Origin of the sequence: Plantibacter sp. VKM Ac-2876, from assembly GCF_015350715.1 — a bacterium.
Lineage (GTDB): Bacteria > Actinomycetota > Actinomycetes > Actinomycetales > Microbacteriaceae > Plantibacter > Plantibacter auratus.
Map to the genome: position 1 here is coordinate 398,958 of NZ_JADKSI010000004.1, position 81,347 is coordinate 480,304.

The following is an 81,347-nucleotide window of genomic DNA, read 5'->3' on the forward strand; positions in this document are numbered from 1 at the left end:
TGGTCGACGTTCAGCCGCTGCTCGACCGCGAGGGCAAGCGGGAAGATGAGCTCGCTGGCCTTCGGGGCGACGATGACGCCGCCGATGACCGTCCCGCTGCCGGTCCGCGCGAACAGCTTGACGAAGCCGTCCTTGATGCCCATCATCTTCGCGCGCGGGTTCTGGGCGAGGGGCAGCTTGTAGATCTCACCCTGGGCGATGCCGTCCTCGATCTGCTTCTGGGTCCAGCCGACGGTCGCGATCTCGGGCTGCGTGAAGATGTTCGCGGCGACGTTGCGGATCTCGGTCGGGTTCACCGCGTCGCCCATCGCGTGCAGCATCGAGGTGCGACCCTGCATCGACGCGACGGACGCGAGCGGCAGGAAGGTCGTGCAGTCACCGGCGGCGTAGATGTTGGGGACGCTCGTGCGCGCCACCCGGTTCACGCGGATGTGGCCGGAATCGGTCAGCTGCACGCCGGCCTCCTCGAGACCGATCCCGGCGGTGTTCGGTACCGAACCGACCGCCATGAGGCAGTGTGAACCCTCGACCGTGCGACCGTCGGAGAGCGTGGCGACGACGCCGGTCTCGGTCCGGGTGACGGAGTCGGCCCGCGACTTCGACAGGACCGTCATGCCGTTGCGCTTGAAGACGTTCTCGATGACCGCCGCCGCATCGGCGTCCTCACCGGGCAGCACCTGGTCGCGGCTCGAGATGAGCGTGACCTTGGAGCCGAGCGCCGTGTAGGCGGAGGCGAACTCGGCGCCGGTGACGCCCGAACCGACGACGATGAGGTGCTCGGGGACGGAGGTGAGGTTGTAGAGCTGCGTCCAGGTGAGGATGCGCTCACCGTCCGGCAGCGCGGAAGGCAACTGGCGCGGGCTCGCGCCGACGGAGACGACGACGGTGTCGGCCTCGATGCGGTCGAAGTCGGTGCCGGCCGACAGATCGGTCGAGACGATGACCTCGTTCGGTCCGTCGAGCCGCCCCTGACCGTTGACGATGCGGACCCCGGCACGGATGAGACTCGCGCGCATGTCCTCGGACTGCTGGCGGGCCAGCCCGAGCAGTCGCTTGTTGACGGCGGCGAGGTTCACGGCGACCTCGGGACGACTGGGCTTCCCGGTGGTCTCCGAGCGGACGAAGAACTGCACACCGAGGTCGGCAGCCTCGCCGATGGCCCCGACCGCGTCGGCCGTGGCGATGAGGCTCTTGGACGGGACGACGTCGGTGATGACGGCCGCTCCGCCGACGCCCGAACGCTCCACGAGCGTGACGTCGGCCCCGAGCTGCGCCCCGGCGAGGGCAGCCTCGTACCCGCCGGGTCCGCCTCCGATGATCGCCACTCGCTGCTTGCGTTCGAACTCGTAGGCCATGCCTCCATTCTCGCGCGCCACCAGGGGCGGGACCAAACCCGTTCGGGCCTGCGGCGGCCGGGATCGTGCGCGGATGAGCGGAGTCGGCACGGTTGGGCGGCGGCCCCGCCCCTGTCTAGAGTGAGAGGATGTCCGAAACCTCTGCGAACCCACTCGATCTGTCCGATGTCGATCCCTTCGAGATCGCCCGCGAAGCCGCCGGCCAGATCGCCGAGAAGACCGGCGTCGAACGCCACGACATCGCGCTCACCCTCGGCAGCGGCTGGGGCAAGGCGGCCGACCTGATCGGCGAGACGACGGCGACGATCCCGGCCTCGGAGATCGTCGGCTTCTCGAAGCCGGCGCTCGAGGGCCACGTGGGCACCCTGCGCTCGATCCTGCTCCCGAGCGGCAAGCGTGCGCTCGTCATCGGCGCCCGGACGCACTACTACGAGAACCACGGTGTCCGCCGCGTCGTGCACAGCGTCCGGACGGCTGCGGCTGCCGGTGCGCGCATCATGGTGCTGACGAACGGCGCCGGCGGCATCAAGGACCACTGGACGCCGGGGACGCCCGTGCTGATCAGCGACCACATCAACCTCACGGCCGACTCGCCGCTCGAAGGTGCGACCTTCATCGACCTCACCGACCTCTACGCCAAGCGGCTGCGGGACATCGCGCACAGCGTCGCTCCGGAGCTCGACGAAGGCGTCTACACGCAGTTCCGCGGACCGCACTACGAGACCCCGGCCGAGGTCCAGATGGCGAAGGCGATCGGTGGTCACATCGTCGGCATGTCGACCGCGCTCGAGGCGATCGCCGCACGTCAGGCCGGCATGGAGGTCCTCGGGATGTCGCTCATCACGAACCTCGCCGCCGGCATCCAGCAGACGCCGCTCAGCCATGCCGAGGTCATCGAGGCCGGCCAGGCGGCCGAACCGGTGATCAGCAAGCTCCTCGCGCAGATCGTCGCGGCCCTGTGAGCGAGGCGACGAGCCTGCTCGCGACCGCCGAGGCCTGGCTCGCCCAGGATCCCGACGACGAGACCCGGGCCGAACTGGCAGGCCTCGTCGAACGTGCCCGCGTGTCCGACGACGTGGCCGTCGCAGAACTGCACGACCGCTTCGACACCCGTCTGCAGTTCGGCACAGCCGGGCTCCGCGGACGCATCGAGGCCGGTTCCAACCGGATGAACCGGGTCCTCGTGTCGCAGGCCGCGGCCGGACTCGCCGTCTACCTGCTCGAGCAGGCACCGGAAGGCGTGACGCCGAGCGTCGTCATCGGCTACGACGGCCGGAAGAACTCCGCCGTGTTCGCCAGCGACACCGCCGAACTGATGGCCGGGGCCGGCGTCCGCGCCATCCTGCTGCCACGGCTCCTGCCGACGCCCGTCCTCGCGTTCGCCGTGCGGTTCTTCGACGCCTCGGCCGGCGTCATGGTGACCGCGAGTCACAATCCGCCCGCCGACAACGGCTACAAGGTGTACCTGGGCGGTGAGCACCACGGGTCCCAGATCGTCTCCCCCGCCGACGCGGCCATCGCCGCCCACATCGGGCGCATCGCCGAAACGGCGCTCGTCCAGGACCTCCCGCGCAGCGACGGGTTCGAGATCGCGGGCGAGGACGTCGTCGACGCCTATGTCGCGGCGACCGCAGCCGTCGCTCCCGCCCCGGCGGGCAGTCAGCTGCGCGTGGTCTACACGGCCATGCACGGCGTGGGTTGGGAGACCACCCGACGCGTCCTCGAGACCGCCGGGTACCCGGCACCGGAACTCGTCACCGAGCAGATCGATCCCGATCCCACCTTCCGGACCGTCAGCTTCCCGAACCCGGAGGAGCCGGGCGCACTCGACCTGTCCTTCGCGACGGCGCGAGCAGTCGGCGCCGACCTCATCATCGCCAACGACCCCGATGCCGACCGCCTGGCGATCGCGATCCCCGACGACGCGGCACCGTCGGGGTTCCGTCGACTCACCGGCAACGAGGTCGGTCTCCTCCTCGGCTGGCGGGCCGCCCAGGCCGCCAGTGCCGCACTCGACGGCGATGCGGCTCCCGAGGGCACGCTCGCGTGCTCGATCGTCTCCTCCCCCGCCCTGCGCATCGTCGCCGAGGCGCACGGCCTCGAGTTCCGCGAGACGCTCACCGGGTTCAAGTGGATCTCCCGGACGCCGGGCATGCTCTTCGGCTTCGAGGAGGCCCTCGGCTATCTCGTGAACCCCGGGACCGTGCGCGACAAGGACGGTATCTCGGCCGCCGTCGCGTTCCTCGGTCTCGCGACGGCGTCGGCGCAGGCGGGCGAGAGCGTCGCGGGGCTCCTCGACCGGTTCGCGGACACCTTCGGTTCCTTCGGCAGCGACCAGATCTCCATCCGCTACACCGAGCTCAGCCGCATCGGCGAGGTCATGGCCGGGCTGCGAGCGCTCCCGCCGACGGAGTTCGCGGGAGCTCGGGTGACCCGGATCGACGACCTCGCCGACGGGTTCGAGGCGCTCCCGCCGAGCGACGTCCTGCGCGTCTGGCTCGACGACGGCACCAGGGTCATGATCCGGCCGAGCGGCACGGAACCGAAACTCAAGGTGTACGTCGACGTCCAGTCCGCCGACGGCGACGCCGCCGAGCGGGCGGCCACGGTCTCCGCGCGGCTCGCCGCTCTGCGGACGGACCTGACGGCGCTCGTCTCCTAGCAGCTCGACGGGCTGAGCGGCCTGGCGGTGTGCGGCCCGGAGACGCGGGGCCGCACCGCTCAGCCGATGGCGCGTTCGAGCTTCTCGGTGAGTTCGGCGAGGTCGAAGTAGTTGTCGATGACGACGATGTCGGCGAAGGTCTTGCCGATGCGGTCGACGAGCTCCGGCGAGGTCAGGATCACCTGGGCGTCGGCCGCGGTCGTGCCGAGGCTCTCGATGTCACCCGCGACGACGTCGGCCTCGAGGTCGAGCCGTTCGAGCGCGCGTTCGGCGTTGAGCTTGAGGATCGCGGAGGAGCCGACCCCCGAACCGCAGACGGCGACGATCTTCATGCCTGGTCTCCGATGCTCAGGGGGGACGCACCGAACACGGCCCGCACCTCGTCGAGCGTCGTGGCCGCTGCGAGCCGCGGGATGGCGGTCTCGTCGTTGAAGACGTTGGCGATCTCCGCCACCCAGCCCACGTGCGACTCGGCGGTGGTGACCGCGAGGCCGAGGACCACTGACACGGGGTCGTTGTGGGGGTGTCCGAACCGGACCGGAGCAGCGAGGGTCGCGACGACGAGGGCGTCCTCGTGGACGTCGGCACCCGGTCGGGCGTGCGCGAGCGCCAGGCCCGGCGCGATCACGACGTACGCCCCGAACTCCTCGACGACGTCGATCATCCGCTGAGTGTATGCGGCGTCGGTCGCGCGGGTGTCGGACAGCAGCGCTCCGGCTACGCGGATCGCCTCGCGCCAGTCGTCTGCATCGACGTGGAGCGCGACGCTGGCTTCGGACAGTTCTGGGAGTGGCATCGCTTCAATCAGAGGATCGGTCGACCCGAATGGATCGGAACCATCGTAACGCTCCGAGGCTGGAAGCCTGCCGCGCAGGTGCCGCCCAGGCGGTCGCCGGAGCAGCACCTGCCGGCATCGTCAGTCCTCGTCGTCGTCGTCGAGGAACTCGTCGAACGCCTCCGAGATGCGGTCGGCCAGGGCCTCGCGGATCTCCAGCGGCTGGAACGTCGCGGCGGCGGCGTTCAGCTGGAAGGTCTCCAGGTCGGTGAGGTCGTAGTCGAACGCCTCGGAGAGGAGCGCGAGCTCCTTCGTCAGGCTCGTGTCGCTCATGGTGCGGTTGTCGACGTTCACCGTGACGGCGAAGTCGAGCTGGTAGAGCAGGTCGAACGGGTGGTCCTCGAGTTCCTCGCCCCAGGCAGCGATGGCTCCGGTCTGCAGGTTCGACTGCGGGCTGAGCTCCAACGGGATCTTGCGGTCGCGGACCCACTCCGCGACGGGACCGAGTGTGGCGTAGAGGGACTCGGCGTCGTCGCGCTCGATGAAGATGTCCTCGGCGATGCGGACACCGTGGCCGAGTCGCAACGCACGGCCGTCGAGCATGGCGCTCCGGATCGACTCGATGCCGTCGGCCTCCCCCGCGTGGACGGTGACCGGGAACAGCTCGGCCGCGAGGTAGTCGAACGCCAGCCGGTGCTTGCTGGCGGGGAAGCCCGCCTCGGCGCCGGCGATGTCGAACCCGACCACGCCGCGCTCGCGATGGCGCACGGCGAGCTCAGCGATCTCGAGCGCGCGGTCGGCATGCCGCATGGCCGTGATGAGCTGGCCGATCTGGATGTCGGAGCCGGAGTGGGCCGCGTCCTTGATGCCGAGCTCGATGCCCTCCTGGACGGCCTCGACGACCGCGTCGAGGCTGAGGCCGCGGGTGAGGTGCTGCTCGGGAGCCCAGCGCACCTCGCCGTAGATGACGCCGTCCGCAGCGAGGTCCTGGACGAACTCGCGCGCGATGCGGACGAGCCCCTCCTCGGTCTGCATGACCGCGGTGCTGAGGTCGAAGGTCTTCAGGTACTCGACGAGCGAGCCGGCGTTGCACTGCGTGTAGAACCAGTCGGCCAGGCCGTCAGGGTCCGACACGGGGACGTCGACACCGTTCGCTTCGCCCAGCTCGATGATCGTGGCGGGCCGCACACCACCGTCGAGGTGGTCGTGGAGCGAGATCTTCGGGAGCGCGCGGAGGTCGACGCCGGAGAGGGGGGATTCGTCTGCAGAGGTCACGGGGTTCACTGTACCGCTCACGCGCATCCTGCGACATGGCTCAGTCCGTCGCCTCGAGGACCGGGCGACGGACTGAGCGTCTGCGGACTCAGGCCTCGATGCGGGCCCGGACGATGGGGCCGCGCGGCGGCGACGTGTCCTCGATCGTGTAGGCACCCTGGAGTGCCTCGAGCGCCCGCGGGAAGCGGGCCGCATCGTCGGCGCTCAGCGTGAAGAGGGGCTGTCCGGCCCGGACCTCGTCGCCCGGCTTCGCGTGCAGGTCGATGCCTGCCGCGTGGACGACCGGGTCCTGCTGCCTGGCCCGACCGGCACCGAGGCGCCAGGCCGCGATGCCGAACGGCAGTGCCTCCTGCGTCGCCAGCACCCCGTCGCGCGATGCCGTGACGACGTGGGTCTCCTTGGCGACCGGCAGCGGTGCGTCCGGGTCACCGTCCTGTGCGCGGATCATGCGCTTCCAGACGTCCATGGCCCGACCGTCCGCGAGGGCGCCCTCGACGTCCGCGTCCGGCTGCCCGGCGAGGGTCAGCATCTCCCGCGCGAGGGCGAGGGTCAACTCGACGACGTCCGCCGGACCACCACCCGCCAGGACCTCGACGGACTCGCGGACCTCGTTCGCGTTGCCGATCGCGAGGCCGAGCGGGACGTTCATATCCGTCAACAGTGCGGTCGTCGCCACACCGGCGTCCGTCCCGAGCGCGACCATCGTGCGCGCCAGTTCCTCGGCGCGCTCGTAGTCCTGCATGAAGGCGCCGGAGCCGAACTTGACGTCGAGGACGAGCGCCCCGGTGCCTTCGGCGATCTTCTTCGACATGATGCTCGACGCGATGAGCGGGATCGCCTCGACCGTGCCCGTCGTGTCGCGCAGGGCGTACAGACGCTTGTCGGCCGGGGCGAGACCCGAGCCGGCGGCACAGATGACCGCGCCGACGTCCGCCAGTTGCGCCATCATCTCGTCGTTCGTCAGCGCCGCACGCCATCCCGGGATGCTCTCGAGCTTGTCGAGCGTCCCACCCGTGTGCCCGAGCCCGCGGCCCGACAACTGTGGCACTGCGACGCCGAAGACAGCGACGAGCGGGGCGAGCGGCAGGGTGATCTTGTCGCCCACGCCGCCCGTCGAGTGCTTGTCCGAGGTCGGCTTGTCGAGCGACGCGAAACTCATCCGCTCACCGCTCGCGATCATCGCCATCGTGAGGTCGCGGATTTCGCGCCGCTCCATGCCGTTCAGCAGGATCGCCATCGCCAGCGCCGACATCTGCTCGTCGGCGACGTAGCCACGGGTGAAGGCGTCGATCAGCCAGTCGATCTGCGGCGTCGACAGCTCTCCGCGGTCGCGCTTCGTGCGGATGAGGTCGACGACGTCGAATGCTTCTACGGAACTCATGCGTGGTACTCCTCGAGTTGACGTGGTCCGAAGGCGTCCGGCAGGACCTCGTCGATGGTGCGGATGCCGGAGACGGTGTCGAGCAGCATGCCCGCCGTCGAGTGTTCGTACAGCAGCTGTCGGCACCGGCCGCACGGCATGAGGCGTTCGCCCTTGCCGTCGACGCAGGCGAACGCCACGAGGCGTCCTCCGCCAGACATGTGGAGGGCGGAGACGAGCGCGCACTCCGCGCACAGCGTCAGGCCGTAGCTGGCGTTCTCGACGTTGCAGCCGGAGATGATCCGGCCGTCGTCGACGAGAGCGGCCGCGCCGACCGGGAAGCGGCTGTAGGGCACGTAGGCGTGACCCATCGCCTCCCGGGCCGCGGTGTGCAGCGCCTCCCAGTCGACGGGTGGCGTGGTCGTCGTGTCGCTCACGGTCAGCCCTTCACGTAGGGCTTGCCGGCGGCTGCCGGTCCGCGGGAGATGCCGACGAGTCCGGCGACCGCGAAGATCGTCACCACGTACGGCAGCATGAGCATGAACGCACTCGGCACCGGGGAGCCGATGGCACTCAACGCGAACTGCAGGTTCTGCGTGAAGCCGAACAGCAGCGCGGCGAGCGTCGCCTTGAGCGGGTCCCAGCGTCCGAAGATGACCGCCGCGAGCGCGATGTAGCCGGCACCCGCCGTCATCTCCTTGTTGAACGCGCCGACCGAGCCCAGGGTGAAGTACGCCCCACCGAGGCCGACGATCGCCCCGGCGAGCGCAACGTTCCAGAAGCGCGTCCGGTTCACGTTGATGCCCACGGTGTCGGCCGCCTGCGGGTGCTCACCCACGGCGCGGAGGCGGAGGCCCCAGCGCGTGTAGAACAGGCAGAAGAACACCACGGCCACGGCGATGTACATCAGGTAGATGATGATCGTCTGGCGGAACAGCACGGGTCCGATGAGCGGGATCTCGCTGAGGATCGGGATGTTGATCCGCGGGAACTTCGGCGGGCTGTTGAAGAGCGCCTCGTTCTTCGTGAGCACCTGCGAGTACAGGAAGCTCGTGAGTCCGACGACGAGGACGTTGAGCACGACACCGACGATGACCTGGTCGACGAGGTACTTGATGGAGAACGCCGCGAGCAGGAAGCTCACGAGCGTCCCGGCGATCATCGCCGCGACGAGCCCGAGGAAGGCGTTCCCCGTCACCGAGGCGACGAAGGCGGACGAGAACGCACCGGCGAGCAGCTGGCCCTCGATCGCGATGTTCACGACGCCGACCCGCTCGGAGATGACGCCGCCGAGCGCACCGAAGATGAGCGGGACGCTCAGGGCGACGGTGCCGAGCAGGAGCCCGGTGATCGGGATCGCCTTGCCCGCGGCGGCCCACGACAGGAACCCGACCATGAACAGCACACCGAACACGGTGATGAGCCAGAGCGGGACCTTCTTGCCCGTCGTGACCAGGTACGCGCTCAGCGCCGTGATGGCGGCCAGGAGGATCGTGACGACGATGCCGGTGACCGTGGACGGGAGCACGACCGTCGGCAGTTGGATGACGTCGCCGTCGCTGGAGAGCCGGAACGTGCTGTTGCCGTCGCGGTGCCAGATGACGAACAACAGGAACGCGATGACGGTGAAGATCCCGAACGCGATCGGGGCCTTCCAGCTCCGGACGACGACCGTCTCGAGGACGATCGGGGCGTCGGGAGCCGGCTGCGGCGTCTGCTTGTCGAGCGTGAATCCACTCATGCGGACACCTCCTTCTTGGCGGAGCGACGCGTTCGGCGCGTCGAGCCGTCGGGCTTCGGCAGGAAGAAGATCGCCCGCACGAGCGGCGGAGCCGCGATGAACAGCACGATGAGTGCCTGGAGGACGAGCACGATGTCGATTGGCACGTTGACGCCCTGGGTGGCCTGCATGGAGTACCCACCCGCCTTGAGTGCACCGAACAGGATGCCGGCGATGAGGATGCCGCCCGGCCGACTGCGTCCGAGGAGCGCGACGGTGATGGCGTCGAAGCCGATGCCGGCGTCGATGCCGTTGTCGAACCCGGAGGTCACCGTTCCGAGCACCTGCGAGACGCCGGCGAGACCGATCAGTCCGCCGGAGAGCAGCATGGCGTACACGTAGGTGTTCTTCACGTCGATACCCGCGACGCGCGCTGCGTTCGGGTTCTCACCGACCGCCCGGAAGCGGAACCCGATCGAGGACCGGCTGAACAACCACCACACGAACACGACCGCGAGGATCGCGATCAAGAAGCCGGCGTGCAGGTTGTAGCGGTCACCGAGGAGCTTGGGCAAGACGGCGTTCTCCGCCATCGCCGCGCTCTTCGGCACGTTCGACCCGGGAGCCTGCAGCAGCCCCTGCGTGGACAGCATGAAGGTGATGAGGTAGAACGCGACGTAGTTGAGCATGATCGTGATGATCACCTCGTGCGCGCCGGTGCGGGCCTTGAGGACACCGACGATGCCGCCCCAGAAGGCGCCACCGATGATGCCGGCGGCGATCGCGACGAGCAGGTGCACCACGGGCGGGAGGTCGAGCGTGAAGCCGACCCATCCGGCGCAGGCGGCGGCGATGAGCATCTGACCGCGTCCACCGATGTTGAACATCCCGACCCGGAACGCCAGGCCGACACCGAGTCCGGCGAGGATCAGGGGGGTCGCGAAGGTCAGCGTCTCCGTCAGCGGGCGGATGCCGTTCAGGAAGTCGGGGCGCTTGAAGTTGTAGATCGAGCCCTGGAAGAGCGCGCCGTACGCGCCTGTCGCCGACTGCCAGACCGCCGCGATGGTGTCGCCCGGGCGGGCGAAGAAGTACCCGGCTGCGGTGTGGACCTTCGGGTCGGTCAGCGCGATGAGGATCGCACCGACGACCATCGCTAGGACGACGGCGAGGATCGAGATGACGATGCTCGAGTTGAGGATCTCGGCGAGCACCTTGTTCGAGCGCGGCTGGGTCGTGTCGGGCTTCGCCTCGCCCGGTGCCACCGGCTGGACCGTTCCGGGCGGGGTGTGGGACGTCTCGCTCATGCTGCTGCTCCTGCCGGGAGTTCGCCGGCCATCATGAGGCCGAGGACCTCTCTGGGGGTCGATGCCGGGACGATCCCGACGATGCCGCCGCGGTACATGACGGCGATGCGGTCGGCGAGCGCGACGACCTCGTCGAGCTCGGTCGACACGACGATGACGGGGATGCCGGCGTCGCGCGTGGCGACGATGCGCTTGTGCACGAACTCGATCGAGCCGACGTCGATGCCGCGGGTCGGCTGTGCGGCGACGAACAGTCGCAGCTCGCGGCTGAGTTCTCGGGCGAGGACGACCTTCTGCTGGTTGCCGCCCGAGAGGGAGCCGGCCGGCGATTCGATGCCCTGTGACCGGACGTCGAACTCCTGCGACTTCTCGCGCGCGAACTCGTCGCGGAACCCGCGCTGGACGTTGCCGCCCTTCACGAAGGGTGCACCCGTCGATCGGTCCAGCATGAGGTTCTCGGCGATGGTGAACTGTTTGACGAGCCCGTCCTCGGAGCGGTCCTCCGGCACGAACCCGACGCCGGCGTCGAGCACCTTGCGCGGGGTGGATCCGACGAGTTCGACGCCGTCGAGCTTGATGCTGCCCTTGGTGTGCGGCTGCAGGCCGAGGATCGCCTCGGTGAGCTCGGTCTGTCCGTTGCCCTGGACACCGGCGATGGCGAGCACCTCGCCCTCGCGGACCTCGAAGCTGACGCCGTTGACGACGAGCTGGCCGAGGTGGTCGACGACGGACAGGTCCTGCACGGTGAAGGTGGTGTCGCCGAGGTTCGGCGCCTCCTTGTGGACCGTGAGTTCGACGGGACGCCCGACCATGAGGGACGCCAGCTCGGCGTTCGTCGCGGTGGGCGAGGCCTCACCGACGACCTTGCCGAGCCGGATGACGGTGATGCGGTCGGCGACTTCGCGGACCTCGCGCAGCTTGTGGGTGATGAAGACGATGGACGTGCCCTCGTCCTTCAGCTGCTTCATGATCGCCATGAGCTCGTCCGTCTCCTGCGGGGTGAGCACGGCGGTGGGCTCGTCGAAGACGAGGACGTTGGCGTTGCGGGAGAGCGCCTTGACGATCTCGACGCGCTGCTGCACCCCGACCGGGAGGTCGCCGACGATGGCGTCCGGGTCGAGGCTGAAGCCGAACCGCTCGGAGATGTCGATGACGAGCTTGCGGGCCGCTGCGACGTCGAGGCGGCCACCGCCCTTGGTCTGCTCGTGGCCGAGCATGACGTTCTCGGCGACGGTGAAGACGGGGATGAGCATGAAGTGCTGGTGCACCATGCCGATGCCGGCGCCCATGGCGTCGCCAGGGCCCTGGAAGTGTTGGACGACGTCGTCCAGGAGGATCTCGCCCTCGTCGGCCTGATACAGGCCGTACAGGACGTTCATGAGGGTGGACTTGCCGGCACCGTTCTCGCCGAGGAGACAGTGGATCTCCCCCGGTTCGACGGTGAGGTCGATGTGGTCGTTGGCGGTGAGTGCGCCGAACCGTTTGGTGATGCCGCGGAGCTCGAGCTTCATGGGTCCCAATCTAGTCACGTGACGGAGGTCGGCACAGGCGGTCGGGATCGCCGTCCGACCGTGCCGCGAACAAAGCGGGGGGAGGCCGCGGATCGCGACCTCCCCCCGGAGTCCCGGGCGAGGGCCCGGGTGAAGAGGGACTACTTGACGGGCGAGGAGACCGAGGTCGCCTTGATGGAACCGTCGATGATGCCCTTCTTGATCGTCTCGAGCTCGTCGGACAGGGTCGGGGAGACCTTGGACTCGAAGTCGTGGAACGGCGCGAGGCCGACGCCCTCGTTCTCGAGGGTGCCGATGTACGCGGCGGCGTCGAACTTGCCGCCGCCGGCCTCGGTCACGGTGTCGGCGACGCCGGCCTTCATGCCCTTGAGGATGGAGGTGAGGAACAGGCCCTTGTTCTCGGCGTTCGTCTCGTACAGGTCGGCGTCGACACCGATCATGGCGATGTCCTTACCGGTCTCCTGGATCTCGGCGATCGCGCTCAGGAAGATCGGGCCACCGACCGGAAGGAGCACGTCGGCGTTCTGGTCGATGAGCGTGCGGGCGAGCTGCTTGGCGGTGTCGTTCGCCTCGAAGCCACCGGTGAAGGAACCGGTCTGAGCGGCGACGTCCCAACCGACGACCTGGACGCTCTTGCCCTTCTGCTCGTTGTAGTACGCGACGCCCTCGGCGAAGCCGTCCATGAAGATCTGGACGGACGGGAAGGGCTGGCCACCGAAGGTGCCGACGACGCCGGTCTTCGAGTAGTCGGCCGCCGCGTAGCCCGCGAGGAACGCGGCCTGGACGGTGTCGAACAGGATCGGCTTGATGTTCGGGGCGTCGACCTTGCCGTCGAAGTCGTTGTCGGCCGCGTCGTCGATGATCGCGTAGTCGACGTCCGGGTTCGCGAGTGCCGCGTCGACCGTGTCGGCGGAGAGGGCGAAGCCGACGCTGACGATGAGCGAGCAGCCCTGGTCCGCCAGGCTCTGCAGGTTCGGCTTGTAGTCGTCGGCCTTGTCGGACTGGACGGTGATGGGCTCGACGCCGAGCTCCTTCGCCGCCTCGGTCAGACCCTCGTAGCCGAGCTGGTTGAACGACTTGTCGGTGAAGCCACCGGCGTCGGAGACCATGCACGGGAGGAAGTCGGATGCGGCACCGGTCGAGCCGCCGTCGCCGGTGCTGGGAGCCGATGCGCAGCCGGCGAGCAGTGCCATGAGACCGACGCCGGCGATTGCGCCCGCAGCGGCCTTCCGAGTTGAGATTGCCAAGGTAGCCTCCAAGATGCAGCCCCGCGGGTCACGGGGCGTATGGGGTTACGTTACCCAATGCGACGACTGCCGAACGGACGATCCCGGCTTCGCGACCGAAGCGTTACAGAACGGTGGCACCGGCGTCATGCGCCGGAAACACGGCGATGCGCAGACGCGCATCGCCGGGTCGTGCTGCTGCGCACGTGAGCAGGACGGACCCACTCGCCGGATGCGCTTTGCGCACCGGGTGTTCGCGTGCCGCGACCAGATCAGCGCTGCACGACGCAGAACAGGTTGCCGTCGGGATCCGAGAGGACAACGTAGTCGGCGTCCTCCTCGTACTCCCACTCCACGGAGCCTGCACCCAAGCCGAGCAGCCGCACGACCTCGGCTTCTCGGTCGTCGGTGAAGAGGTCGAGGTGGTGCCGCCGACGGTCCTCCGCGCGCGAGGAGACGAGCATGAGGGACAGCTGCACGCCGTCGCCGTCGCGTGGGACGAGCGATGCCCAGTCGGACTGGGGCTCGCCACGGAGGACGTAATCGAGCGCCCGGGTCCAGAAAGTGACACTGCGGTCGATGTCCTGCACGCCCCAGACCGGGGCTCCGATGGAAAGGCTCATGCCCGTATCCTCCCGGCGTCGGGGCGTGCGCGCACGGGCTTGACGGTGACGGGCGGAGGAGTCGTGGACGTCCCCCACCCGTCACCGTGAGCGTCACCCGAGTGTCATGGCCTCGTCACTCCACCGACGCCTGAGCCACCGGTCTTGGGTTGCGTGGCAGCACCATGATGCATGTCACCCTTCTGCCGTCGAGGTCGCATCACATAGGTGATCTGAGCGATCACCGCGAGCATGACGAGGATCGTGACGAGAGGAAGCCCCGGCGAGTTCAAGCCCGCCGCCGCCGCGTAGATGGCGATGACGATTGCGTCTGCGACCACCATGAAGCGAAGTTGATGCTCGAACGTCGACGTCTTCATGCTCGATTCCTCCCCCTCTGTCGCGGTTGCGGTCGCATGCTTGGAATGTGGAATCTCACATGCAGCAAGCTAGCAGATCGACTCGTTCTTGTAGAGCGTGTCAGGCAGGTACTCCCCGTCCGACGTCGTCACCCGAGTCGAAGCCGATCGCCGGTCCAGCGCCGACGGAGCCATCGGTCGTGGCTCGCGATGACGACCGCCCCCGGGTAATCGCCGAGGGCGTCCTCGAGCTCCGTCGCAAGCGCGAGCGACAGGTGGTTCGTCGGCTCGTCCAGGAGGAACAGGTGCGGAGGCCTCGCGATGATCAGCGCCAGGGCCAGACGGCGCTGCTGCCCGACGGAGAGCTGGCCGATCGGACGGTCGAGATCGCGAAGTGCCAGGAGCCCGAGACCCGCGAGCGGGGTGCGCGCTGCACGCGCCTCGCCGAGCGTCCGGTCGTAGACCTCCCGAGGTGATCGCTCCGCATCCGGGAACGCGACGTCCTGCTCGAGGAGCCCCACGCGGAGCCCCTTCCGCCGGAGGAGGGTCCCAGCATCGAGGCGCAGCGAACCGGCGAGCACCGCCAGGAGCGTCGACTTCCCCGAACCGTTCGCCCCGGTGACCAGCACCCGCGACCGGGGCGCCAGCTGCAGGCGTTCGAGGTGCAGCCGGCCGTCGACGCGGGCGTCGGCGAGGTCGAGCAGCTGCTCCCCCTCGTCGAGGACCGTCGAGCCGCTCGGGATCCCGGCGAACGAGAGTTGGCGAGGCGGGCGCCGCACCTGCTCGCGCTCGAGGACCTCGAGTCGGAGCTGCGCGTTCCGCACCCGCCGACTGATCTGCTGCTCGACGCGGTCGCCTCGCATGCCGAACGCCATCCGGTTGTTGTCGCGGATGCCCCGATCGTGGTTGATCCGCGGGGCCACGTCGTGCACCGCGGACGCGAGCCGTCGCAGCTCGGCCTGCTCCTCCTCGTAACGCGTCGACCACCGGTCGAGTTCTGCTGCCTTCCAGCCGAGGTACTCACTGAACGGCCCGCCGAACTCCACGACGGGTGACGCCTCGCCGACGGGGACCGGGCGGGACGGATCGATGTCGACGAGCCCCGTCGCCACCTCGTCGAGGAAGGCGCGGTCGTGGCTCGCGAAGAGCACCGGACCCGGCCACTCCGACAGGTGGCCGCGGAGGAAGGCGACCGCCTCGTCGTCCAGATGGTTGGTCGGCTCGTCGAGCAGCAGTGCGGTCGGTCTGGCGACGAGGAGCGCGGCGAGGGCGAAGCGGGATCGCTGTCCCCCGCTCACCTCACCGAGTCGTCGCGACCGTTCGATCGCGGCGATGCCGAGGCCGTCGACGACCGCGTCCAACCGGGCGTCCGCCGTCCAGACGTCGGCGCGTTCCGCCGCGTCGAGCGCGGCGGCGTACCGCTGTTCAGCGGAACCGTCGCCGGGGGAACCCGTGTCACCGAGTGCCGCCGCCGACGTCTCGAGCTCCTGCTCGACGGCCCGGACCTCGCCGAGCGCCTGCTCCAGCAGCTCGCCGACCGTCGTGTCGTCCGGAAGTTCGAGTTCCTGCATGAGGATGCCGGTGCGAACCGGGCGGACGGCCTCGCCGTCTTCCGGCTCGTCGATCCCGGCGAGGATGCGCAGCAGCGTGGACTTCCCCGCGCCGTTCTCACCGATCAGGCCGAGACGATCCCCGGCCGACACGACGAGGTCGACGTCGCGCAACACGACGCGGTCGCCGTAGGAGCGGGTGACGCCGTCGGCGCGGAGCTGTTGGATGTCGATGGATCGCCCGAACCTCGAAGCGGTGCGGCGGTGGACTGGTGTTGCGTGGGTCATGGGTGCTCGCATGGAGGCCCCTTTCGAGATGGGGCACGCCGCGTACGGCCGTTGTCCGACACGTCAGGGCTGAGCGCTGGGCTCGAACCCCTGGGCGGACCTGGAAGCGTCTGGCGTACCTCGATGGATTCCCGCCGGGCGCATCACGTTCGTGATGGTCTGCCGCAGGCGCGGGACGTCGATTCGCTCAGTTCTTCACAGTGATCTCAGGCTATCCGTCGGTTGTCGACCGCCGCAAGCCCTTCGCGTCACCGGTCCCGATTAGGCTGGTCGTCATGCGTGCTCCGTCGGTCCCCTCGCCCGCGCGGCGTCGCCGTGCGCATCGATCGACCGCGGCCTCGCTGCTCGCTGCGCTCGGTATCGGTGCGCTCGTCGCACTCGGCGCACTGCCGACCACGCCGGCGACCGCGGCCGCTGCGAGCTCGCAGCTGAGTCGGACGCAGACGACGCCGACGCCCACCCCGAGTCCCTCGCCGACCTCGCCCTCGACGGCGACCCCGAAGCCGAGGAAGCCTGCGACGCCGGCTCCCAGCAAGCCTGCCCAACCCGCACCGCCCACGGTCCGCGGTACGGACTTCGACCCGGGCGAGATCATCAGCGACGCGAACTTCTACGACGCGAACGCCATGAGCGAGGCTGACGTCCAGGCGTTCTTCGCCTCCCAGCCCTGTACCCCGAAGGACGGCGTGCCGTGCCTGGCGGACTTCCGTGCCAGCACCGAGTCCGTCCCGGCGGCCGAGCCCGGACACTGCGAGGCCTACCGCGGCGCCGTGAACGAGTCGGCGGCGAGGATCGTCGCGAAGGTCGCGCACGCGTGCGGGATCAACCCCAAGGTGCTGCTCGTCCTCATGCAGAAGGAGCAGTCGCTCATCACCGGGCCGAGCGAGTACGGCTACGCGCGCGCCATGGGCTGGGGCTGCCCCGACACCGGCCCGAACTTCAGCGCGAGCTGCGACGCGGACTACTTCGGATTCCAGAACCAGGTCTACCGTTCCGCATGGCAGTTCCGGCAGTACACGCTGTACCCGCTCAACGTGCCGGGTGAGTCCTACCAGCGGGCGTACCACCTGGGATCGGTCTACATCCAGTACAGCCCCGATGCGGCCTGCGGCGGCACCCAGGTCGACATCCGCAACCAGGCGACGGCCAACCTCTACCTCTACACGCCGTACCAACCGAACGCCGCGGCCCTCGCGAACGTCTCGGGCACGGGCGACGCCTGCAGCGCCTACGGCAACCGCAACTTCTGGCGGCTCTACACGGAGTGGTTCGGCCCCGCGGTCTGATCGCCCGGTTCGTTCGCCCATTCCCGGGCGAATCAGGACCCGTTCGCCCGAAGACGGGCGAACGGGCGGGTCACTCGCCGATGAGGAGCGAGACCCGGTCGTCGAGGTAGGCGTCGAGCGGAGTGAGCCCGAGGTCGTGCCCGGCCCAGCGGAGCATGACCGTGTCGTCTACGAGCCGCAACGGACCCGAACCCTCCCGGAGTGACGCCTCGTCCAGCGCGAGCTCGACGACCTCGAAATTGACGACGTCGCCCTCGGCGAACGGGCCGCGGTGGGCCGCCTGCTGCGCGATCCGACGGTGTTCGACCTCCGAGGAGCGGTGGTTGAACCACTTCGGCTCCACGGCCCGAGTGGACTCGGCGGCGGTGAAGAGGCGACCGTCGGCCGAGAGCAGGACGACCCCAAGGCGCCACGCCCGGCCGATCGGCCGTAGCGCGGGTGCCCGCTTCACGAGCGGGAGTCCGCGGGGTGTGTAGACCTCCGCCAAGGCCTCGTCACGCACGCCTGCGGCTTGGAGACGCGCGCCCGCCTGCAGGAGCAGCTCGCGCAGCGCGGTCACCGTCGATCGCCGATCAGAGGACGTCGTCGCGACCGGACAGCTTGAGGGCGTCCACGACGCTCTTCACCCGCTGCGCGTTGGCGCTCGTGGTGACGAGCAGGGCGTCCGGGGTGTCGACGACGACGATGTCCTGCACGCCGATGAGGCTGATGACCCGACCGGTCTGGCTGACGACGATGCCGCTGGAGGCGTCCGACAGCACCCGCGCGTTCTCGCCGAGGATGGCGAGGTCGGACTTGCGCCCACCGGAGTTGAGCTTGGCGAGCGAGGCGAAGTCCCCCACGTCGTCCCAGTCGAAGTGCGCCGGCACGACAGCCATGCGACCGGCGGCTGCGGCGGGCTCCGCCACGGAGTAGTCGATCGCGATCTTCTCGAGCGCCGGCCAGACGCGGTCGACGACCGGTCCGCGGGCCGCCGCGTCGTCCCAGACCTCGGCGAGTTCGAGGAGGCCCGCCAGGAGTTCGGGCTTCTGCCGACCGATCTCCTCGAGGAGGACGTCGGCCCGCGAGATGAACATCCCCGCGTTCCAGAGGTGCTCGCCGCTCGAGACGTACCGTTTCGCCGTGGCGAGGTCGGGCTTCTCGACGAAGGAGTCGACCAGCATGACCCCTTCGGCCCCGCGGATGCCGAGGTCGCGAGCGCTCTTGATGTAGCCGAAGCCGATGGCGGGCTCCGTGGGCTGGATGCCGATCGTGACGATGTAGCGCTCCTCGGCGGCCGTGACGGCCTGGGCGACCGCGGCGCGGAACAGGCGGTCGCCGCGGATCACGTGGTCGGCGGCGAACGAGCCGACGATGACGTCGGGCTCGCGACGGACGAGGATCGCTGCGGCGAGCCCGATCGCGGCGGTCGAGTCGCGCGGTTCGCTCTCGAGGACGACGTTGGCGTCGGCGAGGTCGGGCAGCTGCTGTTCGACGGCCGCGCGGTGCGCACGCCCGGTGACGACCATGATGCGCTGGTCGCCGGCGATCGGAGCGAGGCGGTCCCAGGTGGCGCGCAACAGCGTGCTGCCTGAGCCGGTGAGGTCGTGCAGGAACTTGGGTGCGTCGGCTCGCGAGAGCGGCCAGAGACGACTGCCGATGCCGCCGGCCGGGATCACCGCGTAGAAGCGTTCGAGGGGCGTGGTCATCCCCCGAGCGTACCGCCAGGCTCCAGCCTGACGACGACGGCACGGAACCGTCATGTGACGGGATTACGATGAGCGCCAGATCGAGCATGAGAAAGAACGGTACGAGCATGGCTGGACGCAACGTCCTCGGGATCCCGATCCCGTCCTTCGGCAGCAAGCAGGCTCCGCCGGCCCCCGTCGGCCCGCCTGACGCCGCGGACCTCGACGGGCGCAACAGCATCGTCAACGCCTGCATCTACCGCCACGGTTCCCGTAGCTCGACGCTCACCTCGCTCGAGGACACCTTCCGCGCGCTCCACGAGACCCCGGACGGCGTCGCGTGGATCGGGCTCTACCGGCCCGACGCCGGCGAGCTCGGCGTCCTGGCGGCGGAGTTCGGCCTCCACCCGCTCGCCGTCGAGGACGCCATCACCGCACACCAGCGGCCGAAGATCGAGCGGTACGACGAGGTCCTGTTCGTCGTCCTCCGGGCCGCCAACTACGTCGACGAGACCGAGACCGTCGAGTTCGGCGAGCTGCACGTCTTCGTCGGCCCGAACTTCGTCATCACCCTCCGGCACGCCGAGTCCCCCGACCTGTCGCACGTGCGGGCGCGGATGGAGCAGGAGCACGAACTCCTCGCCTATGGTCCGCAGGCGATCCTGTACGCCATCATCGACGCCGTCGTCGACGGCTACGGTCCGGTGGTCGCCGGGCTCTCGAACGACATCGACGAGATCGAGGAGCAGGTCTTCGTCGGCGAGTCCCAGGTGTCCCGCCGTATCTACCAACTCTCCCGCGAGGTCATCGCCTTCGAACGGGCGACGCACCCGCTCAGCGACGTGATGCTGTCGCTCGAGCAGGGCAGCGCGAAGTACGGGGTCGCCGACGAACTGCAACGCGGCCTCCGCGACGTCGCCGACCACCTCACGAGCGTCAACCAGCGGATCGACGCCTACCGGGAGCTGTTGCGCGACATCCTGACCGTGAACAGCACCCTCGTCGGGCAACGCCAGAACGAGGAGATGGCGAAGATGACCGAGGCGAGCCTCAAGCAGGGCGACGAGGTGAAGAAGATCTCCTCCTGGGCCGCCATCCTGTTCGGCCCGAGTCTCATCGCGGGGATCTACGGAATGAACTTCACCCACATGCCGGAGTTGTCGTGGTGGTTCGGCTACCCGATGGCGCTCGCGCTCATGGCCACCACGAGCGTCATCCTCTACAAGGTGTTCAAACGACGGAACTGGTTGTGAACACCCGGTGTCGCCCGGTCGTCGCGCAGGTGTCCGGCCTCTCTCGACGTCGAGACAGTTAGGCCAGCCTTAGCGGCGGGACGGCGCATCCCACGCCTACACTTGGTCCAGCGCGCCGATTCGACGCACGGCAGGCAACAACCCCCGCACGGCAGAACGATCTGCCGCAGATAGCGACTATCAGGGAGGACCTCGTGACCGCGAGTCTCACGCGAACGTCACCGTTGGAATCCACGACATCCAAACGCCCGGCCGGCACCCTGTACCGGGGCCGTGAGGGCATGTGGTCGTGGGTGCTCCACCGGATCACCGGCGTCGCCATCTTCTTCTTCCTCCTCGTGCACGTCCTCGACACCGCGCTGGTGCGGGTCTCCCCCGAGGCTTACAACGCGGTCATCGGCACGTACAAGAACCCCATCATGGGGCTCGGCGAGGTCGCGCTCGTCGCCGCCATCGCCTACCACGCGTACAACGGCATCCGCATCATCCTCATCGACTTCTGGTCGAAGGGCACCAAGTACCAGCGGCCCATGTTCTGGATCGTCATCGGACTCTGGGTCGTGACGATGCTGGGCTTCACGCCGCGCCACCTGATCAACGTGTTCAGCGAGATGGGCCACTGATGACGACGATCGCCGCTCCCCGCACCCCCGCTCGTCCCGCGCGCCGCAAGGGCGTCAACTGGGAGAAGTGGGGCTGGATCTACATGCGCGTCTCCGGCGTGATCCTGCTGGTCCTCATCTTCGGCCACCTGTTCGTCAACCTCATGGTCGGCGACGGCATCAAGGCCATCGACTTCGCCTTCGTCGGAGGCAAGCTGTCGAACCCCTTCTGGCAGTGGTGGGACGTCGCCATGCTGTGGCTCGCGCTGATCCACGGCGGAAACGGCATGCGCACCATCGTCAACGACTACGCCACGGGTCGCACGATCCGCGGTGTCCTCAAGGTCGCGATCCTCGCCGCCGTCACCATCCTCATCATCCTCGGGACCCTGGTCGTCTTCACCTTCGACCCGTGCCCCGCCGGCGCACCTGCAGACCTGCTCGCGTCGTTCTGCCCCGCCAACTGAGCAACCGAGACCGAGCAACGGAAACCGTGACTACAGAAACCACCGAGTCCACCGTCATCGACGGCATCCACTACCACCAGTTCGACATCGTGATCGTCGGTGCCGGCGGTGCCGGCATGCGCGCCGCGATCGAGGCCGGCCCCGGAGCGAAGACGGCCGTCATCTCCAAGCTCTACCCGACGCGGTCCCACACGGGAGCGGCGCAGGGCGGCATGGCCGCTGCGCTCGCGAACGTCGAGGAGGACAGCTGGGAGTGGCACACCTTCGACACCATCAAGGGCGGCGACTACCTCGTCGACCAGGATGCTGCGGAGATCCTCGCGAAGGAGGCCATCGACGCGGTCATCGACCTCGAGAACATGGGTCTGCCGTTCAACCGCACCCCCGAGGGCAAGATCGACCAGCGTCGCTTCGGCGGCCACACCCGCGACCACGGCAAGGCGCCGGTCCGCCGCGCCTGCTACGCGGCCGACCGCACTGGCCACATGATCCTGCAGACGCTGTTCCAGAACTGCGTCCGCCTCGGCATCAACTTCTTCAACGAGTACTACGCACTCGACCTGATCATGACGAACGTCGACGGCGTCGACAAGCCGTCCGGTGTGGTCGCGTACGAGCTCTCCACCGGCGAGATCCACGTCTTCCAGGCGAAGGCGGTCATCTTCGCCACCGGTGGCTTCGGCAAGATCTACAAGACGACCTCGAACGCGCACACCCTCACGGGCGACGGCGTCGGGATCATCTGGCGCAAGGGTCTCCCGCTCGAGGACATGGAGTTCTTCCAGTTCCACCCCACCGGCCTCGCCGGTCTCGGCATCCTCCTCACCGAGGGAGCCCGAGGCGAGGGTGCGATCCTCCGGAACGCGAGCGGTGAACGCTTCATGGAGCGGTACGCCCCAACCATCAAGGACCTCGCCCCGCGAGACATCGTCGCGCGCTGCATGGTCCAGGAGGTCGCGGAAGGCCGCGGTGCCGGGCCGAACAAGGACTACGTCTACCTCGACTGCACCCACCTCGGTGCCGAGGTCCTCGAGACCAAGCTGCCCGACATCACCGAGTTCGCGCGCACCTACCTCGGCGTCGACCCGGTGACGGAGCCCGTCCCGGTCATGCCGACGGCGCACTACGCCATGGGCGGCATCCCGACGAACGTCAAGGCCGAGGTCCTGAGCGACAACAACACCGTCGTCCCCGGCCTGTACGCGGCCGGCGAGTGCGCGTGCGTGTCCGTCCACGGCTCGAACCGACTCGGCACGAACTCGCTCCTCGACATCAACGTGTTCGGCAAGCGCGCCGGCAACAACGCCGTCGAGTACGTCCAGGGCGTCGACTTCACGCCGCTGCCCGAGAACCCCGCCGGCTTCGTCTCCGGCCTCATCGAGCAGATGCGGAACTCCAACGGCACCGAGCGGATCTCCACGATCCGCAAGGAGCTCCAGGAGGAGATGGACCGCAACGCCCAGGTGTTCCGGACCGACGAGTCCCTCGCGGGCGTCACCGCCACCATCCACAACCTGCGCGAGCGGTACCAGAACATCGCCGTCCAGGACAAGGGCAAGCGCTTCAACACCGACCTCCTCGAGGCGATCGAGCTGGGCTTCCTGCTCGACCTCGCCGAGGTCGTCGTCTACTCCGCGCGCAACCGTCAGGAGAGCCGTGGCGGTCACATGCGCGACGACTACCCGAAGCGCGACGACGAGAACTACATGAAGCACACGATGGCGTACCTGTCCGGCGACCCGCACTCGTCCGACGCGGCCGACCACATCCGGCTCGACTGGAAGCCCGTGGTCATCACGCGGTACCAGCCGATGGAGAGGAAGTACTAGCGATGAGCACTGCAACGCTCGAGAACCCGCCGGCCGCAGCACCGGAGGAGATCCAGTCCTTCACGGTCACCCTGATCATCCGTCGGTTCGACCCGGACGTGGACGCCGAGCCGCGCTGGGAGGACTTCGACGTCGAGATGTTCCCGACGGACCGCATCCTGGACGCGCTCCACAAGATCAAGTGGGAACAGGACGGGACCCTCACGTTCCGTCGTTCCTGCGCGCACGGCATCTGCGGCTCAGACGCGATGCGGATCAACGGCCGGAACCGGCTCGCCTGCAAGACGCTGATCAAGGACCTCGACATCTCGAAGCCCATCTACGTCGAGGCGATCAAGGGTCTGCCGCTCGAGAAGGACCTCGTCGTCGACATGGACCCCTTCTTCGCGTCGTTCCGTGAGGTGCAGCCGTTCCTCATGCCCGGCAAGCCCGCCGAGAAGAACAAGGAGCGCGTGCAGTCGGTCGCCGAGCGCGCCCGCTTCGACGACACCACGAAGTGCATCCTGTGCGCCGCGTGCACCTCGTCGTGCCCCGTCTTCTGGACCGACGGCCAGTACTTCGGCCCGGCGGCGATCGTGAACGCGCACCGCTTCATCTTCGACTCCCGCGACGACGCGTCGCAGGTCCGCCTGGACATCCTCAACGACCAGGAGGGCGTGTGGCGCTGCCGCACCACCTTCAACTGCACCGAGGCGTGCCCCCGCGGCATCCAGGTCACGCAGGCGATCGCCGAGGTCAAGCAGGCCATGATCTCCGGCAAGGTCTCCTAGCCCACACCCGGTTCGTCCGTCCGGCCCAGCGCACTGCGCTGGGCCGGACGTGTTCGTGTAGGGCGACCCGTGTGTCGAGCGACGTCAGGCCAGCGCAGCAGCTCTGGCTTCAGCCGGTGACGCGGCGCTCAGGGCGTCCATGGCCATGGCACGAGCCGCCTCGAGCGTGTAGCGGCGCAGCTCGCTCCGGACGTCGCCGAGCGCGGCCGGGGTGACCGAGAGACTCGTCGCCCCGAGACCGACGAGCACGACCGCGAGGGCCGGGTCCGCTGCCGCCTCCCCGCAGACGCCGATCGAGCGCCCGGAGGCGAGACCGGCGTCGCCGACGAGCTTGACGAGCCGCAGCACGGCCGGGTGCCACGGGTCCTGATACGAGCCGAGCGGCCCGAGCAGACGGTCCGCCGCGAGCGTGTACTGCGTCAGGTCGTTGGTCCCGATGCTCACGAAGTCCGCGACGCCGAGGATCTGCGCGGCGAGCAGTGCGCTCGACGGCACCTCGATCATCGTCCCGACCGTGCGGAGCCCGAGCCGCTTGGCGAGGGTCACGAACGCCGCGGCCTCGGGGAGGTCGGCGATCATCGGGGCCATCACCCAGAGGTCCGCCTCGTGGGCGTCCTGTGCGAGCGCGAGAGCCGTGAGCTGGTCTCGGAGCACCTCGTCACGAGCGCGGAGCGCCCGGATGCCCCGCACCCCGAGCGCCGGGTTGGGCTCGGCCTCGTCCGGTCGGAGGAAGGCGAGCGGCTTGTCGGCTCCGGCGTCGAACACCCGGACGACGACCCGCTTGCCCGGGAACGCCGCGAGCAACTCGCCGTAACGGTCAGCCTGTTCGGCGACGCCCGGTGCTTCCGCGCGGTCGAGGAAGAGCAGCTCGGTGCGGAACAGCCCGACCCCCTCGGCGCCGAGGGCGAGGGCACCGGCCGCGCCGGCGACGGACCCGAGGTTCGCGAGCAGGGCCACCGGGGTGCCGTCGGCGAGTTCACCCGGTGATCGCGGTGAGACCCGCACACGCTCGGCCGCGGTGGACCTGGCCGACCGCACCTCGCGCTTCGTCGGCGACCCGGTGACGACCCCGGCTCCGGCGTCGACGAGGACGATCTCACCGTCCTCGAACTGCTCGGCTCCGGCGACGCCCACGACGGCGATGAGTGACTGCTCGCGCGCGAGGATGGCCGTGTGCGAGGTCGCCGAGCCGCCACTCGTCACGAGTGCCAGCACCCGCTCGAGATCGAGGAGCGCTGCGTCTGCCGGAGCGAGGTCCGCGGCGACGAGGACGAACGGCTCGTCCGACTCGGGTGGACCGGGGACAGGTCGACCGAGCAACCGCGCGATGACCCGTTGCGAGACGTCACCGACGTCGGTCGCACGCGCCGCCATCGGCTCCCCCAGGTTGAAGAGGACCTGCTGGACCGTCGCCAGGGCCTCGAACACGGCGCGCTCCGCGGAACGCCCCGCTGCGATGCGCGTCGCGACGTCCTCCGCGAGCGCCGGATCGTCGGCCATGACCGCCTGCGCTTCGAGCACGTCCTGCGCATGTCCGCCGGCTCGTCGAGCCCGCTCCTCGAGATCGGCCCGCGTCGCGCTGAGCGCCGCGACGGCCCTGGCCTGTTCGAGCGTGACGTCCCCGCCGAACGGGTCGGCACTCGGTTCGGGCAGCGGCTCCGGCATGCGGAGCACGGGACCGGCGACGACGCCGCGTCCGACGCCGGTGCCGGTGAACGTGCGTTGCCCCTCCGCCTCGCGCATGGTTCGACCCTAGTGCACCGCCTCTCCCCCGGTCCGGCCCGCTTGTAGGCTGGTCCGGTGACCAATCCGCGTGCGCCGAGGAAGGACTCCGCCGACGCGCCGGACGTCAGTACCACCCCCAAGGTGCGGCTCCAGCAGACGCCACCTCCACTGGTGTTCCAATGGATCCAGAACAGCGAGAACCCGTTCATCCGGCGACTCGCGCCCCGCGCGGCGAGAGCCGAGCGCGCCACGACGTGGGTCATGCGGCTGAAGCCCTATCGCGTCATCCATCGGTATCTCGCCATGGACGGCAACCTCCTGGCCGCCGGGATCAGCTTCCAGGCCGTCTTCGCCGTGTTCGCCGCGGTCTACGTCGGATTCGCCATCACCGGCATCTGGCTCGGCAACAACGCCGAGGTCTTCCAAGCGCTGGTGGAGATCATCAACCGCGCCGTCCCCGGCCTCATCGGCACCGACGGCGAAGGCATCATCGCCGAGGAGCAGTTGTCGAGCGCCTCCCTGCTCGGGTGGACCGGGGTCATCGCCGCCGTCGGTCTCATCTGGACGGCGATCGGTTGGTTGTACTACACCCGGCAGGCGGTCAGGTCGATCTTCGCGCTCCCGAAGGTCGCCGCGAGCTTCTTCCTGCTGAAGGTCGTCGACCTCGTGCTGGCACTCGCCTTCGGCGTCCTCCTCCTCGTCTCCGCGACGCTGTCGGTCGCCAGCACTCAGGCGCTCAGCTGGCTGCTGTCGCTGGTCGGCTTGGAGGGCACCTTCTGGGTGACCGTCGGCAGCCGGGTCGTCGGTCTGGTCGTCGCGGTCGTCGTGAACCTCGTCACCCTCGGCGCCATGTACCGCGTGCTCAGCCGGATCCGGATCCCGTGGCGCAACCTCTTCGGCGGCGCGCTCCTCGGCAGCCTGGTGCTCTCGCTCCTGAGCGTCGCCAGCAGTGCCGTGATCGCCGGGGCCTCCCGCAACCCGTTGCTCGCGACCTTCGCCGTGTTCATCGGCCTCATGCTGTGGTTCAACCTCGTGAGCCGCGTCATCCTCGCCTCCGCTGCGTGGATCGCCGTGGGGCTCGACGACCAGGGCATCAGTGTGCGCACGACGACGCCGGAGGAGCAGGCGGCCGAAGAGCTGGCGGCCAGGAGACTGATCGCCGAGGCGGAACTGCGGGAGGCTCGCGAATCCCTCCGGCGCGCCAAGGGCCCGGCGGTCTGGTTCGCCCGCCGGCGCGTCCGGCACGCCGAGGAGGCCTCGGCCGAGCTCATCCGAGAGCACGGCGAAGCCCCCGAGTCGCCACCGGCGGACGCGTCGGACCCACCCCATCGCCGACGCCCGGGCGGACGCCGGGGCCAGGGCGTTGTCGGCCCCCGCGACTAAGCTGGAGGCATGTCTGCACCCCTCCGCATCGCCAGTGTCAACGTCAACGGAGTCCGCGCGGCCTTCCGCAAGGGGATGGGCGACTGGCTCGAAGACCGCGGGGTCGACATCCTCGCCCTGCAGGAGGTCCGCGCCGCGACGAGCGACCTCGAGACGCTCTTCGGACCGGAGTGGAACATCCTGCACGATGCCGCGACCGCCAAGGGGCGCGCCGGCGTCGCGATCGTCAGCCGTCGCTCGGCGGGCATCCACCGCGTCGCCCTCGGAGCCGACGACTTCGACAGCGCGGGTCGGTGGATCGAGGCCGACTTCGACGTCGACGGCACCCGCGTCACGGTCGTGAGCACCTACGTGCACTCCGGCGAGGTCGACACCCCCAAGCAGGTCGAGAAGTTCCGCTTCCTCGAGGCGATGCTCGAGCGGCTGCCCGCACTGCGCGAGCACAACCCGCTGTCCCTCGTCGTCGGCGACCTCAACGTCGGCCACACCGAGCTCGACATCAAGAACTGGAAGGGCAACGTCAAGCGTGCCGGCTTCCTGCCCGCCGAACGGTCCTACTTCGACCGCTACCTCGGCCCGGCGGGCGAGACCGTGACGGGCGTCGACGGCGTGACCGGCACCGGCCTCGGCTGGGTCGACATCGGGCGCCAGTCCGCCGGCCAGGTCCCCGGTCCCTACACCTGGTGGTCCCAGCGCGGCCAGGCCTTCGACACCGACACCGGCTGGCGCATCGACTACCAGCTCGCCACCCCCGAGCTCGCAGCACTCGCGTCCGGTTACACGATTGACCGCGCCGCGGCATACGACCAGCGATGGTCCGATCACGCCCCCGTCGTCGTCGACTACGCCGTCTGACCCTTCGGCATCACGCCACCCCACCACTCCGTGCCCCGGCTCCGGCCGCTCATCCCTCTGCGAGAACCCATATGACCAAGCCACGCCTGTACTCCGGCATGCAGCCCTCCGCCGACTCGCTCCACCTCGGCAACTACATCGGCGCCCTCCTGCAGTGGAAGCAGATGCAGCAGGAGCACGACGCCTTCTTCAGCATCGTCGACCTGCACGCGATCACGGTGCCGCAGGACCCCGCCGAGCTCCGCGAGAAGACCCGCCGCACGGCCGCCCAGTACATCGCCGCAGGCATCGACCCATCGGCGTCGACCCTGTACGTCCAGTCGCACGTCCCGGCGCACGCACAGCTCGCCTGGGTGCTCAACACGATCACCGGCATGGGCGAAGCAGCGCGCATGACGCAGTTCAAGGACAAGTCGGCCAAGCATGGGCGCGACGCCTCGTCGGTCGGTCTCTTCGCCTACCCGATCCTCATGGCTGCCGACATCCTGCTCTACCAGACCGACATCGTGCCGGTCGGCGACGACCAGCGACAGCACATCGAGCTCACGCGCGACCTCGCCGAGCGGTTCAACGCCCGCTTCGGCGACACCTTCGTCGTCCCGAAGGCGCAGATCCAGAAGGACTCCGCACGCATCTACGACCTCCAGAACCCGACGTCGAAGATGTCGAAGTCCGCCGAGACCCCGGCGGGGATCATCTGGTTGCTCGACGAGCCGAAGGTCACGCAGAAGAAGATCATGCGTGCCGTGACCGACAACGACGGCGTCATCGCCTTCGACGCGCAGGAGAAGCCCGGTGTCTCGAACCTGCTGAGCATCTACTCCGCGATCACCGGCTCCCCCATCGAGGCAGTCGTCGGCGAGTTCGAAGGTCGTGGCTACGGCGACCTCAAGAAGGGCCTCGCCGAGGTCGTCGTGGGCGAACTCGAGCCGGTCCGTGCCCGCGCGCTCGAGCTCCTCGACGACCCCGCCGAGCTCGACCGCCTGCTCGCGGTCAACGCCGCGCGCGCGACCGAGGTCGCCGAGCAGACCCTCGCCGAGGTCTACGACCGCGTCGGACTCCTCCGCCCCGCCTGATCCCGCCGTCCGTTCGCAACTCCTGCTCGTCACTGTCCGCAGGACCACACTCACCGCACTCACCGCGCGGCCGCGTAGTACCCACGCGGTGAGCAGGAGTTGTGCGCACGTCCCCGATCAGACCGGTGATCGCTGCCGCGACGAGCCCGGGCTCATGCACCACATGCTGGTAGAGCGGTCGCAACGTCATCAGCCCGCGCGAGGCGGCTCTGAGGTCGCGGGTGCGGTCTGCGACGGCGTGCGACCACCCCTCATGATGGGCTCGACTGTCGACCTCGATCAACAACGACTCAGCCACCAGGAGATCACCGCGTCCACCCTCCGCCAGGCGGGGCTGCACTTCGTACGACAGACCGAGGCTGCGGACGATCAAGCGCAGGAGTGTCTCCGGACCTGACTCGGCGCGTCCATCGATCAACGCCATGAGCGCATGAAAGCGTTCGGGGACCAGGGCGAAGACTCGTCGGAGGTCGGGCTCATCCACCAACCCGAGATGGACCGCGCTGTCGAGCGTCGCGAGTGCCATGCGCGGCGACTGGCACCGGATGGACTGGGCCAGTGCGTCGATGATCGACACGTCGCAGTCGAACGTGCCGCACGGCTGATCAAGCGGTCGCCAGTGGAGAGTGAACGCCCGTCGATCGCTGGTAGCCAGCCGTCGGTCCTCCGCCCGCGGTCCGCGAAGTCGTGAGGCGCTGCGGTCCACATGCACATGGACCCGGGTGGCGTCGAACACGAACACACCACGGGCGGCCAGGGTGGACAGGCATGCTCGCCTCCCCCCGATGCGCACTGCGGCACGGAGGTCATCGTGTACTCCGGGGAGCGCGTATCGATCGCGCCGCACGCGAACGATCGTTCCGTCACGCACCGCCTGGGTGATCTCAGGCGGTCGCATACCTTCCTCGAGAAGCGTCGAGCGGGTGAGGATCGTGTGACCAGAAGCTGCACTGTCCATCCATCGAGGTTCGGGGCACCGATCGAGCGGTCGGTCTCACGCGGCTGCTTCGTCGTCGGTCGGGGAATACGGGAGCACTGTGGAGGAGGGTCACGGTCGGGGCGTGACCGTCGCGCGCGGTTCACAACTCCTGCTGGCCACTGGCCAACGCTCAGGATTGACCCCCCGGGAGGCACCACAGCAGCGACGAGCAGGAGTTATGCGCCTGTGGGACACCCATCTCGACAAGATGGGGGTCGGAGCGAGTCTCGCGGGAGGCAGCGAGTTCGCGTAGAACTCCTGCGCCTGACCGGCCCGGTCGGCGCGGGCAGGCGGAATGGCGCGGTTGCTCCCGAGTCGGTCCTCAAGCTGCAGGAGTTGTGCGCAGGTGCACCCTTCTGGGAGCGGCACGAGGACGGACGACAGAACGGCCCGCCCTCCGCGAGGAGGACGGGCCGTTCCGATCGGTCGGGACTACTGCACGTCGTCGTCGACCCAGTCGAAGGTCTTCGTGACGGCCTTCTTCCAGTTGCGGTAGAGGCGGTCGCGCTCCGCGGAGTCCATGTTGGGCTCCCAGCGCTTGTCCTCCTGCCAGTTCTTCGCGAGGTCGTCGAGGTCGGACCAGAAGCCGACGGCGAGACCGGCCGCGTAGGCCGCGCCGAGCGCCGTGGTCTCCGCGACGACCGGTCGGATGACCGGGACGCCGAGGATGTCGGCCTGGAACTGCATGAGCGTGTCGTTGGCGGTCATGCCGCCGTCGACCTTGAGCTCCGTCAGCGGGACACCCGAGTCGGCGTTGACGGCGTCGATGACCTCGGCCGTCTGGAACGCGGTCGACTCGAGGGCCGCCCGGGCGATGTGGCCCTTGTTGACGTACCGGGTGAGCCCGACGAGCGCACCGCGGGCGTCCGGACGCCAGTACGGCGCGAACAGCCCGGAGAACGCCGGCACGAAGTACGCGCCACCGTTGTCCTCGACGGTCTTGGCGAGCGCCTCGACCTCGGGAGCGGAGGAGAACATGCCGAGGTTGTCGCGCAGCCACTGGACGAGCGAACCGGTCACGGCGATCGAACCCTCGAGCGCGTAGTGCGGCTTCGCGTCGCCGAGCTTGTAGCCGAGCGTCGTCAGCAGACCGTTCTCGGAGTGGACGATCTCCTCACCGGTGTTGAAGATGATGAAGTTACCGGTGCCGTAGGTGTTCTTGGCCTCGCCCTGCTGGAAGGCGGCCTGACCGAAGGTCGCCGCCTGCTGGTCGCCGAGGATGCCGGCGATCGGCGTCTCGCGGAGCAGGCTGTCGTCGGACGCGTGGCCGTAGATCTCGGAGGAGCTCTTGATCTCCGGGAGCATCGACTTCGGGACGCCGAACGCCTTGAGGATCTCGTCGTCCCACTGCAGGGTCTCGAGGTCCATGAAGAGCGTGCGCGAGGCGTTGGTGACGTCGGTGACGTGCACGCCGCCGTTGACACCACCGGTGAGGTTCCAGATGACCCAGCTGTCGGTCGTGCCGAAGAGAAGGTCGCCCGCCTCGGCCTTCTCGCGAGCACCCTCGACGTTCTCGAGGATCCAGACGATCTTCGTACCGGAGAAGTAGGTCGCCAGCGGCAGGCCGACGGTCTTCTTGAAGCGCTCGACGCCACCGTCCGCAGCGAGGCGGTTCACGATGTCCTGCGTGCGCGTGTCCTGCCAGACGATCGCGTTGTAGACGGGCTGACCGGTGGTCTTGTCCCAGACGACGGCGGTCTCGCGCTGGTTCGTGATGCCGATGGCAGCGATGGCGTGCCGGGTGATGTTGGCCTTGCTGAGTGCCTGGCCGATGACCTCGCGGGTGTTGTTCCAGATCTGGTTCGGGTTGTGCTCGACCCAGCCGGCCTTCGGGAAGATCTGCTCGTGCTCGAGCTGGCCCGTCGAGACGATCGATCCGCTCTTGTCGAAGACGATGGCCCGGGAACTCGTCGTCCCCTGGTCGATTGCGATGACGTAGTCCGCCATTGGATACTCCTTCGTTGCGTGCGTTGCGAGGTGAGGCACCGGAACCGGTACCCCGGGGTGCCGCGGCGGTGATCGTGTCCGGTCACCGCCGCAGCGTCAGGTCAGACGGCCGGGAGCAGCACCATCGAGGCGAGGGCCGCGAGGACACCACCGAGCAGGGGGCCGACGACCGGCACCCAGGCGTAGGACCAGTCGCTCTTGCCCTTGCCCTTGATGGGGAGGAGGGCGTGGGCGATGCGCGGACCGAGGTCACGTGCCGGGTTGATCGCGTAGCCGGTCGGGCCACCGAGGGAGGCGCCGATACCGACGACGAGCAGGGCGACGGGCAGGGCGCCGAGGGCTGCGAGTCCCCCGGGGACGCCCTCGATGACCACGGCGTCGGGGCCGGTCTTGCCGAAGGACATCACGACGAAGACGAGGACGAAGGTCGCGATGACCTCGGTCACGAGGTTCCAGCCGTAGCTGCGGATCTCCGGACCGGTCGAGAAGACGCCGAGCTTCTTGCCCGGGTCCTCCTCCTGGTCGAAGTGCTGCTTGAAGGCGAAGTACGTCAGTACGGCACCGATGAAGGCACCGACCATCTGCGCCGCCCAGTAGACGAGCGCCGTACCGAAGTCGATCGACCCCGTGGTGAGGAAGCCGATGGTGACGGCGGGGTTCAGGTGTCCGCCGGAGGCGTAGGACACCGTGACACCGGCGAACACCGCGAGGCCCCAACCGAAGTTGATGAGCAGCCAGCCGCCACCGAGGCCCTTGGATTTCGTGAGGATCGCCGTGGCGACCACACCGGTACCGAGGAGGACGAGCATCGCCGTCCCTACGGTCTCGGAGAGGAAGATGGTTCCGAGGTTCATGTCTTCATTGACCTTTCATAGGTGTGGCCGCGTGGGGGCCGACGCCGCGGCGCGAGCCCCCCTGGGCGAGGTTGCACTGACCAGTTGCTTGTAAGGTAGCCAGCTCCTGTTGCACAGGACAAGGGCCTTGCCTGCACATTCGTGCATTATGAGAACGCCGGGGCCTCCTTGGCGGCGTCGACCCGGAGGTCGACCTGGTGGGCGTCGCGCAGGCGGTCGAGCGCTGCGGTGATCTGCGCGGTCCGCTCGGCGTCGTCCCACCCGAGGACACCGCCGACGACGCGGGCGATCTCGTCGACGAGGCCGGCGGTCAGCGATCCGGTGAAGGCGAGGCTCGTGCGGCGGTGCAGCACGTCGGAGAGGTGCACGACCTGCTCCTGCTCGACGAGGAACTCCAGCTCCTGCACGCTGTAGTCGGCAGCGCCCTGCAAGCGGTCGTCGCCGTGCTCGGACAGGTGCTCGAGGAGTGCGGCGGCCTTCGTGCCGTACCGGCCCAGCAGCTGCTCGGCACGCTTGGCACCGGTGCCGTCCTCGTGGGCGGCGACCCAGGTGCGCGTCGCCGAGTCGGTGCGCGGGAAGCCGGCGCCGCCGCCGATCGCGAGTCCGAGGGTCTCCACGGGGCGCGGGGCGCCGATGGTGTTGAGCACGTCCGTGCTGAGGTGCTCGGCGAGGGCCCGGAAGGTGGTCCACTTGCCACCCACGAGGCTGAACACGGTGGTGGACGGACGTGCAGCGGCGGCCCGGCGCTCGATCCGGTAGTCGCGAGACACGAAGCCGGGGGCCTCGTCGTCGTGCTTCGGAAGCGGGCGGATGCCGGAGAACCGGTAGACGATCTGCTCGCGCGAGGTCGCGATGGTCGGGAAGACATGCTTCACGAGGTCGAAGAAGTAGTCGACCTCCTCCTCGGTGCAGACGCTCGGGGTGCTCGGGTCGGCGTCGATGTCGGTCGTGCCGACCATGACCTTGCCCTTGAGCGGGTAGATGAGGACGATGCGGCCGTCCTCGTGCTCGAAGAAGATCTCGCGCCCCTTGGTGGCCGCGTAGAGCTCCGGGTTGTCGAGGACGATGTGCGAGCCCTTCGTGCCACCCATGTAGGTCGTCGGCTCGCCAAGGCCGGCGTTCGTGAGGTCGGTCCAGGGGCCGGAGGTGTTGACCACGACGTCGCTCGTCACGGTGAAGGTCTGGCCGGTGACGGTGTCGCGGAGCTCGACGCCGTCGGCTCCCATACCGACCGCCTCGACGTAGTTGACGGCGCGGGCGTGCGGGCCGGCGGCGAGGCCGTCCATGAGGACGTCGAGTGCGAGACGCTCCGGGTCGTGCATGGAGGCGTCGTAGTAGGTCGCCGTGTACTTGAGGCCCGGGTTCATCTTCGGCAGGTCGGCGAGGGACTTCTTGCGGCCGTGGAAGCGGTGACGCGGCACGCTGCCACCGTCGCGGGAGAAGGAGTCGTACGCGGTGAGGCCGACCTTGATGAGCAGCGCACCACGCTCCTGCGGCTTGCCCTGCTTGTGGGTGAGGAAGCGCAGCGGTGCGGAGAGGATGCCCGAGAAGGTCGAGAAGATCGGGACCGTGGTCTCGAGCGGCTTCACGTAGTGCGGGGCGATCTTGATGAGCCCGTTCCGCTCCTGCACCGACTCCTGGACGAGTCGGAACTCGCCGTTCTCGAGGTAGCGGATGCCGCCGTGGATCATGTGGCTCGACGCGGCGGAGGCACCGGATGCCCAGTCGTTGCGTTCCACGAGCGTGACGTCGACGCCCTGGAGCGCGAGGTCGCGGAAGGTCGCGATGCCGTTGATGCCGCCGCCGATGATGAGCACCGACGCCTGCGGGCGGTCGATGACGGACTGGACGGTGGAACGGGGAGCTGACGACTTGAGGGACATGAGATGCCTCGCTTCTTCGCGGTTGGTACGCGACGCTGCCGGGATTGCGCGCCGCTGAATGATGTGACTGAATACATCGTGACACCCGCTGCAACTCTGAACAGCCCTAGTGAACAAACGTGCAAGGAGACCCGATGTCGCTCGCAGACGCGCTCAGCCAGCCGGACCGGACGGCCGAGGCGCTCCGCGCCGCGCAGCTGTATTACGTGCAGGACCTCACCATGGAGGCCATCGCCCAGGAGCTCCACACCTCCCGGTCGTCGGTCTCACGCCTGCTCGGATATGCGCGGGAAAGCGGGCTCGTCGACATCCAGGTGCGCTCCCCGCACGACATGCCGTCGCGGCTCGAGGCGGAGTTCCGTGACCGCTTCGGCGTGACCGCCCACATCGTCCCGGTCCCCGACCACACGAGCGACATCGACCGACTGGAGCGGGTCGCCCTCTCGGCTGCACGTTTTCTCGGCTCGGTGTTCGACTCGAACATGACGCTCGGTCTGGCATGGGGCTCGACCGTGAGTGCGGTGGCGAGGCACCTCACCCCCAAGCGGACCCACAACTCGCAGATCGTCCAGCTGAACGGCGCGGCCAACACGCGCACCTCGGGCATCCTCTACGCGAGTGAGATCCTGCATCGGTACGCGGACGCCTACGGGGCCTACGCGCAGCAGTTCGCGGTGCCGGCCTTCTTCGACGACCCGTCGACCAAGCTCGCCCTCTGGCGGGAGCGCAGCATCCGCCGGGTGCTCGAGATCCAACGCCGCATGGACGTCGCGCTGTTCGGTCTCGGTTCGCAGCTCTCGGGTGTGCCCAGCCACGTCTACGTCGGCGGCTACCTCGACGACAGCGACTTCGAGGCGCTCGCGAGCGCCGGCGCCGTCGGGGACGTCGCGACCGTGTTCTTCAGGGCCGACGGTTCCTGGCGCGACATCCCCTTCAACAACCGTGCGTCCGGGCCCGACCTCGACGTGCTGCGCGGCGTCTCCCGTCGGATCTGCGTGGTCGCGGGAGCCGCCAAGGTGCCCCCGCTCCTCGGGGCGTTGGCGGGCGGACTCATCTCCGACCTCGTTGTCGACGAGGGAACCGCCCGCGCCGCGATCGACCAGCACGACGCCCAGCGCTGAGGTGCTCGGACCTGCACCCGAGCACCCCGCGCTGCACTGCCGAGACGACGGGCTGGCTGCGACCGGCTGGACGTGGTGGTCGTCTCGCCGACGATCACGTCTCCGAGGAAGCAAGTGTCATCGACCCGGTCGTGTCGTCAGCCGTGGCGCGATCCAAGCGAGACCGCGACGACGCCGATCACTCCGTGCTTCCAGTACCCCGCGAGCTCGACGAAACGATCACCGATCAGCCAGTCCGCTCTGGGCCCGCTGGACGCTGCGGCTGCTGATTCCTCCGGCAAGCCGTAGACGGCTGACAGGGTTCGGGACAGGGCGTCATATGAAGCATGAAGAGCTGCGACGTCAGTGGGCTGCGCCTGATACGGATAGAGCGTGAGCGCCTGCTCATCATCACTCGACCACCACGTACCTGTGCAGCCCGGCCAACGCAGTTCGAATTCCCAGAGTCCGGGCATCACCGGTCGGAGCGGCGAACGGCCAACCCCGGACAGCCAGTCCTCCCGAGGGGTGCCGGCGGGCCAGCCCATCTCGAGCAAGCTGCACACCAGGTCTGTGACCTGGGCAGCGTTCGGTACATCCGGCGACATCCTCACCACGTCGGCTCCGCCCTCATCAGCAGTGCGCCGCTGGTTCTGCGGGAACTACGGCTTTGGACGCCGCCCGAGTGCCGCTCGCGTCAGCAAACCAGAGAGCCCACCTCGTGATCGGCGGGCACGTCGACGACAAATAGGACTCGCAATCCCAGCGGAAGTTCGGGCCATACGCAGGCTTCATCTTGTTCATCAGCGAGTTGCACGCCGCCAAGCTGCTGATGTTGCGTTCGAACAACGACCACTGGAGCATACGAGACGACGCGCCGGATTCAGAGCGCTCCACCTGAACCAGCTGCTCACTGTGCGATGGGCTGACGTGAGGCACGATCGTCGGTGCTGGGGCAAATGCGCCGCAGCAGATGACAACTGCGCCCGCCGCGAGAGACATGAGGGACCGCGAGAGGATTCGCATGGTGTTCTCCTATCTGTACGGGGCGCGAGTTCCCGCGCCCGATCTGATTTCGTTCCATTACCGTATATATATGTAGAATTTAAGTTCTAGTCGGTAAAAATACCTCTTGCGGGAAGCTCGAAAATCGCCGACAATCAGGCAGTCCGGGCAGCCGTGAGCATCGTCACAGTTCGTCGGAATAGATGGGTGTCTCAGGCCGTTGACCTAGAATCGACAACACGTAACGTGCTCCGGGGTCGGTGAGAGTCCGAACCGGCGGTGATAGTCCGCGACCCGTGTCTCGCGCAAGCGAGGCCCGGTTGACCTGGTGGAACTCCAGGACCGACGGTTATGAACGCGTCTGCTCGCAGGCGGCGTTCGAGTCCGGATGGAAGGAAGCACGGGCGTCGGCCGATGGTCGACGCCGGCGAGCACCTGCCCGCGACCCCGGAACTCGTGTCAGTACCGACCGAGATGACGGACAGATGAGCGCAGGAACCGAGGCACCGCAGGCGAGTGTCCGCGAGGAGCAGGCCATGCTGCGCGCGCTCGAACTCGCCGCCAACGGCCCGGCCCGCGGCGTCAACCCCCGCGTCGGCTGCGTCATCCTCGACGCCGACGGCACCGTGCTCGCCGAGGGCTGGCACCGTGGAGCCGGCACCCCGCATGCGGAGGTCGACGCCCTGTCCCACCTCGCGTCCGGGGCGGCCCGCGGCGCGACCGCCGTCGTCACCCTGGAACCCTGCAACCACACGGGCCGGACCGGACCGTGTGCCGTCGCCCTCCTCGAGGCCGGTGTCGAGCGCGTCGTGTTCGCCGTGGACGACCCCGGCCACCACTCCGGAGGTGGAGCGGAACGACTCCGCGACGGCGGCGTGACCGTCGTCGGCGGCGTGCTCGCCGGACCTGCGGAGGACCTCCTCGGTGACTGGCTCACCAGCGCCCGCCTCGGGCGTCCGCTCGTGACGGTGAAGTGGGCCTCGAGTCTCGACGGGCGGATCGCCGCGAGCGACGGCACGAGCCGCTGGATCACCGGAGATGCCGCGCGCGACGACGTCCACCGTCGGCGGGCCGCCCACGATGCGATCCTCGTCGGCACCGGGACGGTCCTCGCCGACGACCCGAGCCTCACCGCCCGCGACGACCGCGGCGACCTCCTGCCCGAGCAGCCCCTGCCCGTCGTCATGGGCGATCGCCCGATCCCCCGGGACGCCGCCGTCCACCGCCACCCCCGGCCGGTCGTCGTCCACCACGGGCATGATCCGGCTGCGCTGCTCGCCGAGCTCCGCGCCGCGGGCGTCCGGAGCGTGTTCATCGAGGGCGGCCCGACCATCGCCACGGCGTTCCTCCGCGCAGGACTCGCCGACACGGTCCTCACCTACCTCGCCCCGGTGCTCCTCGGCGGCCCTCGCCTCGCGATCGGCGACCTCGGTGTCGACACCATCGGCGAAGCGATCCGCCTCACCACCGTCGGCGTCGAACCACTCGGCGACGACCTCCTCGTCATCACGACACCCGACCGCAGCGCTTCCGCCTCGGCCGTCCACGACCTCACCGCCTGACCCCCAGAGAACGGACCACCCATGTTCACGGGCATCATCGAAGAACTCGGCACCATCGTCGCCATCGACCACGGCGAGGACTCGGCACGTTTCACCGTCCGCGGCCCGCTCGCCCTCGAGGGCACCCGGCACGGGGACTCCATCGCCGTGAGCGGTGTCTGCCTCACCGTCGTCGAGCAGACCGGTGAGACGTTCACCGCCGACGTCATGGCCCAGACCCTCGCGATGAGCTCGCTCGACGGCGTCACGGTCGGATCTCCGGTCAACCTCGAACGCGCGGCCCGCGTCGGCGACCGCCTCGGTGGCCACATCGTCCAAGGGCACGTCGACGGCACCGGCACCGTCCTGGCCACGGTGCCCGGCGAGGCCTGGCGCGTCGTGCGCGTCTCGCTCCCCGCGGCACTCGCGCCGCTCGTCGTCGACAAGGGATCGATCACCGTCGACGGCGTCTCGCTCACCGTCAGCGCCATCAGCGCACCGGACGCGCCGGAAGCCTGGTTCGAGGTGTCCCTCATCCCCGAGACGCTGGCCGCGACGACGCTCGGCGACCGGGTCCCCGGCGACCGCGTGAACCTCGAGACCGACATCCTCGCCCGGCACGTCGAGCGCATGCTCGCATTCAGCCGTCTCGAGTCGGCATTCCCCAGCAGCATCGGCCAGGATCCGCAGTCCGCGGACCCGGTCGGCACCACCGCCACCGGAAGGGGCAACGCATGAGCATCGCCAGCATCCCGGAGGCCCTCGAGGCACTCCGCCAGGGCCGACCGGTCATCGTGGCCGACGACGAGGGCCGAGAGAACGAGGGCGACGTGATCCTCGCCGCGGAGTCCGCCACCCAGGAGTGGATCGCGTGGACGGTCCGACACTCCTCCGGATTCATCTGCGCACCGATGACGAACGAGATCGCCGACCGGCTGGCCCTCCCGCCGATGGTCGCGCTCAACGAGGACCCCCGAGGCACCGCGTACACCGTCACGGTCGACGCGGCCGACCGGCTCAGCACCGGCATCAGCGCCGCCGACCGCGCCCACACCCTGCGCGTGCTCGCCGACCCGGCGTCCGTGCCCGCCAGTCTGTCGCGCCCCGGACACATCGTCCCGTTGCGCGCCGTCGACGGCGGGGTGCGCGAGCGCGACGGGCACACGGAGGCGGCCGTCGACCTCATGAAGCTCGCGGGGCTGGTCCCCGTCGGGGCGATCTCCGAGATCGTCGCCGACGACGGCGAGATGATGCGCCTGCCCGGCCTCATCGCGCTCGGGGAGCGGGAGGGTGTGCTCGTCACGACGATCGCCGCACTCATCGCCTTCCTCGAGGAGAACCCCGACGCGGCTGCGGTCTGCGCCGAGGAACGCGCCGCCCAGGCGGCCATCCCCGAATCGTCGAACGTGTCGTTCGAGGTGGAGACGACGGTCCCGACGACGCACGGCTCGTTCCGCTTGCGCGCCTACCGCGACCGCAGGACCGGTGCCGACCACGTCGCCATCATCGCCGGCGACCCGCAGGCCACCGGCGCGCTCGTGCGCGTCCACTCGGAGTGCCTGACCGGTGAGGCGTTCGGCTCGCTCAAGTGCGAGTGCGGTCCGCAGCTCGACAGCGCCCTCGACACCATCCAGCGCCATGGCGGTGTCGTCGTCTACCTGCGCGGGCACGAAGGGCGCGGCATCGGCCTCGTCAACAAGCTGCGCGCCTACCGGTTGCAGGAGGACGGTCTCGACACCCTCGACGCCAACCTCGCACTCGGGCTGCCGGCCGACGCCCGCGACTACACGGCGGCGAGCGCGATCCTGACGGACCTCGGCATCACCTCCGTGCGCCTGCTCTCGAACAACCCGGAGAAGGAGCGACAGCTCACGAACCACGGCATCGCCGTGAGCGAGCGCGTCCCGCTGGTGGTCGGCGTCGGCCTGTTCAACGAGGGCTACCTCGAGACGAAGCGCGACCGCATGGGCCACAGCATCGGGTTCGAGCTCGCACCGGAACCACACCCCCACCAGTAGTTCAGCCGCCCCTCGATTCCCTCGAGGAGCGAGACCACCACCACCCCCTCGACGCACTCGGGGGACGAAGACAGGAGACCGCATGAGCGGCGAAGGATCCCCCACCATCAGTGTCGACGGCACCGGCCTCGACATCGTCGTGATCGCCGGCACCTGGCACGAGACCATCACCGACGGTCTCATCGCCGGAGCCGTCAAGGCCCTCGATGCGAGCGGGGCCAACCACCGTCTCGTGCGGGTCCCCGGGAGCTTCGAACTCCCGGTCGTCGCCAAGGCCGCCCTCGAGGCCGGGGCCGACGCGGTCGTCGCACTCGGGGTCATCATCCGTGGCGGCACGCCGCACTTCGAGTACGTCTCCGACGCCGCGACGAGTGGCCTCACGCAGGTCAGCATCCAGACGGGCAAGCCCGTCGGCTTCGGCGTCCTCACCCTCGACGACGAGAAGCAGGGGCTCGACCGCGCAGGGCTGCCCGGGTCGAAGGAGGACAAGGGGGCGGAGGCCGCCGATGCCGCCGTCGCCACCGCGGTCGTCCTCCGCGAGCTGCGCGGCTGACCCGACCAGAGGCGCATCACGCGGCATTCCGGTATCGGCATTCGCCCTGCCGGGCAACCGAATACCGGAATGCCGTACTTCGGCGTACAGTGTCATGGTCCTGCCACAAGCGGGCGAACCTCTGATCCTGCCGTCGTCGGCGGGCGTGCGCGACCGGTGCTGATGCTTCGACGGCGTCCATTCCCGAACCGAAACGCGCACGCATGTCTCTCGAAGCAACCCCAGTCACCAAGGCCCCGGTCAATCCGCGCTCCCGAGTCGTCCTCGCCAGCCTCATCGGCACGACGATCGAGTTCTACGACTTCTACGTCTACGCGACGGCCGCCGTCCTCGTCTTCCCGCACCTCTTCTTCCCGAGTGAGGACCCGACCGCGGGTCTCCTCGCCTCCTTCGCCGTGTTCGGCGCCGCGATGGTCGCCCGCCCCGTCGGCGCCGTCATCTTCGGGCACCTCGGCGACAAGCGTGGTCGGAAGGCGACCCTCGTCGGAGCCCTGCTCACCATGGGGATCGCGACCTTCCTCATCGGCCTGCTGCCGACCTACCAGCTCGTCGGCTGGGTCGCCCCGCTGCTCCTCGTGATCCTCCGCATCGGTCAGGGCTTCGCGCTCGGCGGCGAGTGGTCCGGTGCCGCCCTCGTGGCGACGGAGAACGCGCCGACCGGCAAGCGTGCCCTGTTCGGCACGTTCCCGCAGCTCGGTGCGCCGATCGGCTTCATCATCGCCAACGGACTCTTCCTGATCATCGCGGCGATCCTCCCGAGCGACGACCCGTCCATGCCGTCCGAGGCCTTCCTCGAGTGGGGCTGGCGCATCCCGTTCCTCTTCTCCGTCGTCATGGTGATCGTCGGCCTCTGGGTCCGTCTCCGCCTCGTCGAGAGCAACGCGTTCACAAATGCGAAGGAGCAGGGCAAGGTGCAGCGGTCGCCGCTCGCGAGCGTCATCAAGCTGCACTGGCGCAAGCTGCTCCTCGGCACCTTCTTCATGCTCGCCACCTACGTGCTCTTCTACCTGATGACGACGTTCTCCCTGAGCTACGGCCGCGCGCCGCTCGACGCACCGGTCGCCGGGCTCGGCTACAGCTACACGACCTTCGTGCTCATGCTCATCGCCGGCGTGGTCTTCTTCGGGATCTTCACGCTCGTGTCCGGTCCCTTCGCCGACAAGTACGGACGCCGCAAGACGCTCATCGTCGTGACGAGCGCGATCCTCGTGTTCGGGCTCGTCTGGGTCCCGCTGCTCGGCGCCGGGTTCACCGGGGTCATGATCTGGCTCATCATCGGATTCAGCCTCATGGGGTTCACCTTCGGACCGATGGGCGCTCTGCTGCCCGAACTGTTCCCCACGAATGTGCGGTACACCGGGTCGGGGATCTCGTACAACGTGTCGTCGATCCTCGGCGCAGCGGTCGCACCGTTCATCGCCGTCGCGCTGTGGAGCGCCGGCGGGGGCAGCCCGTTCTGGGTCGGCGTCTACCTCTCGGCGATGGCCCTGATCACGCTCGTCGCCCTCATCGTCTCCAAGGAGACCAAGGACGTCGACATCGACGCCTGATCGAGGCGATCACCGAGGGCCGGTGCGTGGAGGACATCTCCACGCACCGGCCCTCGGTGCGTCCGCGCTCGGTGCGTCGGCTTCGGGCTCGGTGCGTGCGACCGTCGCCTAGAGTTGAACCACGGTGCGCCGTCGCCATGGACGTCTCGGAGCCGCGCGCCGCACCTCGGAGGAAGAGCACCATGAGCACCCCAGCGCGCCCGGCACGCAGCCGCAACCCGTTCAGCCGACCGAAGGACGACGGTCCCCGCGCGAGCCTCAAGCAGCTCATGCCGTACATCTTCGAGCACCGCTCGATCCTCATCGTCGTCATCATCCTGAGCGTCATCGGAGCAGCCGCGTCACTCGCCCAGCCGCTCATCGTCAGCCAGGTGATCGGCGTCGTCGAAGCGGGCCGGTCGCTCGGCAACCTGGCGTGGCTCCTCGTCGGGCTCGTCGTGGTCTCCGGCGTCATCAGCGGGTACCAGCACTACCTCCTGCAGCGCGCCGGCACCGGGGTCGTGTACTCCTCCCGGCGCCAGCTGATCGCGCGCATCTTCCGGCTGCCGATCAGCCAGTTCGACACGCGCCGCACCGGCGACCTCGTCTCGCGGGTCGGCAGCGACACGACCATGCTCTACGCCGTCCTGACGCAGGGCTTCGTGGACGCCGTCGGCGGCGCCATCACCTTCCTCGGCGCGCTCATCGCCATGGCGATCATCGACCCCGTCCTGCTGGGTCTCACCCTCCTCGTCGTCATCGTCTCGGTCGTCGTGGTCGTCGCCCTGAGCGGACGCATCCGCGTCGCCAGCCGCGAGCAGCAGACCAAGGTGGGCGAGCTCGCCGCCGCGGTCGAGCGCGCCATCAGCTCCATCCGCACCATCCGGGCGTCCAACGCGACCGACCGCGAGATCGACGCGGTGGACGGCGTGGCCAAAGAGGTCTACGGCGTCGGCGTGCGGATCGCGAAGATCTCCTCGCTGGTCGTCCCGGTCGCCGGCATCGCCATGCAGACCTCGTTCCTGGTCGTCCTGGGCGTCGGTGGGTTCCGCGTCGCGTCCGGCGCCATCACCATCGCGAGTCTCGTCGCGTTCATCCTCTTCCTGTTCATGATGATCATGCCGCTCGGCCAGGCCTTCGGCGCGATCACGAGCGTCAACCAGGCGCTCGGAGCGCTCGGCCGGATCCAGGAGATCCTCGACCTGCCCGACGAGGGCGACGACGACGCGGCCATCGCCGCGCGGGTCGGACGTCCCGGGACAGCCTCCGCATCCGCTCCGGCGATCGAGTTCGACGGCGTCGAGTTCGCCTACCCGGACGCGGCGGTCATCGAGCGCGAACGGGCCGCAGCGGAGGCGCTCGCGACCGAGGCGCTGAGCGAGGGCACCAGCGCACCGGAGGTCGTCGCGGCCGATGCCGCCCGACTCACCGAGGCGCAGTCAGCGCTCGGTCGTCAGGTGCTCCGTGGGGTCTCCTTCGCCGCGATGCAGGGCAGACGCACGGCGCTCGTCGGACCGTCCGGCGCCGGCAAGAGCACCATCCTCGGGCTCATCGAACGCTTCTACGACCCGACCGCCGGTGCCATCCGCCTGGGCGGCGTCGACATCCGCACGATCCCCCGCGCCGACCTCCGGGACCAGATCGGGTACGTGGAACAGGACGCCCCGGTCCTCGCCGGCACGCTGCGCGACAACCTGCTGCTGTCGTCACCGGACGCGAGCGACGCCGACTGCGAGCGCGTGCTGCACGCGGTCAACCTCGGTGGGGTCCTCGACCGCAACCCGCTCGGTCTCGCCGCTCCGGTCGGCGAGGACGGCATCATGCTGTCGGGTGGCGAGCGGCAGCGCCTCGCCATCGCGCGCGCCATCCTCGCGGCTCCCCCGATCCTGTTGTTGGACGAGTCGACCTCGAGCCTCGACGGCGTCAACGAGCAGATGATGCGCGAAGCCATCGACGCGGTAGCGACGGGACGCACGCTCATCGTCATCGCGCACCGGCTCTCGACCGTCGTCGACAGCGATCAGATCGTCGTCCTCGAGGAGGGTCGGGTGGTCGGCGTCGGCACCCACAGCGACCTCGTGACCGAGGTCCCGCTCTACCGCGAACTCGCCAAGCACCAGCTCCTCGTGTGACGTTCCGCCCGCCCGCCCGTCGTCGGGCGGGCGAGCGGACACCTCAGGACCGGAGGCGGTAGCGCAGGGCGGCGAGTTCCGCACGGAGCGCGGCCGGGACCCGGTTGCCGAAGGTGTCGAAGAAGGACTCGGTGAGGTCGCACTCGGCGAGCCAGGACTCGCGGTCGACGGCGAACAGGGCGTCGAGGTCGGCGTCCGGCACGTCGATGCCGTCGAGGTTCAGCTCGTCGAGGACGGGCAACCGGCCGATCGCCGACTCCCGTGCGTCGACCTCGTGCTCGAGCCGCCGCACGATCCACTCGATGACCCGCGAGTTCTCGCCGAAGCCAGGCCACAGGAAGGAGCCGTCGGCGTCCTTCCGGAACCAGTTGACCTGGAAGATCCGCGGCGCCTTGCCGTGCTCGAGTGCACCGCCCACCCGCAACCAGTGACTCCAGTAGTCCGCCATGTTGTAGCCGCAGAACGGGAGCATCGCGAAGGGGTCGCGACGGAGCTCCCCGACCGTGCCCTCGGCGGCGGCGGTCTGCTCGGAGGAGATCGTCGCCCCCATGAACACGCCGTGCTCCCAGCTGCTGGCCTCGACCACGAGCGGGACGTTCGTGGCACGACGCCCGCCGAAGAGGATCGCGTCGAGCGGGACGCCGTCGGCCGCGTCCCAGTCGTCGGCGATCGACGGGCACTGCGCCGCCGCGACGGTGAACCGCGAGTTCGGGTGGGCCGCCGGGCGCCCCGACTCGGGCGTCCAGTCCTGCCCCTGCCAGTCGAGGAGGTGGGCGGGCGGCTCGGGGGTCAGCCCCTCCCACCAGACGTCTCCGTCGTCGCGGAGCGCGACGTTGGTGAAGATCGTGTTGCCCCACAGGGTGTCGACGGCTGTCGCGTTCGTGCCGGCGCCCGTGCCGGGTGCGACCCCGAAGAAGCCTGCCTCCGGGTTGATGGCGTACAGACGTCCGTCGTCGCCGGGCCGGATCCACGCGATGTCGTCGCCGAGGGTCTCGACCGTCCACCCGGGGATCGTCGGCCGCAGCATCGCGAGGTTGGTCTTGCCACAGGCCGAGGGGAACGCGGCGGCGATGTGGAACGCCCGGCCCTCCGGCGAGACGACCCGGACCAGCAGCATGTGCTCGGCCAGCCAGCCCTCGTCGCGTCCGATGACCGAGGCGATCCGCAACGCGAAGCACTTCTTCGCGAGGAGTGCGTTACCGCCGTAGCCGGAGCCGAACGACCACACTTCGCGCGTCTCCGGGAACTGGACGATGTACTTGGTGTCGTTGCACGGCCAGACCACGTCGGCCTGCCCTGCTTCGAGCGGAGCGCCGACCGAGTGGACGGTCCGGACCCACGGCTGTCCGTCGGCGATGAGCTCGAGGACGCGGTCGCCCATCCGCGTCATGATGCCCATGCTGAGGACCGCGTACGCCGAGTCGGTGATCTGGACGCCGAGCTGCGAGAGCGGCCCGCCGACCGCGCCCATCGAGAACGGTACGACGTACATCGTGCGGCCGCGCATGCTGCCGGCGAAGACCCCGTGCAGTTCGTCGCGCATCGCCGCGGGATCGCGCCAGTTGTTCGTCGGGCCGGCGTCCTCCTCCTGCTCGGAGCAGATGAAGGTGCGGTCCTCGACGCGCGCGACGTCGCGCGGATCGCTGCGGGCGAGGAAACTGTTCGGCCGCCACTCCGGGTTGAGCTTGATCAGCTTCCCCTCCTCGACGAGCTGGTGGGTGAGCCGGTGCGACTCGCTCGCGGAGCCGTCGACCCAGTGGATCGCGGACGGCTCCAGGAGGGCCGCCAGGTCGTCGACCCAGGCGTGCAGCTCGGCAAGGCCGCTCCGCTTCGGGCGCGGCACCGCTCGAAGCTCCGCGCGGGCGGCGGGAGCGGGTGCGGTGTCGGGAATCAGTGCTGCGATGGACATGCGTTCCTCCGGCGTTGGTGGGACGGTCAAGAAGTGGTCGTAGAGCCACCATGCGCCCGTATCGGTCGATCTTCACGGTCTTTCACCCTTCAAGATTCGCTGTTCTTTCGATACGGTGAAGGAATGACGCCGACTCCCGCATCGAACGCCGCCGCCGAACTCCTCACGCTCGGCCATCGGATCCGGCACTTCCGGACCCGAAGAGGCCTCACCCTCGACGACCTCGGCGAACGGGTCGGGCTGGCGGCGAGCCAGCTCTCCCTCATCGAGAACGGGAAGCGCGAGCCGAAGCTGTCGGTCCTGCAGGAGCTGACGGCCGCGCTCGGGGTCGACCTGACCGACCTCCTGTCGAAGGAGGCTCCGAACCCCCGCGCAGCGCTGGAGATCGAGCTGGATCGGCTTCAACGCAGTGCGCTCTACGGCGAGTTGACCCTGCCGATCGTCAAGCCGTCGAAGGGCATCCCCGACGAGGCCCTCCGCGCACTCGTGGGCCTGCACCGCGAACTGCAGCGGCACGCGAGCGAGGCGATCGCGACCCCGGAGGAGGCGCGGCGGGCCAACACCGAGTTGCGGGAGTGGATGCGGGAGCGCGACAACCACCTCCCCGAGATCGAGGAACTCGCGGAGTCGCGCGTGCTGCGCGCCGGGCACAGCACCGGCGCGCTCACCCACCGCACGGTGAGCATCATGGCGGAACAGCTCGGCTTCGACCTCATCTACGTCAACGACCTGCCGCACTCCGCCCGCAGCGTCACCGATCTCGAGAACGGGCGCATCTACCTGCCACCGGCCTCGATCCCCGGCGGGCACGGCCTGCGGTCCATGGCCCTGCAGGCGATGGCGCACCGCCTGCTCGGGCACCAGCGTCCGACGAGCTACGCCGAGTTCCTCCGGCAACGGCTCGAGATCAACTACTTCGCGGCGGCGGCGCTCATGCCGCAGACGGCCGCCGTGTCGTTCCTGCAGCAGGCCAAGCGCGACCGCAACCTGGCCGTCGAGGACTTCCGCGACGCCTTCGGGGTCACCCATGAGGCCGCGGCGCTGCGCCTGACCAACCTGGCGACCGCCCGGCTCGACATGCGCCTGCACTTCCTGCGGGTCTCCGAGGACGGGGCGATCTCGAAGGCCTATGAGAACGATGCGCTGCCGCTGCCCGTCGACGTGACGGGCGCGGTGGAGGGCCAGATCGTGTGCCGGAAGTGGAGCGCGCGGAACGCCTTCGCGCGGACGAACCGCACCACGGAGCTCTACCAGTACACCGACACCCCGGCCGGTACCTTCTGGTGCGCGACGCAGACCGGCACGACCGAGGCCGGGGAGTTCTCGATCTCGGTCGGCGTGCCCTGGGGCGAGGCGAAGTGGTTCCGCGGACGGGAGACCACGACGCGTGCGGTCTCCACCTGCCCGGACCCGACCTGCTGCCGTCGACCACCGTCGGACCTCGCGGACAAGTGGCGGGAGCAGGCCTGGCCGAGCGCCCGGTTGCACACCCACATCCTCTCCCCACTGCCGAGCGGCACCTTCCCGGGCGTCGACGACTCCGAGGTCTACGACTTCCTCGAGCGTCACGCGGCGGGCTGATCGCTCGGGGCGGCTACGCCGTCGCGTGTTCCCGGGGCGCTGCAGAACGCCCAGGCCGGGAGGTGCCCCTGGCGGATCAGCGACCCGACGGTCGCCGCCAGCGGGTGGTCCAGCTCCTCGTCGACCAGCTCGGCGAGGAAGGCGGCCGCGCGCGTGCTCTGACCGAGCGCCCACGACAGCCAGGCGAGCATGGCGAGCGGCGCGACGCGTGCCGACTCCGACGCTCGCGCCGCGACGCCGAGGAGCAGGCTGCTCGCCGCCCGGATGCGTTGCACGTCGGGATGCGGTCCGTCGCCGACCAGCAGGTGGGCGACCCGGTGGAACACCTCCGGGTCGTCCGTCCCGACCGGCAGATGCCCGTACGCGCGTTCGGCGTCGTCGAGTTCCTCACCCAGCTCGCGCCCGAACGCCCACTGCATGAGTGCGAGATCGCTCGCCCACGGGCGTGACAGGCTCAGCAACAGGAAGGCCACTTCCCGGGCGGTCATCCCCTCGACGCCGCGGGCGAGCGCGTCCTCGAAGACCGCAGGAAGGCCGTCGAGTCGTTCCACGGCGTCTCCGACGTCGATCCGCCAGGTCGTGCGGGCGCGATCGGCGGCCGCGTCGAGCATGGAGGCCAGTCGAGCGCAGAGCACCCGGTACTCGAGGTCGACGGCTGCGAACGTCGCCACGTCCACCGACGGGACCTCGGTCGTGACGAGCTCCCAGGGGAGCGGTGGGACCGGCGGGACCGCCGCCGAGGCCACGATCGCCGGCGGACGCCCTCCGGCGGGGAGTCCGGGGTCGAGGTAGGAGCCCCAGCCGTCAGCGGCCGAGCAGAGGGCGTCCTTGACCGTGAACCCCTGCGCGCTCGCCAGCTCCAGGATGGCGTCGGCGATCGTCCTGCCCGGCGGCTCCGCCCCGGCTCCGAACGCGTCGTCCGTATAGACCACGGGCACGATGGCGTCGACACCCGGGGCCCGGCAGGCGAACCCGAGGGCGCGCTCCGCTGCGGCGTCCGCCACCTGCCGGTCGACGTCCGTTCCGGCCGGCAGGTGCACCTGGAGTGCGCCGCGGCTGTAGCGGCCCGCGAACAGGACGACGACGAGACTCGATCTCGGAGTGCTTCCGACGAGTCCGGGGATGAGGGCGAGGAGGTCTTCGGCCGCGTTGGCCTGCACGATGTGGTTCATGGAGCCAGCCTCCGTCGAACCCGGGTCCGACTGTCCGGCAGGCGTCACGGATGTGGAGCGGATGCTGTCGCGGCCGCACTGTGCAGCGCGGTCGCCGCGGAGTAGAGTGTGCTCGTCAGACTCCGCAGCACGGGGGTCGTTGCTCGAAAAAAGGGCGATAGCGCGGCCAGCACCGGCGAGACACACACGGAATCCCATCCGTCCACGTTCTCGAAGGTCTCCCATGTCCGAACACGCTTCGTCGACCGTTCCCACGTCGATCCGCTCCTCCACCGTCTCCGCCCGGGTGGCACAGGCACTCAGCCGCCATGTCTCCGAGGTGTTCGGCGTCATGGGCAACGGCAACGCGCACCTCCTCGACGCACTCGCCGCGACCACGACCCGCTTCACCGCCATGCGCCACGAGGCCGGGGGCGTCGCCGCAGCCGACGCCTACGCCCGCGCGGGCGGCGGTCTCGCTGCCGCGACCGCGACCTACGGAGCCGGATTCACCAACACCCTGACGCCCCTCGCGGAGGCGGTGATGGCTCAGATCCCGCTGATCCTCGTCGTCGGTGACGCCCCGACCACCGGGGCCCGCCCCTGGGACGTCGACCAGTTCCAGATCGCCGCCGGGCTCGGTGCACCGACCTTCACCGTCGGTCGTGACGACGCCACCGCGACCACGCTCCGTGCCATCGAGCACGCCGTCCACCGCCGGACCGCGGTCGTGCTCGCGATCCCCTACGACCTCGCCGCCGTGGCGTCCGACGAGCCGCTGCGGGCGGACGGGACACCGCACCACCCGGCGCTCGTCCGGCCATCCCGCGTGGAGCCCGTCGCGCGGCGCCTGGACACCGCCGCCGCCGCCCTGCGCAGCGCACACCGTCCGCTCATCCTGGCCGGGCGTGGAGCCTGGCTGGCCGACGCCGGACCCGCCCTCGGCGAGCTCGCCGAGCGGCTCGACGCCCACACCGCGACCACGGCGCTCGGACGCGGGCTCTTCGGTTCCAGCCCCCGTGATCTCGGGGTGGCCGGCGGCTTCGCGACGGAGCACGCCGCGAGGCGCATCGCCGAAGCGGACGTCGTGCTCGTCGTCGGCGCCGGCCTCAACCAGTTCACGATGCGGTTCGGCGAGACCTTCGCCCACGACGCGCACGTCATCCAGGTCGACCTCGCCGACGCCCCGACGAACGCCAGGGTCGACGAGCTCATCCACGGTGACGCGGCCCTCGCAGCCGCAGGTCTCCTGGAACGGCTCGCCGACGGCGTGGGCTCTGGATGGGTCGCGTCAGCCGGTCCCGCCCGCCCAGCACCGCACCTCGACCGCGACCTGGGTGACGGCTCGTCCGGGGACGGGCTGTGCGCCGACGGGCGCCTCGACCCGCGCAGCCTCGCGCACCGACTGGACGAGCTGCTGCCGCCCGACCGCACGGTCGTCCAGGACGGCGGCCACTTCATCGGCTGGGCGCCGATGTACCTCGACATCCCCTCCCCCGACCGCCTCGTCATGGTCGGGACGGCCTACCAGTCGATCGGACTCGGGTTCCCGAGCGCCGTCGGTGCCGCGGCGGCCGGGCACACGGGCACCACCGTCCTGTGCACCGGCGACGGCGGCGGCCTCATGGCGCTCCCCGACCTCGACACCGTCATCCGCACGGTGCCGAGCGGCGTGATCGTGGTCTTCAACGACGCCGCCTACGGAGCCGAGGTCCACCAGTACGGCTCGCGTGGACTCGACCAGACCCCGATGCTCATCGACGAGGTCGACTTCGCCGCCCTCGCGCGGGCCTTGGGTGGCCAGGGCGTGACGATCGACACGCTCGCGGACCTCGACGGACTCACCGACTGGGTCCACGCCGGGGCGCAGGGCGTCCTGCTGCTCGACTGCCGCATCTCCACGAGCGTCGTCGCCCCGTACCTCTCCGAGATGATGCAGCAGGGACCACGACCGGTCGCCGTCGACTGAGCCTGCGCGGCGCCACCGCGGGTATCGTTGACGGGTGCTTCCTCAGCCTGCCCCGACCGCACCCACCTACGTCATGTCGACGGACGGCATCCGGATCGCGACGTACCTCCACGAACCGGCTCCGGGCACAGGCGACCTCGGCACGATCGTCGCGGTGCACGGCTTCGCCTCGAGCGCCGGACTCAACTGGGACCTCGCCGGTTGGACACGCACGCTGACGCGCGCCGGGTACCGCCTGCTGACCCTCGACCAACGCGGTCACGGAGCCTCCGACAAACCGACGGATCCCGCCGCATACCGACTCGACATCCTCGTCGACGACGTCCTGTCCGTCCTCGACGGCTACGGCGTCGACGAGCCGCACTACCTCGGGTACTCGCTGGGCTCCCGGGTGGGTTGGCGGTTGGGTGTCCGGCACCCCGACCGCGTGCGCTCGCTCAGCCTCGGCGGTCTCCCCGAGGGCGACTCACTCCGCGACTTCGACCTGGAGACGGCCCGTCACCACGTGAGGACCGGGACGACGATCACCCACGCCCTCACCGACACGTACGTGACGATGGCCGAGGGCGTCCCTGGCAACGACGTGGAGGCCCTCATCGCCCTGGTGGAAGGCCTGCGCGGAGGGCCACAGCCGAGCACGGCCGAGGTGCCACCGCTGCCGATGTTGCTCGTGACCGGAGACGACGACGCGGTCGCCGCCGGGAGTCGGCGGCTCGCGGAAGCCGCCGATGCCCGCTACGTGGGGCTGCCCGGCCGCGAGCACTTCAACGCGGTCTCGTCGCGGGCGTTCAAGGACGCCGTGCTGGAATTCCTCGCCGAGCAGGGGTAGCCGGTCGCGTCCGCCTCGGTCAGGCCGCGTGCCGGTGCTCGACCCGACCCTTCGCGAGCTTCGACGGCCACCAGATGGCGCTCCCGATGTCGTGGCTGAGGGCTGGGACGAGCAGCGTCCGGACGATGATCGTGTCGAGGAGGACCCCGAACGCCACGATGAACGCGATCTGCGCGAGGAACAGGATCGGGATGACGCCCAGCGCCGCGAACGTGGCCGCGAGCACGAGTCCGGCCGAGGTGATCACGCCACCCGTGATCGCCAGGCCCCGCAGTACGCCGGCCCTCGTTCCCACTCGGAGCGACTCCTCCCGGACCCTCGTCATGAGGAAGATGTTGTAGTCGATCCCGAGCGCCACGAGGAAGACGAAGCCGTAGAGCGGCACACTCGGGTCCGCGCCCGGGAACCCGAGCACGTGGGTGAACACGAGCGCGGAGACCCCGAGGGCCGCCCCGAAGGACACCACCACGCTGAGGATCAGCAGCACCGGGGCGAGCACTGAGCGGAGCAGCAGCATGAGGATGAGGAGGATGACGGCGAGCACCACGGGGATGATGAGGTTCCGGTCGTGGATGGACGCGTCGTTCGAGTCGATGGCGGTCGCCGTGACGCCGCCGACCGGTGTGTGGGTGCCGACCTCGGCGTCGAGGGTCGAGCGCAGTTGTCGCACGCTCTCCTCCGCCGTCGTCGAGTCCGGTGCCGCGTCGAGCGTCGCCTGGAGCAGGATGCGGCCGTCGTCGACCGTCGGTTCGGCGGACGCCACCGGGGTCCCGGGGGGCCCCGCGGCGGGAGCCGTGAACACCGCCTCCCCGTCGCTCACCGTCGCATCCGCGGTGCCCGTCGCGGAGTCGCTCGACAGCACCTGGACGCTGTCGAGACCGTCCGCCTCCTCGAGGATCCCGATGACCTGCGCGGCATCGCCCTCCTGCGTGAGGATGTACACGGGGCTCGCCGAGCCGGCCGGGAAGTGCTCGCCGAGGGCGGCCTGACCGTCACGGGCCTCGGACGTGCCGAGGATGAGGTCGCTCTGGGCGACGCCGTCCGCCTTGAGCTGGAAGACCCCGAGGCTCGCGACCAGGAGGAGCAGGGTGCTCCCGATCCAGACGACGCGGGCGTGGCGGGAGATGAGGCGGGCGATCCCACCCCACAGACCGGTGGTCGGCACGGCGGTGTCGTCGGTCGACGAGGCGCGCACACGGTGCTCGCTCCCGTGCTTCGGGCGCAGCGGCCAGAACGAGGTGCGACCGCAGGCCAGCAGGAGCGCGGGCAGGAAGGTGAGCGCCGCGAGGACCGAGAAGACGATCCCGATCGAGGCGACCGGCCCGAGCGCCTTGTTCGAGTTCAGGTCGCTGAGCAGCAGGCAGAGCAGACCGGCGATGACGGTGCCGCCCGACGCGACGATCGGTTCGAACGATCCACGGAGCGCCGCCCACGTCGCGTCCCACCGCCGCTCGTGGTCGCGGAGCGCCTCCCGGTACCGCGAGACGTAGAGCAGCGAGTAGTCGGTCGCCGCACCGATCACGAGGATGAAGAGGATGCCCTGCACCTGGCCGTTCAGCAGGACGACGCCGGCCTTCGCGAGCCACCACACGGTGAGGAGTGCGGTGCAGAGGGCGAACAGCGAGGTGCCGAGCACGAGGAACGGGAGGACCGGCGAGCGGTACACGACGATGAGGATGAGGAAGACGGCGCCGAGCGCGGTCAGGAGGAGGATGCCGTCGATGCCGGCGAAGGCGTCGGTGAGGTCCGCCGCGAACCCCGCCGGGCCGGTGACGAAGACGTCGAGGCCTGCCGGGGCGGCTTCGGCGAGCTGCGCACGGAGGGCCTCGACGACGTCGCCGACCTCCGCGTCGCCGCTGATCGGGACGAAGACCTCGACCGCGTCGCCGTCCTCGGAGGGGATGGCCGGAGAGACGCCGTCGGCGACGCCCTCGGTGGAGGACAGGGCTGAGAGCTCGTCGTCGATCGCCGCCCGGTCCTCGTCGGTGATCCCGCCGTCGCGGACGAACAGCACGAGGGCCGGGATGTCGTCGCCCTCGCGGAACCCGTCGAGTGCCGTCTGGACCTCGGTCGCGTCCGCGCTCGCGGGGAGGAAGCTCGTCTGGTCGTTGGTCGCGACCTCGCTCACCTTCCCGAAGTACGGACCGCCGACGCCGGCGGCCGTGAGCCAGAGGAGGATGAGGACCGCGGGGAGCACGACCCGCAGCCACCGCGGCGCACCCGCACGGTCCCGCTGCTGCGTCCGGGTGCCCTCGTCCGTCTGCGTTCCGCCGTGTCGTCCGTGCGTCATGCGTGCGCCCCGTTCTCGCCCTGCTCGAAATAATATGCAGCTAGCTTACTATCTGCGTCGGGTGCCCGGCGACGGAGTTCAGGCGGGGACGACGACTCCCCCGGCTTCGGCGATCTCGGCGAGCGCCGCATCCCCGGCGGCCCGGTCGACGGGCGCGACGAGACCTGCGAGGACGCGGACCTGCAGGCCGTGCTCGATGGCGTCGAGCGCACTCCGGCGGACGCAGTAGTCGGTCGCGAGACCCACGACGTCGACCTCCGTGATGCCGGCATCCGTGAGGACCTCGTCGAGGCTCCGACCCTCCGGCGTCACGCCCTCGAAGATCGAGTATCCGTGGGCGCCCTGCCCCTTGCGGATGTGGGTGTCGACGCTCTTGGTGTCGAGCGCGTGGTGGTACTCGGCGCCTGCACTCCCCGCGACGCAGTGCACCGGCCAGTTCGTCACGTAGTCGGGCTCACCCGTCGCGAAGTGACCGTCGTTGTCGCCCTCGGCGTCGTGCCAGTCGCGTGAGGCGAACACGTGCGCGTACTCGTCCCCGTGCTCGGCCAACAGCTGCGTGACCCCCGCGGCGACGGCCTCGCCGCCGTTCACGCCGAGCGCACCGCCCTCGGTGAAGTCGTTCTGTACGTCGATGATGAAGAGCGCGCGCGCCACGATGCCTCCGGGTTGTCGTCGTCCCTCCTCGGTGGAGGTGGGTTCCATCGAGGGTAACGCCGGGGAACCGACCGGGTCAGGTGGTTGCGCCGTCGTGGTTCAGAGCCGACGTGCGCGCTCCTTGCGGCGGTCGAAGAACTGGAGACCGATGTTCACACCCATGACGACGGTGCCGAGGAGCATGGACACGAGCCCGGCGATCCGGAACCCGACCGGCAGCTCCAGGAGCAGCGCGAAGACGACCCCGAGCACGATGAGCGCGGCACCCGCGGAGAACAACACCAGATACTTCATGCCCCCAACGGTACCGGCTGAGCGGCGGCCCCGGGACGGGACCGCGACCTAGGCTGGAGCCATGACCCGTCCTCCCCGTCGCGCGCACCTGCTCATCGCGGCGGGCGCCGCCCTCCTGCTCGCGGCCACCGCCGCCGGCTGCTCCACCTTCCCGAACGGTGCACCCTCCAGCGCCGAGTCGACCCCGTCGGCGGGCGGGTTCCCCACGGACGTCGTCTTCGACTACCAGCTGGGTGGCGGCTACGAGCCGGCGGCCGGCGTGGGCGGCGTCGCCCGCGACAGCACCGACTCCCCCGACCCCGACCGGTACTCCATCTGCTACGTCAACGGGTTCCAGAGCCAGCCGGCCGATCGCGACGCCTGGCTGGCCGAGCCGGACCTCGTCCTCACCGACGACGCCGGTGAACCGGTCATCGACGAGAACTGGCCCGACGAACTCATCTTCGACCTCTCCACCGACGACCGTCGCGCGCGCATCGCCGAGCGGGTCGGTGCGAGCATCACCCGCTGCGCGGAGGCCGGCTTCGACGCCGTCGAGATCGACAACCTCGACTCGTACACCCGGTCCGACGGTCGACTCACCGTGGAGGACGCGATCGCCCTCGCCACCCGGTACGCCGACCTCGCCCACGACGCGGGCCTCCTCATCGGGCAGAAGAACGCCGCCGAGCTCGGCACGCGAGGCCGGGACGACGTCGGGTTCGACTTCGCCGTCGCGGAGGAGTGCCACCGCTTCGACGAGTGCGCCACCTACACCGAGGTCTACGGAGGCGCCGTGCTGGACATCGAGTACACCGACGACCTGCGCGGCACCTTCGACGAGGTGTGCGCCGATCCGCAGGTCCCGTTCTCCACGATCCTGCGCGACCGCGACCTCCGGACGGCCGACGACCCAGCCCACGTCTTCGACGCCTGCGCTCGGTAGGCCCCGGCAGGAGATCCGCTCCGGGGCTGGAGCCCCCGCGGCGAAGCGTCCTGCTGCGGGGTGGATCCCGGCGCCCAGGCATCTCCAGCAGGTGTCGGTAGCGTGGAGGCATGATCCGGACCCACGACGCATGAACCTGGAGCAATTGGAGGCGGTCGTCGCGGTCGTCGACTACGGATCGTACGCCGCAGCAGCCGACGTCCTCCGGATCTCGCAGCCCTCGCTCACGAGGCGCATCCAACGCTGTGAGACGGACCTCGGGCTCGCGCTCTTCACCCGGGTCGGTCGGCGCATGCAGGTCACCGACGCCGGACGGTCCGTGCTCGGCCCGGCGAGGCGGATGCTGCAGGAGGCGAACGGGCTCCGTGCACTCGCCGACGCCCAGCAGGCGCTCACCGCCGGCACGCTCCGGATCGGTGCGCTCCCCTCGCTCGTCGCGACCCATGTCCCGGAGCTCGTCGCCCGGTTCCACGCCGCGCACCCCGATGTCCGCATCGAGGTCACGGGCGCCGTCGACTCCGCCGAACTGCTCGAAGCCGTCGACCTCGGGCGCATCGACCTCGGTGTGGCCGATGTGGCCACCGCCGGCCCCGGTGTCGAGGTGCGGCTCCTGGAGGAACAGCGGTTCGCGATCGTCCTCCCCGGCCTGAGGACCGTCGCCGAGCGCGAGGCCGAGCACACGCCGCCGACCATCACCGGCGACGAGCTGGCTGCGCACACCCTGGTGACCCTCCCGCGCGGGACGTCGATGCGCGCCGTGACCGACGAGGCCTACGCCCGCTTCGGCGTGCAGCCACCGCGGGTCATCGTGACCACCCAGCGCGACGCGCTCACGCGGTTCGCGACCGCCGGCGTCGGGCTGACCGTGGTCCCCGAGCGTCTCGCCGACTGGGCTGCGGCGAACGGCGCCCGGGTCCGCCGGTTCCCGACACCGGTCACGAGGAGCATCGGCCTGCTCGTGCGCCACGACAGCCTCGGGACACCCGCCGTGAGTGCCTTCCTCCGCTTGGCTGAGCGGGTCCCACCCGGGGACTGACGACGCCCCGCGTCAGCCGCAGAGGTCCGCGGCGGCGTTGCGGGACTCGACCTCGACGGGCGCGGGCGCGGCAGGCGGGGTCAGTGAGGCGAAGTCGTCGCCGATGACGAGCACGACGTCCTCCTCGTCCGGCCCCGGTTCGCCGCTGACGACGATCGTGATCCCCAACTCCTGGGCGAGGGAGGCGGCCGTCGCCCGCGCCGCGTCCGAGTCGCGCGCGAGCAGGACCGTGACCGGGGTGTCCGTCTCCGCGTCGCCGATCGACGCGACGGTGTAGCCGAGGGCGGTCAGTCGGTCGGCCGTCGCCGTCGCGACCCCGTTCGTCTGCGAGCCGTTGAGGACGCTGACCGCCTCGACCCGCACCGGTTCGACGGGGGCGACCGGCTCGGCGGGAGACGCATCACCGGTTCCCGCGATCGGCACCGGGACATCGGTGGCGAGGCTCGAGAAGACGATCGCCGCGTCATCACTCGGGACGACCCGGTTGGCGTCCGACGGCGCCTCGGTCCACGGCATCGTCAGGAAGGTGATGGCCGACGCCGGCACCTGCGAGACCCGGTGGGCGAGCGAGGTCAGGCTCGCGAGGTCGCCGAGCGCGGTGTCGACGGTGAGCGAGGAGGTGACCGCGTCCAGGAAGCGGATGAGGCGGTCCGGCCGGGTGAGCACCTCGGCACTCAGCGCCCGCTGCACGATCGCGGACATCACCATCTGCTGATTGCCGAGGCGGGAGATGTCGCTGCCGTCACCCACCGCGTGCCGGGTGCGGGCGAGCGCGAGCGCCTGCGTCCCGTCGATGACCTGCGCTCCTGCGGGTAGCGCGAGGTTCGAATAGGGGTCCTCCATGTCCGCCGGCAGACACACCGCCAGCCCGTCCATGCCGTTGACGATCGCCTGGAAGCCGCTGAAGTCGAGCTCGACGAAGTGGTCGATCGGCACACCGGTCATCGCCTGCACCGCGGCGACCGAGCAGGCGGCACCGGAGTTCAACGCCGCGTTCACCATGCCGTAGTCGTCGGGCGTCCCCCGCCCGGTGTCCGTGCACATCGACAGGTCGGTCAGCGTGTCACGAGGGATCTGCATCGCGTCGATCCGGGTGTTGCCCTCGGACACGTGCACGAGCACCATCGCATCGCTGCGCTTGGTACCGGTGTCCTCGCCGTAGTCGCCGACCGCGAGGTCACGACTGTCGGAGCCGAGGAGGAGGACGTTGATCGCCGGGTCCGGTGCGCCCGGCTGCGCGGGCTCGGTCGAACGTCCGGTCGGGGCGGCGATGGCCTCGGAGCTGAGGTTGCCCTGCAGCCGCAGTGCGAGCGCACCGACACCCCCGAGGAGCGCGAGCACGAGGCCGCCTGCGATGCCGACGATGAGGCGCCGACGGCGGACCCGTGCGCTCACCCCACCGCCGTGACGGCGAGCGTGGGCGGCACGTGGGCGGACGGATGCCTCGGGGAGATCGGGTCTGCGCATCGTCCCAGTGCACCAAGCGTCGAAGCGGCGGACAAGCAGCCTGCCCGGTGCGACTCATACGCGGCGCGCATGCGTCGGAGATCAGCTCACGGGCGAGGCGACCTCCGAGCCACGCAGCCCGGGCACCGCACGCGTGCCGAACTGGCCGGTGACGACCAGGATGAGCGTCGTCGCTGCGAGGAGGATCCAGCCCGGCCAGCCGAGCAGGGTGCCGAACACACTGCCGGTGTCCTGCATCGACGTCGGGCTGGCGAACAGCAGCAGTGCCCCGACGGCGGCGTTCACCGCGCCGTGGGCGATCACCGCCGGCCACACCGAGGCGGAGCGGAGTCGCAACCAGCCGATGAGGACGCCGAGCAGCATGCACCAGCCCACCATGAGGAGCAGGCCGAGGACGTCGGTCCGCTGGTAGTTGTAGCCGAGGAGGATGAGCGGTGCGTGCCACACGCCCCAGATCGCCCCGGAGAGCAGGAGGGCGGGCCACGTGCCGAGCGGCAGGAGGTTCGGCAGCAACCAGCCGCGCCAGCCGAGTTCCTCCCCGAACGCGGACAGCGATGCCACCAGGACGCCGAGGGGCAGGGTGAGGAGCTGGACCAGGGCTACCGTGGTGAGGTCGTCCCGCCCGAGCTCGCCGGCCCCCGAGGCGGTCATGATGGCGGCGAGACCGGACAGGCCGACGAGGTCGAGCTCGATGAGCCCCAGGGCCTGCCCGAGCAGCATGGAGCAGAACGCGAGGACGGGGAACCCGACGAGCGCCGCCGCACAGAGCCCGAGGGTCCGGCCGAGGGGACGCAGCGGCGCGAGTCCGAGCAGCCGCGGGATGCTCCTCGGGCGGGCGACGAACAGCACCACGACGAGCGCGGCGATGGTCGGGGTGTACATCATGCCGAGGGCGATGAGCTGGAACCAGGGGTTCGCGAGCCCCTCGCCCGACAGCCACAGCGGTGCGGCGATGAGCCAGGCGAGGCCGACGGCGAGCACGGCGAAGACCGTGACGGCGATCCACGGGACCCTGACGGGCAGAATCGGGGCCAGCTCGCGGTTGCGCCGGCGCTGGCGGTCCGCCGCCGACTCCGGCTGCTGCGCGAGCACGGCGCGCCCGGCGGCACCGATCACCGGAGCCGCGGCCGGTGCTGGTACCGGCGATCCGTCGGCGACCGGCGTCCGGATCGGCCCTGGCGCGGGCTGCCCGATCGGTGCCCAGCCGCCCTCGATCGGTGTGTCGTCCGGTCGCTGCATGTGATCCCCCGTGGTCGCGAACAGCTTCCCACGCTACGGAGCGACGGCGCGGGGCGCATCCGCCGCCCGGGGGATCACGCGGTGAGGTGACAGCCGCAGGACTCCCGCAGGAGGAGACCGACGGGGACGACGGTGCTGCGCTCGTGCTCGCCGTCCGCGTCACCGAAGCGGGCGAGCGCCCGGGTGGCGGCCAAGCGGCCCAGGCGTGCCGGGTCCTGTTCGATGACGCTGACCGCCGGATCGAGCTGGTCGGCCATCGGGAAGTCGCCGAAGCCGAGCGAGGCGATCCCCCGCGAGCGCAGCGCGGGGACGAGCGCCATCGTCACGCGCGCGTTCGCCGAGAACAGGGCCGTCGGCGGGGAGGCGAGGGCGAGGAGACCGTCGACCACGGCGGCGGCCGGTTCGCGGTCCGTCGCGTCGAGGCTGACGAGGGCGTCGTCGAGGTCGATCCCGCTCTCGGCGAGCGCCGAACGGTAGCCCTCGAGTCGGCGACGGGTGCTCGGCGGGTGTGCCGAGTCGGCGATGAAGGCGACCCGGGTGTGCCCGTGCTCGAGCAGGTGCCTCGTCGCGAGGTAGGCGCCGCGGTGGTCGTCCTCGACGAAGCTGTCGGCGTCGAGTCCACCGGGGGCGCGGTCGACGAACACGATGGGCGTGTGCTCGGCCCACGGCGCGAGCCACGACTGGTCCTCCGCGACGGGCGCGAGGACGAGCCCCATGAGCTGCGAGCGGAGCAGCGAGTCGAGCACGGCACGCTCGCGCGCCGGGTCGTCGCCGATGCTCGTGACGAGGGTGGTGATGCCCGAGACCGAGCAGACCTCCTCGACGGCTCGGACGACCGCGGCGAAGAAGGGGTCGACGACGTCCGGGACCGCGACGCCGACGGAGGAGGACCGCCCGGCGCGGAAGGTGCGCGCCAGGACGTTCGGGACGTAGTTCAGCTCCCGCATGGCCGATTCGACCCGCGACCGCGTCTCCGGGAGCACGTGCGGGTCGTCGTTGAACACGCGGGAGACCGTCTTCGAGCTCACCCCGGCGAGGGACGCCACGTCCTGCATCGTGGCCATGGCTGCTCCTCGGGTGGTTCCACCTGCGTGGCGTGGTCGGATCGGGCTGGTTCGCGGGCGGCGACCGAGGACGCCGCCCGCGATCCGTCAGCGACCGGCGAGCGCGGTCTCGATGACCTGCTCGAGCTCACGGAGGCGAGGCAGCGCACGGTTCGTGAGCAGTTCCTCGCGCTTCGCCGACGAGATCGAAAGGCTATCCTTCCACAGCGAACGACCGGCCATCGCGCCGCCGGCACCGTTCTCGACCGCGGTGCGGACCTGGCCGACGAAGGTCTCGTGGTCGACGCCGGCGGAGAGCACGGCCCACGGCACACCGGCGGCGGCCTCGGTCACGGCTGCGGCGGCCTCGGCGGAGCCCGGGTACTGGAGCTTCAGGACCTTGGAACCCGCGGCGACGGAGATCTCCGCGGCACCGCGCACGAGCTCGGGGAAGATCTCGGCGTAGGCCTCGTCGCTCTCGCCGTCGAGCTGGTAGACGAGGATCTCGACGATGAGCAGCACGCCCTCGGCGGTGCACTCCTCCACGAGGCGGGCGATCTCGTCGATGACGACCTGCTCGGCCTCGCGCTGGTCGGAGCGCAGGTAGAAGAGCATCTTGGCGGCGTCGCCACCGAGTTCGCGGACCCGGCGGGCGTCCATGCCGGGGACGTACTTCGTCCGGCGCAGACCGTTCTCGGTGTCGAAGCCCGAGGAGTCCATGCCGACGACGAGACCGGTCGTGCGGGAGAGGGTGCGCTCGTCGACGACGAGCGGGAGGGCGACCTCCGGGTCGAGGAGGATGGCGGGTGCGTGGTTGCCGAGGAACCGGACGAGGTCGCTCTTGGCCTCGGCGAGTTCGTCACGGCTGATGCCGGCCGCGCCGTTCGGGGCGTCGGTCATGACGGCCTTCATGCCGTTGCGCTGGTCGCCGGCGACGATGAGCATGCCGCCGCCCGGGGTGCTGATCGTGGCCATGGCGCGGCGTTCGAGCGTCGTCAGCTCGTTGGTCCTGGTGGCTACTGCGTTCATGAGGTGCTCCTTGTGCTTCGGATGGGGTCTGATCCCGGCAGCGGTCGCGCCGGGGAGGATCGGTCTGGGTCGTCGGGTGGTCGGTCGGTCAGGGATGTGATCGGGAGGTGGCTGGTTCGAGGAGGGCCCCGGCGAAGACGGCTGCGCCGTACGCGGTGTCCTGGGACCGGTGCGACACCTGCACGCCGGGCAGGACGGCCGCTCGGGCGCGTTGCACGGACCGCATGCTCGCCCAGCCGCCGGTGAGCAGCGCCGAGGTGGCCGGCGCGACCTCGCGGTCCATCGCCGCGATGAGCACGGCGAGTTCGTCGTTGCCGTGCCGGAGCACCGCTTCGAAGACCTCTGCCGGTCCAGCGCCGTCGGCACGGACCGTGAGCTTGAGGACGCCGTCGTCGTTCCGGGCGCCCGCGACCGAGACGTCGCCGTCGCCGAGCAGGCCGCCCGCCGGGAGCGCCATGACCTCGTCGTCCAGGCGGTCGCGCCCTGCGCGGTCGGTCACCCCGACGAGCTGGAGGGTGCGACGCATGAGCAGACCGGTCTTGACCCCGGCGACGAGCACCCAGGTACCCGGCACGACGTGACGGACGCAGTTGATGAACGCCTCGGCGAGGCGCTCCCGGGCGGCGAACGGGAGTGGTTCGTCGAGGCGTCGCAGCAGGACCTCGGCCGTGCCCATCGAGACGTGGTACCGCTCGGCGGGGAACGAGCCGGTGGAGACGGCCGACACGAGGTGGTCGTGGCCGGCGACCGTCAGGGCCGCACCGGAGAAGACCGCCGGCACCCACGGGCTGCTCGCGGCGCCGAGCGGGGCACCGGCGTCGGTGAACGGCGGGAGGAACGACGCGTCGACGCCGAGGTGGTCGAGCAGTTCGGGCCACGGCTCACCGGTGTCCTGGTCGAGCAGGCCGGTGCGCGACGAGAGCGAGTACTCGGCTGCCTCCTCGCCGCCGAGGGCCGAGACGAGGTACTCCGGCAGGTTGAGCCAGCGCGTTCCGGCGAGGTCGAGTCCGGCGTCACGGAGGTGGAGGAGCTTGATGACCGAGACCTGCACGCCGAGCGGCAGGCCGGTCCGACCGGCGAACTGCTCGGCGATCTCGGCCGGGAGGGCCGCGAGCTGTTCGGCGCCGCGCGGATCGAACCAGGCGATGGCGGGCGCGACGGGCCGGCCGACGGCGTCGAGGACGATCCCGGACTCCCCCATGCCGGAGACGGCGAGGGCCCGGACCCGCGCGGCCGGCCCGAACCGGTCGACGAGTTCCGCACCGACGTGGTCGAGGAGCTCCCGGACGGTGGCGATGAGGGACGCCGCCTCCATCACGGTCGTGCCGCCAGGACCGGCGAGCCACGGGGTGGGCAGCTGGTGGATGAGGACCTCGGCGCCGTCGGCGTCGGTCACGAGGATCTTGACGCCGGTGCTGCCGAGGTCGAGGCCGGCGACGAGTCGATCCGAGGCCACGGAGGCGACGGCGGTCGAGTCGAGGTTCGCAGCAGGGTGCACGGCGGTGTCCGTTCAGGTTCCGACGTCCGTGTCGGCTTCCGACGATGACTCCATGTCATCGATGTCATGGCGAGCATACCTCGTTCATGTCATCGATGACATACCCCAGCGTGAATTCTTCGGAAACCGGGTACCTGACGGTGGCGGAGGCCGGTGGGCTCAGTCGCCGAAGTCGTCCACCGCCGGCTCGAACACGATCTCGAGGTCGACTTCGAACAACTCCCCGGGCTCCACGATCCGGCCCGCCTTCCCGCGATCCGGACCGGCCGCGTGACTCGGCCAGCAGGTGCCGGGTTCGATGCCGAGGGCGTACGACCCCGCGGCCGTGCTCCGCCACACCGTGAGGAACGGCAACTGCTCCGGCCGGAACCGGACCGTGACCGTGCCTGCCTCGCCCGACAGGGTCGCGATGGACCAGCCGTCGGGCCCGGCGACCGCGTCGAGGGCGTCGACCTGCTCGTCGGCAGCCGGTTCGGGCTCGCCGATCACCCGCCGCCAGCCACCGGCGTCCGGGCGTTCGGACCCCGCCCCGCCGGGGACGTCGGCCTCGGCCGCCACGACGGCGCCGCCGTGCAGCACCGGCCAGCCGAGGTTCACGTGGTAGAGCAGGCGCACCGGCTCGGCGACGAACCCCTCGTTCCGGACGACGTCGTGCAGACGGATCCGCGCGACGCCGACCTCGGCTCGGATGCTGCGGGTCACCGTGAGGTTCTGCTGGAACACGGCGCCCTCGCGGAGCAGGCCGTCGACGAGGAGCTCGTACCGGCCCGCCGCGGTCCATCGCCCCTCGCGGCGGGTCACGGTCGCCGGGATTCGATGCGCCCGACCGTGCATCCCACCGTCCGCCTCCGCGGCCACGCCGACCGCGGTGAGCCCGCAGGTCGTCAGCAGACCGCCCTGCCAGCGACGGGCCCAGCTCTCAGCCTGCGGAGCGGTCGTCGGCGCGACGAACGACACGACCTCGCCGTTCCAGGAGGCCTCGCCGAGGTCGAGGAACTGGTCGACCTCGACCGTGACCTCGAGTCCGCCGAGGTGGCGCAGTTCGATCTGGCGCCGGCCCGTCGACGGCCCGTCGTCGACGCGGACCGCACGCGGAGCCCACGCACGCTCGACGGCACCGGATCGGGCTTCGACGAAGCGTCGTCGCCGGGCGCCCCACACGGCGTCGCGGTCGGCCTGGTCGTCAGGCGTCTGTTCGGGCGGCGTCGTCGTCATGGCGGGTCCTCGGGTCGGTGTGGTCGAGTCGAACGGTTCGGCGGGTGGGGACGGCTCAGAGGGCGGTGTAGCCGCCGTCGATGACGAGGCTCTGGCCCGTGAGGTACGAGGAGGCGTCGGACGCGAGCAGCAGGACGAGCCCGTGAAGGTCCTCCGGCTGGCCCATCCGGCCCGCCGGGATGTCCGCGGTCCACTCGGCGGCGAGGTCGGGGTTCGCCTCGGTGAACTCGCGGGTCATGTCCGAGAGGAAGTACCCGGGGGCGATCGCGTTGACCCGGACGCCGGAGGGTGCCCACTCGACCGCGAGTGACGAGGCAAGGTGACTGACCGCCGCCTTCGAGGCGTTGTACGAGGCCTGGAACTGCGGCTGGTTCACGATGAACGCCGACATCGACGAGATGAAGACGGCCGAGGCGGGCCGACCCGCCGCGATGGCACGACGGGCGAAGGACTGCGCGGCGAAGAAGGTGCCGTCGAGGTTCACGGCGAGCACCTTCCGCCAGGTGTCCGCCGGCACGTCGACGCTGTCGCCCCAGATGGTGATGCCCGCCGCGGTCACGAGCAGCGACGGCGCGCCGAGCGCGGCCTCGGCAGCGGAGAAGGCGGCCTCGACGGCGGTGGCGTCGGTGACGTCGACCGCATGCGCCGAGGTGCGGACGCCGTACTCGGACGCCAACCGCTCGGCCGACTCGTGGACGGTCGGCAGGAGGTCGAGCAACGCCACCTGGACGCCCTGTGCGGCGAGCGCCGTGGCGATCGAGTAGCCGAGCCCGCGGGCCCCACCGGTGATGACGGCCGTGCGGCCGTGGAGGTCTGAGAACATGTGCGGTCCTTCGATCGGGGCGGGCTGGTGGAGGTGTCGTCGGGCGACGCGAGTCGCTCAGATCTCCTGGTCGGTGGGCAGGATGACGAGGTCGCGGATGGTGACGTGCCGGGGCCTCGTGAGCATGAAGAGCACGGCGTCGGCGACGTCCTCGGAACGGATGCCGGTGCGGGCGGCGATCTGGTCCTCCACCCCGGAAGCCCCCTCGGCGATCCCCCACAGTTCGTTGAGCACGACGCCGGGGGCGACCGCGCCCATCCGCACCCCGGATCCGACGAGGTTCCGCCGGGTGGTGTGGACGAACGACTGCATGGCGTGTTTCGTCGCGGAGTAGACGGGCTCCCAGTGGATGTCCTGGTGACCGGACACCGAGCTCGTCACCAGGACGTCGCCCGCGCCCTGTTCGACCAGGTGCGGCAGCGCTGCGCGAACCGTCGCCATCGCTCCGAGGACGTTGACGCCGACGAGCTCCTCGATCGCGGTCATCGGGGTGTCGACGACGTCACCGCCGACGTAGAGGCCTGCGTTGGCGAGGACGATGTCGAGGCGTCCGAAGGCGGCGAGCGCCAGGGCGACGGCCTGCTCGGACACGGCGGGGTCGGCGAGGTCACCCGCCAGGAAGACGCTCGGTGTCGGCAGGGCGTCGGCGACGCCCGAGAGTCGCTCGGTGGAGCGTCCCACGAGCACCGTGCGCACCCCGGCACCGGCGAGCGCCTGGGCGTACGAGCGGCCGATGCCCGAGGACGCTCCGGTGATGATCGCGACCTGCCCGGTGAGGTCGATGACGCTGGTCGACACGCTCATGTCGTGGTCCTTTCGTGCGCCGTCCCGGCGCGGTCGGTCGTGGATTCCTGCGCGGCGAGCGCGGCTCGACGCAGCAGTTCGTCGGGTCTCGTGTCGATGCGGGCGACGGCCTCGTCGCTCAGGTACACCGGCCCGCCGGCGGCGAGTGCTCCGAGGAGCACCTGAGCGACCTTCACGGCCATCTCGGTGATCCGGAGGACCTCGGCCGCACTCGATCCGAGGGCGAACATCCCGTGGTTCTGCAGGTACACGACCTTCGGCACCCGACCGGTCGTGGCGAGCTGCTCGCGCAGCAGCCGACGGACCGTGCGGGCGAGCTCGAGCCCGGGGTCGACGTACGGCACGAGCAGCGGATCGGTGCCGAGGACCACGATCTGGTCGGGGAAGAGCGAACCGCGGGTCAGGGCGTCGGCCGACGGCGAGCAGAGCAGCGCGTTGACCGGCACGGGATGGGTGTGGCCGACCGCGACGACGCCGGGCAGGTCGAGGCAGACGGCGTGGAGGATCGCCTCCACCGAGGGGCGCCGACCGTTCCCCGCGAGCGCCGCGGCATCGAACAGCGCGGCCACCTCGGCGTCGCCGCCCGCGTCCGAGTCGACGAGGTCGAGCACCGGTCCGATCGCGAGACGGACCGCGTCGTCGGCGGTCGCCACGGCCATGGACGCGCCGCTGGCCTTCACGAGCATCGCCGGATCACCGTCGTCGGTCAGGAGCAGGGAGGTGTTGCCCTCCGCCAGGAGCGCCCACGCCCGATCGGGACGGCCGAGGTCGCGCGAGAAGGTGACGAAGCGGTCGAGGAGGTCCGTCTCGGTCTCCGGTTGCTCGATGCGGTCGGTCATGTCGGTGTCCGCTCATGGTCGTTGTCATGGTCGTGGTCGTCCTGGCCGTGCCGGTAGACCGCGTCGAGCGACGGCGCGTGACCGGCCGCGACGAGTTGCACGGCCAGATTGCCGAGCGCCGAAGCCTCCGCCGGGCCCGCGGTGACCGGAAGCCCGGTCCGTGCCGCCGTGCGGGCGCAGAGGAGTCGGTTGCGCGATCCGCCGCCGACGATGCGGACCGAACGGATCGTCACCCCGGTGATCGCCTCGCAGGCCCGGACCGTCTCGGCGTAGGCGACCGCGAGGCTCTCGACCACGCTGCGCACGGTGTCGCTCCGTCCGCCCGGTGGACGCTGTCCGGTCTCCCGGCACAGCGTCGCGATGCGTTCCGGCATGTCCCCCGGGACGAGCAGCCGTGGGTCGGCGACGTCGAACACGGCGGGCGTGACGTCCGTGGCCGCGTCCTGTTCCGCCTCCGACACGGCCGCCACGAGTTCGACGAGGTCGACCGCGCTCCCGTCCTCGGCGGACCAGGCGCGGGCGCACTCCGTGAGCAGCCACATCCCCGCCAGGTTGCGGAGGAGCAGGGAGGAACCGGCGACACCGGCCTCGTTCGTGAAGCCGGCGGTCCGCGCGTGCTCGGTGAGCACCGGCGCCGGCAGACATACCCCGACGAGGGACCAGCTGCCACTCGAGACGAGGAGCTCCGCACCGTCCGGGCGGGCGAAGGCGAGCGCGGACGCGGTGTCGTGCTCCGCGACGCGGTGGACGGGGATCGGCATGCTCGACCCGAGACGCGCGGTGACCTCCGGCGTCGTCGGGCCGGCGACCGTCCCCGGTGCGACCACCGGCGGGAAGTCGAAGCCGTCGAGACCCCAGCGACGGATCAGCTCCGCCGCCCAGTCGCCGGTGCCCTGATCGAGCAGCTGTGTCGTCGAGGCGATCGTGCACTCCGCTCCGACGACGCCTGTGAGCAGCCACACCCAGAGGTCCGGGACGAGCAACACGGTCGGGCGATCGCCGTCGGCTCGGCGCGCGTCGAGCTCCTCGGCGCGGGACCGTAGCTGGTACGAGGTGTTGATGGTCTGCTCCAGCACGCCGGTCACCGCGTAGGCCGTCGCTGCGTCGACGAGCACGGCGGCGCGGGCCGGTCCGTCGGCGTCGGCGCCGCGGTGATGCGGCACGGTCGGGAACGCCGTACCGGTGCCGACTCCCACGAGCGCGACGTCGACGCCCCAGCTGTCGACCCCGATCCCGTCGAGCACACCGCCGGCGGCCGCTACGATCCGGACGGCCTCCGCGAGCCCGACGAGGGTCTCCTCGAACAGGCGCTCCGCATCCCACCGGAGTCGACCGTCCCGCGTGATCGGGCCATTGGGGAACCGGTGCACCTCGGTGAGCGTCAAGCGGCCGTCGGCCCAGCGGCCGAGCACCACGCGACCGCTCGACGCACCGAGGTCCACGGCGGCGTGGAAGCGTGGAACGGCCTGATCGATCATGGCGTCGTCGTCTCGTCGCGTGGCGGCGTGGCCGGTTCGCTCAGCGGCGTCGTCGGGTCGGGGTCCTGGACGGCGACCGGTGTGGTCAGCGCCTCGAGGGAGGTGAGGATGGTCGTCGCGCTCGACACGGCGAGCGCACCCCAGGCGGCGGCCGACGCGACCGCGGCCGCCGGGTCGTCCCGTCCGTCCTCGCCGTGGAGTCCGACGAGGAATCCGGCCAACGATGCGTCGCCGGCACCGGCCGTGTTCACGACCGTGGCTGCGACGTGCGCGTGCCACAGCCCCGCGGCGGTGCGGAGGAGCGCCCCGTCAGCCCCCATGCTCACGTAGACGAGGTCGCAGCCGGCACGGTGCAGTTCGTCGGCGGCGGACGCGACATCGCCGATCGTCAGCAGCTCACGGCCGGTGAGCTCGGCGAGCTCGTGCGCGTTCGGCTTGAGCAGGTGGACGAGGTCGAGGTTCGCGACAGCGGTCTCGAGCGCCGCACCCGCGGTGTCGACGGCCACGCGCGCTCCCCGGTCACCCGCCTGACGGAGCAACTGGAGGATGTCGACGAGGCCGGTGCCGCCCTGGACCGTCGGGATCGTGCCGGAGAGGACGAGCCAGTCCGCCCCGATCCGGTCGATCTCCGCGCCGGAGGTGGCGACGACGGCGGCCCAGTCCTCGGCGCGCAGCGGGATCGCCGGTTCGTTGACCTTGGTCGTCCCGGTCGCCGCGTCCAGGATGGTCGTGTTCACACGCGTCCGACCGTCGGTCGGGACCACGGCGAGCAACGTCCGGAGTGCCGGGTCGTCGGCGAGGATCCGTCCGTCCGCACCCATCGGCACCACCGCACGGACGGGGAGCGGCGAGAGGGTGACCGCCCGCGCGACGTTGACGCCCTTCCCGCTCAACTCGGTGGACACGCCCACCGCCCGGTTGACGTCGCCGAGTCGGAGCCCGTCGACGCGGTAGGTCTGGTCGATCGCGGCCGCCGGCGTGACCGTCACGATGCCGCTCATGCGTCCGCCCCGACCGTCTCGACGCGGACGCCGGTCGCGAGGAGGGCGTCGAGGGTCGGTTCGTCGACGCCCTGATGCACCACCGCCACGTCGAGGCGGGCGGCCGGGACGGAGGCCGCGAGGCCGTCGGCACCGAACGTCGCCGGGTCGCCCAGGAGGATCGTCTTGGAGGCCAGCTCGACCGCCGATGCGACGACCGCCGCCTCCTCCGGCGAGGCGTGGAGCAGTCGGCCGTCCGCGGAGACACCGAGCGCCTCGACGACCGCGACGTCGAGGCGGAGGCCGGCGAGCTGCTCGCGCGCCCAGGCGCCGGTGAGGACGCCGCGCCCGTCCGCCGTCCCACCGACGAGGTGGACGACGGCCGATTCCTCGGCAGCGGCGGCGGCCAGCGCCACCGGCACCGAAGCGGTCACGATGACGGTCCCGGCGGTCGTGGCGAGACCCGCGGCGAGCGCCTCGCAGGCCGAGCCCGCGCCGAGGAAGACCGCTGAGCCCGGGTCGACCAGGGTCAGCGCCCGCGCGGCGAGCGCACCGGACGCCCCGGAGTCCTGGCCCGGGTCGAGGTCGACCCGCACCGCACCGCCGTGCGCGCGTCGGAGGCGTCCGTCGAGTTCGAGGACGCGGAGGTCGCGGCGGATCGTCTCCTCGGTCACGCCGAGGTCCACTGCGAGCACGCCGACCTCGACCCGTCCGTCCTGGTCGAGTCGGGAGAGGATCTCCCGACGCCGGTCGTCGACCGGGCTGGACGTGGCCGTCCCGCGGCCGCCGACGGACGCGCTCATCGTTCCACCCCGGCACGGTCGTCGCGTTCGGACGTCGGACCGTCGGGGCTCGACTCCTCGGCCCGTCGTCGCCACCAGGGGCCGAGGGCCTCGACGAGCTCGTCGAACGCGGTTCCGACCCCGGCCCAGTACGCGGCCGAGGCGTCCGTCGGCAGGACGGCGGGTGCGTGTCGGACGACGTCGTGCTGGGCCTGTTCCACCGACGGCAGGAGTCCGGTGGCGACCCCGGCGACGATCGCGGCGCCGAGGGCTCCGGCCTCCTCGGAGTCGACGACCGTCACGGGTGCTCGTAGCGCGTTGGCCACGAGTTGCACGTACAGTGGCGACCGCGCGAGGCCGCCGCCGAGGACGATCGGCTCGTCCCACCGGAACCGTTCGCCGAGCGCCCGGGTGTGCCAGCGGTGCATGAGCACGATGCCCTCGAGGGCTCCGCGCAGGACGTGTGCCCGGGTGTGCCAGTCGCGGACGCTGGCGAGGGTGGCCGAGGCTTCGGCGCCGAGCGGCGAGTCCGATTGGAAGGGCAGGACGAGCGGCACCTGCTCCTCCGGAGGAAGTGCTGCGGCCTCGGCGATCAGCGCGTCGCGACCGGTGGCGTCGGTCACGCCCAGGAGCCGGAGCGTCCAGTCGAAGGAGGGCGATGCCGTCGCCGAGGTGGACATCGCGATCCGCAGGTCCGGGGTGATCGAGAGGCGGGACTGCCACCGCGGGTCCACGTCGGGTTGGGTCGTCGTCACGCCGTTGGTGCTGAACGAGCCGGCCACGAGGGCGAGCCGCCCGGGGACGAGCGCTCCCATGCCGATCGACGAGGCCTGCACGTCGTGGAGTCCCGACACGACCGGTGTCCCGGCGACGAGGCCCGTGACCGCGGCGGCCTCCGGGAGCACCGACCCGACGATCGTGCCGCTCGGGTTGATCGGCGGCAGCAGACGGAGCAGTTCGGCGGGCAGGCCGTAGGCGGCGAGGACCTCGGCGCTCCAGGTGGCGGTCCCGACGTCCAGGAAGGAGGCGCAGGCGTCGGAGTAGTCGGTGGAGATCTCGCCGGTGAGCCGCAGGCGGACCACGTCCTTGCAGAAGAGCATCGCGTCAGCCTGCTCGACACGCTCCGGGTCGTGGCGGAGCAACCAGCGGAGGAGGTTGCCGGCGGCGCCCGGCGTCGGCAGCTGTCCGGAGCGTTCGAGCACCACGCGCAGCCGGTCCGGGTCAGCCGCGAGTTCGGCGGCCTCGACGTGCGCCCGGGAGTCCATCGCCGTGATGGCCGGGCCGACCGGCGCTCCCGCGGCGGTCACGAGGTGCAGGCCGTCGCCGTGGCCGGTGATCCCGACGGCGGCGACCAGGGTCGGGTCGACACCCGACGTCGCCATCACCTCCGACACCGCATCGGCGACCGCGGCCCACAGGGCGTCCTGCGACCGCTCGGCGTGCCGGGCGACCGGGCGGTCGACGGGGCTCGCGCGCCGAGCGACCGCGACCGGCAGCAACCGCTCGTCGTGCAGGACGGCCTTGACGGCGGTCTGCCCGACGTCGATCCCGAGCAGGAACCGCGACCCCGACTCGTGGGGTGCGCTGTGCGGCCCGTGCTCAGCCATCGGCGGCCTTCCGTTCGTCGTCATCGTCGTCGTCGGGTGCGCCCGATCATGTTGATCTTTGCACCGATCCCACCGAATCGGAAGGGATATCGGACAGATTCGGATACGCTGGCCGGACCGGACGGAGCAGTCATGTACCCAGCAGAGCGTCACGCCGCGATCCTCGCGGGTGCCCGCGACGGCGACGGCGCCCTGTCGGTCGCCGAGCTGAGCAGCCGACTCGGCGTCACGCCGGAGACCATCCGTCGCGACTTCGCGGTGCTCGAGCGACAGGGGCTCATCCGCCGCCACCATGGAGGCGCGGTCCTCGCCCGGCGACCCGCGTTCGAGCCCAGCCTCCAACGACGCCGCGAGGGCGAGCGCATCGAGCGCGCCGCCGTCGCCCGGCTCGTCGTCGAGCAGCTCCCCGAGGAAGGAGTCGTCCTCCTCGACTCCGGTGCGATGACCCTCGAGGTCGCCGCGCTCCTCCCCCACGCCAGTCGACTCCTCGTGGTGACGAACAGCCTGCCGATCGTCGCCCTGCTCGGTGGCCGGCCGCGACTCACCGTGCTCGCCCTGCCCGGGCGGGTCCGCGCCGTCACCCAGGCGACCGTCGGCACGTGGACCGTCGAACGGCTGTCGGGGCTCCACGCCGACGTCGCCGTCCTCGGCGCCAACGGGGTGGGGCTCACCTCGGGCGCCACGACGACGCTGCCGGAGGAGGCCGAGGTGAAGCAGGCGATGCTCGCTATCTCCAGGCGACGCATCCTCGCCGTCACCGCCGCGAAGTTCGGCACCACCTCGTTCCACCGCGCCGCGGGGCTCGACGAGTTCGACCAGATCGTGACCGATGACGGGCTCGACCCGGACACCGTCGACGCGCTCGCCGAGAGCGGACCCGAGCTGCTGCTGGCCACCACCTGACCATCCCCACCGGCACCGGGTCGATCATCCCGCGTGCACCCCGAGAGGAACCACCATGACGCTCGTCTCCACCGCCGCGCTCCTCGACGCGCAGCGCGCCGTGCTCGCCTTCAACGTCATCCAGCTCGAACACGGCGAGGCGATCCTCCGCGGCGCGGAGCTCGCGGGCCGGGGCGTGATCCTGCAGGTGTCCGAGAACGCGGCGAGGTACCACGGCGGCCTCGCGCCGATCGGGCTCGCGAGCCTGGAGCTCGCCCGCGAGTCCGGCACCGCGACCGCCGTGCACCTCGACCACGCCGAGGACGAGACGCTCGTCGAGGAGGCGGTCCGACTCGGATTCACTTCGGTCATGTTCGACGCGGCGACCCTGCCCGACGAGGAGAACCGAGAGCGCACCGCAGCGGTCGCCCGCGCAGCTCAGGCGCAGGGCGTGTGGGTCGAGGCCGAACTGGGGGCGATCGGCGGGAAGGGCGGCGCACACACGCCCGGCGTCCGGACCGACCCCGGTGAAGCCGTGGCATTCGTCGCCGGTACCGGCGTCGACGGCCTCGCGGTCGCGGTCGGCAGCTCGCACGCGATGACCTCCCGGAGCGCGACCCTCGACTTCGGCCTCATCCGGGAACTCGCGGCAGCCGTCCCCGTCCCGCTCGTCCTGCACGGTTCGAGTGGCGTGAGCGACGAGGACCTCGTGCGGGCGGTGGACGCGGGCATGCGCAAGATCAACATCTCGACCCACATCAACGGCGTCTTCACCCGAGCCGTCCGTGAGCGCCTCGACGCGGACCCGTCACTCGTCGACCCGCGGAAGTACCTCGGCCCGGCACGCGACGCCGTCGCCGCCGAGGTCGCGCGGCTCCTCACCCTCGTCGCATAGGACTCGTCGCCGACCCGACCGTCAGTCGATCGAGTCGTTCACAACCAGTGGACGATGTCCGGGTCCAGGCAGACCCCGCCGAGGCCCTCGGTGGTGGTGACGCCGTCCGCGAACCGGATCACCACGGCCGGTCCCTCCATACGCACGTACTCGGCCCGGAGCCCGAGTCGGAACGGGACGTCGGTCGACGCGGTGACCGCACGGCTCGCACGTTCGGGGACCGTGATGACCAGGCGGTGGGCTCGCCCCGCTGCATCGACGACCTCGGCCTCGATCCGTCCCGGAGCATCGTCGGACAGCCGGCGCACCGCGGTCGCCGCGACGATCACCTGGGTCATGTCGCAAGTCTCGCACCCCGTGGAGGGTGGCGTCGAGGCGGAGCTGCCGGACGCAGCGCGACGGCGCCGGAGCTCGAAGCTCCGACGCCGTCGCGGTCTGGTGGTGCGGGGTGGCCTGAGGGCCTAGCCGCACTTGGACTGGTAGACGGCATCCTTCGCGTCGCCGTCGACGTTGTCCTTGGTGATGATCGTGAAGCCGGTCTCGATCTTGGCCTCGACCTTGTCACCGTTCAGTGCGGCGATCGCCTGGGCGACGCCGTCCTTGCCGATGGTGGCCGGCTCCTGAGCGACGAGCGCCTGGACGGTGCCCTCCTTCAACTGCTTGACCTGGGCGGGACCCGCGTCGAACCCGACGATGGTGACCGAGTCCTCCTTGCCGGCCTGCTTGACACCGGTCGCGGAACCTTCGGCCGCGAACAGGTTCGCTGCGAAGATGCCCACGATGTCGGGGTCCTTCTGGAGCGCCGCGGTCACGATCTCGGCAGCCGTGGACGGCTCGTTGTGGCTGTACTGCACGCCGAGGTCGGTGAACTTGTCATCGCCCTTGACCGCTTCCTGGAAGCCCTCGGCACGGGCGTCCGTAGTCGAGATGCCGGGGTCGACCGAGACCACGAGGACCTTGCCGCCCTCGGGGTGCGCTTCCTTGATCGCGTCGAACGCCGCAGCGCCGCCGCCCTTGTTGTCGCTCGAGATCTGCGAGACCGCGAACGACGGGTCGTCGACGGTGGTGTCGACGAGGACGACCTTGATGCCCGCGTCGGCCGCAGCCTTGAGCGGGGCCTCCATGGCCTTCACGTCGGTCGGGGCGACGAGGATCGCGTCCGGCTTCGAGGCGACGACCGAGTCGACGAGCGGCTTCTGCAGCGTCGGGTCGAACTTCTCCGGACCCTGGGTCGTGACCGTCGCGCCGGCATCCTTCGCCGCCGATTCGATACCGCACTGCATCGAGATGTAGAACTCGTCTCCTGCGACGCCCTGGATGAACGCGATCTTGTAGCCGTCGGAACCTGCGCCTGCGCTGCTGCCGCCCGAGCTCGCGCCACCGGAACACCCGGTGAGCATGAGGCCTGCCGACGCGCCGAGCGCGAGGACTCCGAGAACTGACTTCTTCCACTTCATTGTGATTACCCGTTTCTCTTGAACTGCTGGACTACTGGGATGGTGCGGGGGGGTGTTGATCTGTGTAGGGGTTATTTCTTCTTCCCGCTGACGAGGGCTCGCCAGAAGCTCGTGGATCCACCGCGGGCTGCGGAGGAACGGCGGACCTGGTCGACGTAGACGGCCAGGATGAGGACGGCGCCGACCGCGACCTGCTGCCAGAAGGGCTGCACGCCGGTGATGACGAAGCCGTTCTGGAGGACGGCGGGGATGAACAGGCCGACGACGGTGCCGAAGATCGTCCCGTAGCCACCGAAGAGCGAGGTGCCACCGATGACGACCGCGGCGATGACGTTCAGGTTCGTCTGCGACTGACCGGCGATCGCGGTGGTGCCGAACTGCGACAGCGACAGGATGCCGGCGAGACCCGCGAGTCCACCCGAGATCGCGTAGATGCGGATGAGATGACGGTCGACCTTCACGCCGACGCGTCGTGCCGCCTCCTCGCTCGATCCGACCGCGTAGGTGTACAGGCCGAACTTCGTCTTGTGGAGGACGAGCGCACCGATGATGACGACGACGAGGGCGATGACCGAGATGATCGGGACCGCGCCGAAGATGTTGCCGTACCCGATCGAGTCGGTGAGGACCGAGGGCACCTCGCGGATGTCGACACCGCCGGTGAGGATCTGGGCGAGGCCGAGCGCCATGCCGAGGCTACCGAGGGTGACGATCAGCGGCGGCACCTTCGCCTTGGAGATGAGGATGCCGTTGAACGTGCCCCAGAGGATGCCGACGCCGATCGAGACGATGATGCCGACGATCGCGGTCCCCCAGTCGTCGCCGCCCATGGCCCGCATCGTCGTCGCGGACACGACGCCCGAGAAGACGAGGACGGATCCGATCGAGAGGTCGATGCCGGAGGTGATGATGACGTAGGTCATGCCGACGCCGAGCACCGCGAGGATCGAGGCGTTCTGCACGACGAGCCGCAGGTTGGACAGCTGCGCGAAGGTGTCGGGCGCGATCGCGGAGAAGATCGCGATGACGACGAGGAGGACGATGAAGATCTGGAAGGCCTGGGCCTTGAAGAGCTTCCTGATCGGGGTCTCCCGATCCTTGGCCGTCTCGATGGCGGTCGTCTCCGGCCCCATCTCGGCCTGCTTCACCGCGCTCATGCGACGTTCCTCGTGCTGGCACCGGTCATGAGACCGACGAGTTCTTCCATGTTCGTGTCCTTCGTGTCGACCGTCGCCGCGCGGTGGCCGAGCCGCAGCACCTGCACGCGGTCGGACACCTCCATGACGTGCGGCATCGAGTGGCTGATGAAGACGACCGCGATGCCCTTGTCGCGCACGCGGCGGATCGTCTCGAGCACGTTTTTCGTCTGGCGGACGCCGAGGGCGGCCGTCGGTTCGTCGAGGAAGACGACCTTGTTGGCCCAGTGCACCGCGCGGGCGATGGCGATCGCCTGGCGCTGCCCACCGGACATCGCGCCCACCGGGTCGGTGAGCGAACGGACGGTCGCGCCGAGTTCGTCGAAGGCGTGACGTGACTGCTTGCTCATCTCCTTGACGTTCATGAGGCCGAGCAGCCCACCGAGGCCAGGCCGCATGATCTCGCGGCCGAGGTAGACGTTCTGCACGGGGTCGAGGTGGGGCGCGAGGGCGAGGTCCTGGTAGACCGTCTCGATGCCGAGCGCACTCGACTGCATGGGCGAGGTGAGGGTGATCGGTTCGCCTTCGAACTTGATCACGCCGCTGTCGACCGCGAGGTTGCCGGAGAGTGCCTTGACCAGGGTGGACTTGCCCGCCCCGTTGTCGCCGATGAGGGCGGTGACCTCGCCGGGGTAGACCTCGAAGTCCGCTTCGTCGAGGGCGCGGACGTGCCCGAACTGCCGGGTGAGGCCTCTGGCCTCCAAGACGGGAGTCGTCATGTCGTTCTCGTTCCTTTCCAGCCGGCCCCGGTGGACGGGTCCGGCGTGTGGTGGCTGTCGTACCGCCGTTCGGGGCGGTGGTGTGTGGTGAGCTGCTGCGTGATCGTGGGTCCTGCGTCGAGGGGTGGCGTCATCGGATGCCTCCCGACGCGAGGGTCGCCGGCCAGCCGGCACCGGGGCCGGCGACGAGCACCGTGCCCGAGCCGGTGACGGTCCATGGACCGAACCCGGCCGGGACGGCGAAGACCTCCCCGGCGGAGAAGTCGACGACCTCGGCGCCGGTCTCAGAGACCAGTGCGCCTGCGCCGGTGAGCGCGAGGGCGACCGAGAAGCCGGCGTCCACGGGTGCGCTGCCGTCGGTGCCGGGTGCCACGGCGAAGAGCTGGAAGTAGGGGTCGGCGGCCGCGGGCAACAGCGACACCGGCGCGTCCGTCCGGGCGTCGAGGTCGTGCAGCACGACGAGGTGTTCGATCTCGGATTGCGGGAGCGCCTTCGTCGACACCGCGCCCATCACGGTCTCGAATCCGAGGCCGAGGTGGGACTCGTCGCGCGTCGAGGTCGTGACCGACCACTCGAGGAGGATGGAGAGGTCGGTCGGTTCCTGCACCTCCGCGAGGAAGATGCCGCCGTCGATCGCGTGGGCCGTGCCGGCCGGGACGAGGATGCCCATTCCGCGCTCGACGACGATCCGGTTCATGTGCGACAGCATCCACTCGCTGTCCTGGGCGTCGCGACGACGGTCGAGTTCGTCGGGGTCGACGTCCTCGCTCCATCCGAGGTGGACGGCCGAACCGGGCTCGGCGTCGAGGATGAACCAGGCCTCCGTCTTGCCGTAGGCGCAGTCGAGGTGGGAGGCGGCGAACGCCCGGTCCGGGTGGACGTGGACGGGGAGTCGCTGACGGGCGTCGAGCAGCTTGACGAGGATGCCGGTGTCGGCGGCGTCGGTGCCGTGGTCTTGTCCTGCCCCGGTCCACTGCTGCGGGTCGGCCGCGACGAGGTCGCGGAGGAGGACGCCGTCGACGGTACGGGCGAGGCCGATGGCGCCGCCGGGCTCCTGGTCGGCGCGGCTCACGGTCGCTCCGAGCCACTCCTCCGGCTGGAACTCGCTCTGCTGCTCGATGCCACGCAGGCCGGCGATGCGGTCGCCGCCGCGGTAGAAGTGCTCGATGAGGTTCGGCGCGAGTCGCGTCGGCTGGGCGAGCCTCGTGGGCTGGGTCGTGCTCATGCTGCTGGTCCTCCGACCATGCTCGTGGTGGACGCGGTGCGCGCGTCCACGGTGTGACGCTGTGCCGGGCCGGGGATCTCTCCGGAACCACGCGACACCAGGGAGGTCGGGACGACCCACTCGCGCGGCTCGTCCGCCGGTGATTCGCGCAGCTCGAGGAGTCGCTCGATGGCGGCGGTACCGATGACGAACGGATCCTGGTTGATGCAGCTGACGGCCGGTCGCAGGACGTCGGCGAGGGTGAAGTCGCCGAACGCGATGTGCGCCGTCCCTTCCCGCCCGATGCGGTGCAGGGAGGTCGTCAGACCGATCGCCGCCTTCGCGTTCGACGCGAAGAACGCGGTGGGCGGGTCCTCGAGTCCGAGCAGGCGCTCCGTCTCGGCGGCGTAGTCGAGCGAGCCGTCGATGGTCCAGGAGACGAGCGACGGGTCGAGGTCGATGCCGGCCTCGGCGAGGACGTCGGTGTAGCCCTGGTAGCGCCGACGGATGGTGAGGAAGCGTTCGTCCCGGTCGTAGAAGGCGATGCGGGTGTGGCCGAGCTCGACGAACTGGCGGATCGCGAGCTGGGTGGCGGCGTAGTCGTCGACCACGACGCTGTCGAAGGCGGCGAGCGGACGGTCGACGGCCACGACGGGCGTCACGTTCCGGAACGCCTCGAGGTAGGGCAGCTCCGCGGCTACCGGGGCGATGATGACGCCGGCGACCTGGTGGCCGGCGATGAACCCGGTGAGCTGGTCGCGCTCGCGCCCCTCGTCGAGCCCGGTGCTCGCCACGAGGACGCTGAGGCCCTCCTTGAGCGCGCGGGCCTCGATGGCACTCACGAGCGAGGCGAAGAACGGGTCGGCGAGCGAGTCGATGAGGACGCCGATCGCACCGCCGGTGCCGGACTTCAGCGAGCGGGCGGCCGTGTTGGGCACGTACCCGAGGCGATCGATCGCCTCGAGCACGCGGCTTCGGGTCTCGGGGTGCACGGACGGTTCGCCGTTCACCACCCGCGAGACGGTCTTGATGCTGACGCCGGACTGCGCAGCCACATCCTTGATCCCGGGCGGCCGCATCAGCGGGTCCCCCTGACGGGAAGCGGAACGGGTCGGACGTCGCATCCGGTCCGGAGCGACGGGACGTGCGCACGTGTCCGGATCGGACTGGTCGCGGTGATCGCGGGGTTGCAGGTGCCCATGGGCTCCACCTCCTGACAGCGTTGTCATCGGTCGGGGTGGTGCAGCTGCAGAACCCCGTCGTTCCTTCGTGCGCCTATACTGACCGCAGACCGACAACGTTGTCAAGCAACGTTGTCTGAAAGAGATCAAATTCATTTGGAACTCGCATTGCAGAGGCGTTCAGACCCCTCGGATGCGGGTCGCCACCCCGGAATCATCGAGGAGTCAGCGTGATCGTCGTCGTCGCAGGAGCAGCCGGAAGCGGCAAGACCACCCTCGGACGTGAGCTCGCCCGGGCCCTCCGACTCCCGCTCCTCGACCTCGACACCATCACCAATCCGTTGCTCGACGGTCTCGGCGCGGTGACCGATCCCGACGGCGCCGAACCGCTCCACTGGAACGACGCGAAGCTGCGCCCGGCCATGCGCCCTGCGCGGTACGCGGCCCTGCGGGCGGTCCTCGCCGACCAACGCGACAGTGGTGTCGGCGCGGTGCTCGTCGCACCCTTCACCGCGGAGCTGCGTGGCGGCGCCGAATGGGACGCGCTCGTCGATGCGGCGGGCACCATCCCGAAGGTCGTCTGGCTGCACGCCGATGCCGCCACGCTCGCGGCTCGCCGGGCCGAACGGGGTGCCGAGCGGGACACGCACATCGTGGACCCGTCGACCGACACCCCACCCGCCATCGAGCACCTGTCGATCGAAGCGGCGTTGTCCACGTCGCAGCAGCTCGCCGCCGTCCAACGCGCGCTCGGTCTCGGACGGACCATCGAGGCCTCCGCCCCGATCTTCGACCAGGTCTTCGCTGCCGGGCTCTTCGACCTCGACGGGACCCTCATCGACTCGACGCCGGCCGTGAACCGGTCGTGGGCGCAGCTCGCTCGCGAGTACGGCCTCGAGGGCGACCTGCTCGCCGCGGGACACGGCCAGCCCGCTGCCCAGCTGCTCGCCGCGATCTTCCCGCCCGAGCAGGTCGCCGGAGCACTCGCGCGGATCATCGAGATCGAGGCCGACGAGGTCGCCGACGTCATCGCGCTCCCGGGGGCGGCGGAGGCGCTGGCGGCGCTGGGTGACGACGCGAAGGCGATCGTCACGAGTGGCACGAGACTCATCGCCGGCAACCGGATCGCCGCCGCCGGGCTCGTGCGGCCGGAGGTCGTCGTGACCTTCGACGACGTCACGAAGGGCAAGCCGGACCCCGAACCGTTCCTGCTCGGCCGCACCCGGCTGGGCATGGAGTCGCAGCCGTGCGTCGTGTTCGAGGACGCACCGGCCGGGCTCGCCGCAGCGCGCGCCGCCGGCTGCTGGACGGTCGGCATCGCGGGGACGCACGAGGCGCACGAACTCGATGCGGACCTCGTCATCGACGGCCTCTTCCAGCTGCGGCTCGAGCCGGTCGCCGAGGGTGGGTTCCGGCTCGTCCCGGCGTCGCTCGGCTGAGCGGCACCCCGATCCCGGCGCCTGTCGACGGGCCTCCGGACACCCTCCCCACCGCGCGTCGACAACCGTGCACATGCACTCCCTGAGCCTGTCGAGGAACCCGAGCCAGTTCGCCCAACCAACCTCGGCACCATTCGACGACCGAACGCGGAAACCTGCTCCCTGAGCCTGTCGAAGGGCACCCCGAACAACCTCCCCCACCGCACCTCGGCGGGCTCGGCGACCGCGCCACCGCCGGTCCCTGACCCTGTCGCAGGGCCCACGAGCGGCCTTCCCCACCACGCCGCGACAAGCTCGGCGACCGCGCCACGGCCGGTCCCTGAGCCTGTCGAAGGGCACCTCGAGCAAGCGTCAATTGTCGGATAAACTCCCAGATCAGTGGCTGATTCGGTGCGGGTTCGAATGTCGGTGGTGCGTGTTTGGATGGACCCATGACCAGCACCGCACCGAACCCGCTCGCCGCCGCCGCGGCCGGGTTCGATGCCGTGTGG

The 81,347-nt window shown here is 70.2% G+C and carries 70 protein-coding genes (1 of these 70 only partly in view); 26 read left to right on the forward strand and 44 right to left on the reverse strand.

The annotated features are described in order from the left end of the window. On the reverse strand, positions 1-1,355 hold the 5' portion of the coding sequence (locus ITJ62_RS18290; protein WP_079002871.1) for an NAD(P)H-quinone dehydrogenase. 82 nt of this gene lie to the left of the window's left edge; the window shows 1,355 of its 1,437 coding nt (coding positions 1-1,355); the start codon lies at positions 1,353-1,355; its stop codon lies beyond the left edge, outside the window. A 128-nt stretch (positions 1,356-1,483) separates the two neighbouring features. Here ITJ62_RS18290 and ITJ62_RS18295 point away from each other — a divergent pair, with 128 nt between their 5' ends. Both ITJ62_RS18295 and ITJ62_RS18300 read left to right on the forward strand, forming a co-directional pair. Continuing rightward, positions 1,484-2,317, forward strand: coding sequence for a purine-nucleoside phosphorylase (locus ITJ62_RS18295; protein ID WP_071262525.1), 834 nt, complete (start codon positions 1,484-1,486; stop codon positions 2,315-2,317). Beyond that, positions 2,314-4,017, forward strand: coding sequence for a phospho-sugar mutase (locus tag ITJ62_RS18300; RefSeq protein WP_194605237.1), 1,704 nt, complete (start codon positions 2,314-2,316; stop codon positions 4,015-4,017). The genes ITJ62_RS18295 and ITJ62_RS18300 overlap by 4 nt, the downstream gene beginning before the upstream one ends. 59 nt (positions 4,018-4,076) lie before the next feature. Here ITJ62_RS18300 and ITJ62_RS18305 read toward each other — a convergent pair whose 3' ends face one another. From ITJ62_RS18305 to ITJ62_RS18360, 12 genes are all read right to left on the reverse strand, one after another. After that, complete coding sequence (locus tag ITJ62_RS18305) at positions 4,077-4,349, reverse strand: PTS sugar transporter subunit IIB (RefSeq protein ID WP_086474095.1); 273 nt, start codon at positions 4,347-4,349, stop codon at positions 4,077-4,079. Next, positions 4,346-4,813, reverse strand: coding sequence for a PTS sugar transporter subunit IIA (locus tag ITJ62_RS18310; RefSeq protein ID WP_194605240.1), 468 nt, complete (start codon positions 4,811-4,813; stop codon positions 4,346-4,348). The genes ITJ62_RS18305 and ITJ62_RS18310 overlap by 4 nt, the downstream gene beginning before the upstream one ends. A 120-nt stretch (positions 4,814-4,933) precedes the next feature. Next, the gene (locus ITJ62_RS18315) at positions 4,934-6,094 is read right to left on the reverse strand and encodes an adenosine deaminase (protein WP_194605243.1); all 1,161 of its coding nucleotides are present in this window, start codon (positions 6,092-6,094) and stop codon (positions 4,934-4,936) included. A 61-nt stretch (positions 6,095-6,155) separates the two neighbouring features. Beyond that, positions 6,156-7,448: a thymidine phosphorylase gene (locus tag ITJ62_RS18320; protein ID WP_194605246.1), complete on the reverse strand. Its 1,293-nt coding sequence runs from the start codon at positions 7,446-7,448 to the stop codon at positions 6,156-6,158. Then, on the reverse strand, positions 7,445-7,864 hold the full coding sequence (locus ITJ62_RS18325; RefSeq protein WP_064294834.1) for a cytidine deaminase: 420 nt from the start codon (positions 7,862-7,864) through the stop codon (positions 7,445-7,447). Before ITJ62_RS18325 ends, ITJ62_RS18320 begins: the two co-directional genes overlap by 4 nt. A gap of 2 nt (positions 7,865-7,866) precedes the next feature. Next, entirely contained in the window at positions 7,867-9,168 is a 1,302-nt protein-coding gene (locus ITJ62_RS18330; RefSeq protein WP_079707330.1) for an ABC transporter permease, read from the reverse strand. Then, positions 9,165-10,451: an ABC transporter permease gene (locus ITJ62_RS18335; protein ID WP_137243428.1), complete on the reverse strand. Its 1,287-nt coding sequence runs from the start codon at positions 10,449-10,451 to the stop codon at positions 9,165-9,167. Before ITJ62_RS18335 ends, ITJ62_RS18330 begins: the two co-directional genes overlap by 4 nt. Continuing rightward, positions 10,448-11,962: an ABC transporter ATP-binding protein gene (locus tag ITJ62_RS18340; protein WP_079707332.1), complete on the reverse strand. Its 1,515-nt coding sequence runs from the start codon at positions 11,960-11,962 to the stop codon at positions 10,448-10,450. Before ITJ62_RS18340 ends, ITJ62_RS18335 begins: the two co-directional genes overlap by 4 nt. 140 nt (positions 11,963-12,102) lie before the next feature. Next, positions 12,103-13,209, reverse strand: coding sequence for a BMP family protein (locus ITJ62_RS18345; RefSeq protein WP_228498779.1), 1,107 nt, complete (start codon positions 13,207-13,209; stop codon positions 12,103-12,105). A gap of 251 nt (positions 13,210-13,460) precedes the next feature. After that, entirely contained in the window at positions 13,461-13,811 is a 351-nt protein-coding gene (locus ITJ62_RS18350; protein WP_194605249.1) for a VOC family protein, read from the reverse strand. 104 nt (positions 13,812-13,915) lie between these two features. Then, positions 13,916-14,170, reverse strand: coding sequence for a hypothetical protein (locus ITJ62_RS18355; protein WP_194605252.1), 255 nt, complete (start codon positions 14,168-14,170; stop codon positions 13,916-13,918). 128 nt (positions 14,171-14,298) lie between these two features. Then, complete coding sequence (locus tag ITJ62_RS18360) at positions 14,299-15,987, reverse strand: ABC-F family ATP-binding cassette domain-containing protein (RefSeq protein WP_194605255.1); 1,689 nt, start codon at positions 15,985-15,987, stop codon at positions 14,299-14,301. A 275-nt stretch (positions 15,988-16,262) separates the two neighbouring features. Between ITJ62_RS18360 and ITJ62_RS18365 the strand changes: the two genes are divergently transcribed. Next, on the forward strand, positions 16,263-17,273 hold the full coding sequence (locus ITJ62_RS18365) for a hypothetical protein (protein WP_194605258.1): 1,011 nt from the start codon (positions 16,263-16,265) through the stop codon (positions 17,271-17,273). A 70-nt stretch (positions 17,274-17,343) separates the two neighbouring features. Here ITJ62_RS18365 and ITJ62_RS18370 read toward each other — a convergent pair whose 3' ends face one another. Further along, positions 17,344-17,832: a hypothetical protein gene (locus ITJ62_RS18370; protein WP_137243432.1), complete on the reverse strand. Its 489-nt coding sequence runs from the start codon at positions 17,830-17,832 to the stop codon at positions 17,344-17,346. A 13-nt stretch (positions 17,833-17,845) separates the two neighbouring features. Beyond that, entirely contained in the window at positions 17,846-18,961 is a 1,116-nt protein-coding gene (locus tag ITJ62_RS18375; RefSeq protein WP_064294827.1) for a mannose-1-phosphate guanylyltransferase, read from the reverse strand. A 107-nt stretch (positions 18,962-19,068) separates the two neighbouring features. Here ITJ62_RS18375 and ITJ62_RS18380 point away from each other — a divergent pair, with 107 nt between their 5' ends. The 5 genes from ITJ62_RS18380 (at position 19,069) to ITJ62_RS18400 (ending at position 23,861) form a co-directional block, all read left to right on the forward strand. Next, positions 19,069-20,193 carry a magnesium and cobalt transport protein CorA gene (locus ITJ62_RS18380; protein ID WP_194605261.1) on the forward strand — a complete coding sequence of 375 codons (1,125 nt, stop codon included), beginning with the start codon at positions 19,069-19,071 and terminating at the stop codon, positions 20,191-20,193. 224 nt (positions 20,194-20,417) lie between these two features. Further along, complete coding sequence (gene sdhC, locus ITJ62_RS18385) at positions 20,418-20,816, forward strand: succinate dehydrogenase, cytochrome b556 subunit (RefSeq protein WP_079003985.1); 399 nt, start codon at positions 20,418-20,420, stop codon at positions 20,814-20,816. Next, the gene (locus ITJ62_RS18390; RefSeq protein WP_064294824.1) at positions 20,816-21,262 is read left to right on the forward strand and encodes a succinate dehydrogenase hydrophobic membrane anchor subunit; all 447 of its coding nucleotides are present in this window, start codon (positions 20,816-20,818) and stop codon (positions 21,260-21,262) included. The genes sdhC and ITJ62_RS18390 overlap by 1 nt, the downstream gene beginning before the upstream one ends. Before the next feature lie 26 nt (positions 21,263-21,288). Continuing rightward, entirely contained in the window at positions 21,289-23,091 is a 1,803-nt protein-coding gene (gene sdhA / locus ITJ62_RS18395) for a succinate dehydrogenase flavoprotein subunit (protein ID WP_086474106.1), read from the forward strand. A 2-nt stretch (positions 23,092-23,093) separates the two neighbouring features. Then, complete coding sequence (locus tag ITJ62_RS18400; protein ID WP_064294822.1) at positions 23,094-23,861, forward strand: succinate dehydrogenase iron-sulfur subunit; 768 nt, start codon at positions 23,094-23,096, stop codon at positions 23,859-23,861. 84 nt (positions 23,862-23,945) lie between these two features. Here the strand turns inward: ITJ62_RS18400 and ptsP are convergent, their stop codons facing one another. Next, positions 23,946-25,604 (reverse strand): phosphoenolpyruvate--protein phosphotransferase, encoded by a 1,659-nt coding sequence (ptsP, locus tag ITJ62_RS18405; protein WP_194605264.1) that lies wholly within the window; start codon positions 25,602-25,604, stop codon positions 23,946-23,948. 57 nt (positions 25,605-25,661) lie between these two features. Between ptsP and ITJ62_RS18410 the strand changes: the two genes are divergently transcribed. The 3 genes from ITJ62_RS18410 to trpS all read left to right on the forward strand — a co-directional run bounded on the left by ITJ62_RS18410 (position 25,662) and on the right by trpS (position 28,900). Beyond that, the gene (locus tag ITJ62_RS18410; RefSeq protein ID WP_194605266.1) at positions 25,662-26,969 is read left to right on the forward strand and encodes a YihY/virulence factor BrkB family protein; all 1,308 of its coding nucleotides are present in this window, start codon (positions 25,662-25,664) and stop codon (positions 26,967-26,969) included. Positions 26,970-26,978: 9 nt separating this feature from the next. Next, positions 26,979-27,824 (forward strand): exodeoxyribonuclease III, encoded by an 846-nt coding sequence (locus ITJ62_RS18415; protein WP_194605269.1) that lies wholly within the window; start codon positions 26,979-26,981, stop codon positions 27,822-27,824. Between the two features lie 71 nt (positions 27,825-27,895). Continuing rightward, the gene (trpS, locus tag ITJ62_RS18420; RefSeq protein ID WP_079002883.1) at positions 27,896-28,900 is read left to right on the forward strand and encodes a tryptophan--tRNA ligase; all 1,005 of its coding nucleotides are present in this window, start codon (positions 27,896-27,898) and stop codon (positions 28,898-28,900) included. A gap of 1,411 nt (positions 28,901-30,311) precedes the next feature. Here the strand turns inward: trpS and glpK are convergent. The 3 genes from glpK to ITJ62_RS18435 all read right to left on the reverse strand — a co-directional run bounded on the left by glpK (position 30,312) and on the right by ITJ62_RS18435 (position 34,563). Beyond that, positions 30,312-31,826: a glycerol kinase GlpK gene (gene glpK / locus ITJ62_RS18425; protein ID WP_079707342.1), complete on the reverse strand. Its 1,515-nt coding sequence runs from the start codon at positions 31,824-31,826 to the stop codon at positions 30,312-30,314. 101 nt (positions 31,827-31,927) lie between these two features. Continuing rightward, the gene (locus ITJ62_RS18430; RefSeq protein WP_079002885.1) at positions 31,928-32,680 is read right to left on the reverse strand and encodes an MIP/aquaporin family protein; all 753 of its coding nucleotides are present in this window, start codon (positions 32,678-32,680) and stop codon (positions 31,928-31,930) included. Positions 32,681-32,826: 146 nt separating this feature from the next. Beyond that, a complete protein-coding gene (locus ITJ62_RS18435) occupies positions 32,827-34,563 on the reverse strand; it encodes a glycerol-3-phosphate dehydrogenase/oxidase (RefSeq protein WP_194605272.1) in 1,737 nt (578 codons plus the stop codon). Between the two features lie 134 nt (positions 34,564-34,697). Between ITJ62_RS18435 and ITJ62_RS18440 the strand changes: the two genes are divergently transcribed. Continuing rightward, positions 34,698-35,684 carry a sugar-binding transcriptional regulator gene (locus ITJ62_RS18440; protein ID WP_064294816.1) on the forward strand — a complete coding sequence of 329 codons (987 nt, stop codon included), beginning with the start codon at positions 34,698-34,700 and terminating at the stop codon, positions 35,682-35,684. A gap of 137 nt (positions 35,685-35,821) precedes the next feature. On the opposite strand, the gene ITJ62_RS18445 is transcribed toward ITJ62_RS18440, so the two are convergent. Continuing rightward, on the reverse strand, positions 35,822-36,271 hold the full coding sequence (locus ITJ62_RS18445) for a hypothetical protein (protein ID WP_194605275.1): 450 nt from the start codon (positions 36,269-36,271) through the stop codon (positions 35,822-35,824). Positions 36,272-37,153: 882 nt separating this feature from the next. Here ITJ62_RS18445 and ribD point away from each other — a divergent pair. From ribD to ITJ62_RS18475, 6 genes are all read left to right on the forward strand, one after another. Next, a complete protein-coding gene (gene ribD, locus ITJ62_RS18450) occupies positions 37,154-38,230 on the forward strand; it encodes a bifunctional diaminohydroxyphosphoribosylaminopyrimidine deaminase/5-amino-6-(5-phosphoribosylamino)uracil reductase RibD (RefSeq protein WP_228498782.1) in 1,077 nt (358 codons plus the stop codon). 21 nt (positions 38,231-38,251) lie between these two features. Beyond that, positions 38,252-38,947 (forward strand): riboflavin synthase, encoded by a 696-nt coding sequence (locus ITJ62_RS18455; protein ID WP_194605278.1) that lies wholly within the window; start codon positions 38,252-38,254, stop codon positions 38,945-38,947. Then, positions 38,944-40,227 carry a GTP cyclohydrolase II gene (gene ribA, locus ITJ62_RS18460; RefSeq protein ID WP_191941495.1) on the forward strand — a complete coding sequence of 428 codons (1,284 nt, stop codon included), beginning with the start codon at positions 38,944-38,946 and terminating at the stop codon, positions 40,225-40,227. The genes ITJ62_RS18455 and ribA overlap by 4 nt, the downstream gene beginning before the upstream one ends. Before the next feature lie 82 nt (positions 40,228-40,309). Continuing rightward, entirely contained in the window at positions 40,310-40,780 is a 471-nt protein-coding gene (ribH, locus tag ITJ62_RS18465) for a 6,7-dimethyl-8-ribityllumazine synthase (RefSeq protein ID WP_064294813.1), read from the forward strand. A 203-nt stretch (positions 40,781-40,983) separates the two neighbouring features. After that, positions 40,984-42,330 (forward strand): MFS transporter, encoded by a 1,347-nt coding sequence (locus tag ITJ62_RS18470; RefSeq protein WP_137243440.1) that lies wholly within the window; start codon positions 40,984-40,986, stop codon positions 42,328-42,330. Positions 42,331-42,512: 182 nt separating this feature from the next. After that, positions 42,513-44,441: an ABC transporter ATP-binding protein gene (locus ITJ62_RS18475; RefSeq protein ID WP_194605281.1), complete on the forward strand. Its 1,929-nt coding sequence runs from the start codon at positions 42,513-42,515 to the stop codon at positions 44,439-44,441. Between the two features lie 43 nt (positions 44,442-44,484). On the opposite strand, the gene ITJ62_RS18480 is transcribed toward ITJ62_RS18475, so the two are convergent. Continuing rightward, on the reverse strand, positions 44,485-46,350 hold the full coding sequence (locus tag ITJ62_RS18480; protein WP_194605284.1) for a phosphoenolpyruvate carboxykinase (GTP): 1,866 nt from the start codon (positions 46,348-46,350) through the stop codon (positions 44,485-44,487). Between the two features lie 123 nt (positions 46,351-46,473). On the opposite strand from ITJ62_RS18480, the gene ITJ62_RS18485 reads away from it, so the two are divergent. Continuing rightward, positions 46,474-47,931, forward strand: a complete 1,458-nt coding sequence (locus ITJ62_RS18485; protein WP_194605287.1) for a helix-turn-helix transcriptional regulator — start codon at positions 46,474-46,476, stop codon at positions 47,929-47,931. Here the strand turns inward: ITJ62_RS18485 and ITJ62_RS18490 are convergent. Next, complete coding sequence (locus ITJ62_RS18490; RefSeq protein WP_194605290.1) at positions 47,916-49,103, reverse strand: DUF4192 family protein; 1,188 nt, start codon at positions 49,101-49,103, stop codon at positions 47,916-47,918. The genes ITJ62_RS18485 and ITJ62_RS18490 overlap by 16 nt on opposite strands. A 223-nt stretch (positions 49,104-49,326) precedes the next feature. Here ITJ62_RS18490 and ITJ62_RS18495 point away from each other — a divergent pair, with 223 nt between their 5' ends. Together ITJ62_RS18495 and ITJ62_RS18500 are read left to right on the forward strand one after the other, a co-directional pair. Beyond that, the gene (locus ITJ62_RS18495) at positions 49,327-51,051 is read left to right on the forward strand and encodes a thiamine pyrophosphate-binding protein (RefSeq protein ID WP_194605292.1); all 1,725 of its coding nucleotides are present in this window, start codon (positions 49,327-49,329) and stop codon (positions 51,049-51,051) included. 34 nt (positions 51,052-51,085) lie between these two features. Next, on the forward strand, positions 51,086-51,880 hold the full coding sequence (locus ITJ62_RS18500; RefSeq protein ID WP_370582008.1) for an alpha/beta fold hydrolase: 795 nt from the start codon (positions 51,086-51,088) through the stop codon (positions 51,878-51,880). Positions 51,881-51,899: 19 nt separating this feature from the next. On the opposite strand, the gene ITJ62_RS18505 is transcribed toward ITJ62_RS18500, so the two are convergent. From ITJ62_RS18505 to ITJ62_RS18515, 3 genes are all read right to left on the reverse strand, one after another. Then, positions 51,900-54,170, reverse strand: coding sequence for an efflux RND transporter permease subunit (locus ITJ62_RS18505; protein ID WP_194605295.1), 2,271 nt, complete (start codon positions 54,168-54,170; stop codon positions 51,900-51,902). A gap of 78 nt (positions 54,171-54,248) precedes the next feature. After that, entirely contained in the window at positions 54,249-54,824 is a 576-nt protein-coding gene (locus ITJ62_RS18510; protein WP_370582013.1) for an isochorismatase family protein, read from the reverse strand. 99 nt (positions 54,825-54,923) lie between these two features. Next, on the reverse strand, positions 54,924-55,118 hold the full coding sequence (locus tag ITJ62_RS18515; RefSeq protein WP_191941504.1) for a hypothetical protein: 195 nt from the start codon (positions 55,116-55,118) through the stop codon (positions 54,924-54,926). Positions 55,119-55,179: 61 nt separating this feature from the next. Between ITJ62_RS18515 and ITJ62_RS18520 the strand changes: the two genes are divergently transcribed. Both ITJ62_RS18520 and ITJ62_RS18525 read left to right on the forward strand, forming a co-directional pair. Further along, entirely contained in the window at positions 55,180-56,043 is an 864-nt protein-coding gene (locus tag ITJ62_RS18520) for an endo alpha-1,4 polygalactosaminidase (protein WP_194605302.1), read from the forward strand. 130 nt (positions 56,044-56,173) lie between these two features. Further along, positions 56,174-57,079: a LysR family transcriptional regulator gene (locus ITJ62_RS18525; RefSeq protein WP_194605305.1), complete on the forward strand. Its 906-nt coding sequence runs from the start codon at positions 56,174-56,176 to the stop codon at positions 57,077-57,079. Positions 57,080-57,091: 12 nt separating this feature from the next. Here the strand turns inward: ITJ62_RS18525 and ITJ62_RS18530 are convergent, their stop codons facing one another. The 13 genes from ITJ62_RS18530 to ITJ62_RS18590 all read right to left on the reverse strand — a co-directional run bounded on the left by ITJ62_RS18530 (position 57,092) and on the right by ITJ62_RS18590 (position 71,883). Beyond that, entirely contained in the window at positions 57,092-58,546 is a 1,455-nt protein-coding gene (locus ITJ62_RS18530) for an LCP family protein (RefSeq protein ID WP_194605308.1), read from the reverse strand. Between the two features lie 81 nt (positions 58,547-58,627). Continuing rightward, entirely contained in the window at positions 58,628-59,785 is a 1,158-nt protein-coding gene (locus tag ITJ62_RS18535; RefSeq protein ID WP_194605311.1) for a CPBP family intramembrane glutamic endopeptidase, read from the reverse strand. Between the two features lie 74 nt (positions 59,786-59,859). Continuing rightward, the gene (locus ITJ62_RS18540) at positions 59,860-60,849 is read right to left on the reverse strand and encodes a LacI family DNA-binding transcriptional regulator (protein ID WP_191941509.1); all 990 of its coding nucleotides are present in this window, start codon (positions 60,847-60,849) and stop codon (positions 59,860-59,862) included. 87 nt (positions 60,850-60,936) lie between these two features. Beyond that, positions 60,937-61,857: a hypothetical protein gene (locus tag ITJ62_RS18545; protein WP_197479028.1), complete on the reverse strand. Its 921-nt coding sequence runs from the start codon at positions 61,855-61,857 to the stop codon at positions 60,937-60,939. 88 nt (positions 61,858-61,945) lie between these two features. Further along, a complete protein-coding gene (locus ITJ62_RS18550; protein WP_370582009.1) occupies positions 61,946-63,355 on the reverse strand; it encodes an L-fuculokinase in 1,410 nt (469 codons plus the stop codon). A 159-nt stretch (positions 63,356-63,514) separates the two neighbouring features. After that, positions 63,515-64,570 (reverse strand): DUF4432 family protein, encoded by a 1,056-nt coding sequence (locus tag ITJ62_RS18555; protein ID WP_194605314.1) that lies wholly within the window; start codon positions 64,568-64,570, stop codon positions 63,515-63,517. Between the two features lie 55 nt (positions 64,571-64,625). Next, positions 64,626-65,393 carry an SDR family oxidoreductase gene (locus ITJ62_RS18560; RefSeq protein ID WP_194605315.1) on the reverse strand — a complete coding sequence of 256 codons (768 nt, stop codon included), beginning with the start codon at positions 65,391-65,393 and terminating at the stop codon, positions 64,626-64,628. 57 nt (positions 65,394-65,450) lie between these two features. Further along, positions 65,451-66,197, reverse strand: a complete 747-nt coding sequence (locus tag ITJ62_RS18565; protein WP_194605318.1) for an SDR family oxidoreductase — start codon at positions 66,195-66,197, stop codon at positions 65,451-65,453. Next, the gene (locus ITJ62_RS18570; RefSeq protein ID WP_194605321.1) at positions 66,194-67,036 is read right to left on the reverse strand and encodes a class II aldolase/adducin family protein; all 843 of its coding nucleotides are present in this window, start codon (positions 67,034-67,036) and stop codon (positions 66,194-66,196) included. Before ITJ62_RS18570 ends, ITJ62_RS18565 begins: the two co-directional genes overlap by 4 nt. After that, on the reverse strand, positions 67,033-68,514 hold the full coding sequence (locus tag ITJ62_RS18575; RefSeq protein WP_194605324.1) for a rhamnulokinase family protein: 1,482 nt from the start codon (positions 68,512-68,514) through the stop codon (positions 67,033-67,035). Before ITJ62_RS18575 ends, ITJ62_RS18570 begins: the two co-directional genes overlap by 4 nt. After that, positions 68,511-69,515: a 1-phosphofructokinase family hexose kinase gene (locus tag ITJ62_RS18580; protein WP_194605327.1), complete on the reverse strand. Its 1,005-nt coding sequence runs from the start codon at positions 69,513-69,515 to the stop codon at positions 68,511-68,513. Before ITJ62_RS18580 ends, ITJ62_RS18575 begins: the two co-directional genes overlap by 4 nt. After that, positions 69,512-70,297 carry a DeoR/GlpR family DNA-binding transcription regulator gene (locus ITJ62_RS18585; RefSeq protein ID WP_194605330.1) on the reverse strand — a complete coding sequence of 262 codons (786 nt, stop codon included), beginning with the start codon at positions 70,295-70,297 and terminating at the stop codon, positions 69,512-69,514. Before ITJ62_RS18585 ends, ITJ62_RS18580 begins: the two co-directional genes overlap by 4 nt. Further along, on the reverse strand, positions 70,294-71,883 hold the full coding sequence (locus tag ITJ62_RS18590) for an FGGY-family carbohydrate kinase (protein WP_194605333.1): 1,590 nt from the start codon (positions 71,881-71,883) through the stop codon (positions 70,294-70,296). The genes ITJ62_RS18585 and ITJ62_RS18590 overlap by 4 nt, the downstream gene beginning before the upstream one ends. A 132-nt stretch (positions 71,884-72,015) precedes the next feature. On the opposite strand from ITJ62_RS18590, the gene ITJ62_RS18595 reads away from it, so the two are divergent. Beyond that, the gene (locus ITJ62_RS18595; protein WP_194605335.1) at positions 72,016-72,786 is read left to right on the forward strand and encodes a DeoR/GlpR family DNA-binding transcription regulator; all 771 of its coding nucleotides are present in this window, start codon (positions 72,016-72,018) and stop codon (positions 72,784-72,786) included. Positions 72,787-72,841: 55 nt separating this feature from the next. Then, positions 72,842-73,660 carry a class II fructose-bisphosphate aldolase gene (locus tag ITJ62_RS18600; protein ID WP_194605338.1) on the forward strand — a complete coding sequence of 273 codons (819 nt, stop codon included), beginning with the start codon at positions 72,842-72,844 and terminating at the stop codon, positions 73,658-73,660. Between the two features lie 38 nt (positions 73,661-73,698). On the opposite strand, the gene ITJ62_RS18605 is transcribed toward ITJ62_RS18600, so the two are convergent. The 6 genes from ITJ62_RS18605 to ITJ62_RS18630 form a co-directional block, all read right to left on the reverse strand. Then, positions 73,699-73,998, reverse strand: coding sequence for a hypothetical protein (locus tag ITJ62_RS18605; protein ID WP_194605341.1), 300 nt, complete (start codon positions 73,996-73,998; stop codon positions 73,699-73,701). Between the two features lie 123 nt (positions 73,999-74,121). Further along, positions 74,122-75,117, reverse strand: a complete 996-nt coding sequence (locus tag ITJ62_RS18610; RefSeq protein ID WP_056013014.1) for an ABC transporter substrate-binding protein — start codon at positions 75,115-75,117, stop codon at positions 74,122-74,124. 71 nt (positions 75,118-75,188) lie between these two features. Then, positions 75,189-76,274: an ABC transporter permease gene (locus ITJ62_RS18615; protein WP_194605344.1), complete on the reverse strand. Its 1,086-nt coding sequence runs from the start codon at positions 76,272-76,274 to the stop codon at positions 75,189-75,191. After that, positions 76,271-77,032 (reverse strand): ATP-binding cassette domain-containing protein, encoded by a 762-nt coding sequence (locus ITJ62_RS18620; RefSeq protein WP_079707372.1) that lies wholly within the window; start codon positions 77,030-77,032, stop codon positions 76,271-76,273. Before ITJ62_RS18620 ends, ITJ62_RS18615 begins: the two co-directional genes overlap by 4 nt. Before the next feature lie 130 nt (positions 77,033-77,162). Beyond that, on the reverse strand, positions 77,163-78,257 hold the full coding sequence (locus ITJ62_RS18625) for a class I mannose-6-phosphate isomerase (RefSeq protein WP_194605346.1): 1,095 nt from the start codon (positions 78,255-78,257) through the stop codon (positions 77,163-77,165). Further along, a complete protein-coding gene (locus tag ITJ62_RS18630) occupies positions 78,254-79,291 on the reverse strand; it encodes a LacI family DNA-binding transcriptional regulator (RefSeq protein WP_159879498.1) in 1,038 nt (345 codons plus the stop codon). The genes ITJ62_RS18625 and ITJ62_RS18630 overlap by 4 nt, the downstream gene beginning before the upstream one ends. Before the next feature lie 356 nt (positions 79,292-79,647). On the opposite strand from ITJ62_RS18630, the gene ITJ62_RS19410 reads away from it, so the two are divergent. Next, positions 79,648-80,856 carry an HAD-IA family hydrolase gene (locus ITJ62_RS19410; RefSeq protein ID WP_194605350.1) on the forward strand — a complete coding sequence of 403 codons (1,209 nt, stop codon included), beginning with the start codon at positions 79,648-79,650 and terminating at the stop codon, positions 80,854-80,856. The last annotated feature ends 491 nt before the right edge of the window (positions 80,857-81,347 follow it).

Bases quoted from the DNA above. Each gene is read 5' to 3' on its own strand.
- ITJ62_RS18295 (WP_071262525.1), top strand. From the start codon at position 1,484: ATGTCCGAAACCTCTGCGAACCCACTCGATCTGTCCGATGTCGATCCC.
- ITJ62_RS18305 (WP_086474095.1), bottom strand. From the start codon at position 4,349: ATGAAGATCGTCGCCGTCTGCGGTTCGGGGGTCGGCTCCTCCGCGATC.
- ITJ62_RS18310 (WP_194605240.1), bottom strand. From the start codon at position 4,813: ATGCCACTCCCAGAACTGTCCGAAGCCAGCGTCGCGCTCCACGTCGAT.
- ITJ62_RS18315 (WP_194605243.1), bottom strand. From the start codon at position 6,094: ATGCGCGTGAGCGGTACAGTGAACCCCGTGACCTCTGCAGACGAATCC.
- ITJ62_RS18320 (WP_194605246.1), bottom strand. From the start codon at position 7,448: ATGAGTTCCGTAGAAGCATTCGACGTCGTCGACCTCATCCGCACGAAG.
- ITJ62_RS18330 (WP_079707330.1), bottom strand. From the start codon at position 9,168: ATGAGTGGATTCACGCTCGACAAGCAGACGCCGCAGCCGGCTCCCGAC.
- ITJ62_RS18335 (WP_137243428.1), bottom strand. From the start codon at position 10,451: ATGAGCGAGACGTCCCACACCCCGCCCGGAACGGTCCAGCCGGTGGCA.
- ITJ62_RS18340 (WP_079707332.1), bottom strand. From the start codon at position 11,962: ATGAAGCTCGAGCTCCGCGGCATCACCAAACGGTTCGGCGCACTCACC.
- ITJ62_RS18350 (WP_194605249.1), bottom strand. From the start codon at position 13,811: ATGAGCCTTTCCATCGGAGCCCCGGTCTGGGGCGTGCAGGACATCGAC.
- ITJ62_RS18355 (WP_194605252.1), bottom strand. From the start codon at position 14,170: ATGAAGACGTCGACGTTCGAGCATCAACTTCGCTTCATGGTGGTCGCA.
- ITJ62_RS18360 (WP_194605255.1), bottom strand. From the start codon at position 15,987: ATGACCCACGCAACACCAGTCCACCGCCGCACCGCTTCGAGGTTCGGG.
- ITJ62_RS18365 (WP_194605258.1), top strand. From the start codon at position 16,263: ATGCGTGCTCCGTCGGTCCCCTCGCCCGCGCGGCGTCGCCGTGCGCAT.
- ITJ62_RS18375 (WP_064294827.1), bottom strand. From the start codon at position 18,961: ATGACCACGCCCCTCGAACGCTTCTACGCGGTGATCCCGGCCGGCGGC.
- ITJ62_RS18380 (WP_194605261.1), top strand. From the start codon at position 19,069: ATGGCTGGACGCAACGTCCTCGGGATCCCGATCCCGTCCTTCGGCAGC.
- ITJ62_RS18390 (WP_064294824.1), top strand. From the start codon at position 20,816: ATGACGACGATCGCCGCTCCCCGCACCCCCGCTCGTCCCGCGCGCCGC.
- ITJ62_RS18400 (WP_064294822.1), top strand. From the start codon at position 23,094: ATGAGCACTGCAACGCTCGAGAACCCGCCGGCCGCAGCACCGGAGGAG.
- ptsP (WP_194605264.1), bottom strand. From the start codon at position 25,604: ATGCGCGAGGCGGAGGGGCAACGCACGTTCACCGGCACCGGCGTCGGA.
- ITJ62_RS18415 (WP_194605269.1), top strand. From the start codon at position 26,979: ATGTCTGCACCCCTCCGCATCGCCAGTGTCAACGTCAACGGAGTCCGC.
- trpS (WP_079002883.1), top strand. From the start codon at position 27,896: ATGACCAAGCCACGCCTGTACTCCGGCATGCAGCCCTCCGCCGACTCG.
- glpK (WP_079707342.1), bottom strand. From the start codon at position 31,826: ATGGCGGACTACGTCATCGCAATCGACCAGGGGACGACGAGTTCCCGG.
- ITJ62_RS18430 (WP_079002885.1), bottom strand. From the start codon at position 32,680: ATGAACCTCGGAACCATCTTCCTCTCCGAGACCGTAGGGACGGCGATG.
- ITJ62_RS18435 (WP_194605272.1), bottom strand. From the start codon at position 34,563: ATGTCCCTCAAGTCGTCAGCTCCCCGTTCCACCGTCCAGTCCGTCATC.
- ITJ62_RS18440 (WP_064294816.1), top strand. From the start codon at position 34,698: ATGTCGCTCGCAGACGCGCTCAGCCAGCCGGACCGGACGGCCGAGGCG.
- ITJ62_RS18445 (WP_194605275.1), bottom strand. From the start codon at position 36,271: ATGTCGCCGGATGTACCGAACGCTGCCCAGGTCACAGACCTGGTGTGC.
- ribD (WP_228498782.1), top strand. From the start codon at position 37,154: ATGAGCGCAGGAACCGAGGCACCGCAGGCGAGTGTCCGCGAGGAGCAG.
- ITJ62_RS18455 (WP_194605278.1), top strand. From the start codon at position 38,252: ATGTTCACGGGCATCATCGAAGAACTCGGCACCATCGTCGCCATCGAC.
- ribA (WP_191941495.1), top strand. From the start codon at position 38,944: ATGAGCATCGCCAGCATCCCGGAGGCCCTCGAGGCACTCCGCCAGGGC.
- ribH (WP_064294813.1), top strand. From the start codon at position 40,310: ATGAGCGGCGAAGGATCCCCCACCATCAGTGTCGACGGCACCGGCCTC.
- ITJ62_RS18470 (WP_137243440.1), top strand. From the start codon at position 40,984: ATGTCTCTCGAAGCAACCCCAGTCACCAAGGCCCCGGTCAATCCGCGC.
- ITJ62_RS18475 (WP_194605281.1), top strand. From the start codon at position 42,513: ATGAGCACCCCAGCGCGCCCGGCACGCAGCCGCAACCCGTTCAGCCGA.
- ITJ62_RS18480 (WP_194605284.1), bottom strand. From the start codon at position 46,350: ATGTCCATCGCAGCACTGATTCCCGACACCGCACCCGCTCCCGCCGCC.
- ITJ62_RS18485 (WP_194605287.1), top strand. From the start codon at position 46,474: ATGACGCCGACTCCCGCATCGAACGCCGCCGCCGAACTCCTCACGCTC.
- ITJ62_RS18490 (WP_194605290.1), bottom strand. From the start codon at position 49,103: ATGAACCACATCGTGCAGGCCAACGCGGCCGAAGACCTCCTCGCCCTC.
- ITJ62_RS18495 (WP_194605292.1), top strand. From the start codon at position 49,327: ATGTCCGAACACGCTTCGTCGACCGTTCCCACGTCGATCCGCTCCTCC.
- ITJ62_RS18505 (WP_194605295.1), bottom strand. From the start codon at position 54,170: ATGACGCACGGACGACACGGCGGAACGCAGACGGACGAGGGCACCCGG.
- ITJ62_RS18515 (WP_191941504.1), bottom strand. From the start codon at position 55,118: ATGAAGTATCTGGTGTTGTTCTCCGCGGGTGCCGCGCTCATCGTGCTC.
- ITJ62_RS18520 (WP_194605302.1), top strand. From the start codon at position 55,180: ATGACCCGTCCTCCCCGTCGCGCGCACCTGCTCATCGCGGCGGGCGCC.
- ITJ62_RS18525 (WP_194605305.1), top strand. From the start codon at position 56,174: ATGAACCTGGAGCAATTGGAGGCGGTCGTCGCGGTCGTCGACTACGGA.
- ITJ62_RS18530 (WP_194605308.1), bottom strand. From the start codon at position 58,546: ATGCGCAGACCCGATCTCCCCGAGGCATCCGTCCGCCCACGTGCCGCC.
- ITJ62_RS18535 (WP_194605311.1), bottom strand. From the start codon at position 59,785: ATGCAGCGACCGGACGACACACCGATCGAGGGCGGCTGGGCACCGATC.
- ITJ62_RS18540 (WP_191941509.1), bottom strand. From the start codon at position 60,849: ATGGCCACGATGCAGGACGTGGCGTCCCTCGCCGGGGTGAGCTCGAAG.
- ITJ62_RS18545 (WP_197479028.1), bottom strand. From the start codon at position 61,857: ATGAACGCAGTAGCCACCAGGACCAACGAGCTGACGACGCTCGAACGC.
- ITJ62_RS18555 (WP_194605314.1), bottom strand. From the start codon at position 64,570: ATGACGACGACGCCGCCCGAACAGACGCCTGACGACCAGGCCGACCGC.
- ITJ62_RS18560 (WP_194605315.1), bottom strand. From the start codon at position 65,393: ATGTTCTCAGACCTCCACGGCCGCACGGCCGTCATCACCGGTGGGGCC.
- ITJ62_RS18565 (WP_194605318.1), bottom strand. From the start codon at position 66,197: ATGAGCGTGTCGACCAGCGTCATCGACCTCACCGGGCAGGTCGCGATC.
- ITJ62_RS18570 (WP_194605321.1), bottom strand. From the start codon at position 67,036: ATGACCGACCGCATCGAGCAACCGGAGACCGAGACGGACCTCCTCGAC.
- ITJ62_RS18575 (WP_194605324.1), bottom strand. From the start codon at position 68,514: ATGATCGATCAGGCCGTTCCACGCTTCCACGCCGCCGTGGACCTCGGT.
- ITJ62_RS18580 (WP_194605327.1), bottom strand. From the start codon at position 69,515: ATGAGCGGCATCGTGACGGTCACGCCGGCGGCCGCGATCGACCAGACC.
- ITJ62_RS18585 (WP_194605330.1), bottom strand. From the start codon at position 70,297: ATGAGCGCGTCCGTCGGCGGCCGCGGGACGGCCACGTCCAGCCCGGTC.
- ITJ62_RS18590 (WP_194605333.1), bottom strand. From the start codon at position 71,883: ATGGCTGAGCACGGGCCGCACAGCGCACCCCACGAGTCGGGGTCGCGG.
- ITJ62_RS18595 (WP_194605335.1), top strand. From the start codon at position 72,016: ATGTACCCAGCAGAGCGTCACGCCGCGATCCTCGCGGGTGCCCGCGAC.
- ITJ62_RS18600 (WP_194605338.1), top strand. From the start codon at position 72,842: ATGACGCTCGTCTCCACCGCCGCGCTCCTCGACGCGCAGCGCGCCGTG.
- ITJ62_RS18605 (WP_194605341.1), bottom strand. From the start codon at position 73,998: ATGACCCAGGTGATCGTCGCGGCGACCGCGGTGCGCCGGCTGTCCGAC.
- ITJ62_RS18610 (WP_056013014.1), bottom strand. From the start codon at position 75,117: ATGAAGTGGAAGAAGTCAGTTCTCGGAGTCCTCGCGCTCGGCGCGTCG.
- ITJ62_RS18615 (WP_194605344.1), bottom strand. From the start codon at position 76,274: ATGAGCGCGGTGAAGCAGGCCGAGATGGGGCCGGAGACGACCGCCATC.
- ITJ62_RS18620 (WP_079707372.1), bottom strand. From the start codon at position 77,032: ATGACGACTCCCGTCTTGGAGGCCAGAGGCCTCACCCGGCAGTTCGGG.
- ITJ62_RS18625 (WP_194605346.1), bottom strand. From the start codon at position 78,257: ATGAGCACGACCCAGCCCACGAGGCTCGCCCAGCCGACGCGACTCGCG.